General features: G+C 73.8%; 105 protein-coding genes and 1 pseudogene (1 of these 106 only partly in view). 58 read left to right on the forward strand and 48 right to left on the reverse strand.

The features are described 5' to 3' along the window. Positions 1-129: 129 nt before the first annotated feature. The 4 genes from ACFYZ3_RS34370 to ACFYZ3_RS34385 form a co-directional block, all read right to left on the reverse strand. Entirely contained in the window at positions 130-1296 is a 1167-nt protein-coding gene (locus tag ACFYZ3_RS34370; RefSeq protein WP_388526154.1) for a SchA/CurD-like domain-containing protein, read from the reverse strand. Between the two features lie 134 nt (positions 1297-1430). Then, positions 1431-2111, reverse strand: a complete 681-nt coding sequence (locus tag ACFYZ3_RS34375; RefSeq protein ID WP_361008840.1) for a class F sortase — start codon at positions 2109-2111, stop codon at positions 1431-1433. Between the two features lie 116 nt (positions 2112-2227). After that, a complete protein-coding gene (locus ACFYZ3_RS34380; RefSeq protein ID WP_388526157.1) occupies positions 2228-2788 on the reverse strand; it encodes a hypothetical protein in 561 nt (186 codons plus the stop codon). A gap of 263 nt (positions 2789-3051) precedes the next feature. Beyond that, on the reverse strand, positions 3052-4986 hold the full coding sequence (locus tag ACFYZ3_RS34385; RefSeq protein WP_388526160.1) for a SpoIIE family protein phosphatase: 1935 nt from the start codon (positions 4984-4986) through the stop codon (positions 3052-3054). 141 nt (positions 4987-5127) lie between these two features. Here ACFYZ3_RS34385 and ACFYZ3_RS34390 point away from each other — a divergent pair, with 141 nt between their 5' ends. Beyond that, positions 5128-5679 carry a GNAT family N-acetyltransferase gene (locus ACFYZ3_RS34390; RefSeq protein ID WP_388526164.1) on the forward strand — a complete coding sequence of 184 codons (552 nt, stop codon included), beginning with the start codon at positions 5128-5130 and terminating at the stop codon, positions 5677-5679. A 188-nt stretch (positions 5680-5867) separates the two neighbouring features. On the opposite strand, the gene ACFYZ3_RS34395 is transcribed toward ACFYZ3_RS34390, so the two are convergent. Together ACFYZ3_RS34395 and ACFYZ3_RS34400 are read right to left on the reverse strand one after the other, a co-directional pair. Beyond that, complete coding sequence (locus ACFYZ3_RS34395; protein ID WP_388526167.1) at positions 5868-6341, reverse strand: ATP-binding protein; 474 nt, start codon at positions 6339-6341, stop codon at positions 5868-5870. Between the two features lie 101 nt (positions 6342-6442). After that, a complete protein-coding gene (locus ACFYZ3_RS34400) occupies positions 6443-7180 on the reverse strand; it encodes an SAM-dependent methyltransferase (RefSeq protein ID WP_388526170.1) in 738 nt (245 codons plus the stop codon). A 226-nt stretch (positions 7181-7406) separates the two neighbouring features. On the opposite strand from ACFYZ3_RS34400, the gene ACFYZ3_RS34405 reads away from it, so the two are divergent. Continuing rightward, positions 7407-8585, forward strand: coding sequence for a cytochrome P450 (locus ACFYZ3_RS34405; protein WP_388526441.1), 1179 nt, complete (start codon positions 7407-7409; stop codon positions 8583-8585). A 39-nt stretch (positions 8586-8624) separates the two neighbouring features. Here ACFYZ3_RS34405 and pgm read toward each other — a convergent pair whose 3' ends face one another. From pgm to ACFYZ3_RS34420, 3 genes are all read right to left on the reverse strand, one after another. After that, a complete protein-coding gene (pgm, locus tag ACFYZ3_RS34410; protein WP_388526173.1) occupies positions 8625-10265 on the reverse strand; it encodes a phosphoglucomutase (alpha-D-glucose-1,6-bisphosphate-dependent) in 1641 nt (546 codons plus the stop codon). Positions 10266-10365: 100 nt separating this feature from the next. Beyond that, positions 10366-10794, reverse strand: coding sequence for a hypothetical protein (locus ACFYZ3_RS34415; RefSeq protein WP_388526176.1), 429 nt, complete (start codon positions 10792-10794; stop codon positions 10366-10368). Between the two features lie 127 nt (positions 10795-10921). Next, entirely contained in the window at positions 10922-11542 is a 621-nt protein-coding gene (locus ACFYZ3_RS34420) for a TetR/AcrR family transcriptional regulator (RefSeq protein WP_388526179.1), read from the reverse strand. A gap of 89 nt (positions 11543-11631) precedes the next feature. On the opposite strand from ACFYZ3_RS34420, the gene ACFYZ3_RS34425 reads away from it, so the two are divergent. Then, the gene (locus ACFYZ3_RS34425) at positions 11632-12576 is read left to right on the forward strand and encodes an alpha/beta fold hydrolase (protein WP_388526182.1); all 945 of its coding nucleotides are present in this window, start codon (positions 11632-11634) and stop codon (positions 12574-12576) included. Positions 12577-12617: 41 nt separating this feature from the next. Here the strand turns inward: ACFYZ3_RS34425 and ACFYZ3_RS34430 are convergent, their stop codons facing one another. Continuing rightward, positions 12618-13358 (reverse strand): Type 1 glutamine amidotransferase-like domain-containing protein, encoded by a 741-nt coding sequence (locus ACFYZ3_RS34430; protein ID WP_388526185.1) that lies wholly within the window; start codon positions 13356-13358, stop codon positions 12618-12620. Positions 13359-13367: 9 nt separating this feature from the next. Next, the gene (locus ACFYZ3_RS34435) at positions 13368-14303 is read right to left on the reverse strand and encodes a LysR substrate-binding domain-containing protein (protein WP_388526188.1); all 936 of its coding nucleotides are present in this window, start codon (positions 14301-14303) and stop codon (positions 13368-13370) included. Positions 14304-14397: 94 nt separating this feature from the next. On the opposite strand from ACFYZ3_RS34435, the gene mdlC reads away from it, so the two are divergent. From mdlC to ACFYZ3_RS34450, 3 genes are all read left to right on the forward strand, one after another. After that, positions 14398-15984 carry a benzoylformate decarboxylase gene (mdlC, locus tag ACFYZ3_RS34440; RefSeq protein ID WP_388526191.1) on the forward strand — a complete coding sequence of 529 codons (1587 nt, stop codon included), beginning with the start codon at positions 14398-14400 and terminating at the stop codon, positions 15982-15984. 46 nt (positions 15985-16030) lie between these two features. Continuing rightward, a complete protein-coding gene (locus ACFYZ3_RS34445) occupies positions 16031-17485 on the forward strand; it encodes a benzaldehyde dehydrogenase (protein ID WP_388526194.1) in 1455 nt (484 codons plus the stop codon). A gap of 102 nt (positions 17486-17587) precedes the next feature. Continuing rightward, positions 17588-18823, forward strand: coding sequence for an MFS transporter (locus tag ACFYZ3_RS34450; protein WP_388526197.1), 1236 nt, complete (start codon positions 17588-17590; stop codon positions 18821-18823). Positions 18824-18899: 76 nt separating this feature from the next. Here the strand turns inward: ACFYZ3_RS34450 and ACFYZ3_RS34455 are convergent, their stop codons facing one another. Further along, on the reverse strand, positions 18900-19661 hold the full coding sequence (locus ACFYZ3_RS34455; protein ID WP_388526199.1) for a PepSY domain-containing protein: 762 nt from the start codon (positions 19659-19661) through the stop codon (positions 18900-18902). Positions 19662-19727: 66 nt separating this feature from the next. Continuing rightward, complete coding sequence (locus tag ACFYZ3_RS34460; RefSeq protein WP_361008808.1) at positions 19728-20714, reverse strand: LysR family transcriptional regulator; 987 nt, start codon at positions 20712-20714, stop codon at positions 19728-19730. A 215-nt stretch (positions 20715-20929) separates the two neighbouring features. Between ACFYZ3_RS34460 and snpA the strand changes: the two genes are divergently transcribed. Then, a complete protein-coding gene (snpA, locus tag ACFYZ3_RS34465; protein WP_388526202.1) occupies positions 20930-21613 on the forward strand; it encodes a snapalysin in 684 nt (227 codons plus the stop codon). Between the two features lie 72 nt (positions 21614-21685). Here snpA and ACFYZ3_RS34470 read toward each other — a convergent pair whose 3' ends face one another. Beyond that, positions 21686-22378, reverse strand: coding sequence for an adenosylcobinamide amidohydrolase (locus tag ACFYZ3_RS34470; RefSeq protein ID WP_388526205.1), 693 nt, complete (start codon positions 22376-22378; stop codon positions 21686-21688). A gap of 175 nt (positions 22379-22553) precedes the next feature. Here ACFYZ3_RS34470 and ACFYZ3_RS34475 point away from each other — a divergent pair, with 175 nt between their 5' ends. Further along, the gene (locus ACFYZ3_RS34475; protein ID WP_115745742.1) at positions 22554-22904 is read left to right on the forward strand and encodes a hypothetical protein; all 351 of its coding nucleotides are present in this window, start codon (positions 22554-22556) and stop codon (positions 22902-22904) included. 47 nt (positions 22905-22951) lie between these two features. On the opposite strand, the gene ACFYZ3_RS34480 is transcribed toward ACFYZ3_RS34475, so the two are convergent. Further along, positions 22952-24148, reverse strand: a complete 1197-nt coding sequence (locus ACFYZ3_RS34480; protein ID WP_388526208.1) for a globin domain-containing protein — start codon at positions 24146-24148, stop codon at positions 22952-22954. A 74-nt stretch (positions 24149-24222) separates the two neighbouring features. Further along, positions 24223-24669: a nitric oxide-sensing transcriptional repressor NsrR gene (gene nsrR, locus ACFYZ3_RS34485; RefSeq protein ID WP_388526211.1), complete on the reverse strand. Its 447-nt coding sequence runs from the start codon at positions 24667-24669 to the stop codon at positions 24223-24225. Between the two features lie 149 nt (positions 24670-24818). On the opposite strand from nsrR, the gene ACFYZ3_RS34490 reads away from it, so the two are divergent. After that, positions 24819-25256, forward strand: a complete 438-nt coding sequence (locus ACFYZ3_RS34490; RefSeq protein WP_388526214.1) for a hypothetical protein — start codon at positions 24819-24821, stop codon at positions 25254-25256. On the opposite strand, the gene ACFYZ3_RS34495 is transcribed toward ACFYZ3_RS34490, so the two are convergent. Further along, on the reverse strand, positions 25257-26117 hold the full coding sequence (locus tag ACFYZ3_RS34495) for a helix-turn-helix domain-containing protein (protein WP_388526217.1): 861 nt from the start codon (positions 26115-26117) through the stop codon (positions 25257-25259). 115 nt (positions 26118-26232) lie between these two features. Here ACFYZ3_RS34495 and ACFYZ3_RS34500 point away from each other — a divergent pair, with 115 nt between their 5' ends. Then, on the forward strand, positions 26233-27132 hold the full coding sequence (locus tag ACFYZ3_RS34500) for an oxidoreductase (RefSeq protein WP_388526220.1): 900 nt from the start codon (positions 26233-26235) through the stop codon (positions 27130-27132). A gap of 11 nt (positions 27133-27143) precedes the next feature. Here ACFYZ3_RS34500 and ACFYZ3_RS34505 read toward each other — a convergent pair whose 3' ends face one another. Then, positions 27144-28865 carry an MFS transporter gene (locus tag ACFYZ3_RS34505; RefSeq protein WP_388526223.1) on the reverse strand — a complete coding sequence of 574 codons (1722 nt, stop codon included), beginning with the start codon at positions 28863-28865 and terminating at the stop codon, positions 27144-27146. Then, positions 28862-29314, reverse strand: a complete 453-nt coding sequence (locus tag ACFYZ3_RS34510) for a MarR family winged helix-turn-helix transcriptional regulator (RefSeq protein ID WP_388526226.1) — start codon at positions 29312-29314, stop codon at positions 28862-28864. Before ACFYZ3_RS34510 ends, ACFYZ3_RS34505 begins: the two co-directional genes overlap by 4 nt. Before the next feature lie 113 nt (positions 29315-29427). Here ACFYZ3_RS34510 and ACFYZ3_RS34515 point away from each other — a divergent pair, with 113 nt between their 5' ends. The 8 genes from ACFYZ3_RS34515 to ACFYZ3_RS34550 all read left to right on the forward strand — a co-directional run bounded on the left by ACFYZ3_RS34515 (position 29428) and on the right by ACFYZ3_RS34550 (position 36198). Further along, a complete protein-coding gene (locus tag ACFYZ3_RS34515; protein ID WP_388526229.1) occupies positions 29428-30138 on the forward strand; it encodes a GAF and ANTAR domain-containing protein in 711 nt (236 codons plus the stop codon). 136 nt (positions 30139-30274) lie between these two features. Continuing rightward, positions 30275-31867, forward strand: coding sequence for an ATP-binding protein (locus ACFYZ3_RS34520; RefSeq protein ID WP_388526232.1), 1593 nt, complete (start codon positions 30275-30277; stop codon positions 31865-31867). Beyond that, positions 31864-32271 (forward strand): roadblock/LC7 domain-containing protein, encoded by a 408-nt coding sequence (locus ACFYZ3_RS34525; RefSeq protein ID WP_003971722.1) that lies wholly within the window; start codon positions 31864-31866, stop codon positions 32269-32271. Before ACFYZ3_RS34520 ends, ACFYZ3_RS34525 begins: the two co-directional genes overlap by 4 nt. Next, entirely contained in the window at positions 32268-32615 is a 348-nt protein-coding gene (locus ACFYZ3_RS34530) for a DUF742 domain-containing protein (protein WP_003971723.1), read from the forward strand. Before ACFYZ3_RS34525 ends, ACFYZ3_RS34530 begins: the two co-directional genes overlap by 4 nt. Beyond that, positions 32596-33237 (forward strand): ATP/GTP-binding protein, encoded by a 642-nt coding sequence (locus tag ACFYZ3_RS34535; RefSeq protein ID WP_388526235.1) that lies wholly within the window; start codon positions 32596-32598, stop codon positions 33235-33237. The genes ACFYZ3_RS34530 and ACFYZ3_RS34535 overlap by 20 nt, the downstream gene beginning before the upstream one ends. Continuing rightward, positions 33234-34475 (forward strand): cytochrome P450, encoded by a 1242-nt coding sequence (locus ACFYZ3_RS34540; RefSeq protein ID WP_388526238.1) that lies wholly within the window; start codon positions 33234-33236, stop codon positions 34473-34475. The genes ACFYZ3_RS34535 and ACFYZ3_RS34540 overlap by 4 nt, the downstream gene beginning before the upstream one ends. Continuing rightward, complete coding sequence (locus ACFYZ3_RS34545; RefSeq protein ID WP_388526241.1) at positions 34472-35695, forward strand: cytochrome P450; 1224 nt, start codon at positions 34472-34474, stop codon at positions 35693-35695. The genes ACFYZ3_RS34540 and ACFYZ3_RS34545 overlap by 4 nt, the downstream gene beginning before the upstream one ends. A gap of 98 nt (positions 35696-35793) precedes the next feature. Next, on the forward strand, positions 35794-36198 hold the full coding sequence (locus ACFYZ3_RS34550; RefSeq protein ID WP_361008776.1) for a hypothetical protein: 405 nt from the start codon (positions 35794-35796) through the stop codon (positions 36196-36198). An 18-nt stretch (positions 36199-36216) separates the two neighbouring features. Here the strand turns inward: ACFYZ3_RS34550 and ACFYZ3_RS34555 are convergent, their stop codons facing one another. Next, positions 36217-37374, reverse strand: coding sequence for an enolase C-terminal domain-like protein (locus ACFYZ3_RS34555; protein ID WP_388526244.1), 1158 nt, complete (start codon positions 37372-37374; stop codon positions 36217-36219). A gap of 153 nt (positions 37375-37527) precedes the next feature. On the opposite strand from ACFYZ3_RS34555, the gene ACFYZ3_RS34560 reads away from it, so the two are divergent. Next, the gene (locus tag ACFYZ3_RS34560) at positions 37528-38331 is read left to right on the forward strand and encodes a ribonuclease BN (protein WP_361008772.1); all 804 of its coding nucleotides are present in this window, start codon (positions 37528-37530) and stop codon (positions 38329-38331) included. Between the two features lie 3 nt (positions 38332-38334). Here ACFYZ3_RS34560 and ACFYZ3_RS34565 read toward each other — a convergent pair whose 3' ends face one another. From ACFYZ3_RS34565 to ACFYZ3_RS34575, 3 genes are all read right to left on the reverse strand, one after another. After that, entirely contained in the window at positions 38335-39378 is a 1044-nt protein-coding gene (locus ACFYZ3_RS34565) for an SDR family oxidoreductase (RefSeq protein WP_388526247.1), read from the reverse strand. Further along, positions 39375-41177, reverse strand: coding sequence for a thiamine pyrophosphate-requiring protein (locus ACFYZ3_RS34570; protein WP_388526250.1), 1803 nt, complete (start codon positions 41175-41177; stop codon positions 39375-39377). The genes ACFYZ3_RS34565 and ACFYZ3_RS34570 overlap by 4 nt, the downstream gene beginning before the upstream one ends. 107 nt (positions 41178-41284) lie before the next feature. Next, on the reverse strand, positions 41285-42343 hold the full coding sequence (locus ACFYZ3_RS34575) for a LacI family DNA-binding transcriptional regulator (protein ID WP_361008766.1): 1059 nt from the start codon (positions 42341-42343) through the stop codon (positions 41285-41287). A gap of 192 nt (positions 42344-42535) precedes the next feature. Here ACFYZ3_RS34575 and ACFYZ3_RS34580 point away from each other — a divergent pair, with 192 nt between their 5' ends. From ACFYZ3_RS34580 to ACFYZ3_RS34610, 7 genes are all read left to right on the forward strand, one after another. Continuing rightward, positions 42536-43462 (forward strand): carbohydrate ABC transporter permease, encoded by a 927-nt coding sequence (locus ACFYZ3_RS34580; RefSeq protein ID WP_121711272.1) that lies wholly within the window; start codon positions 42536-42538, stop codon positions 43460-43462. A gap of 7 nt (positions 43463-43469) precedes the next feature. After that, entirely contained in the window at positions 43470-44420 is a 951-nt protein-coding gene (locus ACFYZ3_RS34585; RefSeq protein ID WP_388526255.1) for a carbohydrate ABC transporter permease, read from the forward strand. Between the two features lie 106 nt (positions 44421-44526). Continuing rightward, complete coding sequence (locus tag ACFYZ3_RS34590) at positions 44527-45882, forward strand: ABC transporter substrate-binding protein (RefSeq protein WP_388526258.1); 1356 nt, start codon at positions 44527-44529, stop codon at positions 45880-45882. 26 nt (positions 45883-45908) lie between these two features. After that, positions 45909-47954, forward strand: coding sequence for a beta-galactosidase (locus ACFYZ3_RS34595; RefSeq protein ID WP_388526261.1), 2046 nt, complete (start codon positions 45909-45911; stop codon positions 47952-47954). 117 nt (positions 47955-48071) lie between these two features. Then, entirely contained in the window at positions 48072-50114 is a 2043-nt protein-coding gene (locus tag ACFYZ3_RS34600; RefSeq protein WP_388526264.1) for an RICIN domain-containing protein, read from the forward strand. 92 nt (positions 50115-50206) lie between these two features. Then, positions 50207-50860, forward strand: a complete 654-nt coding sequence (locus ACFYZ3_RS34605; protein ID WP_388526267.1) for a sugar O-acetyltransferase — start codon at positions 50207-50209, stop codon at positions 50858-50860. Positions 50861-50963: 103 nt separating this feature from the next. Beyond that, entirely contained in the window at positions 50964-51755 is a 792-nt protein-coding gene (locus ACFYZ3_RS34610; protein WP_388526270.1) for an SAM-dependent methyltransferase, read from the forward strand. A gap of 24 nt (positions 51756-51779) precedes the next feature. Here ACFYZ3_RS34610 and ACFYZ3_RS34615 read toward each other — a convergent pair whose 3' ends face one another. Continuing rightward, the gene (locus tag ACFYZ3_RS34615; RefSeq protein WP_361008752.1) at positions 51780-51956 is read right to left on the reverse strand and encodes a hypothetical protein; all 177 of its coding nucleotides are present in this window, start codon (positions 51954-51956) and stop codon (positions 51780-51782) included. 163 nt (positions 51957-52119) lie between these two features. Between ACFYZ3_RS34615 and ACFYZ3_RS34620 the strand changes: the two genes are divergently transcribed. The 8 genes from ACFYZ3_RS34620 (at position 52120) to ACFYZ3_RS34655 (ending at position 61782) form a co-directional block, all read left to right on the forward strand. Beyond that, complete coding sequence (locus ACFYZ3_RS34620; RefSeq protein ID WP_388526273.1) at positions 52120-53292, forward strand: spore photoproduct lyase family protein; 1173 nt, start codon at positions 52120-52122, stop codon at positions 53290-53292. Positions 53293-53376: 84 nt separating this feature from the next. After that, entirely contained in the window at positions 53377-53952 is a 576-nt protein-coding gene (locus ACFYZ3_RS34625; protein WP_388526276.1) for an MSMEG_1061 family FMN-dependent PPOX-type flavoprotein, read from the forward strand. Positions 53953-54055: 103 nt separating this feature from the next. Then, positions 54056-54934: a siderophore ABC transporter ATP-binding protein CdtA gene (gene cdtA / locus ACFYZ3_RS34630; RefSeq protein WP_388526279.1), complete on the forward strand. Its 879-nt coding sequence runs from the start codon at positions 54056-54058 to the stop codon at positions 54932-54934. Continuing rightward, complete coding sequence (gene cdtB / locus ACFYZ3_RS34635) at positions 54931-55914, forward strand: siderophore ABC transporter substrate-binding protein CdtB (RefSeq protein WP_388526282.1); 984 nt, start codon at positions 54931-54933, stop codon at positions 55912-55914. The genes cdtA and cdtB overlap by 4 nt, the downstream gene beginning before the upstream one ends. A gap of 7 nt (positions 55915-55921) precedes the next feature. Beyond that, positions 55922-58006 carry a siderophore ABC transporter permease CdtC gene (gene cdtC / locus ACFYZ3_RS34640; protein ID WP_388526285.1) on the forward strand — a complete coding sequence of 695 codons (2085 nt, stop codon included), beginning with the start codon at positions 55922-55924 and terminating at the stop codon, positions 58004-58006. 58 nt (positions 58007-58064) lie between these two features. Then, positions 58065-58661, forward strand: coding sequence for an exonuclease domain-containing protein (locus ACFYZ3_RS34645; protein WP_388526288.1), 597 nt, complete (start codon positions 58065-58067; stop codon positions 58659-58661). A gap of 158 nt (positions 58662-58819) precedes the next feature. Beyond that, positions 58820-60157 carry a lipase family protein gene (locus ACFYZ3_RS34650; protein ID WP_388526291.1) on the forward strand — a complete coding sequence of 446 codons (1338 nt, stop codon included), beginning with the start codon at positions 58820-58822 and terminating at the stop codon, positions 60155-60157. Between the two features lie 86 nt (positions 60158-60243). Beyond that, positions 60244-61782: an MFS transporter gene (locus tag ACFYZ3_RS34655; protein ID WP_388526294.1), complete on the forward strand. Its 1539-nt coding sequence runs from the start codon at positions 60244-60246 to the stop codon at positions 61780-61782. On the opposite strand, the gene ACFYZ3_RS34660 is transcribed toward ACFYZ3_RS34655, so the two are convergent. The 5 genes from ACFYZ3_RS34660 to crtI all read right to left on the reverse strand — a co-directional run bounded on the left by ACFYZ3_RS34660 (position 61746) and on the right by crtI (position 66831). After that, positions 61746-62684 carry a DMT family transporter gene (locus ACFYZ3_RS34660; RefSeq protein ID WP_388526297.1) on the reverse strand — a complete coding sequence of 313 codons (939 nt, stop codon included), beginning with the start codon at positions 62682-62684 and terminating at the stop codon, positions 61746-61748. The two genes, ACFYZ3_RS34655 and ACFYZ3_RS34660, sit on opposite strands and share 37 nt — an antisense overlap. Before the next feature lie 95 nt (positions 62685-62779). Then, positions 62780-63271 (reverse strand): MSMEG_6728 family protein, encoded by a 492-nt coding sequence (locus tag ACFYZ3_RS34665; RefSeq protein WP_388526300.1) that lies wholly within the window; start codon positions 63269-63271, stop codon positions 62780-62782. A gap of 16 nt (positions 63272-63287) precedes the next feature. Then, positions 63288-64319 (reverse strand): DUF5914 domain-containing protein, encoded by a 1032-nt coding sequence (locus ACFYZ3_RS34670; RefSeq protein ID WP_388526302.1) that lies wholly within the window; start codon positions 64317-64319, stop codon positions 63288-63290. Beyond that, positions 64316-65317: a phytoene/squalene synthase family protein gene (locus ACFYZ3_RS34675; protein ID WP_388526305.1), complete on the reverse strand. Its 1002-nt coding sequence runs from the start codon at positions 65315-65317 to the stop codon at positions 64316-64318. The genes ACFYZ3_RS34670 and ACFYZ3_RS34675 overlap by 4 nt, the downstream gene beginning before the upstream one ends. Further along, positions 65314-66831, reverse strand: a complete 1518-nt coding sequence (crtI, locus tag ACFYZ3_RS34680) for a phytoene desaturase family protein (RefSeq protein ID WP_388526308.1) — start codon at positions 66829-66831, stop codon at positions 65314-65316. The genes ACFYZ3_RS34675 and crtI overlap by 4 nt, the downstream gene beginning before the upstream one ends. Positions 66832-67171: 340 nt before the next feature. Here crtI and ACFYZ3_RS34685 point away from each other — a divergent pair, with 340 nt between their 5' ends. Together ACFYZ3_RS34685 and ACFYZ3_RS34690 are read left to right on the forward strand one after the other, a co-directional pair. Beyond that, positions 67172-68374 carry a lycopene cyclase family protein gene (locus ACFYZ3_RS34685; RefSeq protein ID WP_388526311.1) on the forward strand — a complete coding sequence of 401 codons (1203 nt, stop codon included), beginning with the start codon at positions 67172-67174 and terminating at the stop codon, positions 68372-68374. Between the two features lie 174 nt (positions 68375-68548). After that, on the forward strand, positions 68549-70120 hold the full coding sequence (locus tag ACFYZ3_RS34690; protein ID WP_388526314.1) for an FAD-dependent oxidoreductase: 1572 nt from the start codon (positions 68549-68551) through the stop codon (positions 70118-70120). A 26-nt stretch (positions 70121-70146) separates the two neighbouring features. On the opposite strand, the gene ACFYZ3_RS34695 is transcribed toward ACFYZ3_RS34690, so the two are convergent. Genes ACFYZ3_RS34695 through ACFYZ3_RS34705 form a run of 3 tightly spaced genes read right to left on the reverse strand, consistent with a single transcriptional unit; the run spans position 70147 to position 73187 of the window. Further along, complete coding sequence (locus ACFYZ3_RS34695; RefSeq protein ID WP_388526317.1) at positions 70147-71025, reverse strand: SDR family oxidoreductase; 879 nt, start codon at positions 71023-71025, stop codon at positions 70147-70149. A gap of 43 nt (positions 71026-71068) precedes the next feature. After that, entirely contained in the window at positions 71069-72688 is a 1620-nt protein-coding gene (locus ACFYZ3_RS34700; RefSeq protein ID WP_388526320.1) for a phytoene desaturase family protein, read from the reverse strand. Beyond that, entirely contained in the window at positions 72681-73187 is a 507-nt protein-coding gene (locus ACFYZ3_RS34705) for an SRPBCC family protein (protein ID WP_388526322.1), read from the reverse strand. The genes ACFYZ3_RS34700 and ACFYZ3_RS34705 overlap by 8 nt, the downstream gene beginning before the upstream one ends. 262 nt (positions 73188-73449) lie before the next feature. On the opposite strand from ACFYZ3_RS34705, the gene ACFYZ3_RS34710 reads away from it, so the two are divergent. Continuing rightward, positions 73450-74634 (forward strand): S1 family peptidase, encoded by a 1185-nt coding sequence (locus tag ACFYZ3_RS34710; RefSeq protein ID WP_388526325.1) that lies wholly within the window; start codon positions 73450-73452, stop codon positions 74632-74634. Positions 74635-74822: 188 nt separating this feature from the next. Here ACFYZ3_RS34710 and ACFYZ3_RS34715 read toward each other — a convergent pair whose 3' ends face one another. From ACFYZ3_RS34715 to ACFYZ3_RS34730, 4 genes and pseudogenes are all read right to left on the reverse strand, one after another. Then, on the reverse strand, positions 74823-75266 hold the full coding sequence (locus ACFYZ3_RS34715; protein WP_388526328.1) for a hypothetical protein: 444 nt from the start codon (positions 75264-75266) through the stop codon (positions 74823-74825). Positions 75267-75422: 156 nt separating this feature from the next. Further along, the gene (locus tag ACFYZ3_RS34720; protein ID WP_388526331.1) at positions 75423-76754 is read right to left on the reverse strand and encodes a cation:proton antiporter; all 1332 of its coding nucleotides are present in this window, start codon (positions 76752-76754) and stop codon (positions 75423-75425) included. A gap of 1138 nt (positions 76755-77892) precedes the next feature. Further along, a pseudogene (locus ACFYZ3_RS34725) lies at positions 77893-79132 on the reverse strand (cytochrome P450). 59 nt (positions 79133-79191) lie between these two features. Continuing rightward, complete coding sequence (locus tag ACFYZ3_RS34730; RefSeq protein ID WP_388526334.1) at positions 79192-79605, reverse strand: SRPBCC family protein; 414 nt, start codon at positions 79603-79605, stop codon at positions 79192-79194. 170 nt (positions 79606-79775) lie between these two features. Here ACFYZ3_RS34730 and ACFYZ3_RS34735 point away from each other — a divergent pair, with 170 nt between their 5' ends. Beyond that, positions 79776-80957: a PP2C family protein-serine/threonine phosphatase gene (locus tag ACFYZ3_RS34735; protein ID WP_388526337.1), complete on the forward strand. Its 1182-nt coding sequence runs from the start codon at positions 79776-79778 to the stop codon at positions 80955-80957. A 19-nt stretch (positions 80958-80976) separates the two neighbouring features. On the opposite strand, the gene ACFYZ3_RS34740 is transcribed toward ACFYZ3_RS34735, so the two are convergent. Further along, a complete protein-coding gene (locus ACFYZ3_RS34740) occupies positions 80977-81291 on the reverse strand; it encodes a hypothetical protein (protein WP_388526340.1) in 315 nt (104 codons plus the stop codon). A 186-nt stretch (positions 81292-81477) separates the two neighbouring features. On the opposite strand from ACFYZ3_RS34740, the gene ACFYZ3_RS34745 reads away from it, so the two are divergent. From ACFYZ3_RS34745 to ACFYZ3_RS34755, 3 genes are read left to right on the forward strand one after another with little or no spacing between them, the layout of a single operon-like run. Then, positions 81478-82188, forward strand: coding sequence for a nucleotidyltransferase family protein (locus ACFYZ3_RS34745; protein ID WP_388526343.1), 711 nt, complete (start codon positions 81478-81480; stop codon positions 82186-82188). Next, positions 82185-82442 carry a BON domain-containing protein gene (locus tag ACFYZ3_RS34750; RefSeq protein WP_388526346.1) on the forward strand — a complete coding sequence of 86 codons (258 nt, stop codon included), beginning with the start codon at positions 82185-82187 and terminating at the stop codon, positions 82440-82442. Before ACFYZ3_RS34745 ends, ACFYZ3_RS34750 begins: the two co-directional genes overlap by 4 nt. After that, positions 82439-83167, forward strand: coding sequence for a metallophosphoesterase (locus ACFYZ3_RS34755; RefSeq protein ID WP_388526349.1), 729 nt, complete (start codon positions 82439-82441; stop codon positions 83165-83167). Before ACFYZ3_RS34750 ends, ACFYZ3_RS34755 begins: the two co-directional genes overlap by 4 nt. A gap of 7 nt (positions 83168-83174) precedes the next feature. Here the strand turns inward: ACFYZ3_RS34755 and ACFYZ3_RS34760 are convergent, their stop codons facing one another. Then, a complete protein-coding gene (locus tag ACFYZ3_RS34760; RefSeq protein WP_388526352.1) occupies positions 83175-83861 on the reverse strand; it encodes a GNAT family N-acetyltransferase in 687 nt (228 codons plus the stop codon). A 109-nt stretch (positions 83862-83970) separates the two neighbouring features. Here ACFYZ3_RS34760 and ACFYZ3_RS34765 point away from each other — a divergent pair, with 109 nt between their 5' ends. The 4 genes from ACFYZ3_RS34765 (at position 83971) to ACFYZ3_RS34780 (ending at position 88288) form a co-directional block, all read left to right on the forward strand. Beyond that, the gene (locus ACFYZ3_RS34765) at positions 83971-86463 is read left to right on the forward strand and encodes a nitrate reductase (RefSeq protein ID WP_388526354.1); all 2493 of its coding nucleotides are present in this window, start codon (positions 83971-83973) and stop codon (positions 86461-86463) included. After that, on the forward strand, positions 86460-86951 hold the full coding sequence (locus ACFYZ3_RS34770) for a hypothetical protein (protein WP_388526357.1): 492 nt from the start codon (positions 86460-86462) through the stop codon (positions 86949-86951). The genes ACFYZ3_RS34765 and ACFYZ3_RS34770 overlap by 4 nt, the downstream gene beginning before the upstream one ends. 153 nt (positions 86952-87104) lie before the next feature. After that, positions 87105-87638: a DoxX family protein gene (locus ACFYZ3_RS34775; protein WP_388526360.1), complete on the forward strand. Its 534-nt coding sequence runs from the start codon at positions 87105-87107 to the stop codon at positions 87636-87638. Positions 87639-87724: 86 nt separating this feature from the next. Then, a complete protein-coding gene (locus tag ACFYZ3_RS34780; RefSeq protein WP_388526363.1) occupies positions 87725-88288 on the forward strand; it encodes a hemerythrin domain-containing protein in 564 nt (187 codons plus the stop codon). 100 nt (positions 88289-88388) lie between these two features. Here the strand turns inward: ACFYZ3_RS34780 and ACFYZ3_RS34785 are convergent, their stop codons facing one another. Next, positions 88389-89438: an NAD-dependent epimerase/dehydratase family protein gene (locus tag ACFYZ3_RS34785; RefSeq protein ID WP_388526366.1), complete on the reverse strand. Its 1050-nt coding sequence runs from the start codon at positions 89436-89438 to the stop codon at positions 88389-88391. Positions 89439-89901: 463 nt separating this feature from the next. Between ACFYZ3_RS34785 and ACFYZ3_RS34790 the strand changes: the two genes are divergently transcribed. Next, a complete protein-coding gene (locus tag ACFYZ3_RS34790; protein ID WP_388526369.1) occupies positions 89902-91122 on the forward strand; it encodes an MFS transporter in 1221 nt (406 codons plus the stop codon). A gap of 50 nt (positions 91123-91172) precedes the next feature. Here ACFYZ3_RS34790 and ACFYZ3_RS34795 read toward each other — a convergent pair whose 3' ends face one another. After that, on the reverse strand, positions 91173-91700 hold the full coding sequence (locus tag ACFYZ3_RS34795) for a hypothetical protein (protein ID WP_388526371.1): 528 nt from the start codon (positions 91698-91700) through the stop codon (positions 91173-91175). Between the two features lie 241 nt (positions 91701-91941). Here ACFYZ3_RS34795 and ACFYZ3_RS34800 point away from each other — a divergent pair, with 241 nt between their 5' ends. Further along, positions 91942-93300 (forward strand): SLC13 family permease, encoded by a 1359-nt coding sequence (locus ACFYZ3_RS34800; RefSeq protein ID WP_388526373.1) that lies wholly within the window; start codon positions 91942-91944, stop codon positions 93298-93300. A 33-nt stretch (positions 93301-93333) separates the two neighbouring features. On the opposite strand, the gene ACFYZ3_RS34805 is transcribed toward ACFYZ3_RS34800, so the two are convergent. Together ACFYZ3_RS34805 and ACFYZ3_RS34810 are read right to left on the reverse strand one after the other, a co-directional pair. Continuing rightward, positions 93334-94101: a maleylpyruvate isomerase family mycothiol-dependent enzyme gene (locus ACFYZ3_RS34805; protein ID WP_388526376.1), complete on the reverse strand. Its 768-nt coding sequence runs from the start codon at positions 94099-94101 to the stop codon at positions 93334-93336. 86 nt (positions 94102-94187) lie between these two features. Beyond that, positions 94188-94511, reverse strand: coding sequence for a hypothetical protein (locus tag ACFYZ3_RS34810; RefSeq protein ID WP_361008674.1), 324 nt, complete (start codon positions 94509-94511; stop codon positions 94188-94190). Positions 94512-94657: 146 nt separating this feature from the next. On the opposite strand from ACFYZ3_RS34810, the gene ACFYZ3_RS34815 reads away from it, so the two are divergent. From ACFYZ3_RS34815 to ACFYZ3_RS34825, 3 genes are all read left to right on the forward strand, one after another. Next, positions 94658-95323 (forward strand): helix-turn-helix domain-containing protein, encoded by a 666-nt coding sequence (locus ACFYZ3_RS34815; protein ID WP_361008672.1) that lies wholly within the window; start codon positions 94658-94660, stop codon positions 95321-95323. 10 nt (positions 95324-95333) lie between these two features. Then, entirely contained in the window at positions 95334-96146 is an 813-nt protein-coding gene (locus ACFYZ3_RS34820) for an SDR family NAD(P)-dependent oxidoreductase (protein ID WP_388526380.1), read from the forward strand. Positions 96147-96212: 66 nt separating this feature from the next. Next, entirely contained in the window at positions 96213-97253 is a 1041-nt protein-coding gene (locus tag ACFYZ3_RS34825; protein ID WP_388526383.1) for an NAD(P)-dependent alcohol dehydrogenase, read from the forward strand. 155 nt (positions 97254-97408) lie between these two features. Here the strand turns inward: ACFYZ3_RS34825 and ACFYZ3_RS34830 are convergent, their stop codons facing one another. Next, positions 97409-98938, reverse strand: a complete 1530-nt coding sequence (locus ACFYZ3_RS34830) for a helix-turn-helix domain-containing protein (protein WP_388526386.1) — start codon at positions 98936-98938, stop codon at positions 97409-97411. 146 nt (positions 98939-99084) lie between these two features. On the opposite strand from ACFYZ3_RS34830, the gene ACFYZ3_RS34835 reads away from it, so the two are divergent. The 5 genes from ACFYZ3_RS34835 (at position 99085) to ACFYZ3_RS34855 (ending at position 103822) form a co-directional block, all read left to right on the forward strand. Beyond that, entirely contained in the window at positions 99085-99705 is a 621-nt protein-coding gene (locus tag ACFYZ3_RS34835; RefSeq protein WP_193783258.1) for an L-threonylcarbamoyladenylate synthase, read from the forward strand. A 49-nt stretch (positions 99706-99754) separates the two neighbouring features. Next, entirely contained in the window at positions 99755-100510 is a 756-nt protein-coding gene (locus ACFYZ3_RS34840; protein WP_388526390.1) for a dienelactone hydrolase family protein, read from the forward strand. Between the two features lie 91 nt (positions 100511-100601). Continuing rightward, positions 100602-102104, forward strand: a complete 1503-nt coding sequence (locus ACFYZ3_RS34845) for a metallophosphoesterase family protein (RefSeq protein ID WP_388526392.1) — start codon at positions 100602-100604, stop codon at positions 102102-102104. Positions 102105-102238: 134 nt separating this feature from the next. Further along, a complete protein-coding gene (locus tag ACFYZ3_RS34850) occupies positions 102239-103069 on the forward strand; it encodes an aldo/keto reductase (RefSeq protein WP_388526395.1) in 831 nt (276 codons plus the stop codon). A 57-nt stretch (positions 103070-103126) separates the two neighbouring features. Next, positions 103127-103822 carry a DNA polymerase ligase N-terminal domain-containing protein gene (locus tag ACFYZ3_RS34855; RefSeq protein ID WP_388526398.1) on the forward strand — a complete coding sequence of 232 codons (696 nt, stop codon included), beginning with the start codon at positions 103127-103129 and terminating at the stop codon, positions 103820-103822. A gap of 50 nt (positions 103823-103872) precedes the next feature. Here ACFYZ3_RS34855 and ACFYZ3_RS34860 read toward each other — a convergent pair whose 3' ends face one another. The 4 genes from ACFYZ3_RS34860 to ACFYZ3_RS34875 form a co-directional block, all read right to left on the reverse strand. After that, entirely contained in the window at positions 103873-106245 is a 2373-nt protein-coding gene (locus ACFYZ3_RS34860) for a SpoIIE family protein phosphatase (RefSeq protein ID WP_388526401.1), read from the reverse strand. Positions 106246-106306: 61 nt separating this feature from the next. Continuing rightward, the gene (locus ACFYZ3_RS34865) at positions 106307-106774 is read right to left on the reverse strand and encodes a peroxiredoxin (RefSeq protein WP_388526404.1); all 468 of its coding nucleotides are present in this window, start codon (positions 106772-106774) and stop codon (positions 106307-106309) included. Beyond that, on the reverse strand, positions 106771-107151 hold the full coding sequence (locus tag ACFYZ3_RS34870) for a DoxX family protein (RefSeq protein WP_361008653.1): 381 nt from the start codon (positions 107149-107151) through the stop codon (positions 106771-106773). Before ACFYZ3_RS34870 ends, ACFYZ3_RS34865 begins: the two co-directional genes overlap by 4 nt. 32 nt (positions 107152-107183) lie before the next feature. After that, positions 107184-108014, reverse strand: a complete 831-nt coding sequence (locus tag ACFYZ3_RS34875; RefSeq protein ID WP_388526444.1) for an AraC family transcriptional regulator — start codon at positions 108012-108014, stop codon at positions 107184-107186. A 63-nt stretch (positions 108015-108077) separates the two neighbouring features. Between ACFYZ3_RS34875 and ACFYZ3_RS34880 the strand changes: the two genes are divergently transcribed. Next, the gene (locus ACFYZ3_RS34880; protein ID WP_388526407.1) at positions 108078-109274 is read left to right on the forward strand and encodes an MFS transporter; all 1197 of its coding nucleotides are present in this window, start codon (positions 108078-108080) and stop codon (positions 109272-109274) included. 265 nt (positions 109275-109539) lie between these two features. On the opposite strand, the gene ACFYZ3_RS34885 is transcribed toward ACFYZ3_RS34880, so the two are convergent. Further along, complete coding sequence (locus ACFYZ3_RS34885) at positions 109540-110196, reverse strand: TetR/AcrR family transcriptional regulator (RefSeq protein WP_388526410.1); 657 nt, start codon at positions 110194-110196, stop codon at positions 109540-109542. Between the two features lie 259 nt (positions 110197-110455). Between ACFYZ3_RS34885 and ACFYZ3_RS34890 the strand changes: the two genes are divergently transcribed. Together ACFYZ3_RS34890 and ACFYZ3_RS34895 are read left to right on the forward strand one after the other, a co-directional pair. Beyond that, entirely contained in the window at positions 110456-111910 is a 1455-nt protein-coding gene (locus tag ACFYZ3_RS34890; protein ID WP_388526413.1) for an MFS transporter, read from the forward strand. 96 nt (positions 111911-112006) lie between these two features. Then, positions 112007-112296 carry the 5' portion of an ATP-dependent DNA ligase gene (locus ACFYZ3_RS34895; RefSeq protein ID WP_388526416.1) on the forward strand. Its footprint extends 691 nt past the window's final position, so the window shows 290 of its 981 coding nt (coding positions 1-290); its start codon is at positions 112007-112009; its stop codon lies beyond the right edge, outside the window.

Below are 112296 nucleotides of genomic sequence, written 5' to 3' on the forward strand. Positions count from 1 at the left end.
CCCGCCCCCGGCCCCCCCCCCGCCGCGCCCTCGGGGGCTGCCGCCCCCCCCCCGGGGGGCCCCCCCCCGGGGGCCCCCCCCCCCCCGCGGGGGGGCCCCCCCCCCCCCCGCCGCGTGGGCGGGGACCGGTCAGGCGTCCGGCGCACGCCGGTCGGTGACCAGCTCCATCCGGGCGCCCTCCAGCGCGCGGACGAGTCCGCCGCCGGTCGGGGAACCGGCGTCGGTGAAACCGTCCAGAAGGGTCGTCAGCTCGGACACCCGGCCGGGGTCCGGAAGGCCGAGGGTCACCGCGGGATCGCCCTCATGGAGGTCTCCCCGTACATCGACCAGTCGCACCACGACGTCGTCGCGCTGGAAGATGGTGCTGCACAGGACCGGGCTGCGCGGATCCCTGGCCGCCGCCTCGTCGCGCTCGGCGAGCAACTGGGCGAGCCGCATGCCGCAGCCCGGACGGGCCGGGTACGACAGCGCGTGCCGCTGCGCCAGGTCCCGCTCCTCCCCCGCCGTCACGTGGTGGACGGCGGGCAGCGCCGCCCGCGTGTAGAACACCCGGGCGGACTCCGGGTCGCCGAGGTCCCGGTCCTGCTCCAGGTACGGATTGATGGCCTCCTCGACGGCCCGCACCTCGGGCTGCTCGGCCACGTGCCGCAGGGCCGCGAGCAGGTCGCCGCGCACCTCGATGGCCCGCACCACGCGGTTGCCGTGCAGGAACAGGGACGTGCGGCACAGGCGCGTGGTGTCGTCGACCCGCGGCTCGGGAGAGGCGTAGTCGGCGAGGATCTTGCCGACCGCCTCCTCGCTGCCCGGCTTCACCGTGAAGGTGAGCGCGTGCCGGATGACGCCGTCGCCGACGCGGGGCGCGGCCTGCAGTCCGCCCCGGTCGGGATCGGCGCCGGTCGACGGGTGGCCGGTCTCGCGGACCACGTGGAAGCGGAGCGACCGGGTGTCGCGCACGCAGCTGTGCAGCGGCTTGACCATCCGCACGTGCTCTTCGCTGCTCACCCAGTTCAGGAACGGCGGCGCGCTCTCCCACTCGCTGGTGATCAGCCACTGGGAGGGGTTCTCGATGGACTGGCACAGCTGCTCGCCGATGTGCCCGGGGACGGACTCGACGTGGCTGCGCAGGTTCTCGTACGTCTCGAGGAACTGCTGCTGGGCTCCGTCGTAGACCTCCACCAGCAGGACGACCCGCAGCCGGGAGCCGTCGAACACGGACTGGGAGACCTGGTGCGACAGCTGTCGCGTCAGCGGTTCGGAAGCGATCGGTTCGGGAGCAGGGGTGGACGTGGTGGTCATCCTGCGCACATCTCCTTCGCGGGGGCGGAACTGAACGTCGGCCGCGGTGATGCGACGCCGGCTTGCCTCGATCCTGTGCCGGGCCCCGACGGCGCGCGACTCGTGTGCGTTGCGCGGGTGACCGGCACGGTGCCTCAGGCGAGATGCGCGAAGACGACCAGGTTGTCCGTGTAGTCCTTGACCTTGTGGTCGTAGTCGCCCGCGCAGGTGATCAGTCGCACCTCGGGCCGGTCGGCGTCGCCGTAGACGCGGTCGCTCGGGAACTCGTCCTTGGCGAAGGTCTCCAGGCTGTCGACCACGAAGGTCGCCTTGCGCCCGTCCGCGCGCCGGACCTGGAACTTGTCGCCCTTGTCGAGCTGGTCGAGGCGGGCGAAGACGGCGGCCGACGTCTTGGTGTCCACGTGTCCGGCGATGATCGAGGTGCCCTTCTCGCCGGGCGAGGCGCCTTTGGCGTACCAGCCGACGAGGTTGGTGTCGCCGGCCGGCGGCGGCTGGAGCTGCCCCTTGTCGCCGATGGCGAGGTCGGTGAAGGGGGCGTCGACGGAGATCTCCGGGATCAGCAGGCGCACCGGTTTCGAGCGGGGCAGGGCGGAGTCGGCCGCGCCGGTCGCGGGCGGGGCGGACGAGGCGGTGGTGCCGGGGTGCGCGGGCAGCGGGGGGCGGGAGGAGTCGGCGGACGTGTCGTTGCCGCCGACCAGGCTCACCGCCAGGATCAGCAGGGCCACGGCGCACAGCACCATCAGGCCGGAGCGGGAGCCCTGACCGGTCGTCGTCTCGTCGTCGGCCGGGGCGGGTGCGGAAGGGGGGACTGACATCGGGGACGACCTCACTGGGACACGGCGGCGGGACGGACACGAGGTGCGGAGGGGGCGAGCCGGGCCGCCCCGTGGTTCCTGGGTGGCGGCCCGGCTGCTATGGCGCCCGGCACGGCTTACGCCACTCCGTGAGCCGACTTCTTGCGTCGGACGGCGTACAGGCCGGTCGCGGCGACGGCCAGGACGGCGAGCCCGCCCGCGGTCGTGGTGGGCGTGGCCAGTCCGCCACCGCCGGTGTGCATGCCGCCGCGCGGCTTCTCGTGCTCGCCGCCGCCCCTGGAGCTCTCGCCCTCGTCCTGCTGGTAGGTCTGCGAGCCGCCCTCCTTGGACTCGCGGCCGCCGCCGTCCCAGTCGCCCTCGTTCACCGCGGCCAGCGCACCGCCGCCGGTGTGCATGCCGCCACGCGGCTCGTCGTGCTTGCTTCCGTTGTCGTGCTCCTTGCCGGAGGACGCGTCCTCGTGGTCCCAGTCGCCCTCGCTCACCGCGGCCAGCGCGCCACCGCCGGTGTGCATGCCGCCACGCGGCTCGTCGTGCTTGCTTCCGTTGTCGTGCTCCTTGCTGTAGGAAGAGTCGTCGTGGTCCCAGTCGCCGCCGGCCGCCGCGTAGGCGCCGGGAGCACCGAGGACGAAGACGGCCGAGGCCGCCGCCGTGGTCAGGAGCATCCGAGCAGAACGCATCTGTGGTTCCTTCCGTCACGGCCGGGCAGCTGGTGCTTCGTCAGCTGAGGTGACCCGGCCCCGACGTGAATCACCGTCAGCCAGCCGTCCGTCTCGCACCACTCAAGGCGCTCAGCCGGGTGAACACGCCGCCCGTTCGGGTGCCGGGCCCGCTTCCCGCCGGGCCGCGAACTGGTCCGGGCCGCGGTGGAGTTGGGCCGGTCCGGACGGGGTGTCACTCCGCGACGACCTGTCACCCCCCGCCTGCGCACGCCCGGGGCCCGCTACTCCTCCGGGTCCACATGGGTCGGGTCCTGCACCTCGGCCTCCTGGCGCAGGGAGCCGGGAGCGGCCCGGTCGGGGGTGGCCTCGCTCTGCCCGGACTGGGGCGGCGGGGGCGGCTCGGTGTCGCCGGGCGCGCCCATGCCTGCGGCGGGCAGGCGCAGGGCGAGCAGGGCGACGTCGTCCCCGCGGGGCGCGATGCGCGCCAGCAGTTCGTCGCAGAAGTCGTCGACGCTCCACCTGTCCGCCCGCCGGGCCAGTACGCCGGCATGGTGGCGGAGCTGGTCCATGCCCACGTCGATGGGACGGTCGCGGCTCTCGACCAGGCCGTCGGTGTAGAGCAGGAGGATGCTCTCCGGCGGGAGTTCCTCGCGCGTGTCCGGCCAGTTCAGGCCGAGGCGCAGGGTGGCGCTCATGCCGATGAGCGGCCCGTGGCCGCCCTCCAGGAAACGCGTCGTGCCGTCCCGGGTGACCAGCAGGGGCGGCGGGTGGCCGGCGTTCACCCAGTGCAGCCGCCAGGGGCCGCCCTCGGCCCCTTCGACGCGGGCGAAGACGAGGGTGGCCATGGGCGCGTCGCTGGTGTTGGTCACGGCCTCGTCCAGACGGCGCATGATCACGCTGGGCGGCTCCTGGTGGTCCCAGGCCAGGGCGCGCAGCATGTTGCGGACCTCGGCCATGTGGGCGGCGGCCTGCAGATCGTGTCCGACGACGTCCCCGATCACCAGGGCCATCACGCCGTCGCCGAGGAGGAAGGCGTCGTACCAGTCGCCGCCGACCTCCATGGCGCTCTCGGCGGGCCAGTAGCGGGCGGCCATCCTCAGGTGGTCGACCTGCGGAAGCGGGGTCAGGAGCTGGCGCTGCATGGTCTCGGCGACGTTCTGCTGCTCGTGGTAGAGCCGGGCGTTGTCCAGAACCAGTCCCACGCGGCGGCCGATGTCCGCCAGCAGGGCGACCTCGGCCTGGGTGTGGGCGGGGCTCTCCCCGGCGCGGCCCACCGTCAGAATGCCGTAGGACCGCTGGCGGGTGCGCAGGGGGATGGCGACGGCCGCGTGGCCGCCGAGCCGTTCGAACAGCACCCGGTGGGTGGCGGCGAGCGGGTGCTCCGGGTCGCGGAACAGGTCGTCGGCCTTCAGCAGGACGGGCCGGTCGCCCTTGATGAGCAGGGTGAGCGCGGCGCGGGCCTGGTCCGGCAGCGAGGTCATGGGCCCGCGCAGGGGTCTGGCCCGGTCCGGCCGCGTGCTGCTGCGTACCGCCACCCGTTCGAGCAGGTCCGACTGGCCCGGGTAGACGTCGACCGCCGCCCACTGGCCCAGTTCCGGCACCAGCAGCCGCACGAGCCGGCGGAGGGTGGTGGAGGTGCGCTCGGTGGGGACCAGCACGGTGGAGATCTCGGCGACCAGGTGCAGCTGGGCGGTGAGTGCCTCCAGGGCGGTGGTCCGCGCCTCGGTCTCCTCGGCGGCGCTGCGGTGCAGGCTGAAGTCGTGGAAGACGAGCACCAGCCCCTCCTGCCGTCCGTCGCGGACGAGGGGGGTGGTGGCCCAGATGATGGGGACCGTGGTGCCGTCGGACCGCTGGAAGAACTCGTCGCTGCCCTCCTCGGCGGGTACCCCGTGCAGCGGGCGGCGCAGCGCGCACCGCTCGCGCGGCACGGTGCTGCCGTCGGCGTGCCGGTGCAGGAGGTCGTGTGCGTCGTGCCCGAGCATCTCCTGCTCCGACCGTCCCAGCAGCTGCTCGGCCCAGGGGTTGACCGAGGTGATCCGGGCGGTGGGGCCGAGGGTGAGGACGCCGGCGCCAAGAGCGCGCAGGACGGCGCGGGAGAAGTCGGGCTCCACGGGCTCCTGCACGCCGTGCGCCCCGTCCGCCGCGCCGTGCGTCTCGTCCGCCGCGCCGTGCCCTGGTTCCTCGCCGTCCTGGTGGCCCGCCCAGCGTGATGTCACGACCCTCACAGCCTTCCGATGCCGTCCATCCCGCCAGGTTCCCCAGGGGGCGGTGATGAACCGCTCCGCACGGCCGAGGGGGACGGTCGCGGGTGCGTAATCCGGTCGCTCGGCCGGGCCCGCGTCCCGTACGTTCACGTGATGTCCGAACTTCGAACCGATCGTCTCGTGCTCCGCGACTGGCGGGCGTCCGACCTGGACCCGTGGGCGGCGATGAACGCCGACCCGGTGGTCCGCGAGTACTTCCCCGAGGTCCTGACCCGGGCCCAGAGCGAGGCGTCCGTGACCGGCTTCCAGGCCGACCTCGACCGGCGGGGGTGGGGCTGGTGGGCGGTGGAGATCGCCGCCACCGGCGAGTTCATCGGCTTCGCCGGGCTCGATCCCGTGGAGGACGGCATGCCGTTCACCGGGGTGGAGGCGGGCTGGCGCCTGGCCCGTGCGGCCTGGGGGCACGGCTATGCCACCGAGGCCGGGCGGGCCGCGGTGACCCACGCCTTCGAGGAACTCGGGCTGCCGGAGGTCCTCGCGGTGACCGCGGCCGGCAACCTGCGCTCGCGGGCGGTGATGGACCGCCTGGGCATGACCTACGACCCGGCCGACGACTTCGACGACCCGGAGATCCCCGAGGGCCCCCTGCGCCGCTCCGTCGTGTACCGCCTCCGGTCCCGGGACCACCGGCCCGGCGCGCTGTAGCGGGGGGCGGGCGGTGAACGGCGTCGTGCCGCCGCCGCGCGGGACGGGGCCGCCACCGCGCACGGCCGGTGGCGCGTCACGGCCAGTCTCCGCCGGCGCAGGCAGCCGTCGCTCCCCCCGGGGGGCGGTCGCCGCGCACGGGGTGCGCTTCCCGGATGGGTCAGGCCGGATGGGTCAGGCCGCGTGGGTCAGGCCGGGTGGCCGAGGGTGGCGGTGCCGCTCAGATCGTCGGCGAGTCCGACTGCGGCCCTCGTGCGCTTGCCGACCGGTTCCCGGTGCACCTCGAAGCTCTCGCAGACCGCCATGACGATCTCCAGCCCGTGCCGGCCGACCCGGCCGGGGTCCGCGGGCCCGGGCACGGGCAGCACCGGTTCGCTGTCCCACACCGTGACCTCCACCCGGTCCTCCGCCAGTTCGAGATCGACCAGCGAGGGGCCCGGCGCGTATTTGCAGGCGTTCGTCAGCAGCTCGCTGACCACCAGTTGCACCACTTCCACCGCGCGGTCGGACACCGGGGCACCCTGCGCCGCGCGCACGCGTGCCAGAAACCGCCGGGCCAGTTCCCGGCCCCTGGCGATGTCGCCGGGCATGCCCTGGTACTCCGCCGAAACCTTGACCGACCCGTCTCCGCGCCGGTCCCCCGTGTGGGCAGCCCCGTCCATCCGATCCGCCCTCTTCCTGAGCCTTGACCGTTACGCCGACCCGTCTACCCCCGAATACGGGAAACATCACCCGCCCCACGGAGTCGTGCGGCGCGCAGGCGTCAGGCGTCCGTCGGACGCAGGACCAGGCAGAGGAAACCCAGGCAGTCCCGATAGCCCCGCAGCCACCCGTCACGGTGGGCGGTGGCCGTCTCCAGTGCCTGCCCGCGGTCGGGGTCGGCGGGGTGGTCCAGGGCCCACGCGGCCAGTGTCCCGGTCCAGGCCCACTCGTAGTCGTCGAGTTCCCGGCGGGTGCTGATGTGACCGCCCACGGGCGTCCAGCCGTCCGCGACGACCCGGTCCACGGTGGTCGGCAGATCCTCCAGGTCACCGAGCGTGTCGACGGCCTCGGGCGACGGCTCGCGTTCCCAGAAACCGTCGCCGACCAGGACACGTCCGCCGGACGCCAGGTGCTCGCGTGCGGCGGCGAGGGTGGCGGACAGGCCGCCGAACGCGTGCGTGGAGCCGACGCAGAGGACCAGGTCGAAGCGGTGCGGGGCGGCGAACCGCGCGGCGTTCCCATGGTGCAGCGTCAGACGGTCCGCCACCCCGAGCCGGGCCGCGGCCTCGCGGGCGTGGTCGAGCGCGCTCGCGGAGACGTCGACGCCCTCGGCCGTGAGACGCGGATGCTCGGCGAGGGCCCGCAGCAGCCACTCGGCGCCGCCGCAGCCCAGGTCGAGGACGCGCGCACCGTCGCCCGGGACCGCGCGGGCGAGGAGCCGGCGTACCGAGTCGTCGTCGAGCGGTGCCGCGATCGGATGGTCGGCATGGGCGAGTCGGGAGATCTGTTGACGGTCCACCGGCGGAGCCTCCCACGGCGGCGCGGACGGCGCACCCGGTTTCCGGGCCGTCCGGCCCGGCACGTGTGCGGCCGGAGGCCGGATTCCGGCACCGCCCGACTCGGCGGATTCGGGGGCTGGCCGGCGTCGCGCGGGTGGCCGATCCTGTTGACCACGTCGTCGAGCCGGGTGGCCGCCGGGGCCGCACGGCCGGAGTGGGGGTGGCCACGTGGTGCAGGGCGAAGGGATCTCGGCGCGGAAGGCCGACCGGGGACGGACCGGGCCTGCGTGCCCGGTCGACCGGACGGCCGACGGGACCTGGCAGGTGCACGATTTCGCCGTCGCGCGGGCGCTGCTGCGCGGTCCCGGCACCGTGCAGGCCGGTCTCGGCATCGAGACGGTGGAGAAGCTCCCGCCGCGGGTCCGCCGGCCCGTGCTCTACCGGGACGGCCCCGAGCACCGGGAGCACCGCAGGCAGACCGCCCGCTACTTCACTCCCCGCCGGGTGGACGAGCACTACCGCGAGCCGATGGTCCGGATCGCCGAGGAGCAGCTGGCCGTCCTGCGCGCGGCCGGCGAGGCCCCGCTGTCCGACCTCGCCTTCGGGCTGGCCGTCGGCGTGGTGAGCGAGGTCGTCGGGCTTCGGTACAGCAGGCCCGGCATCCGCCGCAGGCTGGAGCGGTTCTTCCCTCAGGAGTTCGGCGAGCCGGGACTGACCAGTGTCCGGGGCCTGTACTGGCTGGTGCGGCAGAACACCAACTGGCTGCGCATCCACCTGGCCGACGTGCGCCCCGCCGTCCGCGCGCACCGCCGCCGCGAGCACGACGACCTGATCTCCCACCTGATCGCGGAGGGCTGCTCGGACGTCGAGATCCTCGGCGAGTGCCTGACCTTCGCCGCGGCGGGCATGGTCACCACGCGCGAGTTCGTGTGCCTGGCCGCCTGGCACCTGTTCTCGGACGCGGAACTGCTCGGCCACTACCGGTCGGCGGACGAGCCCGGGCGTCTGGCCGTGCTCCAGGAGCTGCTGCGGCTGGAGCCCGTGATCGGGAGCCTGCGCAGGCGGGCGACCGAGCCGGTGGAGCTGTCCGGCCCCGACGGGCCGGTGACGGTGCGCCCCGGCGAGTACGTCGAGGTCCATCTGGACGACGCCAACGCGGACCCGAGGGCAGTGGGCGAGGACCCGCTGCTCGTCCGCCCGGAGCGCGCCGGGGCGGTCGGCGCGGGGCTCTCCTTCGGCGACGGGCCGCACCGGTGCCCCGGGGCGCACATCGCCCTGCTGGAGACCGACGTGTTCCTCAGCCGCCTGTTCGCCCTCGACGGCGTCCGGATGAGCGGTGCGCCGCGCGTCGCCTTCCGGGAGGCCATCGACGGTTACGAGATCCGCGGGCTGACCGTGGCACTGCCCCGGGCCGGCCGCGGCTGACCGGCCCGGGGACCGACGTACGGCGTCGGGGCCGCGGTGTCAGCCGCCCAGGGCGCCGAGGACGACGAGTTTGGCCTCGTCCTGCACCTGGCGGAGGTGGTCCGCGCCGAGGAAGGACTCGCCGTAGATCTTGTAGACGTCCTCGGTGCCGGAGGGGCGGGCCGCGAACCAGGCGTTCTCGGTGGTCACCTTGATGCCGCCGATGGCGGCACCGTTGCCGGGTGCCTCGGTGAGGACGGCGGTGACCGGCTCCCCGGCGAGGGTGTCGGCGGTGACCTGGGCCGGGGACAGTCTGGCCAGGCGGGCCTTCTCCTCGCGGGTGGCGGGGGCGTCGATGCGGGCGTAGGCGGGGTCGCCGAACCGGGCGGTGAGCGCGGCGTAGTGCTCGGAGGGTGTCTTCCCGGTGACGGCGGTGATCTCGGAGGCGAGCAGCGCGAGGATGATGCCGTCCTTGTCGGTGGTCCACACGGAGCCGTCCCGGCGCAGGAACGACGCCCCGGCGGACTCCTCGCCGCCGAAGCCGAGGGAGCCGTCGACCAGTCCGTCCACGAACCACTTGAAGCCCACGGGCACTTCGACCAGGCGGCGGCCGAGGTCGGCGGCGACCCGGTCGATCATGCCGGAGGACACCAGCGTCTTGCCGATGCCCGCGTCGGCCGGCCAGTCGGTGCGATGGGCGTAGAGGTAGGCGATCGCGGTCACGAGGTAGTGGTTGGGGTTCATCAGACCGCCGTCGGGGGTGACGATGCCGTGGCGGTCGGCGTCGGCGTCGTTGCCCGTGGCGATGGTGAAGCGGTCGCGCTGCTCGATGAGGGAGGCCATCGCGTACGGCGAGGAGCAGTCCATGCGGATCTTGCCGTCCCAGTCGAGCGTCATGAACCGCCAGGTCGGGTCGGCGAGCGGGTTGACCACCGTCAGGTCGAGGCGGTGCTGCTCGGCGATCCGGCCCCAGTAGGCGACGGAGGCGCCGCCCAGCGGGTCCGCGCCGATGCGTACGCCGGCCGAGCGGATCGCGTCGAGGTCCAGGACGCTGGGCAGGTCGCGGACGTAGGCGTCGAGGAAGTCGTGGCGGCCGGTGCCGGGGGCGGCGAGCGCCCGCGCGTACGGGATGCGCCGTACGTCCTTCAGTCCGGCCGCGATGATCTCGTTGGCCCGGTCCTGGATCCAGGAGGTGGCGTCCGAGCCCGCGGGGCCGCCGTTCGGCGGGTTGTACTTGAAGCCGCCGTCGGCGGGCGGGTTGTGCGAGGGGGTGACGACCACGCCGTCGGCGAGGCCCGAGGTGCGGCCCCGGTTGTGGGTGAGGATGGCGTGGGAGACCGCCGGGGTGGGGGTGTAGCCGTCCGCGCTGTCGACGAGGACGGTCACGTCGTTGGCGGCGAACACCTCCAGTGCGGTGACCCTCGCGGGCTCGGACAGGGCGTGGGTGTCGGCGCCCAGGAAGAGCGGGCCGTCGGTGCCCTGTGCCGAGCGGTACTCGCAGATGGCCTGGCTGGTGGCGGCGATGTGGTCGTCGTTGAACGCCGCCGCCAGCGACGAGCCCCGGTGCCCGGACGTGCCGAAGGCCACGCGCTGGGCGGGTTCGCCGGGGTCCGGGTGCAGGGCGTAGTACGCCGTCACCAGCCGGGCGACGTCGATCAGGTCCTCGGGGCCGGCCGGCTTCCCGGCTCGGTCGTGCTGCATGCGCCCACTCCTCCGCGTAGGTCGGGACTTCGCTCGCGGGTCCCATCTTCCCTTGTCCGCGGAGTGGTGCCGTGCGTGGTGCCGTGCGTGCGGTCCGGTGTCAGATACGGCCGCCGGTGAGGCGGGTGAGGGGCCCGTGCGCGTGTCGTCCGGCGCGGCGGCCCACCGCGTAGGAGGCGGCGCTCACGGCGGTGAGGCCGGCGCCCACGCCGACGGCGACGAGCTTGCGCTGGGCGACCACCGTCCACGCCGTCTTCGCCGTGGCCGCGACCTGTTCCGAGGTGGTGACGACGGCCTGCCGGCCGGCCGCGACGCTCTTGGCCGCCGTCTGCACCGCACCGTTGGCGGCGTCGACGGAACGCTGGGCACCGGCCCTGGCCGTCGTGGCGGCGTCACTCGCCTTGCCCGCGGCGGCCTGTCCCGCCCGTGCGGCGGGCGCGGTCGCCTTCTCGGCTGCGCCGCGCGCCTTGGACTGGGCGGTCCGCGTGCTGGTGGGCTTCTTGTTCGTGTCCTTGTTCGGATCGCTCATGGACACCGCCTTGCCCCTCACCGCGGTGGCAAACACGAACGCCCCTTGCGGACGCCCAACGGGATGGCGGCGTCAGGGTCCTGACGCGCCGAAGGGCGAGCGCGGTCTCGTTCGCGGCGGAGCCGGTTCAGCTCGACAGCGGCCGGTTCCCGTGCGGCCGGCTCCGGGCGTGCAGGGCGCGTGAGAGCGCGCTCAGGCTGATGTCGACGACGGTGCGGAGCTGCTTCTGGCTCGCGCCGGTCCTGCTCATCACGGCCAGCGACTGGTTGACCGCCGTCATGTGAACCGCGAAGTCGTCGGCATCGTCCTCGGTCAACTGCGCGGCGTTCAAGGCGGTCCGCAGCCGCGCCTGCTGAAGGCCCAGAGCTTCGTTCGCGCGTGCGGCGATGGCGGGGCCGAGCACCGGTGCCGCCATCGCGGTCTGGGCGATCAGGCATCCATCAGGTACGTCGGGGTCGGCGATGCGCTCCAGGGTGATTTCGAAGAACGCCCGTACCGCCCGGAGCGGCTCCTCGGACGCCCGGGCCAGCGCCTGGTCGTACCTGCTTCCGTACCGCGCGGCATAGCGGTCCAGGCAGCGCAGGTAGAGCGAGTCCTTGTCGCCGAACGAGGAGTAGATGGAACTCCGGTTCAGTCCGGTCGTCCTGGAGAGGTCGTCGAGAGACGTGTCGGCGTATCCGGCCCGCCAGAACTGGACCATCGCCGCGTCGAGCGCGATGTCCACGTCGAACTGCTTCTTCCCGGCCATCACGCATGCACCTCGTTCTCGGACCAGTCGTCGCGGCCCTGCCCATCCTATCTTGAACCAACCAGTTCAAGATGCAGTAGGCTCAGGGCATGACCGACGACGCCACAGCCCCGAACGGCTCCTGCGATCAGAACCCGGTCCCCGGGTTGCCGCTGTACGACCTTGCGGGTTTCACCCATCGCTGGGTCGACGCAGAGGGAATCCGGCTGCACGCCGTGGAAGGCGGCCGGCCGGCCGGTCCCACCGTCGTGCTGCTCGCCGGGTTCCCGCAGACCTGGTGGGCGTGGCGAAAGGTGATGCCAGGGCTCACCGGGCGATTCCGTGTGATCGCGATCGACCTGCCGGGACAGGGCCACTCCGACCGCCCCCAGGGTGGCTACGACACGCACACCGTCGCTTCGCGTGTCCAGGCCGCGCTGACCGCGCTCGACGTGCCGAAGTACTGGCTCGTCGCCCACGACGTCGGGGCCTGGGTCGCCTTCTCGCTGGCACTGAAGTACGAAGAGCGCCTGCACGGTGTCGCTCTGCTTGACGCCGGCATCCCCGGAATCACCCTGCCGGACTCCGTCCCGACGGATCCCGACCGGGCCTGGAAGACCTGGCACTTCGCCTTCCACCTGGTGCCCGAACTGCCCGAGACCCTGCTCACCGGCCGCGAGCGTGACTACGTCGACTGGTTCTTGAAGGCCAAGACTCTGTCCCCGGACACCTTCGACGGCGCCGAGATCGACCATTACGCCGCCGCCCTCGCGGCCGAGGGAGGCCTTTCGGCGTCTCTCGCCTACTACCGCGACGCCGCGGAATCCGCACGCAGGAATCACGACGCTCTCGAACGAGGGCACCTGACCGTCCCGGTCCTGGGAATCTCCGGCTCCCACGGCTCGATCCCCGACATGGCCGCCTCCATCGGCCCGTGGGCGGAGAACGCGACCGGCGCCGTCGTCCCGCAGGCCGGACACTTCATTCCCGACGAGCAGCCCGAGGCGACCGTGAACGTGCTCACCGCGTTCATCGATCACGAGCGTGCCGAGTAGTCCGCGACGCGCCGGCCGGTCCGGTCACGGACGACGACCCGTCAGCGACCCGGGCGGGGCAACTCCCGCGGCTCGACCCGCTCCTCCACCGCGGTGTCCCCCTCGCGCACCACCACGTAGGCGCCCTTGCCCGGGACTTCGGTGACCGCCTCCACCAGTTCGGTGCCGCGGTAGACGAGGCCGACCCCGTCGTCCGTGCAGTGGGCCGTCGGGAGGGTGCCGTCGGCGACGAGGCGGTGGATGAGAGGACGGCGGCCCGGGTCGACGTCGTAGTGGACGCCGTTGCCGTAGGGCAGGAATTCCAACGCGTCGGTGACCGGGCGCAGTTCGGGACCGAAGGAGTCGGTGGCGCCGCCCCGGAACCAGCACAGGGAGCCCGCGCTCACGCCGCTGAGCACGACGCCCGCCTCCCAGGCCCTGCGCATGATCCGGTCCAGGCCGTGCACGCGCCACACGGCCAGCAGATTGGCCACCGATCCGCCCATGACCCAGACGACGTCCTGGTCGAGCACGGTCTCCTCGACGTCCTCGACGTTGGGCATGGGGAACAGGTGCAGCGGCGTCAGGTCGAACCCGGCGACCCGGGCGGCCTCCGTCATGCGGGCGGTGAAGTGCTCCGCGTCCCCTATGGCGGTGCCCACGTACAGGACGCGGGGGCGCCGGCCGTGCGCGCCCGAGAGGTCCACCGCGTGATGGACCAGGGCGTCGAAGGCCACCATGGTCCGGCCGCCCGCGCGATGCCCGCCCGAGGTGGCGAGGATGGTGGGTTCCGGTGCCGTCATGCGGTGATCCTAACGACGGCTCGACGGCGGCAGCTGGGCCGGGCTCACCTGCTCGCCCAGCACCTCGGCCATGAACTGCACGAGCCAGCGCTGGGCCGGGCTGCGCGAGGACTCGTGCCGCGCGTACAGGGCGATCTCGATGGGTTCGGTCTCGAACGGCAGCCGCACCAGGCGCACCCGGTGGGAGGCGGTGAAGACCTCGCCGACGTACTCGGGGACGATGGCCACCAGGTCGGTCTGTTCCAGCAGGTAGGGCAGCATCGAGAAGCGGGTGGCGTCCACGGCCACCCGTTCCAGCAGTCCGTGCGCGCCCAGCAGTGCCCTGGGCGTGACATGGCCGCTCGGTCCGAACACCGTCGCGTGGTGCTCCGCCGCGAGGTCCGCCGGCGTGACCGCGTCCCCGCGTACGCGCGGATGGTCGGCCGCGACCATCAGGACGTAGCGCTCGCGGAAGAGCGGGATGCGCACGGTGAGGTGCGAGGTGATCACCGGGGTGGCCACGAACGCGTCGAGGTCCCCGCGGCGCAGCTGGCCCTCGGCGTCCTCCACGTCGAAGGGGCGGACGGTGAACGACACGCCCGGCGCCCGCCTGCGCGCGGTGGCCACGAGCCTCGGCAGCAGCGTCGCCTCACCGAGGTCGGACAGGGCGATGGTGAACCGGCCCGACATGCTCCCGGCGTCGAAGAGGTCGCCCTGGCGGACCGTGCCGTCGATCTCGGCCAGCGCGCGCTGGAGCGGCAGGTACAGCCGCCGTGCGCCGGCGGTGGGGGTCAGCCCGCGTCCGTTGCGGCGGAACAGCTCGTCGTCGAAGTGCCGCCGCAGCTTGCCCAGGCTGTAGCTGACCGTGGGCTGCGTGACGTGGAGGGTCTCGGCGGTGGCCGTGACGCTGCCCGTCTCGTAGAGCAGTACGAACACACGGGCCAGGTTGAGATCGAAGGTGCCCATATCGACGAACTCTATATCGGAGTGGCGAAACATCTATTGGTGCCCATGTCGTGAGGTGCCTAGCGTGTCCCGCGTCACTTCGAAAGGAACGTCCGTGCCATCCGTGCGTCGTGTCTCCCACGAACTCCTGGAGCGCCAGGGGCTCACCACCGTCTTCGGCAATCCGGGCTCCAACGAGCTGCCCTTCCTCGCCGAGCTGCCCGACGGCTTCCGCTACGTCCTCGGTCTGCACGAGGGCGCCGTCGTCGGGATGGCGGACGGGTACGCCCAGGCGACCGGCCGCCCGGTGCTGGTCAACCTGCACGCCGCCTCCGGTTCCGGCAACGCCATGGGCGCCCTGACGAACGCCGTCGCCTCCCGTACGCCGCTCGTGGTGGTGGCCGGGCAGCAGGTGCGCCCCGCCATCGGCCCCGAGGCCAACCTGGCCAGCGTCGACGCCCCCGCCCTGATGAAACCGCTGGTCGGCTGGGCGGCGGAACCGGCCTGCGCCGGGGACGTGCCGCGTGCGCTCGCCCAGGCCGTCTTCGAGGCGCGGCTGCAACGTCGGCCGACCTACCTCTCCGTGCCGTACGACGACTGGTCGGCCGACGTCGACGACAACGCCCTGGCCGTGCTCGACCGGCGGGTGCTGCGGGCCGCGGTGCCCGGCGGCGAGCAGCGCCGGTGGCTCGTGGAGCAGGTCGCCTCGGCCCGGCGCCCCGCGCTCGTGCTGGGCGGTGACATCGACTCGGCCGGCCGCTTCGACGACGCGGTGCGGCTGGCCGAGCGGCTGGGCGGCCCGGTCTGGGCGGCGCCCTCGCAGTTCCGGCTGCCGTTCCCGAACCGGCATCCGCAGTTCCGGGGCGTGCTGCCCGCCGGGATCGCACCGGTCTCGGCGGCCTTCGAGGGCCACGACCTGGTGCTCGTGCTGGGCGCGCCGGTCTTCCGCTACCACGAGCACCTGCCCGGCCGGTACCTGCCCGAGGGCACCCGGCTGATCCAGGTGACCGAGGACGCCTCCGCCGCGGCACGGGCGCCGATGGGCGAGGCCCTGGTCGCCGACCCGGGTGCCGTCATCGACGTACTCCTGGAGTCACTGGACGCGTCCGGCGCGCCCGCGGGTGCGGGTGACTACCTGCCCGTGCCCGAGCCGCTCGCCACCGAGGGGCCGGGGCTCCATCCCGAGCAGGTCTTCGCCGCGCTGCGCGACGAGATGCCGGAGGACACCGCGTACGTCGTCGAGTCGACGTCGACCAACGCAGCGTGGTGGCGCCAGATGGACCTGCGCCGCCAGGGCTCCTACTACTTTCCGGCGGCCGGAGGACTCGGATTCGGCCTGCCGGGTGCGGTCGGGGTGGCGATGGCACAGCCCGGCCGACCGGTGGTCGGCGTGATCGGGGACGGCTCGGCCAACTACGGCATCACCGCCCTGTGGACGGCCGCGCGGCAGCGGATCCCGCTGACCGTCGTCCTGCTGCGCAACGGCACGTACGGGGCACTGCGCTGGTTCGGGGGCCTGCTCGGCGTGCCGGACGCGCCCGGCCTCGACATCCCGGGCCTCGACTTCACCCGCATCGCGGAGGGCTACGGCGTCCGCGCCCAGCACGTCGGCGGGGTGGCGGAGCTGCGCGCCGCGCTCGCCGAGACGCCGGACCACCCCCGGCTGATCCAGGTCGACACGGCGCTCACCACACCCTCCTGAACCGACTCGCAACACCACACCGAAGACCCCGACGAGAGGGAAGACGATGACACTCCTGGACAGCGCCGTCTGGGGCGGGAAGTTCTCCAGCGACGGCTGGCAGGGCTCCCCCGCCGGGCAGCCGGTGACCGAGCCCGCCACCGGTGACCGGCTCGGCACGGTGGGCCTGGCCTCGGCCGAGGACGTGAACCGCGCCGCCGCCCGGGCCGCCGAGGCCCAGCGCGCGTGGGCGGCGACCTCGCCTCAGCGGCGGGCCGCCGTGCTGCGCCGCGCGGGGGAGCTGTTCACCGAGCACGCCGCCGAGATCGAGGACTGGCTGGTGCGCGAGGCCGGCTCGGTGCGGTCCAAGGCGGCCTTCGAGGCGGGTCTGGCGATCGGCGAGTGCTTCGAGTGCGCCGGGCTGCCGACCCATCCCCAGGGCGAGGTGCTCACCTCGGAGGACGCCCGCTGGTCGCTCGCCCGGCGCCGCCCCGCCGGTGTCGTCAGCGTGATCGCGCCCTTCAACTTCCCGCTCATCCTCGGTCTGCGTTCGGTGGCCCCCGCGCTGGCGCTCGGCAACGCCGTGCTGCTGAAGCCGGATCCGCGCACCGCGGTGAGCGGCGGTGTCGTCATCGCCCGGATCTTCGAGGAGGCGGGGCTTCCGGCCGGTGTCCTGCACCTGCTGCCGGGCGACGGGTCGGTCGGCCGGGCGGTGGTGGAGGCACCCGAGGTGCGGGTGATCTCGTTCACCGGTTCCACGCCGGTCGGGCGGGCCATCGGCGAGCAGGCCGGGCGGCTGCTGAAGCGCGCGCACCTGGAGCTGGGCGGCAACAACGCGCTGGTCGTGCTGCCCGGCGCGGACGTGGCGAAGGCGGCCTCGGCGGGGGCGTTCGGCTCGTATCTGCACCAGGGGCAGATCTGCATGACGACCGGCCGGCACATCGTGCACGAGTCGCTGGTCGAGGAGTACACCGCCGCGCTCGCCGCGAAGGCCGAGGCGCTGCCGGTGGGCGACCCGGCCCGTGAGGACGTGGCGCTGGGTCCGATCATCGACCGGCGGCAGCTGGAGCGGGTGCACGGCATCGTCACCGACAGCGTCGCGGCGGGAGCCAAGGTCGCCGCGGGCGGCGAGATCGACGGCGCCGGCTACCGCGCCACCGTACTGACCGGCCTGACGACGGACATGCCGGCCTGGCGCGAGGAGATCTTCGGGCCGGTCGCGCCCGTCATCTCCTTCTCCACCACGGAGGAGGCCGCGCGGATCGTCAACGACTGCGAGTACGGGCTGTCGGTCGGCATCCTCGGCGACGTCGGTACGGCGATGAAGCTCGCCGACCGGATCGACTCCGGCAAGGTGCACATCAACGAGCAGACGGTGAGCGACGAGCCCAACGCCCCCTTCGGCGGGGTCAAGGCGTCGGGCACCGGTTCCCGGTTCGGCGGCGCCGCGGCCAACGTCGAGGCGTTCACCGAGACCCAGTGGCTCACGGTCCGCCCGGACATCGCCGACTACCCGTTCTGATCCCTCCGGTCACCCACCCGTACCGGTCCCCACCGGCCGCCCCGGCCGGTCCGGCCGGTCCGGCTCCGCTCACTCACACCCGTCCCCGGGGGGAGAGTCATCATGGCTTCCACCACCACGTCCGGCGCGCCCGCGCAGACCGGCCGCGCCGTCGGCGGCACCTGGACGGTGATCCTGTGCTGGATCACCGTCCTGCTCGAGGGCTACGACCTCGTCGTCCTCGGCGCCATCATCCCCACCCTGCTCAAGACCCACCACCTCGGCATGACCGCGGGCGACGCGACCACCATCGCGACGCTCTCGCTGGTGGGCGTCGCGATCGGCGCGGTCTGCGTCGGCCCGCTGGCCGACCGGCTGGGCCGCCGCCGCCTGCTCATCGGCTCGGTCGTGCTCTTCTCGGTCCTCACGATCGTGGTGCCGCTGGCGAACTCCGTCGCGATGTTCGCCGCACTGCGCCTCCTCGCCGGTCTGGGCCTGGGCGCCTGCATGCCGGTCTCCCTCACGATGATGTCCGAGCACATGCCGGCCAGCCGTCGGGCGCGGGCCAGCACGCTCACCATGACCGGCTACCACACCGGTGCGGTGATCACCTCGCTGCTGGCTCTCCAGGTGACCGACAACTGGGAGATCCTCTTCTACCTGCTCGGCGTCGTCGGCCTGGTGATCGCCGCGATCCAGTGGTTCAAGCTGCCGGAGTCGGCGGCCTTCGAGCGGGCCAGGCGGGACGGGGCGCGGCGGGTGCCGTTCACCGAGCTGCTCAAGCCGGCGTACCTGCGCGCGGGCATCGGCATCTGGGTCGCCTCGTTCATGGGCCTGCTGCTGGTCTACGGCCTCAACACCTGGCTGCCCAAGCTGATGAACGACGCGGGCTACCCCGTGCCGACGGCCGTGACCCAACTCCTGGTCCTCAACATCGGCGGCGTCGTCGGCCTGGTCCTCGGCGGGTACGTCGCCGACCGGCGGGGCATCAAGGGCACCACCATGGTCTGGTTCGCGGTCTCGGTGCTCATGCTGGGGTGCCTGAGCATCAAGATGGAGAGCGACCTGCTGCTCAACGTGGTCGTCTTCTTCACCGGTGTGTTCGTCTTCTCGGCCATGGTGCTGGTCTACGCCTATGTGACGCACTACTACCCGGCGTCCGTGCGCGGCACCGCGCTCGGCTCCGCGTCCGGCATCGGCCGGATCGGCTCGATCGTCGGCCCGTCGATCACCGGCGCGCTGGTCGCGTCGGGGGTGGGGCACCCGTGGGGCTTCTACTTCTTCGCCGCGGTGGCGGTCCTCGGCTTCCTGGCCGTGCTGACGCTGCCGCGCGGCGGCGGGAACGAGCCGGCCGGGTGACGCACTGAGGACATGAGAAACGGGAGCAGTGGGCCGCGCGGCCCGCTGCTCCCGTCGGTGTCCGGGGGCCTGTGTATCAGTCCTTGTCGACCTTCTGGCCGAGCACCTTGCCGTTGGCCGCGTCGACGTCGACGGTGGTCTTGTTCCAGTTGCTCTTGTCGACCACGTCGACGCTCCAGACGACCTGCTGGTCGTCGTTGTCGCCGAGTTCGACGTGGGTGACGGTGCCCTTGGCCTTGGCGGTGGCCGCCTTGACCGCCTGCTCCGGGGTCTGCTTGGCCTTGTCCAGCCACCCGGTGACCTGGGTCTTGTCGTCGGGGTCCTGGTCCGGGTCGACCATGGTGCGGAAGACCTTGCCGCTCACCGCGTCGATGTCGATGCGGTGCAGGGTGCCGTCGGACTGGGCGACCTTGGCCTCCCACTCCGGGGCGCCCTCACTGGGTGCGGGGTTCGGCATGCTGGGGCTCGCCGATCCGGTCGGCGAACCGGACGGCGACGCGGTCGCGTCGGCCTCCGTGCGCTTGAGTTCGAGGTCCACGAGTTTGCCCTCGGGGACCTCCTTGACGGCGGTGTCGGCGGCCTTGTCCCAGGTGACCTTCGTCGCCGAGACAAGCTCCTTGCGCTCGGTCTGGTCCTCGTTCATCGAGGCCGACGGGGAGCCGGAGGGGGACGCGGACGCGGTGTCGGTGGCGGAGGGGGATTCGGTCTGGGCCGCCTCCGCGACGCTGGAACGGTTCGTATCGGCGTTCGTGCAGGCCGTCAGCAGCAGGACGGAGGCGCCCAGGGCACCGGTCACGGCCAGCGAACGCAAGGGGGGAAGTCGTCGTGCAGAGCTCATGATGCTGTCCGTAACCGCTCCGTCACGCAGACACACCGGACCGGTATGAAAATCACCCTTCTGGCTTCAGCGGGCCCGCACGAACTCCACCCGGCCGCCTCCCGCGGCGGTCACGGGGCATCGGGGCAGCGTCCGGATCCCGCCGCCTTCCAGCCACTCCCGGTACGCGGTGGACTGGCGGGCGACCTCCCAGTACGCGTCCTCCAGGGCGGGGAAGACGGCGTCCAGCTCGGCCCGGGTGCGGGCGGCCAGCAGCAGGCGTACGCCGAGGGGGTCGCCGTACAGGCGCCGCACCGCCATGTCGGGGCGGGACTGGGAGCTGGGCTGGCAGACCGTGACGACCTCGCCGGTGGCGACCAGGGAGGCGGCCGTGTGGTAGTCGCCGTGCAGCACCCGGGGGTTGAGGCCGACGGCGCGCAGCATGCGGTGCACGCCGTCCCATTCGCCGTCGACGGTGGGGTCGACCATCCACCGGTCGTCGGCGAGGTCGGCGAGGCGGACGACGGGCCGGACGGCCGCGGGGTGGTCGGCGGGGAGCATGACGAACTGCGGTTCGCGCTCGACCAGGACGCGCAGCCGCAGGCCCTCGGGGATGTGCAGCGCACAGCCCTCGACCTCGTGCACGAAGGCGACGTCGAGCTGCCCGTCGGTCACCCGGCGCAGCAGCGCGTTGGCGGAGACGTCCATCTGCAGGGTCGGTTCCAGGCCCGGCCGTCTGAGCCGGCGCAGCCAGCCGGCCAGGGCCCGGCTGGCCGTGGAGCCGACCCGCAGCCTGCTGTCGCCGCCGGCCGCGGCGGCCCGGGCCTCGCGGACCAGGGTGCTCATGTCGGCCAGCAGCGGACGGGCCCGGCCGAGCACGGTGCGGCCGAGCGGGGTGGGGCGGCAGCCGGTGCGCTCCCGGGTGAACAGCGGTCCTCCCAGGGCCTGTTCGATGCGGACCAACTGGGTGCTCAACGTGGGCTGCGCGACACCCAGTTGGCGTGCCGCCCGGTGCAGGCTGCCGGCGTCGGCGATGGCGCACAGTGCGCGTAGGTGCCTCACCTCGAGCTCCATGCAGGGAGCGTAAAGCGGAACAGTTGGTTGCGCCAGGTGAACAAAACGCGGCGGATCAGGGCGAGTTCTGCACTCTGGTCAAAGCCGCAACGAGTGGCCGAGCGGGGGGTGATAGCCCGGCCCTATCACCTGCTGCCATCATCACAGCGGGCTCATGGGCGCCCCACACTCACCGATGACGACTTCTCCCCACTCCCCCACTCAAGGAGTCATCGATGCGTATCACCCTGCCCCTGCTGTCCACCGCGGTCGGTCTCGGCCTGACGGCCGCCGTGCTCGGCACCGGTCCCGCCGCGACGGCCTCGGCGCCCCAGGAGCCGGTCAGAGCCGCCCAGTTCGGCTACCAGCCCTCGGCCGGCTCGGGCGAGGACGCGGCCGCCAACCGGGCGTTCTTCGAGGCGGTCGTCAAGTCCGTCGCCGAGAAGCGCGCCGCCAACCCGTCCGCCGCCGCGGCCGTCACCGTCTACTACAGCGCCACCAACGCGCCGAGCTTCCGTTCCCAGATATCCCGCTCCGCCCAGATCTGGAACAGCTCGGTGTCCAACGTGCGGCTCGCGGAGTCGAGTTCCGGCGCCGACTTCGCGTACTACGAGGGCAACGACTCGCGCGGCTCGTACGCCTCCACGGACGGGCACGGCAGCGGCTACATCTTCCTCGACTACCGCCAGAACCAGCAGTACGACTCGACCCGCGTGACCGCCCACGAGACCGGGCACGTGCTCGGCCTGCCCGACCACTACTCCGGGCCGTGCAGCGAGCTGATGTCGGGCGGCGGCCCCGGCCCGTCCTGCACCAACCCCTACCCGAACTCCACCGAGCGCAGCCGGGTGAACCAGCTGTGGGCCTACGGCTTCCAGGCCGCCCTCGACAAGGCGCTGGAGAAGGCCTCCCAGCGCTGACGTCCTTGGCGGACACCGTGTGGGCGGCCCGGGCGGGCCGCCCACACACGCGTGTGCCCGGGGGCGCTCCGCTCAGGGGTGCCCGGCGGCGGGGAGCGCGGCGCGTACCGCCCGGTGGACGGCCCGGGCCAGCCGGGCGCCCCACTCGGAACGGGGCCCCGCGAAGGCGTGCACCGCGGCGTCGCCGCCCGGGGCCCGGGCGGCGACGCAGACCGCGTCGGTGGGGGTGCCGGAGCAGTCGAGACCGGCGTCGAGCAACGCCTGGACCTTGGCCTCGGTCGCCGTCATCACCGCGTTGACCAGGGCGGCGTCGCTCAGTGCGACCGGCAGCGCGGCGACGATGTTGATCGTTCCGGGCGGCGCGGCCCCGGTGGCGCCCTCCTCCGGCGCGGCCGCCCAGCCCCGCACCGAGACACCGGCGGTCGCCACGGCCTCGGCCCCGCCGTCCCGCGCCCGGCCGTGGGCGGACACGTCGGCGGCCGTCATCAGGCCCACGCCCGGCCCGCGGGCCCCGGCGGCACGGGCCAGGTCGGCCAGGTGCCGTGCGGGGTCGGTGCGCCGGTAGCCGTGGGCGACCTGGGCGTTGAGCACCCACGCACGCTCCCCGGTCCCGCCGCCCAGTACGGCGCTGCTCACCATCCGCCAGCCCGGCCCCGGGCGCCACAGCAGGGCGTGCAGCCGTTCGCCGTCCTCCACCCGGGTCAGGTGTTCCGGGGCCGGCAGGCGGTCGGCCCCGGTGCGGGGCGGCGGCAGGAGGGCGGGCACGGGCGGGGGCTCCCAGCGGTGATCGGCGCAGGTCGGAGGCGGACCGGACGATCGTACTCGGGGCCGGTGTCCCGGCGGCCGGCCGGCCGGTCCGTCGCGGGGCGCATTGCGGACCCGGGTCCGGGCACCTTCACTGAACACAACTTCGCCACCAGGCGACGGATCGGAGGCCGCGATGCTGTCCCACACCCTGGAGCATGGGGTCCTGGTCATCACGGTGGACCAGGACCCGGGTATCGCCGGGCGGGCCACGCTGACCACGCACATCACCAACCTGGTCGACGCCCATCAGCCGACCCCCGTCGTCATCGTCCTGACCGAGCGGGCGGGCGGCCACGCCGCGGTCAGCGCGGTGCTCCGGGCCCATCAGTGGTGCGGGCGGCTCGGTGTCCTGATGTCCGTCGTGACCCACAGCGCGCCCGTCCGGCGGCTGCTCGAGGACAACGCCGACTCCTCGGGGCCGCGCCTGGTGGTGCACGCCCGCGTCGACACCGCGATCAGCACCGCGTTCACCGCCGCGGCCTAACGCCCGTACCGGAGTTCCGCGGCGGGCATCGGCGGCCGCCACCGCCGCTACTGCCGGCCGAGCCAGAGGTCGGGGCCGAAGACCTCGTAGTGGATGGCCTCGGCGGGCACCCCGCGGCGCAGCAGGTCGCCGCGGACCGCGCGCATGAAGGGCACCGGGCCGCACAGGTAGACCGTGAGGTCCTCGGGGAGGTCGAGGCCGGTCAGGTCGGCGCGGCCGGTGGACGCCTCCGGCGCCCGGTCGCCGGGCTCCTCGTACCAGAGGTGGAGCCGGGCGTCGGGCAGCGTGCGTACCAGGTCGAGCTGCTCCTGCCGGTGGGCGTGGTGGTCGGGGGTGCGGTCGGCGTGCACGACGGTCACCGGACGGGTGGCACCGGCGGCGGCCAGGTGGTCGAGCATCGAGAGCATCGGTGTCACGCCGATACCGGCGGAGGCCAGCAGCAGCGGGCCGTCGTGCTCCGCCAGGGCCAGGTCCCCGGCCGGCAGCGACACGTTGAGCAGGTCGCCCTTGCGGGCGTTGGCGTACAGCCAGGAGGAGACCTCGCCGTCCGGCTGTCCGTCGCCCCGGACGCGCTTGACGGTGATGCGCCAGTCGGACCGGCCGGGCGCGGCGGACAGGCTGTACTGGCGGATCTGCCGGGCGCCGTCGGGCAGTTCGACCTGGACGCTGACGTACTGACCCGGCTGGAACGGCACGACGGGACGGTCGTCGGTCGGCCCCAGGACGAGCGAGACCGCGTCGGCGCCCTCCTCGACCCGGTCGAGGATCTCCATGGAGCGCCAGACGTCTCCCTGCGCGACGCCCTTCTCGGCGTAGAGGCGGGCCTCCAGGGCGATGAGGGCGTTGGCCATCAGCCAGTAGACCTCGTCCCAGGCCCGGGCGACCTCCGGGGTGACGGCGTCGCCGAGCACGTCGACGACGGCGTCCATGAGGTGCCGGTGGACGATCGTGTACTGGTCGGGGGTGATGCCGAGCGAGGCGTGCTTGTGCGATATGCGGGAGAGCATCACGTCGGCGCGTTCGTCCGGGTTCTCCAGCAGCAGGCCGGCGAAGGCGGCGACCGAGCCCGCGAGAGCCCGCTGCTGCTCGCCGTTGGCCTGGTTCCCCCGGTTGAACAGGTCCCGCAGCAGCTCGGGGTGGGCGTCGAAGAGCTTGCGGTAGAACAGGTCGGCGATGTCGCCGATGGCCGCTCCGACGGCGGGAAGAGTGGCTCGGACCACGGGAACGGACTGTTCGGAGAGCACAGCGACTCCTTAATTGGTAGATGATATTCGAGTTTTGGGTCATGGCTCGACGGCCTTCCGGGACCGCCGCCCCGTCATCCCGAGGGGCGGTCCGTCAGGCCGAGCAGGACCGGGCCGGTCGGCGAGGCCACCAGGTCGGTCACGGTCAGCGGGTCGAGCGCCGCGTAGAACGCCTCCTGGGCGTCGCGCAGCGCACGGCGCAGCCGGCAGGCCCCGCGCAGCGGGCAGGGGTTGTCCCCCTCGCAGTCGACCACCTCGGCCTCGCCTTCGAGTTCGCGCACCAGCCAGCCCACGGACGCGCGCCGGCCCAGGCCGGTCAGGGTCAGCCCGCCGCCCCGGCCGCGTCGCGCCTCCACCACACCCAGGTGCTGCAGGCGGGTGATGGCCTTCGCCGCGTGCGTGTACGGCACGCCGACGACCTCGGCCACCTCTCGGGTGGCCAGTGGTTCGTCACCGTCTCTCACGACCGCCAGGCGCATGACCGAACGCAGCGCCAGGTCGGTGAACTTCGTCAGCCGCACACCAGGACGCTATCAAATGCGCATGCTAGATTCGCCTTTACCCGGGGCACTGAGCCTGTGCGGTGCGTCACTGGACCGGCCGCCCCGGCAGGGACCGCCCAACAGGGCGGCGTACGGGCAGGGTTGGTCACACGGAACGGCGGCACCTGATGGCAGCGCAAGACGGCGGCTCCCCGGGCACTGCGGGCCCTCCCCTCCCCCGGGTCCTGTGCGACACGGCGGAGCTCCTTTCCCTGGGCGGCGACGCGCCGGCCGGCGCCCTGTGGAAGCTGGCGGAACCGGGCCGGCAGCTCGACGCCAACGTCGTCCGCCTCCCCGTCGGCGGCCGGGTGGACACCCACACCGAGCCCGACCTCGACGTCCTGCTCCTCGTCCTCGAGGGCGCGGCCCGCCTCGACTCCACCGACGGCGAGCACCCCCTGCGCGCGGGCGTCCTGACCTGGCTGCCGCACGGCTCGACCCGGGCCGTCCTCGCCGGGCCGGACGGGGTGACGTACCTGACCGTGCACCGCCGGCGCCCCGGCATGCGCATCCAGCCGCCGGAGGCCGCCGACCGGCTGAGACGGTCCCTGGGCGGCGACGCCTGATCAGATCCCGGGCGACGCCGGCGGGCCGGCGGTCTCCGCGCGCGCGAGGGACCGCAGCGCCGTGTCGTCCGCACCGCCCGGCCGCGGGAAGTACACGTACAGCACGTGCCCTTCGGGGCCGGCGAGTGCGAACGTCTCGAAGTCGAGGGAGAGGATCCCGACACCGTCGACCGCGAGGCGCTTGCGGCCCGTCACGCGGTCGTACACGTCGTGGGAGTCCCACAGGGCCCGGAACTCCTCACTGCGCCCGCGCAGGGCCGCCACGAACCCGGCGAGCTCCGCGGGCCTGGCGGCCGCGGTGGTGCGCAGGCCCGCGACCGCCTGGAGGCCGATCTCCTCCCAGTCCGGGTAGACCTGCCGGGCCCGCGGGTCGAGGAAGGTGAACTCGACGAGGTTGTGTCCCGGGCTCCACGCCGGGTTGACACGGCGCGCGAGAGCGGTGGCGGCCAGGACGTCACGGCGGGGACCGACGACGAAGGCGGGCAGGTCGGACCAGCGCTCCAGCAGGACCCGCACCCCCGCCCGGACGGTGTCGGCCGGGGCCGTCGCCCCGTCGTTCGCGGGTGCGAGGGACGGCGCGACCAGGGACCAGAGGTAGGCCCGCTCGGTGTCGTCCAGGTGCAGCACGTCGGCCAGGGCCTGGAGGATTTCGCGGGAGGGATGCCGGTCCCGGCCCTGCTCGATACGGCTGTAGTAGGAGGGGCTCACCCCGGCGAGCAGCGCCAACTCCTCGCGGCGCAGGCCCTTGACCCGCCGCCGCGTGTTGTCGACGACGCCCGCGGAGGCGGGGTCGATCCGCTCCCGGCGGCTGCGCAGGAAGGAACCGATCGGATTGCCGTCGGTGTGGTCGTCACGGGACATCGGGCCGACTGTACCGGGTGCCGGACCACCTGCGACGAGGCCGCCGGCAGACCCTCCGGGGGCCACCCTCGAGGAGGTGTGGCACCGCCGCCCCGCGTCCGGCTGCAATGGGGGCATGAGGAATCGAACCACCGCACTGGACGACGACCCCGCCCGCATCTCCGGCGCGTCCGGGGGGACGCCGGTCTGGCTGATCACCGGATGCTCGGGCGGCCTGGGGCGCGCCCTTGCCCGGCACGCCCTGGAGCGCGGCGACCGGGTCGCCGTCACCGCCCGTGACACGGCGGACGTCGCCGCCCTCGTGGAGGCCCACGGGGGCCGCGCGCTCGCCCTGCGCCTGGACGTCACCGACCCCGCCTCGGTCGCCGCCGCCGTCGAGCGGGCCGAGCAGGAGTTCGGACGCATCGACGTCCTGGTCAACAACGCCGGATACGGCTACCTCGCCGCCGTCGAGGAAGGTGAGGACGCCGCGGTGCGCGCCCTGTACGACACCAACGTGCACGGCGTGGTCGCCGTCCTGAAGGCCGTGCTGCCCGGTATGCGGGAGCGCCGCTCGGGGCGGATCGTGAACATCTCGTCCTTCGGCGGTCTCGCGGCCTTCCCGGCGACAGGCCACTACCACGCGACCAAGTTCGCCCTGGAAGGGCTGTCCGAGTCGCTGGCCGCGGAAGTCGCGCCGCTCGGCATCGCGGTCACCATCGTCGAGCCCGGGGGCCTGCGCACGCAGTGGGCCGGAACGTCGATGCGGCAGTCGCCGATGCGGCTCGAGGACTACGAGCAGACCGCGGGCAGGCGCCGGGCCGCCACCCTGGCGGTCTCCGGCCGCCAGCCCGGCGACCCCGTCCGCGCCGCCGCCGCGATCGCCACCGCCGTGGACGCCACGACTCCGCCGCTGCGGCTCCTGCTCGGTTCGGACGCGCTCGCCGGCGCCCGCGCCCGCCTGGAACGACTGCGGCACGAGATCGACGCCAACGAGGTCCTCACCCGCAGCACCGACCTGGAGCGGACGTCCTGAACAGAGGCCGCTCACCGTGCCTCGGCGCGTAGCTCCGTCAGGGACCGCGCCGTCAGGGGGCGCGGGTCCGCGTCCGGGGCGAGGAGTACGACGGTGCAGGTGGCCGCGTGGGTGAGGGCGCTGGTGAAGCTGCCGTCGGCGAACTGGACCAGCGGGCCGCGCGGGGAGCGGCCGACCGCGACCGTGCGGGCCCCCACCTCGGCGGCGTGCCGGGCCAGGGCGCGGCCCTCGGCGGCATGGTCGCCGACGCCGGTGAGGATCTGGCCGGTGGCGGCCACCCCCATGCCGCCGAGCCGGTCGAGGTGCGCGGTGACGGCGGCCTTCGCCTGGTCGTCGGTCTCGGTGTCGGCGGCCTGTTCCTCGACGACGGCGGTCCGCCGTACGTGGACGACCTCGAGGGGGCTCGCGGTGTCACGGGCGAGGCGGGCCGCGGCGTCCACGACGGCGGCTGCCTCGCGGTGGGCTCCGACGGCCACGACCACGGGGGGCGCGTCGGTCGCCGCCGGGGCCCCGACGGGGGTGAGCGCCGGGGGCACGGACTCTCCCTCGCCGGTGTCCGTCTCGGCCCGGCGCAGCAGTCGGTGGCCGCTGGCCAGGACGGGGACGGCGAGGAGGAAGGTGGCGGCGCCGAGGTAGAAGGGGACGCTCAGGTCGGTGGCGTCGGCGAGCTTTCCGGCGACGTAGGGGGCCAGCCCGCCGCCGATGAAGCGCAGGAAGCCGTACGCGGAGGAGGCCACGGGGCGCTCCACCGGCGAGACGAGCATGACCGCCTGCGTGGTGAGGGTGTTGTTGATGCCGATGAAGGCGCCGCTGACGACGACCGCGACGATCACGGTGGTGGGGTCGGTGACGCCGGCGGCTATGACGGCCATGACGACGGCGAGGCCGAGCAGGTTGGCGTAGAGGACGGGGGCGGTGCCGTAGCGGGCCTGGAGGCGGGGGGCGAAGAAGACGCTGAAGGCCGCGACCAGCAGGCCCCAGCCGGTGAAGACCAGGCCGAGTTCGTGGGCGTCCAGCTCCATCGGGTACGGGGCGTAGCCGAGCATGGTGAAGAAGCCCCAGTTGTACAGCAGGGCCATGATGCCCATGGTGAGCAGGCCGCGGTGGCGCAGGGCCTTCAGCGGGGCGAGCGGTGAGGTGACCTTCTTGGGCCTGGGCAGGTCGGGGACGAAGGCGAGGGTGGCGATCAGGGCGACGGCCATCAGGGCGGCGACGCCGAAGAAGGGGCCGCGCCAGCTGATGCCGCCCAGTTCGCCACCGAGCAGGGGGCCGACGGCGATGCCGAGCCCCAGGGCGGTCTCGTAGAGGATGATCGCGCCGCTGAAGCCGCCGCTGGCCGAGGCCACGATGACCGCGAGGGAGGTGGCGATGAACAGGGCGTTGCCCAGTCCCCAGCCGGCCCGGAAGCCGACGATGCCGTTGATGGAGCCGGTGGCACCCGCCAGGGCGGCGAAGACGACGATGACGGCGAGGCCGGTGACCAGGGTGCGCTTGGCGCCGATGCGGCTGGAGACCCAGCCGACGAAGAGCATGGCGACGGCGGTGACGATCAGGTAGCTGCTGAACAGCAGGGAGACCTGGCTGGGGGTGGCGTCGAGGCTTTCGGCCAGCGCCGGCAGGATCGGGTCGACCAGGCCGATGCCCATGAACGAGATGACGCAGGCGAAGGCGACCGCCCAGACGGCCTTCGGCTGCCGGAAGGGACTGGCGGCCTTTCCACGTGGTGCACTCATGCGCGGTCTTCCTCCGGGGTCTGCTGACGGTGGTGGATGACCCGGGCCAGCGCCAGGAGCGCGGTGGTGGTGGCCTGCCGCTCCGGCCCGGTCATGTCCTCCATGAGCCGGCGGAGGGCCCGGGCACGCTCGGCGCGGCGCCGGTCCAGGACCTCGATGCCGGCGGACGTCACCGCCACGAGCACGCCCCGGCCGTCGCTCGCGTCGGCGGTGCGCCGGGCCAGGCCCGCGCGTTCCAGACGCGTGACGAGCTGGGTCATGTTCGGCTGGGAGACGCCCTCGGCCCTGGCCAGCTCGGTCAGCCGCTGGGGGCCCTCGCGGCTCAGCCTGGCCAGCGTCGAGGAGGCCGCGGTGCTCAGGCCGCCGGTCCGGGCGCTCTGCCGCACGTAGCGGATCATCTGCTCCACGGCGATGATCAGGTCGTCCGGGCCCTCCGGTGACGTGTCCATAAGCGCATTATGCATTTAGATGTAGTACGAAACAAGATGGGCCGCGGCAGCCTCCGCCCTGTTGCTTCCGGCCACCGCGGGGCACTCGTCACGAGAGCGAGGGAGAAGACGGTATGGACGACTGGCGTGGCTTCGCACAGCAGATGGCTTCGCTGGCACGCGATCTGCTGGCCCAGGAATCGCTGAACGACACACTGGAACGGATCACCGCCTCGGCCACGGAACTGGTGGAGGACTGCGACGCCGCCGGCATCCTCATCCTGCGGGGCACCAGGGTGCAGTCACTGGCGCCCACCGAACAGGTGGTGATCGACAGCGACGCACTGCAGGGGCGGGTGGGCGAGGGGCCCTGCTTCGACGCCGCCCGCAGTTCCACGGGGGAACGCCAGTTCCGGATCGCCGACTTCACCGACGAGGCGCGGCGCTGGCCCAAGTACGTCCCCGAGGCACGCAAGCTCAACCTCGGCAGCATGATGGGGTTCCTGCTGTTCACCGAGGACGAGGACCTCGGCGCGCTGAACATGTACTCCTACCGGCCCGGCGCGTTCACCGAGGCCGACGAGACGGCCGGCTGGCTGCTGGCCTCCCACGCGGCGGTCGCCTTCTCCAGCGCCCGTACGCACGCCCAGTTGCAGGAGGCGATCGGCACCCGGCACACCATCGGAGAAGCCATGGGCATCCTCATGGGCAGACACCACCTCACCGAGGACCAGGCCTTCACCACGCTGCGCCGCTACTCGCAGAACCACAACGTCAAACTCCGGGAGGTGGCGGCACAGGTCTGCGAACGGGGCGGCCTCCCTGAGCCGACGGACAAAAGATGAACGAGTTTCCGCTCTTCTGGATCACGAACCCTCGTATAGTGATCGTCAGTTGAGTGCCGCGTGACAGCCCTCGGCTCGCATGCGCCCCGTTGGACGACACGAGGGCCGCTCCGGCGGCCAGGCGAGGACCCGATTGATGACCGCGCCCGCCCGCCCCGGCGACCGCCCCACTCCCCGCGCCCTCGCAGCAGTGGCCCTGCCGTGCGCCGTCGTGTCGGCCCTCGTCGTCGGCGGGGCCGTCGCCGCCGCGCCCTCCTCGGTACGCCTTCCGCTCGGACTCGGCGCCGGTGCCGCGGCGATCCTGCTCTGCGCGGCGCTGACGGCGGCCGTGCACGCGGTCCGCGCGGAACGGGCCACCCGTCGGCTGCTGACGGCCGCCCGGGCGCAGGCGGATGCCGAACGGACCCGGGCCGCGGCCACGGCCGAACGTGAACGGGACGCCCTCGTGGCCGAGTTCACGCGCGAGCGGGAGCGGCTCTCCGAGCAGCGGGACCGGGAGGTGGCACGGCTCACCGGGGAGACGGCGCGGCTGGAGGCGCGCCTCAAGCAGGCGACCGGCGAGCGGGCCGCCGCCGTCTCCGCGACCGCCAACGCGGCCGGCCGGATGCAGGCGCTGGCCACCGGCATGCTCGCCGACCTGCGCGCCATGGAGGAGCGGCACAGTGACGAGGCCGTCCTCGCCGATCTGCTCCACCTCGACCACCGCACCGCACAGGCGGGCCGGCTCGCCGACTCCGTCGCCGTCCTCACGGGCGCCCGCTCCGGGCGCCGTTGGGCGCGTCCGATCGGCATGGAGTCCATTCTGCGCGGCGCCATGGGCCGGATCGCCGGCTACCAGCGCGTGCGCGTGCACTCCAGCAGCGACACCGCCGTCGCCGGGCACGCCGCCGAGGGCGTCATGCACGCCCTGGCCGAACTCCTGGACAACGCCGCGAACTTCTCCCCGCCGACGGCGGAGATCCACGTGTACGTGGAGGAGGTGCCGGCCGGTGTCATCGTGTCCGTGGAGGACAGCGGGCTGGTGATGGGCGAGGTGCAACTGCGCCGGGCGCAGCAGGCGGTGGCCGGTGAGACGGCGGGGCTCGGCGGCCTGACCGGCACCCGGCTGGGACTGGCCGTGGTGGGACGGCTGTCGGCCAAGTACGGGCTGAAGGTGTCCTTCCGGCCGTCCGCGCGCGGAGGTACGGGCGTACTGATGCTCGTCCCCCAGGACATCCTGAGCGGTCCCGCCCTCCCCACAGCGCCGGGGGCGGCTCCGGCGGCGGCGACGCCTCCGGAGGTCCGGGACGACCGGCGGCACACCCCCGCACCGCCCACCGACGAGCCCGCTCCGGCCGCCCCGGCCGACGTAACCCCCGAGCCGCCGCCCGTCCACGATCTCGCGGACCACGACCACGACCACGACCAGGACCAGGACCGTGACCAGGGCCCACGGGAACAGGACCGACAGGGGCAGGACCGGGAACTGGACCGGTCCGCCGCGGAACTGCCCAAGCGTCGTCGTGGCCGTACCCTCGCCGCCGCCGAACGCGCCCGCGCCGCCACCCGGGCCGCCGAGCCGCGCGCCACGCCGTCCGCCGACGACGCGAAGGCCCGCGCGGCCCGCTTCAGCAGCTTCCGCCAGGCCGTTCGGACCACCAGCACCGGCGCCGCCGCCGAACCGGCCGCGACGGCCCCCGACTCCCCGTCCCCCTCATCCGCGCACCCGGAAGGCGACACCACTCCATGACCGGCTCGACCACCGCCGACGAGAAGCTCACCTGGCTCATCGAGGGCCTCCTGGAGCGCACGCCGGGCGCGCGGCACGCGCTCGTCCTCTCCCGTGACGGACTCAAGCTGTGCCGCACCCCGGAACTCTCCGTCGACCAGGCCGACCAACTGGCCGCCATCGCCGCCGGCATCCAGTCGCTGTCCCACGGTGCCTCCGTGGAGTTCGGCGACGGCAGCGGCGGGGTGCGTTCGGCGATGACCGAGTTCTACGGCGGGATCCTGTTCATCGTGGAGGCCGGCGAGGGCGCGCACCTCGCCGTGGTCACCTCCGAGGACGCGGACGCGGGGCTCGTCGGACACCACATGAGCGAACTGATCGAGCAGCTCGGCGAGCACCTCACCGCGCGGCCGCGCACGTCATGAGCCGCCCCGGCAGGGACGACGCGCCCGACCGGCTGTACACCGTCACCCAGGGACGCAGCAGCTCGGGCCCCGACAACCCCTTCGACCTGGTCACCCTCGTGGTCGCCGAGTGCGCGCCGATGCCCGGCATGCAGTCGGAGCACACGGCGATCCTGAGGCTGACCGAGGCCCCCACGGCCGTCGTGGAGATCGCCGCCGAACTGCGGCTGCCGGTGAGCATCACCAAGATCCTGCTCTCCGACCTGCACGCCGCCGGCCGGGTGAGCGCACGCCACCCGTACACGGCAGCCGTCCCCGATCCCGACATCCTGGAGCAGGTGCTCGTTGGACTCCGCAATCTCTGACGCCCGTACCCCGGCGAGCGCCCCGGACCGCACCCCGCTGGGCGCGGCCGCCGACAACGGTCTGAAGATCGTGGTCGTGGGCGGCTTCGGTGTCGGCAAGACGACCATGGTCCGCTCGGTCAGCGAGATACGCCCCCTCAACACCGAGGAGACGATGACGCAGGCCGGCGAGGCGGTCGACGACATCAGCGAGGTGCGCGGCAAGTCCGCGACGACCGTCGCCTTCGACTTCGGCCGCATCAGCCTCGACGCGCGCAACGTGCTGTACCTGTTCGGCGCGCCCGGCCAGGAGCGGTTCTGGTTCCTGTGGGACCGGCTGTTCTCGGGCACGCTCGGCGCGGTGGTCCTCGTGGACACCCGGCGCATCGACGACTCCTGGTACGCGATCGACCGCCTGGAGCACCACGGCACGCCGTTCATCGTCGCCTGCAACGACTTCGGCGGCCCGGAACATCCCCCCGAGGCGGTCCGCGAGGCCCTCGACCTGGATCCGCGGGTGCCGCTGGTCTCCTGCGACGCCAGGTCCCGGGAATCCAGCAAGCGGGTGCTGATCACGCTGGTCGAGCACCTCCAGGCCCACTACGCCGGTCCCGCCGCCCGGCCCCGACAGGAGTTCGCGTGAGCACCGACGCCCACGACGTCCCGGGCGCCGTACCGCTCGGCGGCCCCCGCTTCCAGACCGATCCCGCCCTGCTGTACCGGCAGATGCGGCGCGAGCACGGTGCCGTCACGCCGGTGGTGCTGGACGGTGACGTACCGGCGTGGCTGGTGCTCGGGTACCGCGAGCTGCACCAGGTGACCGGCGACCCGGTGCTGTTCAGCCGGGACTCGGAGCTGTGGAACCAGTGGGAGAACATCCCGGACGACTGGCCGCTGCTGCCGATGATCGGCCGCAGGCAGCCGTCGATCCTGTACACGGTCGGCGAGCGGCACCGCGAACGCGCCGCCATGATCAGCGACGCGCTGGAGGCCGTCGACCCGCACCTGCTGCGCGGTCACGCCGAGCGGTTCGCCGACGAACTCGTCGACCGGCTGTGCGCGAAGGGCGAGGCCGACCTCGTCGGCGACTACGCGATGCTGCTGCCGGTCCGGGTCCTGGCCCGCCTGTACGGCTTCCCCGACGAGCAGGGTCCGGCACTGGTCACCGCGCTCAACGACATGATCGACGGCAGGGAGCGGGCCCTGGCGGGCCAGACGCACCTCGCCACCTCGATGGCGCGCCTGCTGGCCGACCGGAAGGCGGCGCCCGCCGACGACGTCGCCTCCCGGATGCTGGCCGACGAAAGCGGCTTCACCGAGGAGGAGGTCGCCCAGGACCTGATGGTGATGATGGCCGCGGGCCACCAGCCGACCGCGGACTGGATCGGCAACTCGCTGCGCCTGATGCTGACCGACGACCGCTTCGCCGCCTCCCTCTTCGGTGGCCGCAACAGTGTCGCCGAGGCCATGAACGAGGTGCTGTGGGAGGACACGCCCACGCAGAACGTGGCCGGCCGCTGGGCCGCCCGCGACACCCAGCTCGGCGGGCGCCGCATCCGGGCAGGCGACCTGGTGCTGCTCGGGCTGCAGGGCGCCAACTCCGACCCGCAGGTCCGCACCGACGGCTCCGCGCTCACCGGCGGCAACAACGCGCACTTCTCCTTCGGCCACGGCGAGCACCGCTGCCCGTTCCCCGCGCAGGAGGTCGCCGAGGTGATCGCGCGCACCGGCATCGAGGTCGTGCTCGACCGGCTGCCGGACATCGACCTGGCGGTGCCCGCCGGGTCCCTCACCCGTCGCCCCTCGCCCTGGCTGCGGGGGCTGACCGAGTTGCCCGTGCGGTTCACCCCGACCACTGCCCTGGGAGGCACGTCAGCATGACGACCGGCACCGAAGAAGCCCGGATCCCGCTGGACCCGTTCGTCACCGACCTGGACGGCGAGAGTGCCCGGCTGCGTGCGGCCGGGCCGCTCGCCGCCGTGGAGCTGCCGGGCGGCGTGCCCGTGTGGGCGGTCACGCACCACGCGGAGGCCAAGGCCCTGCTCACGGACCCGCGGCTGGTGAAGGACATCAACGTGTGGGGTGCCTGGCGGCGCGGGGAGATCCCCGCCGACTGGCCGCTGATCGGGCTGGCGAACCCCGGCCGCTCGATGCTCACGGTGGACGGCGCCGAGCACCGCCGGCTGCGCACCCTGGTGGCGCAGGCGCTCACGGTGCGCCGGGTGGAGCACATGCGGGGGCGGATCACCGAGCTGACCGACCGGCTGCTCGACGAGCTGCCCGCGGACGGCGGCGTCGTCGACCTCAAGGCCGCCTTCGCCTATCCGCTGCCGATGTACGTCATCGCCGACCTGATGGGCATCGAGGAGGCGCGGCTGCCGCGGCTGAAGGTCCTGTTCGAGAAGTTCTTCTCGACGCAGACGCCGCCCGAGGAGGTGGTGGCGACCCTCACCGAGCTGGCCTCGATCATGGCCGACACGGTCGCCGCGAAGCGCGCGAACCCCGGGGACGACCTGACGAGTGCGCTGATCCAGGCGTCCGAGGACGGCGACCGCCTCACCGACGCGGAGATCGTCTCCACCCTCCAGCTGATGGTGGCCGCGGGGCACGAGACGACGATCTCGCTGATCGTCAACGCCGTCGTCAACCTGTCCGCCCATCCCGAGCAGCGGGACCTGGTGCTCTCCGGCAAGGAGGAGTGGTCCGCCGTGATCGAGGAGACGCTGCGCTTCTCGACGCCGACCTCGCACGTCCTGATCCGGTTCGCGACCGAGGACGTCCCGGTCGGCGACCGGGTGATACCCGCCGGGGACGCGCTCATCGTCTCGTACGGCGCGCTGGGCCGCGACGAGCGGGCGCACGGTCCGTCGGCGGACCGGTTCGACATCACCCGCACGTCGGGGAACCGGCACATCTCCTTCGGCCACGGCCCGCACGTGTGCCCCGGTGCGGCCCTGTCCCGGATGGAGGCGGGCGTGGCGCTCCCGGCCCTGTACGCCCGCTTCCCGCACCTGGACCTGGCGGTGCCGGCAGCAAAGCTGCGCAACAAGCCGGTGGTCACGCAGAACGACCTGTTCGAACTGCCGGTCAGGCTGGCCTGACCCCGCCCGGCCGCGGCCCGTTCCTCCACCCGCGGGGCGTTTGCATCCCGCCCCGCGGGTAACTCCGGCATTCCGGACACCGATCCCCGGGAGTCGCCATGTGGAAGCGCAAGGGCAGGAAGGACCGCCGGGCCGCGAAGCCGGTCCCCATGGAGCTGTGCGACCTGTGCGCCAGGGTCTTCCCCGAGGACGAGTCCGTGACGGGCTACGTGCCGGACTCCTCCGCGGTGCACGCCACCAACGAGTGGTTCGACGGGCTGCGGCTCATCACCGCGTGCTCGGACGACCACTTCGACGTGATCAAGGACGGGTACGCCCACCGGCCCTTCGTGGACGAGGAGCTGTGGGCGGCCAAGCTGACCCGGGCCCTGACCACCGGCCCGCCGGCCCTCTCCATGGACCAGCTCGGCTGCCGGACGGGCCTCCAGGAGCCCCAGATACGCGCGGCCGTCGCCTGGCACAACGAGCGCATGCGGGAGGCGCAGGAGCGCAGCGACCCCTGACGCCGGCCATCCACGGGGTCAGCGCGGCGGCCGGACCCCGTGCACCCGGTAGGGCTCCGCGTCGGCCCACCTCACCTCCAGGCCGAGACCGGGCCGGGAGGTGTCGGGGCGCAGGGCCCCGCCCTCGGGCGACGGGGCGCCGTCGAACAGCAGCCGCTCGACGCGCACGTGGTCGTGGAAGTACTCCAGGTGCCGCAGCCGGCGCACGGCGCAGAAGGCGTGGGCGGACACCGCGGGCGCGCAGTGCGCGGACAGGTCCAGGTGCCGGACGGCGGACAGGCCGGCGACCTCCAGCACTCCGGTGATGCCGCCGCACCGGGTGACGTCGGCCTGGAGGCAGTCCACGGCCGGTCCCTCGGTCAGGTTGGCGAAGTCCTGCGCGGTGAAGGCGTACTCCCCCGCGGTGATCTCCAGCCTCGCCGGGCCCCGCTCTCGCAGCATCCGCAGCCCCTCCAGGTCGGCGGACGAGACCGGCTCCTCGAACCAGCGCACGTCCCACTCGTCGTGGAAGCGGTGCGCCCAGTACAGGGCCTCCTTGCGGCCGAGCGCCCCGTTGGCGTCGGTGAACAGCTCGGGCCCGTCGCCGACCGCCCGGCGTACGGCCCTCAGGCGCCGCGGGTCGGCCTCCGGGTCCCGCGAGGTCTTCAGCTTCACGCGCCCGATGCCCTCCTGGACCCATCCGGCGAGCTGGTCGGTGAGGCGGTCCACCGGGTAGTTGGTGAAGCCGCCGCTGCCGTAGACGGGCACCCGGTCGTGGTGGGCCGGCAGGAGGTGGACCAGCGGCAGTCCCAGCAGCCGTGCCTTCAGGTCCCACAGCGCCACGTCGACGGCGGACAGGGCCATCGCCCCGGCCCCGGGACGGCCGGCGTTGCGCATCCGCGCCCCCATCCGCTCCCACAGCGCGGGCGGCGAGGAGACCGGCCGGCCCTCGATGACGGGCGCGAGCACGGAGTGCGCAAAGGACGCCACCGACACGTCTGCGTAGGTGTAGCCGATGCCGGTGCGGCCGCCGGCGTGCACGCGCACCAGGACCAGGGTCGTGGCGTCCCACTCCAGGGTGCCGTCCTGCTCGCGGCCCTCGGGGCCGTCGGTGGGGACCTCGAAGGCGTGCACGTCGACCGCGTCGACCACGCACTCGTCCAGTGCCGGTGTGTCCGGGCCGGTCAGCGACGTCATCGCGCACTCCTCGCCTTCGCGTACCGGGGCCCGGTTCCCCGCGCCGTCCGGTCCATGCGCGGGCCGTCCGGGTCAACCGACGTTTGTCCGGGCGCGGGCCGGGTCACTCAGTTTCCCGTCGCGAGCCATCGAAAGGACGCCCGAGGAGCACCCGTGAACCGGTTGTGGCGGCCGTTCCACCGTGTGTGGGACTGGCTGGCCGCGTCCGCCCTGGTCCGGCGCGGCCGGGACCTGGAGCTGATGCACAGGGCCATGGGCTTCGCCACGCTCGCCCTGGTCACGCTGGCACCGCTGCTGATCGTGGTGGCGGCGGCCGACCCGCTGGGGCGCGGGGGCTTCGCCTCGTGGCTGGCCGACGGCATGGGGCTGTCCGGGCGGTCGGCGAAGGTGCTGACCGACATCATCAGCCCGCCGACCAAGGTCGTCGGCACGACGAGCGTGTGGGGCGGCATCCTGCTCGGCGTGTTCGGCGTGTCCTTCGCGGCGAGCGTCCAGAACGGCTACGAGCGCATCTGGGAACTGCCCTCCGGCCCGTGGCACCGCATCTGGCGCCAGATGACCTGGGTGATCATGCTGACCGCCTACCTCTACCAGGAGGTGCAGACGCGGACCGCGCTGCACGGTACGGCGCGGATCGCGCTGTCGACCGCCAGCGGCATGCTGTTCTTCTGGTGGGGCCAGCACTTCCTGCTGGGCGGTCAGGTCCGCTGGCGCGACCTGTTGCCGGGGGCGTTCGCCACGATGGTGGGGCTGATCGGCCTGCGGGGCTTCTCGTACCTCTTCTTCACGCCGCTGATCCTCGACAACGCGTTCAGCTACGGCACGGTCGGCATCGTGCTGGTGGTGGAGTCCTGGCTGATCGGGGTCGGGTTCGTCGTCTTCGGCGGCGCGATGGTCGGGCACTGGTTCTGCGAGCACCACTGGTGGGCGCGGAACATCGACCGGAGACCGGACTGACGGTCAGCCCGCGCGTCGGCGCAGGCTCCCGGCCAGGGTGGCGGCGACCGCCCCGGTCACGGCCGTGGCCAGGGCCAGCGGCCGGCGGTTGCGGGAGATCCAGAACTGGACGCTGCGCGCATGCGCCTCGTCGTCGAAGATGCCGTGTGCGCCGTAGTCGTCCGGTGCGGTGTCGTCCGGCGGCTTCCAGAGGTTGGCCGGCCGCGACGGGTCGACGGGCCGGTCGGTCTGCTGCCCGTCGTAGCCGGTGCGCGCGAGATAGCGGTCGAGGAGACCCGGGGCGAACTTCTGGCCGAGCAGGGTGGCGACGGTGGAGCCGCCGACCCAGTACATGCGCCGCTCGGGGTGGTCGGCGGCGTGCAGCACGGCCCGGGCGGCGACCTCGGGCTGGTAGACGGGGGCCACCGGGCGCGGATGGCGGGGCAGCCGGGTGAGGACCCAGCTGAACTGGGGCGTGTTGAGCCCGGGCATCTGCACCATGGTCACCCGCACCCCGCTGCGGTCGTGCAGCAGTTCGCAGCGCAGCGACTCGGTGAACCCCTGGATGGCGTGCTTGGCCCCGCAGTAGACGGCCTGGAGCGGGACGCTGCGTTCGGCCAGGGCCGAGCCGACCTGGACGATGGTGCCGCGGTCGCGCGGCGTCATGCGCCGCAGGGCGGCCTGGGTGCCGTGGACGAAGCCGAAGTAGGTGACCTCGGTGGCCCGCCTCAGCTCCTCGGGCCGGATCTCCGGCACGGGCGCGAAGACGGTCGAGAACGCGGCGTTCACCCATACGTCGATCGGGCCGAGTTCCTCCTCGACGCGGGTGGCCGCCGCGTCCACGGCCTCCGCGTCGGCGACGTCCACGACCAGGGGCAGGGCGCGCCCGCCGGCCTCGCGGACCTCCTCGGCCGCGCGTTCGAGGGCGTACTCGCCCCGCGCGAGCAGGGCCACCGCGGCCCCGCGGGCGCCGAAGGCCCGGGCGGTGGCCCGGCCGACGCCGCCGGTCGCGCCGGTGACGACGACGACCCCCGTGCCGTTCGTCTCCCGGTGGCTCAGGCCGCTCACTTCTTGCCCCGGCCGGGGAGGTGCTCGGCGTACTCGGTGAGCTTCTGGCGTACGCCCTTGGTGGCGATCCCGGTCAGCTCCGGGTCGTGCAGCGCCGCCTTGATGGCCTTCTTGCCCTGGTCCTTCATGATGTGCGGCGGGATCGGCGCGATCTCCGCGTCGACCTTGAACTCCAGGACCACGGGCCGGTCGGCGGCGAGCGCCTCGTCCCAGGCGGAGCCGACCTTCTTGGGGTCGGCGCAGACGATGCCCTTGAGGCCGAGGAGCTCGGCGTAGGCGGCGTAGGGGACGTCGGGGATGGCCTGGGAGCCCGGGTACTTGGGGTCTCCGGCCATGGCGCGCTGTTCCCAGGTGACCTGGTTGAGGTCCTGGTTGTTGAAGACGCAGAAGATCAGCGGCGCCGACCCGGACAGGCGGTCCAGATAGCGCTTGACGGTGATCATCTCGTTCATGCCGTTCATCTGGAACGCGCCGTCTCCGATGAAGGCGATCACCGGACGCTCGGGGTACGCGAACCGCGCCGCGATGGCGTACGGCGTCCCCGGGCCCATCGTGGCCAGGGTGCCGGAGAGCGAGGCCTGCATGCCGTCGCGCAGCAGGAGGTGGCGCGCCCACCAGTTGGTGCCCGAGCCGGAGTCGGCCGTCAGGATGACGTCGTCCGGCAGCCGCGGGGAGAGTTCGGCGGCGACGGCCTGGGGGTTGATGGTCTTGCCGAAGTGCTCGCCCGCCCAGCGGTCGCAGAGGTCGTGCCACTCCCGGACGTCCTTCTCGATCTTCTCCCGCCAGCCGCGGTCCTCCTTGCGCTGGAGCATCGGGATCAGGGCGCGCAGGGTCTCCCTGGAGTCGCCGACGAGGTGGGCGTCCATGGGGTAGCGGATGCCGATCATGCGTCCGTCGATGTCGATCTCGACGCCCCGGGCCTGCCCCTCCTCGGGCAGCCACTCCGAGTACGGGAAGCTGCTGCCGACCATGAGCAGGGTGTCGCACCCCTGGATCATGTTGTCGCTGGCCTTGCTGCCCAGCAGGCCGATGGGGCCGGTGACGTAGGGCAGGTCGTCGGGCAGGACCTGGCGGCCGAGCAGGGCCTTGGCGACACCGGCGCCGAGCAGTTCGGCGACCTCCTTCACCTCGTCCTCCGCGTTGGCCGCGCCCTGGCCGACGAGCATGGCGACCTTGTTGCCCGCGTTGAGCACGTCGGCGGCCTTGCGCAGCTCGTCGAGGTCGGGCAGCACCCGCGGCCGGCTCCAGCCCACACTGGAGAAGACGGAGCCGTGCTCCCTGGGCGGGGAGGGCTGGGCCTCCTCCTCCTGGATGTCGCCCGGGATGATGACGGTGGCGACGCCCCGGGTGGTCAGCGCGGTCTTGAAGGCCCGGTCGACGACGTGCCGGGCCTGGCCCGGGTGCACGACCATCTGGCAGTACTCGGACACGTCTGCGAACAGCTGGTCGAGGGCGATCTCCTGCTGGTAGTGGGTGCCCAGCGACAGCCGCTTCTGCTGGCCCACCACCGCCACCACGGGCTGGTGGTCAAGCTTGGCGTCGTACAGGCCGTTGAGGAGGTGGACGGCGCCCGGCCCCGAGGTGGCGACGCAACAGCCCACCTCACCGGTGAACTTGGCGTGGCCGCAGGCCATGAACGCGGCCATCTCCTCGTGCCTGGCCTGGATGAACTCGGGGTCGCCGTCGGCCCGGTCGAAAGCGCCGAGCAGACCGTTGATGCCGTCGCCCGGATAGCCGTACACCCGCTTCACGCCCCACTCGGACAGACGCTGGAGCACATAGTCGGCGACTTGGGTCATGGGGCTCTCCCGGACGTGGGGGGACGACGGTCGGCTTGTGGGGTTACCCTCCCGGCCGCTCCTAAACCGGCCGTCCGTCCCCTTCGTCCGCTCCGGCGCCCCGCCGCCTACCCGGGCGGCGGGGCCGTGCTCGCCCGGGTCACCAGCCGGGTCGGCACCAGCGTCGTGCCCTGCTGCGGACCCGCCGCGCGCATCTTGCGCAGCACGGCCCGCACGCACAGCCGCCCGACCTCGGCGAAGTCCTGGTGGACGGTGGTCAGCGGGGGCAGGAAGGAACCGGCCTCGGCGATGTCGTCGAAGCCGATGACGCTGACGTCCTCGGGCACCCGCCGGCCGCGTTCGTGCAGGGCGCGCAGCAGGCCGAGGGCCATCTGGTCGTTGGCCGCGAAGACGGCGGTGCACTCCTCGCGGGCGGCGAGTTCCAGGCCGGCCCGGTAGCCGGACTCCGCCGACCAGTCGCCCCTCACGAGCGGCGGCGGGGTGCGGCCGGCCTCGGTGAGCGTGCGCCGCCAGGCGTCGGTGCGGCGCTGGGCGGCGAAGGAGCCCTCGGGGCCGCCCAGGTGCCACACCGTGTCGTGCCCGAGGTCCAGCAGGTGGCGCACGGCGGCGCGGCTGCCGCCGGCCTGGTCGGTGTCGACGACGGTGTAGGTGTCGCCGGCGTCGGAGTCGACCACGACGACCTGGACGTGCGGCGGCAGTTTGAGGGAGGCCGCGTCCAGGAGGTGGACCTCCATGATGACGATGACCGCGTCGACGGCCAGCTCCTCCAGCCGCGAGAACGCGCCGCGCACCTCGTCCTGGGTGGGGACGGCGACCGGCAGCAGCGTCACCGCGTACCCCTCGCTCGCCGCGGAGGTCGCGATGGCCTCCAGGGTGCGCACGTTGCCCGTGGTGGCCAGCGTGAAGGTGATGACTCCGATGGTGCGGAACTCGCCGCGCTTGAGGGCGCGGGCCGCGCTGTTGGGCCGGTAGCCCAGCTCCTTCATGGCCGCCAGCACCTGCTGCCGGGTCTCCTCGGTCACGCCCGCGTAGCCGTTGGAGACGCGGGAGACGGTCTGCGAGGAGACTCCGGCCAGCCGGGCCACGTCCGCCATGGAGGCCGTGCGGTCCCGGCCGCGCCGGGGTGGCGCGGGTGCGCTCGTCGGGACTTCCTCAGCCGTGCTCACTCGCCGTCAGCCGCCTCTCTGTCGCTGTCGGGTCCCGGTGCGGAAGGACCCTTGACCGTCGTCATCGGGGCAGTGTAGACATGCCGCCATCAGATGTTTACGTAAACATAACAGCTCGTCGCTCTTTCGCGGTGCGCCATGTTTACGTAAACATCAGGCGAAGCTCCAGGACGTGGACGAGCGAGGAACGACATGACGACGCTGCAACCGCCGGCCGCCGCCGAGCCGCGGCCGGCCCCGCCCCCGGTGAGGCGGGACCGCCGCTCCTGGACGGGGTGGGGGTTTCTCGGCCCCTTCGTGGCCGTCTTCGCCCTGGTGTTCCTCGCGCCCATCGCGTACTCGGTCTACCTCAGCCTCTTCCGCGACCAGTTGATCGGCGGGACCACCTTCGTCGGCCTCGACAACTACGCCGAGGCACTGAAGGACGACCGGTTCTGGGCCTCGCTCGGCCGGGTCTCGCTCTTCCTCGCCGTACAGGTGCCGATCATGCTCGGCATCGCACTGCTCGTGGCCCTCGCGCTGGACAGCGGCCGCCTCTACGGCCGGGACTTCTTCCGGATCTCCATCTTCCTGCCGTACGCCGTGCCCGCCGTGGTGGCCACCCTGATGTGGGGCTTCATGTACGGCACCCGCTTCGGCCTGGTCGGTGACATCAACGGCGCGCTGGGCGTCTCGCTGCCCGACCCGCTCTCCCCCGACCTGGTCCTTGCCTCCATCGGCAACATCGTGACCTGGGAGTTCGTCGGCTACAACATGCTGATCTTCTACTCGGCGCTGCGCGTCGTGCCGCACTCGCTGTACGAGGCGGCGCAGATCGACGGCGCCGGGCAGATCCGCGTGATCACCGCCATCAAGCTCCCGGCCATCCGCGGGGCCCTGGTGATCGCCACGATCTTCTCGATCATCGGCAGCTTCCAGCTCTTCAACGAGCCCAGCATCCTTCAGCCCCTGGCGCGCAACGCGATCACCACCGACTACACGCCCAACTACTACACGTACGCGCTGTCCTTCAACGGGCAGCAGCACAACTACTCCGCGACGGTCGCCATCGTCATGGGGCTGATCACCATGGTCATCGCCTACGCCGTGCAGCTGCGCGGCATGCGCAAGGGAGTGTGAAGCAGCGATGACCAGCCCCGTCGCCACCGCCTCGGACCGTTCCGCACCCACCCCGTCCGGTACCTCCGCCCTCGCCCCGCGACTGCGTACGCCCCGGCGCCGGCACTCCGCCGACAAGCCCCGGCGCAGCGTGCTGCTGACCGTGCTCACCTCGCTCGTCCTGCTGTACAGCCTGGTTCCGCTGGTCTGGCTGGCCGTCAGCGCCACCAAGACGCAGGAGGGGCTGTCCCGTTCCGCCGGTCTCTGGTTCGACGGCGACTTCGCGCTCTGGGACAACATCACCGAGACGTTCACGTACAACGACGGCGTCTTCACCCGCTGGCTGCTCAACACCCTGCTGTACGTGGGCCTCGGCGCGGGCGGCGCGACCTTCCTCGCCGTGCTCGGCGGCTACGCGCTCGCCAAGTTCGACTTCCCCGGCCGACGCGCCGTCTTCGCCGTCGTCATCGGCGCGGTGGCCGTGCCGGGGACGGCGCTGGCGGTGCCGACCTTCCTGATGTTCAGCAAGATGGGCCTCACCAACACTCCCTGGGCGGTGATCATCCCGTCCCTGATCTCGCCGTTCGGCCTCTACCTGATGTGGGTGTTCGCGACCGAGGCCATCCCGACCGAACTGATGGAGGCCGCCCGCATCGACGGGGCGGGCGAGGTGCGCACCTTCTTCCGGGTCGCCCTGCCGCTGCTGGCGCCCGGCATCGTCACCGTCCTGCTGTTCACCATGGTCGCCACCTGGAACAACTACTTCCTGCCGCTGGTCATGCTCAAGGACCCCGACTGGTACCCGCTGACCCTGGGGCTCAACAGCTGGAACCAGCAGGCCGCGACCGCGGGCGGCGAGGCCGTCTTCAACCTCGTCGTCACCGGCTCGCTGATCACCATCCTGCCGCTGATCGCCGCGTTCCTGCTGCTCCAGAAGTACTGGCAGTCCGGTCTCGCCGCCGGAAGCGTCAAGGAGTAGCCCTCCCCCGTCCCTTGCCCGCCCCCAGCCCCGCCCTCCCCCGACCACCAACCTCGCCAACCCTCAACGGTGCCGGTTCCGGCCACGAAGAAGTGGAAGCACACCCATGCCCACACACCTGACCAAGCACTCGCGCCGCCTCCTGCGCGGCACGGTCCTCGTCTGCGCCCTCGCCCTGGGGGCGACCGCCTGCGGCGACTCCGACGACGGGGGATCGAGCCAGAAGGCCGTCTCCGAGGCGGACATACAGGCGGCCCTCAAGGAGGGCGGCACCATCACGGTGTGGGCGTGGGAGCCCACGCTCAAGCAGGTGGCCACCGACTTCGAGAAGGAACACCCCGGCGTCAAGGTCGACCTCGTCAACGCCGGCACCAACAAGGACCAGTACACGGCCCTGCAGAACGCCATCTCCGCGAAGAAGGGCGTCCCCGACGTCGCGCAGATCGAGTACTACGCGATGGGCCAGTACGCCCTGACCAAGCAGCTCACCGACCTCAAGTCCTTCGGCGCCGACAAGCTCTCCGCCCAGTTCTCCCCCGGCCCGTGGAACGGGGTGAAGGCCGGTTCGGACGGCGTCTACGCGCTGCCGATGGACTCCGGTCCGATGGCGCTGTTCTACAACAAGAAGGTCTTCGACAAGTACGACATCAAGGTGCCCACCACCTGGGCCGAGTACCTGGACGCCGCCCGCGACCTGCACAAGGCCGACCCGAAGGCGTACATCACCGCCGACAACGGCGACGCCGGGTTCGCCACCAGCATGCTCTGGCAGGCCGGTTCGCGCCCCTACACGGTCGACGGCACCAAGGTGAAGATCGACTTCACCGACCAGGGCGCCAAGACGTTCACCGGGACCTGGCAGCAGCTCATCGACGAGAAGCTGCTCGCCTCCGTCCCCGCCTGGACCGACGAGTGGTACAAGGGCCTCGGCGACGGCACCATCGCGACGCTGGCGACCGGTGCCTGGATGCCCGCCAACCTGGAGTCCGGCGCGAAGGCGGCCTCCGGCGACTGGCGGGTCGCCCCGATGCCGCAGTGGAAGGCGGGGGACAAGGTCAGCGCCGAGAACGGCGGCAGCGCGCTCGCGCTCCCGGAACTCGGCAAGAACGAGGCACTGGCGTACGCCTTCGTCGAGTACGCGAACGCGGGTGACGGCGTGCAGACCCGGCTGAAGAACGGCGCCTTCCCGGCGACCACCGCGGATCTGCAGTCCACGAAGTTCCAGGACACCGCGTTCCCCTACTTCGGCGGCCAGAAGGCCAACAAGATCTTCGCCGAGTCCGCCGCGGACGTCCCCGACGACTGGTCGTACCTGCCCTACCAGGTCTACGCGAACTCCGTCTTCAACGACACCGTCGGCAAGGCCTACGTCTCCGGCACCACGCTCGCCGAGGGCCTCGAGTCCTGGCAGGAGGCCTCGGTCAAGTACGGCGAGGAGCAGGGCTTCACCGTCGAGAAGTAGCGCACGCCCCCACCGGAAGGACCGCCATGATCTCCACCCTCCACTCCCGCCTGCACCGCGGGGCGGACGGTGCGCCCGCCCCGCGTCTCGCCTACGGCGCCGACTACAACCCCGAGCAGTGGCCCCGGGAGGTGTGGGAGGAGGACGTACGGCTGATGCGGGAGGCCGGGGTCAACATCGTGTCGCTCGGCATCTTCTCCTGGGCCCGCATCCAGCCGGGGCCGGACGCCTGGGACTTCGCCTGGCTCGACGAGGTGATGGACCTGCTGCACGAGCACGGCGTCGGCGTCGACCTGGCGACCGCCACCGCCTCCCCGCCCCCCTGGCTGACCACCGCGCACCCGGAGATCCTCCCGGTCACCGACCGGGGCGAGACGCTGTGGCCGGGAGCACGTCAGCACTGGCGCCCGACCTCGCCCGTCTTCCGCGAGCACGCCCTGCGCCTGGTCCGCAAGCTGGCCACCCGCTACGCCGACCACCCGGCGCTCGTCGCCTGGCACGTCAACAACGAGCTGGGCTGCCACAACGTCTACGACTACTCCGACGACGCCGCCCGCGCCTTCCGGGAGTGGCTGCGCGCGCGATACGGCACCACAGACGCCCTCAACCACGCCTGGGGCACGGCGTTCTGGTCGCAGCGCTACGGCGACTGGGCGGAGATCCTGCCGCCCCGGCTCGCCGCCTCGCACCCGAACCCGACCCAGCAGCTGGACTTCAAGCGCTTCTCCTCGGACGCGCTCAAGGACCACCTGCGCGCCGAGCGGGACCTGCTGCGGGAGCTGACCCCGGACGTCCCGGTCACCACCAACTTCATGGTGATGCCCGGCACCAAGGGCATGAACTACGCGGACTGGGCCGGCGAGGTCGACTTCGTCGCCAACGACCACTACGTCGTCCCGCACCCCCAGGCCCGCGACGAGCTGTCGTTCTCGGCGAACCTCACCAGCGGCATCGCGGACGGCCGCCCGTGGTTCCTGATGGAGCACTCCACCAGCGCGGTGAACTGGCAGCCCGTCAACCTGGCCAAACGGCCGGGCGAGATGGCCCGGGACTCGCTGACGCACGTGGCGCACGGCGCCGACGCGGTGTGCTTCTTCCAGTGGCGCCAGTCGGCGGCCGGCGCCGAGAAGTACCACTCGGCGATGGTCCCGCACGCCGGTGCGGACAGCGACCTGTTCCGCGCGGTGACCGCGCTCGGCGACACCCTGAAGACGCTCGCGCCGGTCGCCGGGAGCGAGCGGGAGCCCGCCGAGGTCGGCATCCTCTTCGACTGGGAGTCCCGGTGGGCCAGCGAGCAGGACTCGCACCCCACCTCGCTGCTCGACTACCACCAGGAGGCGCTCGACTGGTACTCGGCGCTGCTCTCCCTGGGCGTGCGCGCCGACGTCGTCACCACCGGCGCCGACCTGAGCCGCCACCGGGTGCTGATCGCGCCGGTGCTGCACCTGGTCCCGGCCGAGCTGGCCAAGGACCTCACGCGCTACGCCGAGCAGGGCGGGCACCTGGTCACCACGTACTTCTCGGGCATCGTGGACGAGAACGACCACGTCTGGCTGGGCGGCTACCCGGGCGCACTGCGTGACCTGCTCGGCATCCGCGTCGAGGAGTTCGGTCCGCTGCCCGCCGGGCAGAGCGTGGAGCTGGACGGCGCGGGCAGCGGGAGCCTGTGGACCGACCGGATCACCGTGACCGCGCCGGAGACCGAGGTACTGGCCCACTACCGCACCGGCACCCATGCGGGCCGCCCCGCCGTCACCCGGCGTCCGGCGGGCGGCGGCTCGGCCGCCTACGTCTCCACCCGGCTCGGCGCCGACGGGCTCGCCGCGCTGCTGCCGAGGCTGCTGGAGCCGGCCGGGGTGACCAGCGAGCTGCCCGCCTCGGTACGGGGGCGGGTCGAGGCAACCGTGCGCCGGGGCGCCGGGGGACGGTTCCTGTTCCTGGTCAACCGGACCGACGAGGCCGTGACCGTCGCCGGGCTCACCGGAGAGGTCCTGGTGGGCGACACCGGCGACGAGGGCGCCCTCGTCCTGGCGGGCCGGGGGGTCGCCGTCCTGCGCACGCCCACCGACTGATCCCCCACCCATGACTCCCCGGAGCGGCACGCACCCGCTCCGGGGCCGTCCCCTCCTGCCCCGGGCCGGGCGGAAGGGGCCACCGCAGCGACCACATCTTTCCGTTGGGAGCACACGATGGCACGCCGTACCCGCAGCAGACGCCTCCTCGGGGCAGCTGTTCTGACCTCCCTGGCCACCGGGGCCGCCCTGCTCGGCGTTCCCGCCGCCCAGGCCGAACCGGCCGCGGCCGCCGCCTCCGTCACGGTTCGGCCGGACCCCTCGTACCAGCAGGAGAAGTTCGAGGGCTGGGGCACCAGCCTGGTCTGGTTCGCCAACGCCACCGGCGACTACCCGCCCGAGATCCGCGAGAAGCTGGCCCGCCTGCTGTTCGGCGACGACGGCCTCGGGCTCAACATCGCCCGCTACAACATCGGCGGCGGCAACGCGCCGGACGTCAAGGACTACCTGCGGGCCGGCGGGGCGGTCGAGGGCTGGTGGCAGGCGCCCGCGGGCACCACGCGCGAGGACACCGACTGGTGGAGCGCCGACGACCCGGCCGACTGGAACGAGGACGCCGACGCCACCCAGCGCTGGTGGGTCGAGCGGATCAAGGACGACATCGACCACTGGGAGACGTTCAGCAACTCCCCGCCCTGGTTCATGACCGTCAGCGGTTACGTCTCCGGCGGCTTCGACTCCTCCGCCGACCAGCTGAAGCCCGAGTCGGTCGACGACTTCGCCGCCTACGTCGCGGGGGCGACCGGGCGGCTGGAGAAGGCCGAGGGCATCAAGGTCGACACCGTCGACCCGTTCAACGAGCCCAACACCCCGTACTGGGGTACACAGCTCGGCGCGGACGGCGAGCCCGTCGGCGGCCGGCAGGAAGGGGCCCACATGGGTCCCGAGCTCCAGCGCGAGGTGCTCCGAGCCCTCGCCCCGGCACTGAGGAAGGCGAAGGTCAAGGCGGACGTCTCGGCCATGGACGAGACCAACCCGGGCACCTTCGCCAAGAACTGGAACGCCTACTCCGCGGCCGACCGCGCGCTCGTCGGGCAGATGAACGTCCACACCTACGGCACCGGGCAACGCACCACCGTACGGGACCTCGCCAAGGCCGCGGACAAACCGCTGTGGATGAGCGAGGTGGGCGGCGACTGGGGCGACGGCCAGGACTTCGAGGACATGCGGCCCGGCCTCGGCCTCGCCCAGCAGATCGTCGACGACCTGCGGGAACTGGAGCCCCGCGCCTGGGTCTTCTGGCAGCCCGTCGAGGACTACGACAACATGAAGCCGGGCGGCGAGTCCGCGAAGGGCGGCAACTGGGGCAGCATCCAGCTCCCGTTCGACTGCACGGCCCAGGACACCCTGGAGACCTGCCCGATCCGGACCAACACCAAGTTCGACACCGCCCGCAACTTCACCCATTTCATCAAGCCCGGCGACCGGCTGATCCGGACGGACGACACCTCCAGCGCCGCCGCGGTCACCCGCGACGGCAAGGGCGCCTCGCTCGTCCACGTCAACCGCACCACCGAGGCCCGCACGGTCACGCTCGATCTGTCCAAGTTCCGCGACGTGAGCCGCCGCGCCACCGTGACCCCGGTGGTGACCAGCGCCGACGGCAAGCTGGAGAAGCAGTCCCCGATCAGGGTGAGCGACCGCACGGCCACCTTCACCGTGCCCGCCCAGTCCGTCACCTCCTTCGCGATCGAGGGCGTCTCGGGGGTCGCGAAGGACGCCGCCGAGCTGCGCAGGGGGCACACCTACACGCTGACCGGCGTGCAGAGCGGCAAGGCCGTCACCGTGGCCGCGGACGGCACGAACCTGGTCCTGGGCACCGGGGCCGACGCGAGCGCCCGGCAGTGGCGGCTGAGCGCGGTGCGCCACGACGGCGGCGTCCGCGACCGCTACGTCTTCACCCGGCCCGAGGACGGCACCCGCCTCGCCGTGCGCGACGACGTCCCGGTGGCCGAGCCCGACACGGGCAGGCCGGACCGGGCCGCCGAGTGGCTCGCCTCGAGCACCGGTGACGGCACCTGGACCCTGGTCAACGCGGCCACCGGGCGCCTGCTCGAAGTGGGCGGCCAGGCGACCCACGACGGTGCGGCCGTCACGACCTGGCCGCCCAACTCCGGTGCCAACCAGCGCTGGACGCTGACCGACGTGTCCGCAGGCTGAACCTCCCCCGGTTGCCGGCGGTCCCGTCCGCACGCTCACCGACGCTGCGGACGGGGCCGCCGGCCCACCCCGTACGGATGCGAGGAGACCGCATGACCACCGACCCACGGGAGCGCGAGGTCCGCCGCAGGATGGCGGCCCGCGAGCTGTACTCGGACGGCGCCCCGGGTCTTCAGGCCCTGGCGGAGGAGCGGCTGCGCGGCAAGGAGCTGGCCGACGCCTACAACCGGACCGGCGCGCGGGACGAGGAGGGCCGCCGGGCACTCCTGAAGGAGCTGCTCGCCTCGCTCGGCACGGGGGTGTGGATCGAGCCGCCGCTGCACGTGGCCTACGGCAGCCGGGTGCACCTGGGCGACGACGTGTACGCCAACTTCGGCCTCACCCTCGTCGACGACGTCGAGGTCTTCGTCGGCGACCGGGTGATGTTCGCCCCGCACGTGACCGTCAGCACCACCGGGCACCCCGTCCACCCGGACCTGCGCAGGGACGGCACCCAGTTCTCGGCGCCGGTGCGCATCGAGGACGACGTGTGGATCGGGGCCGGCGCGCTGATCATGCCGGGGGTGACCGTCGGCCGGGGATCGGTGGTCGGCGCGGGCAGTGTGGTGACGGCACACGTGCCGCCGATGACGGTCGTCGCCGGTACTCCGGCGCGGGTGCTGCGCGAGATCACCGACGCCGACCGCGAGTGGAGCTACCGTCCGCCCCGCACCCTGGACCCGGGTGGGGACGGGCGACCGGCGTGATCGGCAACTTCCGGCGTCCGTCCGGCACATGGCACGGCTTTGCCGCAGTACGATGATCCAGAACTGCGGCGGAGCGTCACCCTCCCGGACCACGGAGCCTGCCATGACCACGGACCACACCCAGCCTCCCCACATCGACACCGGCCGGGCCCACCCCGCGCGGGTCTACGACTGGCTGCTGGGCGGCAAGGACAACTACCCGGTCGACGAGGCGGTGGGCGAGACCCTGCCGCCCGAGGCACGGGACGCCGCGCGGCAGAACCGTGCGTTCATGAACCGCGCGGTGGCACACCTCGCCGCGCAGGGCGTGGACCAGTTCCTGGACATCGGCACGGGCATCCCGACCGAGCCGAACCTGCACCAGATCGTCCAGCGGACAGTGCCGACGGCCCGGGTCGTCTACGCCGACAACGACCCGATCGTGCTGCGGCACGCGGAGGCCCTGCTGGTCAGCAGCCCCGAGGGGGCCACGGACTACATCCAGGCCGATGTCCGCGAGCCCGAGGAGATCGTGCGGCACGCCCGCGGGATCCTGGACTTCGACCGGCCGATCGCACTGTCGCTGATCGCCCTGATGCACTTCGTCCCCGACGACCAGGACGCCCACGGAATCGTCCGGGGGCTGGTGGAGACCCTCCCGTCCGGCAGCCACCTGGTCCTGTCGCACGCCGCGCTCGACCTCTTCCCCGAGCTGGCGGAGCAGGTGATCGCCCAGTACGCCAAGGGCGGCATCCGTCTCGGCTTCCGCACCCGGGCGGAGGTCGCCCGCTTCTTCGACGGTCTGGAACTGGTGCCGCCCGGCCTGGTCACGGCCACCGAGTGGTACGGCGAGGGCCTGGAGCCGCCCGCGCCCGAGGAGAGCGGTATCTACGCGGGCGTGGCGCGCATCCCCTGACGGGTGACGAGGGCGCGGGGCGGCTCAGCGGCGGCGCCCGCGCGGCGCCCAGCCGCTGCCGATCCCGGCGACGTGCAGGGCCAGCAGGGCGAGTCCGACGAGCATGACGTTGGTGGCGGTGAAGACGTCGTTGGTCGAGACCTCCGCCGCGTTGATCAGCCAGGCGATGAGGAACAGAACCGCCGCGATGATGGCGAGCACGGTGTACACCCCTTCGGATCGGCGGCACCGGAGCGGTGCCGTGTCTCGCGTATGCCCCCGACGGGCCGCGTGACACGACGGAGGCACCGCACGCTTCGTACAGTGGAGGACCGGACCGCGGCGAAATGGCGCGGTTTCTCCCGCACCACGCCCCGGAGCCCTCATGCACGACCCGTCCACCGCGCCGGACGACGGCTTTGGCACGCTGTTCGGCCTGGACGCCCTGACGCCCGGTCCGCCGCCCGCCGCCGGACCGCTCTTCCGGGACTCCGCGGCCGCCCGCAGGCTGCTGCCGGTGCGGGAGATCCACGCCGAGCCGGCGGCGGCCGCCTCCCCGCGCGGCCGGCAGATCCTCGCCCGGTTCCCGGACGCCCGGGTGGTCGAGGTGGACTCCCACTGGAACATTCCGGGGCTGCACGGCAACGAGGGCAACGTCGAGCGCTGGGTGCGCGTGAAGGGCGAGACGCTCGTCCTGGGCGAGCGGAAGACTCCGGTCACCCGCCCCAACGGGCGTTCCGCGGACTGGATCGCGCCGGGCGCCTCCAACGGCTGCGCCATGGCCTGCGCCTACTGCTACGTGCCGCGCCGCAAGGGGTACGCCAACCCCGTCACCGTCTTCACCAACATCGACCGGATCGTCGCCCATCTCGGCCGGCACATCGCCCGGCAGGGGCCCAAGCGCGAACCGAACCAGTGCGACCCCGAGGCGTGGGTCTACGACATTGGTGAGAACGGCGACTGCTCGGTGGACGCCCTGATCTGCGACAACACCGCGGACCTGGTGCACGCCTTCCGGCAGTGGCCGACGGCCAAGGCCTCCTTCGCGACGAAGTTCGTCAATCCCGACCTGCTCGCCCTGGACCCGCGCGGCCGGACCCGGGTCCGCTTCTCCCTGATGCCGCCGGACGACTCCCGGCTGCTGGACGTGCGCACCTCGCCCGTCGCCGAGCGCATCGCCGCGGCCGGCGACTTCCTGGAGGCCGGTTACGAGGTGCACTTCAACCTCTCCCCCGTCGCGCTGCGGCCGGGCTGGGAGGAGGCCTGGGCCGAGTTGCTGCGGCAGCTCGACGACGTTCTGCCCGACCGGGTCAAGCGGCAGGCCGCCGCCGAGGTGATCATGCTGACGCACAACCGGGGGCTGCACGAGGTCAACCTGGGCTGGCACCCCCGCGCCGAGGAGGTGCTGTGGCGGCCGGAGATCCAGCAGGCCAAGCGCTCGGAGAACGGTGCGCTCAACGTGCGCTACCGGACGGACGTCAAGGCCGACGCGGTGGCCCGGCTCCGGGCGCTGGTCGCCGCCCACGCGCCCTGGCTGCGGATCCGCTACGCCTTCTGAGAGCGCCCCCGATAATGTTGCGTGTGCAACAACTGCCGGAGGCAACGCTTCCGGCACTTCCGCGAGCGCACTTGGGAGCCGGCCTTGCCGCACACGATCGACACGACCGGAGACCGACCGGCCACCGCCACCGCCACCGCCACCGAAGAGGGCTGGGTCGAGCTCGGCTCGCGCGCGCAACTGCGTGAGCTGCTGGGCGAACCCTGGCCCATCGTCATCGACAAGGTGCACGACCGGCTCACGGACGACGACCGGGACATCCTGGCCCGCTCCCCCTTCTGCCTCCTGGCGACCTCCGACGCGGGCGGCAACTGCGACGTGTCGCCGCGCGGCGACGCCCCCGGCTTCACCCACGTCCTCGACTCCCGCACCCTCGCCCTGCCGGACCGGGCGGGCAACCGACGCGGGGACAGCTTCCACAACGTCCTCGACAATCCGCACGCCGGCCTGCTCTACCTGATCCCCGGCGGCAAGGAGGTGCTCCGGGTCAACGGCCGGGCCCGCATCCTCACCGACGCGCCCTTCTTCGACGCGATGGCGCGCGACGGACGGCGTCCGGACCTCGCCCTGCTCCTGGAGATCGACGAGATCTATCTCCACTGCCCGATGTCCCTGAACCGGGCGGGACTGTGGAAATCCGGTTCCTCGCAAGCGAGTTGATCCCTTCGCTCCACCCCTGGAGCGACGGACGGGACAGCGCCCGCCGAGCCCGTGTGACCCCCGCCTCTACCAGCGCTTTTTAGGTTAGGCTAACCTTCACTGCGTGAGATCAGGTGAAGACGCAGCCGGCACCCCGCGCCTGCGCGGACACGAGCTGTCGGCCACGGGCGTGACCGTCGCGTACGACGGTGTCGATGTCGTGCACGACGCGGGGGTCGGGCTCAGGCCCGGCGAAGTGACCGTCCTGGTGGGGCCGAACGGCAGCGGGAAGTCGACGCTGCTGCGGACCGTCGCCCGGCTCCAGCGGGCCCGCAGCGCCACGCTCAGCCTGGACGGCGCCACCGACGGGCTGGCGCTGACGTCCCGTGAGTTCTCGCGGTACGTCGCCCTGCTGACGCAGGGGCGTCCGACGCCCGGCGGGCTGACCGTGCGGGACGTCGTCGAGTTCGGCCGCTACCCGTACCGGGGCCGCTGGGGGCGGCCCGATCCGGACGGCCCGGCCGCCGTCGACCGGGCGCTCGCGCTCACCGGCGTCGACGGCCTCGCCGACCGCGGCGCGGACCACCTCTCCGGCGGGCAGTTGCAGCGGGTGTGGCTCGCGAGCTGTCTCGCCCAGGAGACCGGCGTACTGCTCCTGGACGAACCCACGACCTACCTGGACCTGCGCTACCAGGTCGAACTCCTCGATCTCATCCGCGACCTGGCGGACGACCACGGCATCGCCGTCGGTGTCGTCCTGCACGACCTCGACCAGGCGGCGGCCGTCGCCGACCGGATCACGCTTCTCGAAGCGGGCCGGATCGTCGCCGACGGCCCGCCCGAGGACGTGCTGACGCCGGAGCGGCTCACCGCCGTCTACGGCATCCGGATCGACGTCGACACCGACCCCCTGACCGGCCGGCTGCGCACCCGCCCGATCGGCCGCCACCACATACGCACCCCCCGCACACGTACTCCCGAAAGGCTCGGCACCACCTCATGAGACGCCTCCTGCTCACCGCGGCCGCCACCACCGCCGCGGCGCTCGCCCTGGCCGCCTGCGGCACCACCGAACCCGCCGCCGACAAGTCGGAGAAGAAGGCCTCCGAGGCGATCACGCTCAAGGACGGCAAGGGCACCGAGGTGAAGCTCGACGGGCCGGCCACCAAGGTGGTCGCCACCGAGTGGAACGTCGTCGAGAGCCTCGTCTCGCTCGGGGTGGACCCGGTCGGCGTCGCGGACGTCAAGGGCTACAAGACCTGGGACAGCGCCGTTCCGCTCAAGAACGAGCCCAAGGACATCGGCACCCGCGGCGAGCCGAGCATGGACACCGTCGCCTCCCTCGCCCCGGACCTCATCGTCGCCACCACGGACCTCACCCCGGCCGCCGTGAAGCAGCTGCGCGAGGTCGCGCCGGTGATCGAGGTGAAGTCCGCCGACGGCACCGGTCAGATCGACCAGATGCTGGAGAACGTCGACCTCATCGCCAAGGCCACCGGCACCTCGGACAAGGCCGCGACCATCCGCGCGGACTTCGAGGCCAAGGTCGCCGAGGGCAAGAAGGCCCTGACCGACGCCGGGATGGCCGGCAAGGACATCGCCTTCGCGGACGGCTACGTCGCCTCCAACCAGGTCTCGATCCGCCCCTACACCGCGACCTCGCTCATCGGTGAGGTCAACGAGGCCGTCGGTCTCAAGAACGCCTGGACGGTGAAGGGCGACGAGGCCTACGGTCTCGGCGCCACCGACGTCGAGGGCCTGACCAAGCTCCCCAAGGACACCCGGTTCGCCTACATCGGCAACGACGACGACCCGAGCGCCACCCCCTTCACCGGTGAGCTGGCCGAGAACCCCGTGTGGAAGTCCCTGCCGTTCGTGAAGGCCGGGGACGTGCACCGCCTCGACGACGGCATCTGGATGTTCGGCGGTCCCGGGTCGATGGAGGCGTACATCGACGCCGTCGTCGGCGCGCTGACGAAGTAGCGGGGCCATGGCCGTCACCACGACCGAACCCGCCACCGGGCCCACCGCGGCCCGTCCGTCGACGGTCCCGTCGTCCCGGTCGGGCGCGGCCGCGGTGACGGCCGGAATCGTCCTGCTGGTCGCCGTCCTCGCGGTCGTCGACATCACCCAGGGCACCGCCGCCGTCGGCCCTTCCGAGGTATTCAAGGCACTCACCGGCCGGGCGGACCCCGACGACGCGTCCGTCGTCGTCGCCTCCCGGCTGCCCCGGATGACCGCGGGGCTCCTGGTCGGCGCCGTCCTGGGCATGGCGGGTGCCGTGCTCCAGGCGGTCAGCCGCAACGTACTGGCCTCGCCCGACACCCTCGCGGTGAACGCGGGTTCCTATCTGGCGCTCGGGCTGGCCGGCGCCACCGGCGTCTCGCTGCCGATGCTCGCCTCGTCCGGCATCGCCTTCGTGGGCGGCCTGGCGGCGGCGGCCGTCGTGCTCGGACTGTCCGGCCTCGGCACGGGCACCGTCCGGCTGGTGCTGGCCGGCACCGCGCTGATGCTGGGTCTGCACTCCATGACGCAGGCACTCCTGCTGCTCTTCCCGGAGCAGACGAAGGGCCTGTACGAGTGGAACCAGGGCAGCATCGCCCAGAACGGCTTCGACGGCGTCCTGCAGATGCTGCCGATCGCCCTGATCGGGCTCGTGGGCCTGATGCTGACGGCCCGCCGGGTGGACGCGCTGGCCCTCGGCGACGACGCGGCACGCGGTCTCGGCGTCCCGGTGCGGGCGACCCGGGTCACGGCCGTCGTGCTCGCGGCGCTGCTCTCCGCCGCCGCGGTCACGCTTGCCGGTCCGATCGGCTTCGTCGGCCTGTGCGCGCCCGCCCTGGTGCGCCCGCTCGCCCGCCGCTTCCGCGGCTTCGCCCGCTCCCGTACGGCCATGCCCGCGGCGGCGCTCACCGGCGCGGCCCTGGTGCTGGGTTCGGACGTGCTGCTGCGGGCGCTGATCGCGGACGACCGCGCGGTGTCCGTGCCCACGGGCGTCGTCACCAGCCTGGTCGGCGCCGTGTTCCTGGTCGCCATGGCGCTGCGGGTGCGGGACACCGCCGGTGCCGGGGCACCGGACCGGCTGCGGATCCCGAGCCGGGCGGTGTTCCTGGCCACGGTCGCCGTCCTGGTCGTGGTCCTGGTCGGGCTCGTGATCGCCGCCGTGCTGGTGGGCGACAGCAAGCTGCTCCTCGGCGACGTCGTCAACTGGGCCCAGGGCCGGGCCGGCCGGACCGTCTCCTTCGTGCTGGACACGCGGGTGCCGCGGGTGCTCGCCGCGCTGGGCGCGGGCGCGGCGCTCGCGCTGGCCGGCACGCTCGTGCAGGCCGTCACCCGCAACCCGCTCGCCGAACCGAACGTCCTCGGCGTGACCGGCGGCGGCGCGCTGGGTGCGGTGATCCTGGTGACCACCGTGCCGGCCGCCGGGACGTGGGGCGTGGCGGGAGCCGCGTTCGCGGGGTCCGCGGTCACCGCCGTCCTCGTCTTCGGGCTCGCCGCGCGGGGCGGTTTCCGGCAGAACCGGCTGGTCCTCGTCGGCATCGGCGTGGCCTCCGGGACGGCGGCGCTGATCAGCCTGCTGATCGTGCTCACCGACCCGTTCAACGCCAACAAGGCGCTGACCTGGCTGTCGGGTTCGACCTACGGGCGGACCATGCCGGACGTCCTGCCGGTCGCGCTGGCGCTGCTGGTCGGCATAGGTGTCGCGGTCGCCCGGCGCACCGAGCTGGACCTGATCTCCCTGGACGAGGACACGCCGCGGCTGCTCGGCCTGCGGCTGGCGCCCGGGCGCCTCGGCTTCCTGGTGCTGAGCGTCGTCCTCAGCGCGACCGCGGTGGCCTGCGCGGGCACCATCGGGTTCGTCGGGCTGGTGGCGCCGCACGCGGCCCGTGCCCTGGTGGGCCGTCGGCACGTGCGGGTCGTGCCGGTCGCGATCCTCCTCGGCGCCACCCTCGTCTGCGCCGCCGATCTCCTCGGCCGGACGGTCATCGCCCCGGCCCAGCTCGGCGCCGGGCTCATGACGGCGGTGATCGGGACGCCGTACTTCCTTTACCTGCTGGTACGGAGCCGTCGCTAGGCGGTCCCGGGACGGAAAACCGGGTGCCCGCAAAGCGGTGCCCCCGTACGGTGCCGCCATGGACCGGCGCGGCACGGACGGGGGCCACGAGGGCCTGCTGAACGTCATCGATCTCGAGGCCACCTGCTGGGACGGGCAGCCGCCGCCCGGCGCGGTGAGCGAGGTCATCGAGATCGGGCTCGCCGTGGTCGACCTCGGCGCCCGGGAGCGGGTGGCCCGGCACCGGATCCTGGTGCGGCCGGCCCGCTCCCGGGTGAGCGCGTTCTGCACGGAGCTGACCGGTATCACCCAGGCCGAGGCCGATCGGGGCGTGAGTCTCGCCCGGGCCTGCGACACGCTGGTGCGTGAACACGGCGCGGGCGTGCGGCCCTGGGCGAGCTGGGGCGACTACGACCGCAAGCAGTTCGTCCGCCAGTGCGCGGCGGACGGGGTCCCTTACCCCTTCGGCCTCCCGGCCGAGCGCGCGCACACCAACGCCAAGGCGGTCTTCACCGGCGCCCACGGGCTGCGCAGGCGCCCCGGCATGGCGCGGGCGCTGGAGATCGCGGGGCTGCCGCTCGAGGGACGGCACCACCGGGGCGTGGACGACGCCTGGAACATCGCGGCGCTGGTGCTCCGGCTGGCCGCCCAGGGCGCCTGGCCCGGCTCTTGTTAGACGCGACGTCAAGTTACTGAACCGTAACCAGTCAGGTGCTACCCCTGGTAACCCCTGTCCGGTTACGGTCCCGTAACCCCACAGGAGCAGCGCGACCACGGACCTGACCCCACGGGACCGCGGACGACCGGATCCGGCCCTTCCCCAGGAGGTTCGCCATGCCCCCACGTCCCCGCATGCTCGCCGCGGCGATCACCGCCGCGCTCGCCCTCGGCGCCCAGGCCGTCCCCGCCGCCGCGGCCGACGGCCCGGCCGGCGACTCGACGACCACGACGTCCCGCGGCGTCGAGATCCCCGCCTTCTACACCCCGCCGTCCGAACTCCCCGGCGCCGACGGCACGCTGATCCGCAGCGAGCCGCTCCCGCTGGCGCTCAGCCTGCCGGGCATCGACGGCCCCCTCCCCGGCCGGGCGACCCGGCTGATGTACAAGTCCACCGACGCGAACGGCGAAGCCGTCGCCGTGACCGGCGCCTACATCGAACCGGCCGCGAAGTGGCGCGGCGACGGGCCCCGCCCCCTGGTCGCCGTCGCGCCCGGCACCATGGGACAGGGCGACCAGTGCGCCGCCTCGATGGCCCTGGAGCACCCGCTGCGGCTCAACGGCCAGACCGTCTCGGTCGGTTACGAGGACCTGTCGGTCTACCGGCTGCTGCTGCGCGGCGTCGCCGTCGTGGTCACCGACTACGTCGGCCTCGGCACCACCGACCGGCTGCACACCTACGTCAACCGCGTCGACGGGGCCCACGCCGTACTGGACGCCGTACGCGCCGCACGCTCCCTCGACTCGGCGTCCGTCACCTCGGGCTCCCGGGTGGGTCTGTTCGGGTACAGCCAGGGCGGCGGCGCCACGGCGGCGGCGGCAGAGCTCCAGCCCTCCTACGCCCCGGACGTCCGGCTGGCCGGCACCTACGCCGGCGCCCCGCCCGCCGACCTCACCGAGGTGACGAAGGCGATCGACGGCAGCGACCTCGCGGGCGCCCTGGGCTGGTCGCTCAACGGCTTCCTGCAGACCGAGCCCGCCCTGCGGCCCATCGCCGACCGGTACATCAACGGGGCGGGGCAGGAGGCGCTGAAGGACCTGTCGACGATGTGCGTGGGCGACGCGCTCTTCGGCTACGGCGGCGACAGCAGCACGGACTGGACGAAGACCGGTCAGTCCATCAGCGACGTCATCCGCGCCGAACCCGCGTTGCAGAGCTTCCTCGCCGAGCAGCGCATCGGCTCGACCGCACCGGGCAGCCCGGTCCGCGTGGCCACGGGCGTCAGCGACGACCTGGTCCCCCACGGCCAGGCCCGCCGGCTGGCGGTCGACTGGTGCGGAAAGGGCGGCAAGGTGACCTACGTGCCCGTGCTGCTCCCGGGGGTGGGCAGCGGCCTGCTCAACCACTTCGCCCCGTTGCTCGCCGACCAGGGCAACGCCATCGCCTGGCTCACCGACCGGCTCTCCGGCGAGCCCGCCGGCTCCAACTGCTGGAGCATGCCCGTACAGCCCTGAGCCCCGCCCCCGGCATGCGCCGACCCCGCATTCCGGCACAGAATTCGCTCAGGCGAATCGTGGCGGAGCGACGGAGAGGCGACGGCGTGGTGGAGGCGAAGCCCGACGGCGGGACCGGCCCCCCGGGCGGGGCGAAGGTGCCGAGCTCGATCGCGCACCTGCCGCGGCAGGTGCGCGAGGAGCTGACCCGCCGGCTCCGCCGCACCAGGCGGGCCTTTCGCGAGGAGGACGTCCAGGTCGTCGAGAAGCCCCTGCTCAAGCGCGCGGTCGGGGCCTCGGCGCTCGGCAACTGCATGGAGTGGTTCGACTTCGGCGTCTACAGCTATCTGGCCGCCACCATCGGGAAGGTGTTCTTCCCCGGCGCCTCCCCGGCCGCCCAGGTCATCTCCTCCTTCGCCACCTTCGCCGCGGCCTTCGTCGTGCGCCCGCTCGGCGGCCTGGTCTTCGGCCCGCTGGGGGACCGCGTCGGGCGGCAGAAGGTGCTCGCCACCACCATGATCATGATGGCTCTCGGCACCTTCTCCATCGGCCTCATCCCCAGCTACGCCACCATCGGCGTCGCCGCCCCGATCCTGCTGCTGCTCGCCCGGATGGTCCAGGGCTTCTCCACGGGCGGCGAGTACGGCGGCGCCACCACCTTCGTCGCCGAGTACTCACCCGACCGGCGGCGCGGCTTCCTCTCCAGCTGGCTCGACTTCGGCACCTTCGTCGGCTACGCCGCAGGTTCGGCGCTGGTCACCGTCCTGAACCTGGCGCTGACCGACGCCCAGATGCTGCACTGGGGCTGGCGGCTGCCGTTCCTGATCGCCGGGCCGCTCGGTGTCATCGGCCTGTACATGCGGCTCAAGCTGGAGGAGTCGCCCGCCTTCCAGCAGCAGCTCGACGCGCACGAGAAGGGCCTCGCACAGGAGTCGGCGGGCAGCGAGTTCAAGACCATCGTGCGCGAGCACTGGCGGCCGCTGCTGGTGTGCATGGGCCTGGTGCTGCTCTACAACGTCACCAACTACATGGTGACGGGGTACCTGCCGACGTACCAGACGGAGACCCTGGACCGCTCCAGCGGCTTCGCGGACGTGCTGGTGCTGATCGGCATGGTGTGGATCGTGCTGCTGATCACCTTCCTGGGCCGGCTCAGCGACCACGTCGGCCGCCGCCCGCTGTACGCCACCGGCGCGGCGGCGATGATCGTCCTCGCCGTCCCGGCCTTCCTGCTGCTGAAGGCGGACGGTGTCTGGGCGCCGGTCGCCGGGGTCCTGCTGCTGTCCACGCTGCTGGCCTGCTTCGCCGCGCCGAGCGCCGCCACCCTGCCGGCGCTGTTCCCGACCGCCGTGCGCTACGCCGCCATGGCCATCGGCTTCAACTTCGCCGTCGCGGCCTTCGGCGGCACCACACCGCTGGTCGCCGAGGCGCTGGTGAGCATCACCGGCGACGAACTGATGCCCGCCTACTACCTGATGGTCGCGGGCGCCGTCGGCCTGGCGACCGTGAAGTTCCTGCCCGAGAGCGCCCAGGTGCCGCTGCACGGTTCGCAGCCCATGGTCGGCTCCCGGCAGGAACAGCGCGAACTCATCACGACCTCGAAGGACCTCTACAGCTTCTCCAAGGACCGCTCGGGCGCCGTCTGACGCTCCGCCGCGGGCCGTCGTCCGCGCGCCGACGGGAGTGCCGCGCCCGACCCCACGGCTACCCCGGCGAAGACCAGGGCGCTGCCCACGGCCTGGGCGGCGCCGTAGGAGCCGGTGCCGACCAGCGGTGCCGTGCACGCGGCGGCGACCGGGATCAGTCCGGAGAACAGGGTGGCGCGCTCGGCGCCGATCCGCTGCATGCCCATGTACCAGCACACGAACCCGACGACGGTGACCACCACCGCCTGCCACAGCAGCGCGCCCGCCTCCACCGCGTCCGGCCGGCGCAGCCACCCGCTCCCGTCGGCCAGGACACCGGCCAGCGCCGACTCGGCCGCCGCGACGCCGCACACCACGGTGGACAGCAGCCGCGGGCCCAGCGGCCGCAGGACGGGCACGGCCAGCACCGCGAAGCCGACCTCGCCGACCAGGGCGCACACGGAGAAGGCGATGCCCGCGCCGTCGGTGCGCCCCCAGCCCTGGACCGTGAAGGCGCCCACGGCGACGAACAACGCCCCGTACAGGACGATCCGTTGCGGACGGCGCCCCTCCAGGAGGGGGACCAGGACGGCGACGACCACGGGTGCGCAGCCCACGAAGACGCCGGGTACCGCCGGCTCCGCCGTGCGTTCCGCGGCGAGGACCGCCAGGTTGAAGCCGACCATGCCCACGGCCGCGAGCAGCGCAAGGCGCAGCCACCGGGCGGCGCCGAGCGCGCGCAGCCGGGCCGCCGCGCCGGGCCCGGCCAGCGGGACGAGCAGCAGGAAGGCCAGGCCGTAGCGCAGGAACTGGCCGCCGGCGTACGGGTAGTCGCCGAGCAGGCTGTTCGCGGTGAAGGAGCCTCCGACGAGGACACAGGCGAGCGCGGCGAGCAGGGACCCGCGCGTGGTGGTGGCGTTCATGGCCACGACGCTAGAGAGCGCGGCGGCCCGTCACGGGGTCCACTTCGCAGGCACCGTCGGGGACCAATCCGCGGCGAGGACCGTTGTGAACCCGGCTAGGCGTCGCCGCTGCCCGGCTCCCCGCGCTCCCGGTCCGAACGGGGCCACACGTAGGGCAGGTCGTCGGGTACCCCGGGGAAGAGGCCGGCGTAGGCCGCGGGGTCCTTGCGCACCAGTGCCGAGCGGTGGCTGCGGTGGAAGGCCTCGTCGCCCAGCCAGGGCGGCAGTTCCCCGGCGGCCGCCAGCTCCTCCTGGCCGCGCACCGGCTCGCCCGGACGGACCTCGGCGAGTCCGGCGACCAGCGAGGCCGCGCAGCTGTCCTGGTGACCGTGCTCGCGCCAGACCCGGCAGACGTCGAGGCCGTAGCGGACCAGTGCCTCCTCGTAGCCGGTCCACATCCGCACCGCCGGGTGCCGGCGCCAGCCGTAGCCGGGGACGGTGAGTCCGCGCAGCACCTGGAGCGCCTCCACGCGCTGTTTGCCCAGGCGACGCCGGTCTAGGGCGAGTGCCGAGTCCCGGAAACCGGGGTGGGGGAGGAAGGTCTGCATACCGGTGCCGCTCCGTTCAGCCGGGGAAGAGGCCGCGGGCGCGCAGGTGTCCACGGCGTTCGGCGTAGGCGAGGTCGTCGCGCCACAGGCGGCCGGCGGCGGCGCGCATCAGCGGGCGCAGGGCCGGTGCCAGGCGGCGGACCAGGGGGAAACCGGGCCGGTCCGAGGTGGCGAGCACGGCCTCGACCACGGCGGTGCGCGGCCGCCCGCTCCGGTCCGGGCCGAGCGGCGTGGCATGGCTCTCCACGACGGATCCGGTGCCCTCGCCCTCCGTGATCCGCATGACGACGGTGCGGGGTCCGGGCGCGGTGAACTCGGCGCGCACGGGGACGACCAGACGACCGGTGAGTCGGAAGGACACGTCCACCACGAAGCGGTCGCGGTCTCCGTGGTCGCTCCGGTCGTCCGGTGTCGTGCCGGGCGCCCGGAGGACGGTGAGGTCCACGAAGGAGTACGGGTGGAACCAGGCTCCGTGCCACGGGTCGAGCCGGTTGGCGACCACGTCCTCGGGCTCGCAGGTCCCCACCCCGCGCCACACGGATGTCAGGGCCGTGGCCCGGGGCGGCCGGTCGGGCACGAGGGGCGCCGGGGTCGGGCGCTCCTCCCCCACGGTGTCCAGCCGTACCCACACCAGCACGCCGTCGTCGTGGACCGGCAGGGGGTCCCAGCCCGCGAACGGGGCGCCGTCCAGGGCGAGTCCGTGCCAGCGGCACACGAGCGTGCCGCACCGCACGGGGCCGTCGGCCAGCGGGGCGCCGAGGTGGGGGCAGACGCCTGGGCCGCCCACCAGACGTCCCCGCGCGTCCCGCCAGACGACCACCTCGACGCCGGCGACGGTGCCGGACAGCGGACGCGCGGGGCGTACGTCCGTGACCGCGCCGAGGACGTACCAGTTGCCCGAGGGGCGTGCCAGGGCCCGTTCGAGGGCCGCGGCGATGACGGCGGGGCGTGCCTCGCGCCAGGTCGGCCGCTGATGCTGCCAGGGGACCGCGTGGCGCCGCAGCCGCAGGGGGAGGCGCCCTCGGCGCGGGCGGGGACCGGTGCTCATCCGGGCTCCTTCACGCCGAGGGCGTCGGCGCCTGGTGGCACCGGCGGGGGCGCGGGGGTGCCACGTGCGCCGAGCCGGGCGGAAAGGACCCGCACGAGCCCGTCCGCCGCGACGGCCGCACGGCGCCGGCGGGGCACCACCGCCCGGCGGTGCAGGACCGCGTACCCGCCCTCCGCGATGGTGTCGAGGATGTTCCGGTAGAGCAGGCAGGCGGTGCGGATGCAGGGCCGCGCGACGGGGTCGAGCATGGCCAGTCCGGGCTCGGCCTCGCGGTAGACGGCCCGGGTGAGGTCCTCGGCGGCCCGCAGCGCGGCCGTGATGCGCGGGTCGCGGTGGCCGGTGCGCCTGCTCCAGAGCAGCAGGTCCCGGTGGACGCCGTGCGCGGCCAGCAGGTCGGCGGGGAGGTAGATCCGGCCGCGGTCCAGGTCCTCGCCCACGTCCCGCAGGAAGTTGGTCAGCTGGAAGGCGACGCCCAGCGCGGCGGCGTGCGGGGCGGCCAGGGCGCGGGCGGTCACGGTGCCGAGGACGGGCAGCATCTGGAGGCCGATGACGGCGGCCGAACCGTGCATGTAGGCGCGCAGGTCGGCGTAGGTGGCGTAGTCGGTGACCGTGAGGTCGGCGCGCATCGAGGCCATGAAGTCGGTGAAGTGCGCCGGTTCGATGGCGTACCGGTCGGCGGTGTCGGCCAGGGCGAGCACCACGGGTTCGGCGGCCGGGCGGCGGCCGGTGAGCGCCCGCCGCAGCAGTGCGTCGAGGCGGGCGAGGGCGGCGGCGCGCTCGGCCTGCGTGGCGCCGTCCCCGGTGTCGTCGACGATGTCGTCCGCCCACCGCGCGAACCCGTACAGGGCGTGCACGGCGGGCCTGCGGTCGGCGGGCAGGAGGCGGGTGGCCAGGAAGTAGGTGCGTCCGTGGCGGGCGTTGAGGAGCCGGCAGCGGGTGTAGGCGGCGCGCAGCCGCGGGTCGGTGATGCCGGCGGCGTCGAGTTCGCGCCGCGTCATCGGCGGCCCTCCCGCGCCGCCGCGGGGCGGGCCCGCGTTCCGGTGATGCGGGCGGCGGCCAGTTTCCCGGAGAGCAGTACCGTCGGCACGCCGACGCCCGGCGTGGTCCCGCAGCCCGCGAGGACGGCGTTGTCGGTGCCGCCCACCAGGTTGCGGGGCCGGAAGGGCCCGGTCTGGGCGAAGGTGTGGGCCACCGAGAACGGGGTGCCGGCGGCATGCCCCTGCGCGGTCCAGTCGGCAGGCGTCACCAGGCACTCCTGCTCGACCGCGGCGGCGATGCCGGTCAGTCCCCGGCGCTCCAGGGTGGCGAGCAGGCGGTCGCGGTAGCGGGGCGCGAGATCGCTCCAGGCGTGGGCGCCGGGGCCGATGTCGGTGTTGGGGCAGGGCGCGAGGACGTAGTGGAGGTGGCGGCCCTCGGGGGCGAGCGTGGGGTCGTGGGCGGTGGGTCTGGTGATCAGCAGGGACGGGTCGGTCATGAGGGTGCCGGTCCTGGTGAGTTCGTCGAAGGTCCGGTGCCACGCGGCGCCGAAGGAGAGCGTGTGGTGGGCGAGGTGCGGCCAGGTACGGGTGGTGCCGGCGTGCAGGACGACGGCGGAGGGCGCGTGCCGCAGGGCGAGGGGGCGGCGCGGCCGGCGGCCCAGCAGCCGGTGGGCGACGGGCAGGTCGGGGGTGAGGACGACGGCGTCGCACGGGATGCGCTCGTGCTCGGTGACGACCGCGGTGACGCGGGTGCCGGACCGCTCCAGGCGGGTGACGTCGCGTCCCAGGCGCAGGTCGGCCCCCGCGTCCACGGCGGCACCGGCCATGGCGCGGGGCAGGGCGTGCATGCCGCCGCGCGGGAAGTACACGCCGGCCACGGTGTCCATGTACGCGATGACGGCGTAGGCGGCCAGCGCGCGGGCCGGTGCGACACCGGCGTACAGGGCCTGGAAGGAGAAGACCCGCTTGAGCCGTTCGTCCGTCAGGAACCGTCCGACGCGGGCGTCCAGACGGCCGAAACCGCCGAGGGCGGCGAGCCGGGCCAGGTCGGGGGTGAGCAGGGCGAGCGGGGAGTCGAAGTTGGCGTCGATGAACCGGCGCAGCTGGACGGCGTACAGCCGCCCCAGCCAGTCGCGCAGCCGCCGGTACCCGGCCGCCTCCCGGGCCCCGGCGAACCGTTCGACCTCCGCCTCCATGGCGTCGGCGTCCGTGTGGACGTCCAGTGCGGTGCCGTCGGCGAAACAGGCGCGGTAGGCGGGGTGCAGGGGCAGCAGTTCGACGCGGTCGCGCAGCCGCTCGCCGACGGCCGCGAAGGCCTCGTCGGCCAGGTCCGGCATGGTCAGCACGGTCGGACCGGTGTCGAGGTGGTAGCCGCCGAGTTCACGCCGTCCGGCCCGGCCGCCGGGCCGCGGTTCGCGTTCCACGACGGTCACCCGGCGTCCCGCGCCCAGCAGGTGCAGGGCCGCGGACAGCCCGGCGAGCCCGGCCCCGACGACCACGACGTGGTCCGTGCGTCCGGGCACCGTCCGCGTCATCGCAGGTCCCGGACCGCGCGCGGCCGGCCCGTCCGGTGGGTTCCGTCGTCGTCGACCGTGCCGGGGCGCATCGCGGGTCCTCTCGTGGGGTCGGCGTCATGCCTTCCCTCTTCGCTTCCGATACGACGCCGCAGGAGCCGGTTCCCGTCCGGGAGTCACCCGTCCGGCAGTCACCCGCCCGGCAGTCACCCGTCCGGCAGTCAGCCGCTCGGCGGTGCCGCGGCCCCCGGCGGGCGCCCGTGCCACGCCGTCCAGCGCGCCGTACGTCCGCCGGCGGCGGCGGGCGGAATACTCCGCACCGGATCGAACCGGCGGGCGGACCGACGGGAAGGAGGCGGACGTGCTCGACGCGGACATCGTGGTCGTCGGTGCGGGGGCGGCCGGGCTCTCCTTGGCGCACCGGCTCCCGGCGCGGGCGTCGCCCCGTGCGGTGTCCTCCGTCGTCCTGGTCGATCCGCCGCCGGGACCGCTGCGGCCGCCCCGTCGCACCTGGTGCTTCTGGGAGGCCGGACCAGGCCGCTTCGACCCGGCGGCGACCGCGTCGTGGGAGTGGCTGCGGGTGCACGGCCGGGACGGGAGGGCCGTCCGGCGGCACATCGCGCCCACCCGCTACAAGATGATCCGCTCGGACGACTTCGAGGCGCTGGTGGAACGGGACCTGAAGGACCGTCCGGGGCTGCGGCGCGTCGAGGCCGTCGTCGGCGCCGTGACCGGTCTGCCGGACGCCACCGTGCGGGTGGCGGCCACGGACGCGGCGGGAGCACCGGTCGACCTGCGCGCCCGCTGGGTCTTCGACTCCCGCCCCCCGGAGCGGCTGCCGGCCGCCCGCACCCGTCTGCTCCAGCACTTCCGCGGCTGGTTCGTCCGTACCGAGCGGCCGGTCTTCGAGCCGGAGGCGGTCGACCTGATGGACTTCCGCACCGCCCAGCCCGCCCGGGGGCTGTCGTTCGGCTACGTGCTGCCGACCGGACGGCACACCGCGCTGGTCGAGTACACCGAGTTCGGCCCGGAACCCCTGACGACCGAGGCGTACGACCGCGCGCTGGAGGACTACACGGGGCGGGTCCTGCGCACCGGCGCGACGGAGGTGCTCTCGGCCGAGCAGGGCGTCATCCCGATGACCGACGCCGTCTTCGACCGTCGGGCCGGGGGCAGCGACCGGGTCTTCCGGATCGGCGTCGCGGGCGGCGCGACCCGGGCGTCCACCGGCTACACCTTCGCCGCCGTGCAGCGGCAGTCCGAGGCCGTCGCGCGCGCGGTGCGCGCGGGCCGCCGTCCGGTGCCTCCTCCTCCGCACCCGGCACGGGCCCGGCTGATGGACGCGGTGCTGCTGCGCGCCCTGGACACCGGCCGGGTCGACGGACCCGACCTCTTCTTCCGGCTGTTCGACCGCGTACCCGCCGACCGGCTGCTGCGCTTCCTCGACGGCCGGTCGCGGCTGTACGAGGACCTCGCGGTCGGTCTGCGCGTGCCGGTCCTGCCGATGCTGCGCACGGCGGCCGAACTGCCGTGGCTGCGGCGCCGCCACCTGCCCCTCCGCTGAGCGCCGACCGAACCGGGAGCCCTCGATGCCCTCGCCGCCCGACACCGTGCCCGACCGCCCGGCAGGCCACCGCGGCCGACCGCCCGCCGTCGGACCGGGCCGCCACGCCCATGCCCCGGCCCCGTGTTCTGCCCGCCGGGCGGAGGGCACGGAGCCCCGCGGCGGCGGTGCGCGGTGATCCGGCGCGGTGGGGCCGGGCAGGGGGGCGAGGGGCGGCTTCCCGGGAGGGACCGGCGGGCGCGGGTGCTGTCCCCCGCACCGGGGCGGGAGCGGGTCGCGGGCGATCCGCCGTCGGTGGCGGTGGTCGGCGGCGGCATCGCGGGCCTCGCGGCGGCGACCGCCCTGGCGGAACGCGGGGTGCGCGTGGTGCTGCACGAGCGCGAGCCCGTGCTCGGCGGCCGGGTCGGGGGCTGGACGATCGCCCTGCCCGACGGCACTCCGGCCACCATGAGCCGGGGCTTCCACGCCTTCTTCCGGCAGTACTACAACCTGCGGAGCCTGCTGCGCCGGTGCGATCCGGGCCTCGGCATGCTGACCGGGCTGCCGGACTACCCGCTGCGGCACAGCGGCGGGCTGTGCGACAGCTTCCGCAGGATTCCCCGCACTCCCCCGTTCAGCGCCCTCGCCTTCGTCGCCCTGAGTCCCAGCTTCGGCCCGCGCGACCTGACGGCCCTGCGGCCCTCGGCCGCGCTGCCGCTCCTCGACGTCCGTACCCGCCGCGTCCACGAGCGCCTGGACGATGTCAGCGCCCACGAGTTCCTCGACTCCCTGCGCTTTCCGGCCGCCGCGCGCCATCTGGCCTTCGAGGTGTTCTCCCGCAGCTTCTTCGCGGACCCGCGGGAGCTGTCGGCCGCGGAGATGGCGCTGATGTTCCACATCTACTTCCTCGGCTCCAGCGAGGGGCTGCTGTTCGACGTACCGCGCGAGCCGTTCCCGCGGGCGCTGTGGGACCCGCTCGCGGGGCACCTGGCACGGCACGGGGCCGAGGTGCGCACGAACACGTCCGTCGAGGCCGTCCGGCCGGGTCCGTCCGGCGGGCAGCTCGTCATCGACGCCGCCGGGGCGCGGGCGTACGACGCCGTGGTGCTCGCGACGGACGTCGGCGGGCTGCGGGGAGTGGTGAGCCGCTCGCCGCATCTGGGTGACGCCGCCTGGCGGGCGCGGGTGGCAGGGCTGCGCAACGCTCCGCCGTTCCTGGTCTCCCGGCTGTGGCTGGACCGCCCGGTCGCCTCCGGCCGGCCCGGTTTCCTCGGCACGAGCGGTTACGGCTCGCTGGACAACGTCAGCGTGCTGTCCCACTGGGAGGGCGAGGCGGCCCGCTGGGCGGCGCGCACCGGCGGCTGTGTCGTCGAACTCCACGCCTACGCCGTGCCGCCGACGGCGGTCCGGGAGGTCGAGGAGAAGCGGCTCGTCGACGCCTTGCACCGGGTGTATCCGGAGACCCGTCGGGCCCGGGTGGTCGCCGCACGGCACGAGTGGCGGGCGGACTGCCCGCTGTTCACCGTCGGTGGCTACCGCGACCGCCCCACGGTCCGCACCCCCGACCCGGCCCTCGTCGTCGCCGGGGACCTGGTCCGTACGGATCTGCCGGTGGCGCTGATGGAGCGCGCGGCGACCTCCGGTTTCCTCGCCGCCAACGCCCTGCTGGAGCGGTGGGGCGTGCGGGGCGAGACGCTGTGGACGGTGCCCGACGGGGGCCGCTCTGCGCCGCTGCGTGCCCTTGCGCGACGGTTCGGGACGCGCTGACCCGGGCACCGTGCCGGCACCGGTGGCTACGTACGCGTTCCTGCCGCGTGGCCGGCCCGGCCGCCCGCGCCGAGCGGGCCGGTGGGGTCCAGTGAGTCCTCGGCCTCCAGACGGGGCAGTTCACGGCGGGACAGCCGTGCCACCGCGGGCGGCAGTGACGCGCGCCCCAGCTGCACCAGGCGCAGCCAGCCCGGCACGTACACCGCGGTGCGGCGGCGCTCCAGCGCCCGGACCAGCCGGGCGGCGACGTCGTCCGCCGGGAGGGTGCGGCGGGCCGGGGGCGGCATGTGGGAGCGCAGTTCGCGCAGGACCGCGTGGCGGTCGGCGTCGCGGATCATGTCGGTGTCGATCCAGTTGAGGTAGGCGACGCCCACGGCGACGCCGCGGTGGGCCACCTCGGCGCGCAGCGAGTGGGCGAAGGCCTCCACGCCCGCCTTGGAGGCGCAGTAGGCGCTCATCATGGGCGCGGCACCGAGCGAGGCAAGCGAGGCGATCTGGAGGTGGTAGCCCGCGGTGTCGAGCAGGTCGGGCAGGAAGGCGCGGGCCGTGTGGGCGCTGCCGGTCAGGTTCACGTCGACGACGCGCCGCCACTCGTCGGGGTCCGACGTGGCGAAGGGTCCGCCGTGCGCGACCCCGGCGTTCGCCACCACGACCGACGGCTTCCCCAGGCGCCGGCGCGTCTCACCGGCCGCGTCGGCCAGCGCGACGGGGTCGGTGACGTCGGCCTCGACGGCGAGCGCCGGGGTCGGCAGGTCCGCCGCCAGGGCGTCCAGCCGGGGCTTCTCGAGGCCGAGCAGCGCGATCCGGGCGCCGCGGAGTGCGCACGCCCGGGCCAGGGCGGCGCCGAGTCCGCGCGCGGCGCCGGTCACCACGACGGTGCGGTTCTGGAGGGGGCTGTCTGTCACCGGTCGGCTCTTTCCTCGGGTGCTTGGCGTACGGTCGCGACGGTCAGTGCCGGTCACCGGCCCGGTCCCGCCGGGTCAGGCCCCGCTGGAGCCGGGCGAGGCCCGCGAACCGGTGCTGGCGCAGTGCGGCGCGCGCGGCGTTGGCGCCGGGCGCTCCGTGCACCCCGCCCCCGGGGTGGGCGCCCGCGGAGGCGAGGAAGAGAGCGGCCACCGGAGTCTCGGGCCGCCCGGTGCCGGGCACGGGCCGGAAGACGAGTTGCTGGTGCATGGCGGTGGTGCCGCCGTTGATGGCGCCGCCCTCCAGGTTGGCGTTCATGGCCTGGAGGGTCGGCGGGGCCAGCACGCGGCGGGCCCGTACCAGCGCCCGGAAGCCGGGCGCGAAGCGTTCCACCTGGCGTTCGACCCGGTCCGCCATCAGTTCCCGCTCCCTGGTGTCCCAGGTTCCCGTGATGCCCTCCTCGCCCGCGTCGGCGCGGACATCGTGCGGGACGTGGGTGTAGGCCCAGGCGGACTCGGTGCCGCGCGGTGAGCGGGTCGGGTCGGTGGTGGTCATCTGGCCGAACAGCGAGAAGGGGCGGTCGGGGACCTGCCGCATGGCGATCTGGGCGGCGAACCGGGTCAGTTCGTCGAGACCGTCGGACAGGTGCACGGTGCCGGCCCGCGCCGCGTCCTCGCACTGCCAGGGCACGGGCCCGTCAAGCGCCCAGTCCACCTTGAAGGTGGCGAAGTCCCACTGGAAGCGCCGCAGGTCGGTCAGGACCTGGTCCGGCAGGTCCGCCGGGGCGACGAGCCCGCCGTAGAGGGCGGGCACGGAGACGTCCGCGAGGACGGCGCGGCGGGCGGTGACCGTCTCCCCGTCGGCGGTGCGCACGCCGACGGCGCGCCGGTCGCGGACCAGGACCCGTTCGACGCGCCGGCCGCAGTGCAGCGTGCCGCCCCGGGCGCGCAGCCGGTGGACCAGGGCCTCGGTGAGGGCGCCGGCACCGCCGACCGGCACGGGGAAGCCGTACGTCTGCCCGAGCATCGACATCAGCCAGCCGAAACCTCCGCTGCCGGCCGCCTCGGGCGCGAGATCGGCGTGCAGGGCGTTGCCGGCCAGCAGCAGCCTGCCGCCCTCGCCGCGGAACTCCTCCTCGCCCATGCGCCGCACCGGCAGCACCAGGGTGCGGGCGAGCCTGAGTCCGCCCGCGCCGCGCAGCCGCAGGGCCAGCCGGGCGGTGGCGCGCACCGGTGGGAAGGGTGTGAACAGGGCGTCCAGGATGTCGGCCCGGTAGCGGTCCCACACGGCGTGCAGCCGCTCCCACGCGGCGCCGTCCCCGAGGGCGAAGGCGTCCAGGGAGGCGGCGGTGGTCGCGACGTCGCGGTCGAGGACGGCGCAGGTCCCGTCGGTCAGGGGGTGGGCCAGTACGTGGGGCGCGTGGGCCCAGCGCAGCCCGTGCTCCTCCAGCCGCAGTCCGCCGAGGACCGGGGAGGCGGCGGCGAGCGGGTAGAAGGAGCTGAACAGGTCGTTGACGAAGCCGGGGGCGACCTCGCCGTCGTGCCGCACCGCGCCGCCGGGCTCGGGCTGCTCCTCCAGGACCGTCACGCTCCAGCCGGCGTCGGCCAGCAGGTTCGCCGCCACCAGGCCGTTGGGTCCGGCCCCGACCACGACGGCGTCAGGCACGGCCGGTTCCCGGCCGGTACTCCACGGACCCCATCGCGTCGGGCGGGTCGGGACGGCACCGGTCACCGGCCTCGGACTCGCACAGGTTCGCGAGCCTGGCGAGCATGGCCCGGTGGCGTACCTGGATCAGTGCTTCCACGCCGACGTTGTGCAGCAGACCCCCCGGCCCGCGCAGGGGGTGTTCGTCCACGATCACCAGGCACTGCTCGCCCCAGGGGCGCAGTTCGACGGCGATCCGGGCGGTGCCGAGTCTGCCCGCCTTCGCCTCCAGCTCCAGCTCGGAGCCCGGCACGCAGCGTCTGACCACCGACTCGTTGTGGAGCCGCAGCGGCCCGAGCCGTACCTCGTACGCGATCGTCGCGCCGACCTGCGGCCACTGTCCGGCCCTGGGGGTGACCTCGGAGGGTCCCACGACCCATTCCACGTACAGGTCGCCGTCCGCGAGGACGTCCCAGACCGCGTCCGGGGTCGCCTGGATGAGCCTGTGCCGAACCGCCACGCGTACCTCCCACGTCCGGTGGCCGTCGTACGGCCGTCATTTGCGAGGACCCAGCCTGAGTGCCCCGGACGCGACCGGCCAACCAACGGGACGGGTCACCGGTGGTGGAGAGCCGGTCGCGGGAAAGGCCGTGCATTGGCATGGACCTGATGACGGATGGCTGGCTAAGCTCGAAGCGACCCGATGAGAGCGCTCTCAAACCGCGGTTGTTCCATGCCATCTGTTCCACCCCCACCTTGCTGGAACGACGAAGGGCAACTCCGTGAGACGCAGCAGACTCAGGCACCTCGGCCTGGCCGGACTCCTCGTGCTCGGCAGCCTGACCGCGGTCGGCACCCTGCCGGCCTCGGCGGCCGAAGCCCCCACCCACTCCCCCTCCTCCTCCGACTCCTCCTCCGAGCAGCCGGCCTCCGCCGCCCTGCTGGACGCCATGCAGAAGGACTTCGGCCTCACCCGGGCCGAGGCCGAGACCCGGCTCGCGGCCGAACGCGACGCCACCGGCATCGAGCCCGCGGCACGCCGGGCGGCCGGTAAGGCCTTCGGCGGCTCGTGGTTCGACGCGGACGCCGGACGGCTGACGGTGGCCGTCACCGGGGACGCGGCACCCTCTACCCTGCGGGCGGTCCGCGCCACCGGCGCACAGGTCCGCACCGTGGAGCACAGCGCACAGCAGCTCGACGCGGCCAAGGCACGCGTCGACCGTCTCGACGCACCCGCCGGAGTGAGCAGCTGGCGCGTCGACCAGGCCACCAACAAGGTCGTCGTGGACGTGGTCGCGGGTGAGCGCGCTGACAACGATGTCCAGAGCTTCCTGAAGCAGGCCCGCGAGGCCGCGCCGGTCACGGTGCGCACGGTGCCGTCGGCTCCGCAGACCTTCGCGGCGGGCACCGTCGGCGGTGACCCCTACTACACCGGCAACGTCCGCTGCTCCATCGGCTTCTCGGTGCACGGCGGGTTCGTCACCGCCGGGCACTGCGGCCGGGCCGGGGCCGGGGTCAGCGGCTGGGACCGCTCGTACATCGGCACCTTCCAGGGCTCGTCCTTCCCCGACAACGACTACGCGTGGGTCAGCGTGGGCAGCGGCTGGTGGACGGTGCCGGTCGTGCTCGGCTGGGGCACGGTCTCCGACCAGCTCGTGCGCGGCTCGAACGTGGCACCCGTCGGTGCCTCGATCTGCCGCTCCGGGTCGACCACGCACTGGCACTGCGGCACCGTGCTCGCCCACAACGAGACGGTCAACTACAGCGACGGCTCGGTGGTGCACCAGCTCACCAAGACCAGTGTGTGCGCCGAGCCCGGCGACTCCGGTGGCTCCTTCATCAGCGGTGACCAGGCGCAGGGCGTCACCTCGGGCGGCTGGGGCAACTGCTCCGGCGGCGGGGAGACCTGGTTCCAGCCGGTCAACGAGATCCTCAACCGCTACGGCCTGACCCTGCACACGGCCTGACCGGACAGCGGTGTGGAGGGACGGGCCGGTGTCCGCGGTCCGTCCCTTCCCGGCCGCCGGCGTGCACGGCCCGTCCCTCCCCGGCCCTCTGTGTCCGCTGCCCGTCCCTCCCCGGCCCGCTGTTTCCGCGGTCCGTACCTTCCCGGCCCGCTGTGTCCGCGGTTCCGCGGACCCCGCGTGCCGGTGGCTCAGACGTCGCCGGGGCCGGTCCCGGGTTCCGGCACGTCCGGACCCGTCGCCGTGGTCAGCCGACGGTAGGCGGCGCGCGCGTGGACCAGACGGGCCAGCGCCGTGCCGACGAGGGCCGCGCCGAGCAGACAGGCCAGCCAGAACGCGTCCCGCCGGCCGGCCCAGGTGAGCGTGCCGGCCGGCGGTATGGCGAAGCCGTTCAGGGACAGCCAGCACAGCACGGCCGTCCCCGGCGCGGCCGTGAACCGGGCGCAGAGGCCGAGCACGGCCGCCAGCAGGGAGAGCGCGACCAGGGCGAGGCCCGGACGCCCCGCGCCCACGACGCCGTTGAGCAGCCCGACCAGGAGGAGGGCCCCGCCGAACGCACCCGCCCACACCAGGGGAGCCGCGACCGGCCGGGGAACGGGTCTGGCACCGCTGCCCAGGGGCACCCACTCGATCATGCTGACGGCTCCTTCCGGTCCCGGACGCGTCCGACCACGGCGTCGGACAACGACCCTGTGGGCAGATTGTCCCACCGGGAGCCGGGCCGCCGTGCCGCCCGGGGCGACGACCGGCCACGCCCGCGGGCCTCGTTGCGTGGCCGTTCGCGTCCCCGGCTAGTGCTCCGCCTCCGTGTGCTCCGAGGAGGACGACGACCCGAACGAGGGAGAGGCCTGGGCCGGAACCGGCACCGGGTCCCGTTCCGGGCGGCCGTCACCCTCCGTCTCCGCGCCGGTCCCGCCACCCGCCGCCGCGACCGGTGTCCTGGTCCCCGGCAGGAGTCCGCCGACGGCCCGCAGCGCTGCGGCGAGGACGTGGGCGCGTGCCGCGACGATGGGGCCGAGGACGGCGAGGACGAGCACGTAACCGGCGATGAAGGGAGCGAGCCGGGCGTCGAGTCCGGCGCCCGCGGCCATGGCGGCCAGGATCAGCGCGAACTCCCCCCGGGCGACGAGGGTGGTGGCGATCTCCGCGGCCGGTTCGGAACCGTAGTGGTAGACCCGGGCGACGCACAGCCCGGCGACGATGTTCATGACGACGGTCAGGGCCGCCGCCGCGGCCACCGGACCGGCGACGGAGGCGAGGTCGCCGGGGTCGATGGCGAGCCCGAAGGCGAAGAAGAAGATGGCCGCGAACGCGTCGCGCAGCGGGTGCACCAGTTCGCGGATCCGCGGCCCCGAGGGGGTGCCGGCGAGGATCAGACCGACCATGAAGGCGCCGATGGCGTCGGCGACGCCCAGGACTTCGGAGACACCGGCGACGAGCACCGCGGCGCCGAGGAAGCTGATGACGAGCAGTTCGTTGTCCCGCGTGTGGATCAGTCGCCCCACGAGCCGGGTGCCGTAGCGGGCCGCCGCGGCCAGTACCAGCAGGAAGCCGAAGGCCTTGCCTGCCTGGAGGGCCGTGTCGGCGACGCCGTGGGCGCCCGAGATCACCGGTTGCAGGGCGGCCAGGTACAGGGCGAGGAAGATGTCCTCGACGACGATGACACCGAGGATCAGGCGGGTCTCCGGGCGGCCGATCCGGCCCAGGTCGATGAGGATCTTGGTGACGATCGCGGAGGAGGAGATGCCGAGCACACCCGCCAGCACCAGGGCCTCGCGCACCCCCCACCCGAGGACGAACCCGAAGCCGAGCCCGGCGCCCACGTTCAGGAGCAGGTAGATGCCCCCGGCGGTGAGCAGCCGTTTGCCGCCGCTCTTGAGGTCGTCGAGGTGGAACTCCAGCCCCAGGTAGAAGAGGAGCAGCACCAGTCCGAGTGCGGAGAGCATCTCGAAGTCGTGCGCGTCCTCGACCAGGACGAAACCCGGTGTGTGAGGGCCGAGCAGGATGCCGGCGAGCATGAACAGAGGGATCGTCGGAAGTCCGATCCTCCCGCCGAGGCGGGCGAGGAACGCGGCGGCGACGAAGGCGCCGCCCATGGCGAGCAGGGTGTCAGCGTGTCCCACGGGTCACCGCCTTCGACCGCGCGGAGGTTCGGGAGGGCTTCACTTGACGGGGATGGATGCGGGTTCTCCTTCTTCGGGGATGCGTCATCGGACGGACGGACGAGGGGACGGGCAGGCAGGCGGACGGGCGGACGAGCAGACGGCCGGGCAGGAACCGGGCGGACGGGCAAACTGGCAGGCGGACACGCGGGCGTACCGGACACAGGGGCATGCGGGCGGACACGCCGCCCGGGGCATGCCTGCCACGACACCGCCCCCGGCACCCGGGGTGCGCACCGCACACCCGGAACGAACCACGCGGCAACGCCCCTGACCGGGCGGCACGGGCCGCCTGCCCGCGCCCTCCCCCGGCACCCGCAAGGACCGCCGGGGCGCGGCGCCGGTCCACGGTCACACGCCGAGCCACCGCGCGGCCATCGGGGACGACACCCAAATGGTCCGGCGGCCGACACCCATCGCGCCCGCGGGACAGGCCGCTCGGCGGCCCGAGGGGGATGCGCCGCGGCCGACTCGGGGATACCGGCCGCGGCGCGTCCTGCGGCCCCGGGCACGGGAGGACGACGCGCGCCGGGGCATGACCGGCGACTTCCCCCGCCACCCGCCATGAGACTGCGCCAACCGAGTGATCGTCAGGGACCGCGCTCCCCCTCCACGTTCCCGGCCGACGCTCACGCCTCCCCGGGAACGCCGTCCGCCCCGCCGCGGGATGCGACGGGGCGGACGGCTTGCGGACGGTCCGTCAGCACGGTGTGGTTGCCATCAACTTCTCGAACGAAGCCATGCAGTCCGGGCAGTGACGCGCCCGTTCACCGTCGGATGCCTCGATACGTTCGCGGAGCTGCTGTCCGCAGAGTGTGGCCGCGGCCTGTTTGGACAGTACGTGCCACACCAACGCTCCGCCCGCCTTCTCCGGGCCCACGCACATTTCGTACATGATCGGCCTCCCAGCCTGGACGCCGCTGACACTCTTCAGGAGACACCGGTTCGGCCGTGACCAGTACCGTGCGGGGTCCATTCGGGTGACGGCCGCTTCGCCCGCCCGGGTCGGACGCACACCCGCAGGACTGCAAACGATCAGCCAACCGGCCCTGCACGGGTGGTCGCATGACGTGTCGTCGACGGGTCCCCTGACGCCCGGTCAGGGTGCGCGTACGCCGGTGACGGCGAAGCCGCCGCGGGGGCGGGTCGGGACGCGGCGCAGCGGGATGCGCAGATCCTGCTCGGGGACCGTGCAGTCCAGGCGCGCCCACCGCACCGCCGGGGACTCCAGCGGGCCGACCGTGACACGCTCGCCGGGGCAGCAGTGCCCGTCGGCGGGGTCGCCGCCGCCCTGCGGGATCAGCTCGTCGGGGCCGGGCGGCCGGTCCAGGAAGCGCTCGGGCCGGAAGGTGCAGGGGTCGCCCCAGAGTTCCTCGTCGTGGTTTGGTCCGTAGACGTCGAGCAGCAGGATGCCGCCGGCCGGGACGGACTCGCCGTGCCAGGTCAGTTCCCTCACGGTCCGGCCGCCGAGGAACGGGGCGAACGGGTAGAAGCGGCGGATCTCGTGCGCGAAGGCCGTGGCGAAGGCGTCGTCACCCGCGCGCAGCCGCTCGCGGTGGGCCGGCCACCGGTGCAGGGCGTGGGCGGCGAAGGCCACGAACCAGCGCACGGCGACGGTGGGGCGCAGGACGTTCAGCAGTGCCACCGCCGCCGTGCGGGAGTCCAGCGGGCCCGGCGCCGTGTCCCGGTGCCGGGCCACCCGCTCCAGCACCAAGTGCGCCGGTGCGGCGAGGGTGCCGGTCCTGACCTCCTCGACCAGTCGCGCCATCCGGGTCTCCTGCCGGGTGCGGGCGCGGCGGGCGCGCAGATGGCGCGGGCCGGGGGTGGCGAAGCCGTCGACCATCGCGACGAGGTCCCGTGCCAGGGGCTCCGCGTCGACGGCCCGGCCCGCAAGGCCCGCCCAGTCGCAGACCCCACGGGTGAGTACGAGGGCCGCCTCGTCGAACAGCACGACGCGGTCCCGCTCGCTCCAGGAGCGCACGGCCTCGTCCCAGGCTGCGCTCACGTGGTCGGTGAGGCGGGCGACGCGCTCGCCGTCCAGCAGTGGCAGGAACGGTTCCTTGCGGGTGCGGTGGGCGTCGCCGTCGAGGGTGTGGACCGCCCTGCCCGAAAGGGTGTCCAGCACCGGTGCCGGAACGGCGCGCCCTGGCGGTGGACGTGTGACTCGTCGTAGAAGAAGCGCACGGCGTCCGGTCCCCGTACGGTCGGCGCCGGGCTGCCGAGCAGCCGGGTGCGCAGCGTGAGCCGGTGCTGTCGCGCATGCGGTGGGGCAGCCAGGCGTAACCCTCCAGCAGCAGGGCCGGGGTGCGGTCCATCAGTGGGCGGCGGTGAGCGTCCATGGCGCGTGGGTGCCCCGGGGCGGCGGGCGGACACCCGGGCCCGGTCCTCGGGGTTGTCCTCAGCCGGCCGCGTTGTCGGTGCGCAGCCTCACCTGTTCCTCCAGCCGCCGCAGGCTGCCGTCGAGTGCCTCGGCCACCGTCCGCCGCCCAGGGTCATGGCGGTCGTCGAAGAACGACAGGTGCACCGTGACCTCGCTGGCCCCGCTGTCGAGCCCGGCGACCTGCAACCAGCCGGCGTAGCTGCCCTGCTCGCGGGTGCCCCACTCCAGCCGCAGCTGCTCGGGCCGGGCGCTCAGCAGCGCCGAGGTGTCCTGGCCGGTGCGGTCCTCGTGCACGGTGACGGCGGGCGGCTCCTCCGGCTCCACGTGCAGGTCCCGGGGCAGCCAGGTCTCCAGCTGTCCGACGTTCGCGGCCTGGTCGAAGACGTGCTCCGGCTGGGCGGGCATGGTGCGGGAACGCTCGTACTCGGTCATACGGCACCACTCCTCGGCGCTCGGGGTCGTACGAGGGGACGCGTGCCCCTTCTGCCGGGGCCGAAGCGCTCGCGCGGGGCGCTTCGGTCCGACGGGCGGCGCGGGCCGGGCGGTGCCAGACTGCTGGGCACCGGCCCCGGCGGGGCGGGCCTGCGGCGAGAGGAGACGAGGTGTCCACGTCGGACCCGGACGACGCGGGGCTGCGGAGCTTCCTCGCCGATCCGGCCCACCTCACCCTGGACCTGCGCACCGCCACCGCCCGGTGCGCCAAGGCACTGGGACTGCGGCACGCCGTCGTCTACCTCGTCGACCTCCAGCAACGCCACCTCGTGCCCCAGACGACCGTGGCCCCGACCGTCCCGGTCGACGGCTCCCTGGCGGGGTGGGCGTACCGCACCCAGTCGCTTCGGGTGGAGGAGTCGGGAGCGGGCAGCCGCATCACCGCCTGGTTCCCGCTGCTGGACGGCGCGGAGCGGCTCGGCGTCCTGGCGGTGCACGAGACGGCCCTCACCGCCTCCTCGCTGTCCCGCGGACGGGCGCTCGCCTCGCTCCTCGCCATGATGATCACGTCCAAGCGGCTCTACGAGGACTCCTTCGTGCGGCGCACCCGCACCGAGCGCATGCAGCTGCCCGCCGAGATGCTCCGCGCCCTGCTGCCGCCGCGCACCATCGGCAACGGCAACGTCGTGTCGACGGCCGTGCTGGAACCCGCCTACGAGATCGGCGGCGACGCCTTCGACCACGCGCTGACCGAGACGACCCTGCACGTGGCCGTCCTGGACGCGATGGGGCACGACCTGGCCTCCGGACTGACCAGCACGGTCTCGCTGGCGGCCTGCCGCAACGCCCGGCGCAGCGGTGCCGACCTGCCCGAGCTGGTGCGCGGCGTGGACGAGGCGCTGTCCAGCTGGCTCCCGGACAAGTTCTGCACCTCGGTCGTCGCGCAGCTCGACCTGGCCACCGGCGTGCTGCGCTGGGCGAACTGCGGCCACCCCGCGCCCATCCTGATCCGCGACCAGCGGTTGATCATCGACGCCATGGAGCGCGAGGCCGACCCGCCCATGGGCATGCCGTCCCTGCTCAGCTCATGTTCGCGCCGGACGCACGAGATCTCGCTGGAGCCCGGGGACCGGGTGCTGATGTACACCGACGGGGTCGTGGAGGCCCGGACCCGGGAGGCCAAGCTGCTGGGTCTCGAACGCTTCGCCGACTACGTCATCCGGGCCACGGCGGGCGGTGAGCTGGCGCCGGAGTCCTTGCGCCGTCTGATCCACTCGATCCTGGCCATGCAGGAGGGGCGGCTGCGGGACGACGCGACTCTGCTGATGTTCGAGTGGCGGCCGCCCGCGTGAGGGGGCACCGGTGTCCGCCTCACACGGCGTGCCCGCGGGCGCGCAGCCAGCCGTGCACGGTGTCCTTGTCCGACGGTGTGATCCGCACGGGACCCGCCACGTAGGGGCCCTCGTCCTCGGTGAAACCGGTGTCCGTGACCCTGGCGGTGACCCAGGTGGCCAGGTCCTGGGCGGCGCGTTCGGGCAGCGCGCCCCGCTCCCATCCGCCCCGGGCCTCACCGGCGGCCTCCGGATCGTGCCGTTCGGTCTCGGCCAGCCACGCCGCCACCAGCCGTTCCACGGTCCGACGGTCGGCCGGGTCGTCGGACCCCTGTCGCATCCGCTTGTCGCTCATGCCGGACGAGTGCCCTCGATCCCCTCACGCCCCACACCGCCATGCCCGCGCCCCGCACCGCCATGCCCGCGCCCCGCACCGGCGAGGCCCGCGGTGTCGGCGGTACGGCGCCGGGTACCCGCGTCCGCAGGGGAGGGCCTGTCCGGTCCGTTCCGCCGACGGCGACAGCCCGGGAAGGGGACAACGATGAGGCAGCCCGCCGACGACCACACCACCGGCCGACGCGCCGGCGTCTCCGAGCTGCGTCCGGCCGCCGGGGACACCGGGCCCGTCCCCCGGCGCGAGGCACCTCTCGAGGACCTCCCGCTCGACCGCAACCAGGCGATCCTCCAGGCCGCCAAGCAGGTGGGCTCGACCCTCAAGAAGGCGAAGCACCCGTTCGCGCTGGCCGGCAGCGTCGCCGTGTACGCCCACGGCGGCACCCAGAACCTCCAGCACGACGTCGACTTCTGCATCCGGCCCCAGGACGCGGACGCCGCCGCCGCGACGCTGCGCGAGGCGGGGCTGACGGTCTACACGCCGCCCGAGGACTGGCTGCTCAAGGCGGACTGCCTGGGACAGCAGGTCGACCTCATCTTCGAGCTGGCGCACGAGCCCGTCACGACGGCCCTGCTGGCCCGGGCCCGGGACCTCTCGGTCGACTCGGTGCTGATGCCGGTCCTGTCGCCGACCGACCTGCTGCGCGGGCTGCTGGCCGCCTTCTCCGAGCACCACTGCGACTTCGGCGCGGTGCTGCCGATCGCCCGCACCCTGCGCGAGAAGATCGACTGGGCGGCGCTGCGCCACGACTGCGGCGACGCCCCGATGCCCGCCGCGTTCTTCTTCATTCTCGAACGGCTGGAGATCATCCCCCCGGCCGGTCCGCCGGCCACCGCCTCGAAGGAGGACCAGCGATGAGCGACCCCGGCGTCCAGAACGTCGAATACCGCGTGGCGCACCTGCAGGACCGGCTCGCCGCGGAGGAACTGGGTGAGCTCGGCGTCCGTGCCGAGGTCCGGGCCGGGACGATCGCGCTCACCGGCACGGTGCCCTCGGCGCAGTGCCGCGAGACCGTGCTGCGCGTCGCCCGCGAGGAACTGGCCGGACTGACCGTGCACGCCGACCTGGTGGTGGCCGAGACCACCCGCCCCGACCACGCGGAGGAGTTGTGACGATCCGGGTCGCCGCCGTCGGGGACATCCACATGGGACCCGACAGCGAAGGGCTGCTGCGGCCCGCGTTCGAAACCCTGCCCGACTGTGCCGACCTGCTGCTGCTCGCCGGGGACCTCACCCGGCACGGCACGCCCCAGGAGGCACGGGTGGTCGCCCGGGAGGTGCACGGCCTGCCGGTGCCGGTGGTGGCGGTCCTCGGAAACCACGACCACCACGACGAACGGCCCGAGACGGTCACCGCGATCCTCCGGGACGCCGGTGTGACCGTGCTGGAGGGCGAGGGAACCGTCGTGGAGTGCGCCGGGGGCCGGGTGGGAGTCGCCGGGACCAAGGGGTTCGGCGGCGGGTTCGTGGGGCGCAGCGCCGGTGAGTTCGGTGAGCCGGTGATGAAGGAGTTCGTGCGGACCACCCGCCGTTCGGCGGACAGCCTGCACGCCGCGCTGAAGCGCCTGGACGAGGAGGACTGCGCGGCGCGGGTGGCGCTGACCCACTTCTCCCCCGTCGCCGACACGCTCGCCGGGGAGCCGCCGGAGATCCATCCGTTCCTCGGGAGCTATCTCCTGGCGGAGGCGATCGACACGGCCGGCGCCGACCTGGCCGTCCACGGACACGCCCACCTGGGCTCGGAGCACGGGATGACGGCGGGCGGAGTCCGGGTGCGCAACGTGGCGCAGCCCGTCATCCGCCGGGCCTTCAACGTCTACCGGCTGGAGGCGGCCTGACTACCCGTCAGCTGTGTTCGGCGTCCTGCGCCGTACGCCCCGGGCCCTGCGCCGTACGCCCGGCGTCCTGCGTCGTGCGTCCCAGGCAGGTGACGTCCGCGGGGTCGAGGCCGGACGCCGCGATCTCGTGGAAGCCCAGGCGGTCGTAGAAGGCCCTGGCCGGGGTGTTGGCCGTCGCCATGACCAGGTGGACGGCGGGGACGCCGCGTTCGCGCAGGGCCCGCCACAACGTCCGCATCAGGGCCCGGCCGTGGCCCTGCCCCTGCCAGTCGGGCAGCAGGTCGATGTGCAGATGGGCGGGGTAGGCCGCCAGTTCCGGGACGACCATCCGCTCCGGGTCGTGCAGCAGCCCGGCCATGACCTCGTCCGGGGTGCGGGCGCCGGGCGGGCCCTGCGGGGCCGGATACCGGTCGGCGACCCTCGGCAGCCACTTCGCCCGGAACTCGGCGGCGAAGCGCGCGGTGTCCGCCGTGCCGAGGATGTAGCCGACCGCGCGGCCCCGCCCGTCGTCCAGCACGAAGGCCAGGCCGGGGTCCAGGTGGACGTAGGGCGCGGCGAAGATGGCCGGCAGGACGGCGGGGTCGGCGTACACGGGCCGGCTGTCCCGGCCGTTGTGCGCGGTCCGGATGCAGATGTCGTCGAGGGCGGGGGCGTCGGCGGGGCGGTAGGGGCGTACGGAGGCAGTCGCTGTCACCTCGGCATCCTGCCCTCTTGGGAGCGCTCCCACAAGTGGTTCGCTTCGATCGGTGACGCCCGGGTACCCGGCGGCCGGCAGGGTGACGGACGTGGGCGGGAGGCCGGCGATGGAGGATGCGACGGACCGGATCGCGCGGCCGTGGGGCGCACGGGTGCCCTACGGACGGCACGGGACCTGGCCGGCCCGGGTGGACACGTTCCTCGCCGACGGGGTGGAGCCCGGGGCGGTGCAGCGGTGGGTGCAGTCCGCGTCGATCCTGCACTCGGACGGCGACGCCATGGACATCGCGGTGGCCGACGGCCGCATGGTGGGCGTGCGGGGCCGGGACGTGGACCGGGTCAACCGGGGACGGCTCGGCCCGAAGGACCTGTTCGGGTGGCAGGCCAACGCCTCCCGTGACCGGCTGACCCGGCCACTGGTGCGGCGAAACGGGCGGTTGACGGAGACGGACTGGGACACGGCGATGGACCTGGTGGCCGCCCGCTCGCGCGAACTGCTGGACTCGCGCGGGCCGGGCTCGATCGGCTTCTACACGAGCGGTCAGCTGTTCCTGGAGGAGTACTACACGCTCACGGTCCTGGCCCGGGCCGGCATCGGCACCAACCACCTCGACGGCAACACCCGGCTGTGCACGTCCACGGCCGCGGAGGCGTTGAAGGAGACCTTCGGCTGTGACGGGCAGCCCGGCAGCTACGACGACTTCGACCACGCCGACGTGATCGCGCTGTTCGGCCACAACATCGCCGAGACCCAGCCCGTGCAGTGGATGCGGCTCCTCGACCGCTTCGAGGGGGCCGACCCGCCGCGGCTGCTGTGCGTGGACCCGCGCCCCACCCGCGTCGCCGCACACGCCGCCGTACACCTCGCGCCCCGCAGCGGCACCAACGTCGCCCTGCTCAACGCGTTGCTGCACGAGACGATCCGGAACGAGCGGATCGACCGGGACTTCATCGCCGCGCACACCGTCGGCTTCGACGAGCTGGCCGCGCGGGTCGCCGACTGCACACCCAAGTGGGCCGCGGAGATCTGCGACGTGCCCGCCGCCCGGATCGAGGAGGCGGCCGAACTGGTCGGCACCACCGACGCGTTGGTCTCCACCGTCCTCCAGGGCGTCTACCAGTCCCACCAGGCGACCGCCGCCGCCGTCCAGGTCAACAACCTGCACCTGATCCGCGGGATGCTGGGCCGGCCCGGTGCCGGACTCCTCCAGATGAACGGCCAGCCCACCGCCCAGAACACCCGCGAGTGCGGGGCCAACGGCGACCTGCCGGGCTTCCGCAACTGGCAGAACGACGCCCACGTGGCGGACCTGGCCCGGGTGTGGAACGTCGAGCCGGAGACCATTCCGCACTTCGCGCCGCCGACCCACGCGATGCAGATCTTCCGGTACGCCGAGCAGGGCTCGCTGCGGATGCTGTGGATCAGCGGCACCAACCCCGCCGTCTCGATGCCCGAACTGCCGCGCATCCGCTCGATCCTGTCGCAGGAGCGGCTCTTCACGGTCGTACAGGATCTCTACCTGACGGAGACGGCGCAGCTGGCCGACGTGGTGCTGCCCGCCGCGACGTGGGGCGAGAAGACCGGCGCGCTCACCAACGCGGACCGCACGGTGCACCTGTCCTGCAAGGCGGTGGAGCCGCCCGGCGAGGCCAGGCCCGACCTGGACATCTTCCTGGACTACGCGCGGCGCATGGACTTCCGGGACAAGGACGGCGGACCGCTGATCACCTGGGACGACCCGGAGTCGGCGTTCGAGGCGTGGCAGCGGTGCAGCGCGGGCCGCCCCTGCGACTACACGGGCCTGTCCTACGACAAGCTGCGCGACACCAGCGGCATCCAGTGGCCCTGCGACGAGCGGGCCCCCGAGGGGACGGCACGGCTCTACACGGACGGCATCGGCTGGGCCCACCCCGACATGTGCGAGAGCTACGGCAAGGACCTGGAGACGGGGGCCTCGCAGGAGGTCGTGGAGTACCGCTCCCTCAACCCCGACGGCAGGGCGATGCTCAAGGCCGCCGCCTATCTGCCGCCGCACGAGGAGCCGGACGAGGAGTACCCGTTCCAGCTGACGACGGGGCGGACGCTCTACCACTTCCACACCCGGACGAAGACGGGGCGCGCGCCCCAGCTCAACGACGCCGCCCCCGACGTGTGGGTGGAGGTCTCGGCCGGGGACGCGGAGCGGCTCGGCCTCGGCGAGGGCGACCTGGTCGAGGTCACCAGCAGGCGCGGCCCCCTGCGCGGACGGCTGCGGGTGACCGGCATCCGGACCGGGCTGCTGTTCGTGCCGTTCCACTACGGCTACTGGGACACCGCGGGCGGGTCGGGTCCCGGCCCGGACACTCCCGGGCGGGCCGCGAACGAGACCACGATCACCGACTGGGACCCGGCCTCCAAGCAGCCGCTGTTCAAGACGGCCACGGCCGCGCTCACCCTCGTGGAGCGCGGGGACGGCCGGCCCTCCCCGGCGCCGACCACCACCGCGTCCGCACCGGTCGCCGCCGGTGCCGCCCCGCCCACCTCGGGCGGACCGGCGGCGCGCACGAGGGAGCAGGAACCCACCGAGTTCCCGCACGGCCACGAGGAAGGCGCCCAGTGAACGGCATCAACCTGACCCTGCGCACGCTGCACCGCGGCGAGCGGCGTATGGCCCACGACCTGGTGACCGCCGCCGAGCGGCACCGCACGGAGCACGAGGTCCACCATGTCGCCACCGACCTCGCCCGCTGGTCCCGCGAGCACCTGCGGCGGCTCGCCGAGACCGCCGGGGAGCGCGGCGTGAAGCTGGGTGAGCCGCCGGACCACTCCGCGGACGGCGTCTTCGCGACCCTGCGCAAGAAGGCGTCCGAGGCGGTCGTGCACCGGCCGGAGCCGGGCCTGCTCCTCCTGCGCGACCTGCGGGAGCTGCATGTCCTGGCGGCCGAGAACTCGCTGCACTGGGAAATGCTGGCCCAGGCCGCCCAGGCGTCGAGGGACAGCGGACTGCTGACGCTGGTCTCCTCCTGTCACCCGCAGACACTGCGCCAGATGCGCTGGACCAACACCATGATCAAGAACTTGTCGCCGCAGATCCTCACCAGCCTCTGAGCTGCGTCTTCCCCGCCCGGTGCGGTGCCCGGCAGCGCCGGTGCGCCACCGGACGCCGAATGGCGGCGGCGGGCGGGGGCACCTGATGATCCCAGTGGGGCACCACCGCTGGTGTTCCAGTCGGCACCCCCTCCAAGAGAGCGAGAGAGCGTCATGAGTCTTCTGCGTCTGGCCGGCCGGCCGATGCTCGCCTCGATGTTCGTCGCGGGCGGCCTGCAGTCTCTGCGCAGGCCCCAGGACGTGGCACCGGCGGCCGAGCCGGTCGTGCGGCCGGTGGCCGACCGGGTGCCGGTGCTGCCGGACAGCACCGAGCAACTCGTACGGCTCAACGGCGCCGTGCACGTGGTGGGCGGGATCATGCTCGGGCTCGGGCGCTGTCCGCGGCTGGCCGCGCTGGCCCTCGCGGTGACGCTGGTCCCCACCACACTGGCCGCGCACCGGTACTGGGAGGCGGAGGACCCGTCCGACCGCGCCCAGCAGCGCGTCCACTTCCTCAAGAACGTGGCCATGATGGGCGGGCTGCTGATCGCGGCCGACGACACGGGCGGCGCGCCCTCGCTGCTGTGGCGCGGCCGGCACGCCGCCCACGATCTCCGGCACGACGCCCACCTGGTGCACCGCTCGGTCCGGGCCGCGGCCGGTCCCGCGGCGCGGGCCGGCGGTGTCCGGGCCAGGCTCGGGGTCTGACCGGGCGTTAACCCGCCTTCCGCTGGGGGACCCGACGCCCGTGGCGGTCGGTCCCACGACCGCCACGACCCTCTTGGAGGTGGAACATGGGACACGGAGGAAACGTCATCGACGAGCTGACGACCGATCACCGTGAGGTCGAGGAGCTCTTCGGCAGGATCGAGGCGCTGCCGCCCGGTCACAAGGACCGCAAGCTGTACGCCGATCAGGCCACCATCGAGCTGATCCGGCACTCGGTGGCGGAGGAGGCGTACCTCTACCCGGCGGTTCGCGAGCACGTGGCGGGCGGCGGTGCTCTCGCGGACAAGGAGTTGGAGGACCACGCCCAGGCCGAGCAGATCATGAAGGACCTGGAGAGCCGTGGGGCGGACGACGCCGAGTTCGACCGGTTGATCGGCATGCTGATGAGCGAGATCCGTGAGCACGTCGCCGACGAGGAGGGCAACCTGTTCCCGCGGCTGCGCGAGGCGTGCCCCGCACAGGCCCTGGACGAGTTGGGCGACAAGGTCCGTCGGGCGAAGAAGACGGCACCGACCCGGCCGCACCCGTCGGCCCCGGACAAGCCCCCGATGAACAAGCTTCTGGCCCCCGGCGCGGGCATGGTCGACCGGGCGCGGGACGCCCTGTCGGGGCGGGGCAAGGCCGGCTGAGCGACCGCCGCCGGATCATGTGCCGGATCATGTGTGGGCGCGACCGCTGCGGCGGCCGGGCCCACACATGATCCGGCGGTGTGCCGCCCCCGTCACCCCCTCACGCCCACCACTCCTCCCCCGTCCGCCCGTCCGTCGTCGCCCCGCCCGGCGCCGGGAAGGGCTCGGGCCGTCCGCGGAAGGCGGCGACGGTGCGCCCCAGACCGTCCTGCCAGGTCACGCTCGGCAGCCAGCCGAAGATCTCCCGGGCGAAGCCGGTGACCGGCCGGGGCCGGGCGAGCCCCTCCCCCACGTCCTCGACGAAGGCCAGCGGCGAGTCGGAGCCGGTCAGCTCGATCACCAGGCGGGCGATCTCCGCGGCGGTGGGCTCCTCGTCGCCGCCGATGTCCACGGGCCGCACCGATCGGCCGGCCGCGACCAGCAGTACGCCGTCGACCATGTCGTCGACGTAACACAGGGGGTGCGTCACGCTCCCGTCCCCGGGGACGATGACCGGCCGGCCGGCCAGGGCCGCTTCGATCAGGGCCGCCGGCGTCCCCGCGCCGTCCACCCGCATGCCGGGTCCGTAGCCGTCGAACAGCCGGACGATCCCGGCGTTCCAGCCGTGGGCGCCCGCGTGCGCGGCGACCAGGGCTTCGGCGAACCGGACGGCCTCGGCGCAGGCACGGTGCGGGCCGACCGGGTCGGCCTCGTCCCGGGCGTCGCAGCGGGCGTCGGCGCGGGCGTCGGGGCTCACCGGGGGCGAGGAGGCGAGCAGGAACCGGGCGCCGTCCCGGCCTGCGACGGCCAGCGCGGTACGGGTGCCCAGGCTGCCCGCGTCGAGGGCTTCCACGGGCCGGTCCGGCCGGGCGGCCGGTGACGCGGGGCCCGCCAGATGCAGAACCAGGTCGTAGGGGCCGGTGAGCGCGTCCGCGCAGCCGGGTGCGGAGATGTCCCGTTCCAGGAAGCGGAAGCCGGGGCGGCCCGCCAGGTGGGCCACCTTCTCGGCCCGCCCCGTGGAGAGGTTGTCCAGGCAGTCGACCTCGGCCCCCGCGTCGAGCAGCCGAGTGCACAGGTGGGAGCCGAGGAATCCGGCGCCGCCGGTCACCAGGACACGGTCCCACGGCGTGCGGGACTCCCCCCGTGGGCTGAACGCCGCCATCGGCATCATGAGGACGACCTCTCTCCCTCGGAGCGCTGAACAGCGTGCGCCGAGTGCCCCACCGAGGCGCTCACATGCTCCGACGCCCGCCACCGGGGTCACACACCGTGACGGCGGTCACGGCCGGCGGACGGTGCGGTGCCCGCCGCGGAGTCCTGTGATCAAACCCACTCGCGGGCTCAAGTCCGGCACGGGCAGGGGCGTTTGATCCGTCCGGCAGGCGGGCGGGGGCGCGGACCGGCGACGACTCGCCGGTCCCTTCTGCCACGATGGTCGGCGCCGTGTCCGGATCGGTGGAACAGCCGCGCAGCGCAGCCGGCCTGCTCGTTCCCGTCCGTTTCCCCTACGGGTCCCGCGACCCGCCTTCGAGTGGCGCACTGTGTCTTCTTCCTCCGTCTCCGCCCCGCCGCCCCCTGCCGCCTCGCCGTCCGAGCCGTCCCGGTCGCCGTGGCGTGCCCTGAGACACCGCAGCATGCGCTGGTGGTCGGTCGCGAACTTCGTGTCGAACGCCGGTACGTGGATGCAGCTCACCGTGCAGAACCTGCTGGTCCTGCAGATCACCGGCTCCGCCGCGGCCACGGGTCTGTCGATGTCCGTCCAGGCCGCGCCCGCGCTGCTGATCAGTGTGTTCGGCGGCGCGGCCGTCGACCGCTGGCCGCGCAAACTGACCGCCGCGGTCAGCCAGGCACTGCTCGGAGCGGTCGCGTTCGTGACCGCACTCATGGTGGCGCTCGACCGGCTCGACATGGCCTCCCTGATGGTGCTGGCCGCCGTCACGGGCGTCGTCGCCACGGTCGACGGCCCGGCGTGTTCCCTGCTGGGCAACGACCTCGTCCCGCGCGAGGACGTGCCCTCCGCGATCGGAGTGGGCGCCCTGGTGCACCAGGCGGGCCGGCTCACGGGGGCCGCCCTCGCCGGTGTGACGGTCGGTTTCCTCGGCACGGCCGCCGCGTACGCCGCCAACGGTCTGTCGTTCCTGTTCGTGGCCGCGGTCATCCCGTTCCTGCGCCCGGCGCGCGGTGCGGTCCGGCACGTGGTGGCGGCGAAGGACCGCGGCACGAAGGACACCATGAGCGTGCGCGAGGGGCTGGCCTTCTTCGCCCGCCGCCCCCGGCTGCTGGCGCTGGCCGGTGTCACCGGGGTCAGCGCGGTCTTCGGGCGCAACTACCAGCTGACCCTGGCCGTGCTGGTCACCGGGCCGCTCGCGGGCGGCGCGGGGTCCTTCGGCACCGTCTCCACGGTGCTGGCGGCCGGCGGCATCGTCGGCGCCGTCCTGGGGGCCCGGCTGCGCCGTCCCTCGGTGCGGCTGGTGGGCGCGCTGGCGGCGGCGGGCGGGCTGTTGCAGGTGGTGGCGGGGCTGTCGCCGTCGCTGGCCGTCCTGCTGGTGATGGTGCTGCCCATGGCCGTCGTGGAGTCCGTCTCCGACACCGCCGGTACGGCGGTGCTCCAGACCGACCCGCCCGCGCACATGCGGGGCCGGGTGCTCGGGGTGTGGGGCAGCATCGGCACGGTGTGGGGCCTGGGCGGGCCGCCCGCGCTGGGCCTCCTGATGGAGCTGGCCGGTGCCCGCGGCGCCCTGATCGCGGGCGGGCTGATCATCGCCGGCACGATCGGCGCGGGCCACCTCCTGCGTGAACGCCGGGCGGCGGTGCCCAGGGTGTCGCCGGTGGCGAACCTGGAGACGGCTGCCTGAGGTGGCCCGCCCGGGTCCGCGCGGGCGTCCCGCGCCGGTCGTGGCGCGGATCAGGCGACGAGGGCCTGGCCCGGATCCAGTCGGGCCGTGAGCGCGGCGCGGTGCAGGGCGGCGACGGGGGCGACGAGGTCCGGGTGGCGCAGCAGGGCCGCGGCCCTGCGGTCGGCGTCGTCGGGTGCGAGCAGGCGGCGGAACTCCGCCGGTGTCCCGGCCGAGGGGCCGCTCTCGGCCAGCGCGGCCACGGCCGGGGCGGCGAGCGCCGGGTCGGTCAGCAGGCAGGCGGCCCAACTGGCGACGACCTCGTCCACCCAGGTCCGCCAGGCCTCCGCGTCCGGGTCGGTGGGCGTCGCGCCGTCGGCGCCGGTGATCCAGTCGAGCCGGGCGGACCCTCCGGGGCCCGCCACACCCAGCAGTGCCACGTCCATCGGGCTCGGGTAGCGCAGCCGGGCCGCGACGGTCACGGCCTGCCGGGCCTGCACCTCGCACAGGGCGTCGGCCAGGGCGCCGCCGGACGCCGGATAGGCGCGGACGAGCCACTGTGCGGTCGCCGCGATGACGGGGGAGAGATCTGTGTGCACTGCCGGGCCGTCCGAACTGCTCGTCGTGGGGAACACGGGGTCCGTGGAAACGGTAGCCCGCGGCACACCGCGCGGAACATGGCCCGGCTCTCGCCCCGGGCGTGGCCTCGGCCACACCACGTCGTGAGGATCCGTCCCCGCCCGGGATGCGACCCTGTACCGCGTTCGCCGATCACCGGGTTCCCGCCCGGTCCGCCGGTGTAGAGGAGCAGTCCTGAGTACCACCGTCCTGTCCGAGGCCGTGCCCGTCGTCCTGCTGCTGGGCGTGCTGGCCTTCGCCGTGCTGCGCCCCCGGGGGCTGCCGGAGGCGGTGGCCGCCGTGCCCGCCGCCGTGCTGGTCGTGGCCCTCGGCACGGTCTCCCCGCACCGGGCGTGGGAGCAGACCCGTACGCTGCTGCCGGTCGTCGCCTTCCTGGCCCTCGTGCTGATGCTGGCGTACCTGTGCGCCAAGGAGGGCCTGTTCGAGGCCGTCGGCGCGGCCGTGGCCCGTACGTGCGGCGGCAGTCCGCGGCGACTGCTGACCGGGGTCTTCGGCGTGGCCTGCGCGGTCACGGCCGTGCTCAGCCTGGACGCGACCGCCGTACTGCTCACCCCCGTGGTCCTGGCCACCGCGTCCCGGGCCGGTGCGCGGGCCCGCCCGCACGTGTACGCGACCGCGCATCTGGCGAACTCCGCCTCGCTGCTCCTGCCGGTCTCCAACCTGACCAACCTGCTGGCGTTCGCGGCCAGTGGGCTGAGCTTCACCCGGTTCGCCGCGCTGATGGCGCTGCCCTGGCTGGCCGCGATCGCGGTCGAGTACGCCGTGTTCCGCCGGTTCTTCCGCACGGACCTGGCCGAGCCGGTGTCCGTGGCCGCCGCACGCGTCGGCTCCGTGTCCGTCGCTCCCGGACCCACCGGACCCACCGGTCCCACCAGTCCCACCGGACCGGCTCCCGCGAAGGCTCCGGGCGGCGCCTGCGGTGCCGGGACGAGCGTGGCGTCCGCGCCGCCCGCGCCCGCCGTGCCCCGTTTCACCGTGGTCGTCGTGGCCCTGACCCTGGCCGGGTTCGCGGTGGCCTCGCCGGCCGGCGTGGACCCCGCCTGGGCCGCGCTCGGCGGCGTGCTGGTGCTCGGGGTGCGGGCGCTGGCCCGCCGCCATGTCACGCCCCGGGAGATGGCGGGCGCCGCCGCGCCGCTGTTCTGCCTGTTCGTACTCGCCCTCGGCATCGTGGTGCAGGGGGTGCTGGCCGGCGCGTCGGCGACCGGGCTGGGGCGGCTGCTGCCGGACGGGGACTCGCTGCCGGCGCTGCTCGCGGTGGCGGCGGTCGCCGCGGTGCTGGCCAACGTCGTCAACAACCTGCCCGCCGTACTCGCCCTGCTCCCGCTGGCCGCGCCCGCCGGTCCGGCCCAGGTCCTCGCCGTGCTGATCGGGGTGAACCTGGGCCCCAACCTGACCTACGTCGGTTCGCTGGCGACCCTGCTGTGGCGGCGCATCCTGCACCGGCACGGCATCGAGGTGGAGCTGGGCCGGTTCACCGCGCTCGGGCTGCTCACCGTCCCGGCCACGGTCGCCGCGTCGACGGTGGCCCTGTGGGGGGCGCTGCGCCTCATCGGCGCCTGACGCCCGCGGCACCGCCGCCCGCCGGACGTCGGCTCACTGGGTCGCCACGACGAGGCAACGCCGCAGCTCCGCCAGGGCCCGGGGGTCGCCCTCGACGATCACACCGCGGTCCCCGTCGGCGCCCGCCCGGTTCCACAGCGACCGCAGCACACTCTCCGGCGGGCCGCTCAGCGTCACGTCTGCCGTGCCGTCGCCCGCGCCGTCCGTGACGGTGAACTCGCCCGGCCCGGTCCGCACCCGCCATGCGGCGTCGTCGCCGGCCCGCACCAGGAACGTACGCCCCGGCGAGCCGTCCAGGATCTCGGTGAAGTAGTCGCCCCACTCCGCCACCGAGTACGCGGCGAAGACCTTCAGCACTTCGTCGACGCCGTCCACGGCGAGGTCGTCCGGTACGGGGGTGACGGGCCCCCCGGTGGCGAGTTCGGCGTCGATGCGGTGGACGACGGTCTCCTGCGCCATCCGCCGGATCCAGAAGCCGACGCTCTGGTCGGGCCCGTACCAGCTGCCGGCCGGGTCCTCGGGGGCGCGGGCGGCGAACTCGGCGCGCAGCGCGGTGTAGCCCCGGTCGAGCAGCACCATCGGTGCCTCGTCGGCGAACTCCTTGGGCGGCCAGGGCTCGGTCTCGACCCCGTCGCGCATGGCGGCGGCCTTGTGCAGGTAGACCTCGCCGACGTGACGGGTCAGATCGGCGACGGTCCAGCCGGGGCAGGTGGGCACCGGGGCGTCGGGGGCGGTCTCGACGACGCCCCGCAGCCGGTCGTGGTCGGTCGCGAGGCAGTCGAGGAAGCGGGTGAACTCCATGCCGCCGAGCCAAACACACGTTCAGGGCCGGGGCACGGCGTTTTCCACGTTCCCGGCGTCCCCGCGTCCCCGCGCCCGGCCCGCGCTCACCACGCCGGGCTGGGGACCGCGGGGCGCCGGACCGCTTCGGCGGCGTCCCGCAGGTGCAGCGCGACGGAGATCAGGGCGCGCAGCGCGGAGGGCCGCAGGCTCTGGGCGCTCTCGGCGGCCAGCACCAGCAGGCAGCCCGCGGCCTGCTCGACGACCGGGACGGAGAAGGCGAAGTCGTCGCCGTCGGCCCCGCGGAAGGCGCGCCACGGTGTGGCGGCACCGTCGATGGCCTTGTGCACCGCCTGTTCGAGGTGCTGTGCGGCCTGCCGGCACACGGGCGCGGGCAGAACGATGGTGCGATGAAACGCTGAACTGTTCATAGTCCCACTGCTCCCCCGCGCCCGGGCGCTTCGATCGGCACACCGGGCGCTTTTCACCGGGTCGGCGGCAGCGGCGTCCCCACCTCAGTAATGTCCCAACGGGTCACATGTCCCACTGGGACATTTCCAGGTGTACGCTCGGAGGCATGACGGCAACGAAGCCCTCCCCCGCCACCGAGGACCGGCGGCAGCGCAAGGCGCGGCAGACCCGCGACGCGCTGGCCACCGCCGCCTGCGACCTGATCCTGGAGCGCGGGCCGGCGGCGACCACGGTGGAGGCGATCGCCGAGCGCGCGGACGTCACGCGCCGCACGTTCAGCCGGCACTTCGCCGGCAAGGAGGACGCGGCGCTCGACTTCGTCCGCCGGGACGGCGACCGGATCAACGCGCTGCTGCGCTCCCGTCCTGCCGGGGAGCCGCCCCTGCTGGCCTATCGCAGGGCCGTGCGGGAGTGGCTGGCCGACCGGGAGGACCCGGCCTGGCACGTGCGTCCGCGGATGCGCCGCCTGCTGGCCCTGGCCGACACCGAGCCCGAGTTGTTCGCCGCCTACCAGCGCATCCGGGTCGACGCCCAGGAGGAGTCGATCCGCATCGTCGCCGCCCGGCTCGGCAGCGACGACGTCCGGGACGTGCGCCCGGCCGCCGTCGTCGACGCCGCCGCCGGGGTCCTGATCGCCGCCCTGCGCCTGTGGGCGCGCGGCGGTGAGGGGGACTCGGCAGCCGCAGACCTCGCCGCCCTCGTGGAGCAGGCCTACGACGCCCTGACCTCGGAGGCCGCGGCCGCGACCCCCGAAAGCACCACCGAAGAGTGAGAACAGCACCATGAGCACCACCGGCAGCACCACAGGCACCACCCCCGCCACCGCACCCACCCCCGGCCAGGCGACCGAGTTCGGCGGACGCACCGCCCTCGTCACCGGCGCCGCCTCCGGCATCGGCCTGGCCACCGCCCGCCGGCTCGGCGCCGGCGGCGCCCGGGTCGTCGTCGCCGACTACAACGCCGAGGGCGCCGAGAAGGCCGCCGCCGACCTGCGGGCCGAGGGCGTCGAGGCCGCCGCGGTCGAGCTGGACGTCACCCGTCCGGAGTCCGTCGAGGCGGCCGTCGGGTTCGCCGTCGACACGTTCGGCTCACTGGACCTCGCCGTCAACAACGCCGGCATCGGCGGCCCCAGCGCCCCGACCGGCGAGTACGACGTGGAGGCCTACCAGCGCGTCGTCCGCACCAACCTGGACGGCGTCTTCTACTCGATGCGCTACGAACTGCCCGCCATCGAGGCGGCCGGCAAGGGCGGCTCCATCGTGAACGTCGCCTCCATCCTCGGCTCGGTCGGCTTCGCCGGTTCGCCCGCCTACGTCGCCGCCAAGCACGGAGTGGTCGGGCTGACGAAGGCGGCCGCCGCCGAGTACGCCGCCCGGGGCATCCGGATCAACGCGGTCGGCCCGGGCTTCATCGACACCCCGCTGCTGAAGACCATGGACGAGGCCGCCTACAACGGCCTGGTCGCCCTGCACCCGGCCGGCCGCCTCGGGCGCGCCGAGGAGGTCGCGGAGCTGATCGCCTTCCTGCTGTCCGACCGCGCGTCCTTCGTCGCGGGCAGCTACCACTTGGTCGACGGCGCCTACACCGCCGTCTGAGCAGCGCTCACGGTCCGCGGAGGGCCAGGGGGAGTCCCGGGGGGAAGAGAACGAAGGAGTTCGATCATGAAGGCACTGCAGTACCGCACCATCGGGGCCCCGCCCGAGGTCGTCACGGTCCCGGACCCGGAACCGGGCCCCGGCCAGGTGCTGTTGAAGGTGACCGCGGCCGGAGTCTGCCACTCCGACATCGCGGTGATGAGCTGGCCCGCCGAGGGCTTCCCGTACGAGCTGCCGCTCACCCTCGGCCACGAGGGCGTCGGCACCGTGGCCGCGCTCGGCGCCGGGGTGACCGGGCTCGCCGAGGGCGACGCGGTCGCCGTGTACGGGCCCTGGGGCTGCGGCACCTGCGCCAAGTGCGCGGAGGGCAAGGAGAACTACTGCCTGCGCGCCGACGAGCTGGGCATCCGCCCGCCGGGACTCGGACGCCCGGGGTCCATGGCCGAGTACCTGCTCGTCGACGACCCCCGGCACCTGGTCCCGCTGGACGGGCTCGACCCGGTCGCGGCGGTGCCGCTGACCGACGCCGGGCTGACGCCGTACCACGCGATCAAGCGGTCGTTGCCGAAGCTGGTTCCCGGTTCGACCGCGGTGGTCATCGGCACCGGTGGTCTCGGCCATGTCGCCATCCAGCTGCTGCGCGCCCTGACGTCCGCCCGGGTGGTCGCCCTGGACGTCAGCGAGGAGAAGCTGCGCCTCGCCCGTGCGGTCGGCGCGCACGAGGCGGTGCTGTCGGACGCGAAGGCCGCGGACGCGGTGCGCGAGCTCACCGGCGGGCTGGGCGCCGAGGCCGTGTTCGACTTCGTCGGCGTGGCCCCCACCGTGCAGACCGCCGGTGCCGTCGCGGCCGTCGAGGGCGATGTCACCCTGGTCGGCATCGGCGGCGGATCGCTGCCCGTCGGCTTCGGCATGCTGCCCTTCGAGGTGTCGGTCAACGCCCCGTACTGGGGCAGCCGCAGCGAGCTGATCGAGGTGCTGAACCTGGCCCGCTCCGGTGCCGTGTCGGTGCACACCGAGACGTACTCCCTGGACGACGCCCCGCTCGCCTACGAGCGGCTGCACGAGGGCAAGGTCAACGGCCGCGCGGTGATCCTTCCCCACGGCTGACCGGGCCGGACCCCGCGGCCGCGGCACGATCCGCCGCAGCGGCCGCGGGGGCGCGACCGGTCCCCCGTTCCGGTCGTGCCCCCGTCCCCTCGAACCTACGTGGACGGGTCCGCCGTTGTGAATCGTGCCGGTGCCCGCTGCCGGGCCCGGAGCACTCACTCGTGCACAGGTGAGTCCGGATGACCCGGTTTCGTCCCGTGCAGGAGCGGCTGGCCGAGGTCACCGGCCGCCAGGTGGGCCAGCACGACCTCGTACAGGTCACTGCCCGCGGCGAGCAGCTGGCGTTCGAGGACGGGCTCGGCGCTGCGGACGTGCTCGCGGACGGTCTGCGCGTGCATGCCGAGCTTCTGGGCGGCACGCTCGGCGTTGCCGCCCGCGGCGATCCAGGTGCGCAGGGTGCGCCGCAGGTCCCGGCCGTCCGGGTCGAGGCGGCCGAGCAGGTCGACGGCCCAGGCGCGCAGCGCGGGTCCGGACAGCAGGTCGGTGAGCCGGGCGGCACCTGCCCGTGCGCCGGCGCCCGGCGGGGGTTCGGCGAGGCCCACCTGGGCGTTCAGGGCCAGGTGGACGGCGGCCCGGACGGTCAGGTCGGCGAAGTCCGTGCGCAGCAGCGACTCGACCCGGTCCATGCGGGCGCGGACCGTGTTGCGGCTGACGCCGAGGACCTTCGCCGTGTTGACGGCGGTGAACTCGAGGCCGAGCCGGGTGGTGGCGATCAGTTCGGCACGCGTGGGGTGCGACAGGCTGTCCAGCGGGCTCAGCACGTCCGCCGTCCAGTCGTGCAGCGCTGCCGGGTCCATCAGCCGCTCGGGGCGGGTCCGCTCGGCGTACAGGGCCGCCTTCTCCGGGCGGAACCGGGCCACGGCCAGGGCGCTGACGGCCTGTCCGTAGGCGGCCGCCGTGCGGGCGAGGCCCTGCCGGGTGCTGCCGCCGACGAACACGCCGGGGCGGCGGCCGACGAGCGTGCGCAGTTCCTGCCCGGCCGTGTCGCGCGGCGCGAGCACGATGACGTGTCCGTCGACCGCCGGGCACCGCACGACCAGCGCCCGTTCCCCCGTCGCCGACAGGCACTCCTCGGCGAGGCGGTCCCGCTCGGCGGGGCTGCTCTCCACGACGTACACGCACGCCGTGTCGGTGTCGAGGAGGCCGGGCCACAGTCCGGCGGCCACGCGGCGGGCGGAGACGGTGTCCTCCACCATCAGCAGTTGCAGGATGGCCAGGCGCAGATCGGAGGTGGCCCGCCGCAGCCGGTGTCCGGCCGCGGTCGACTCGTGGCCGGCCAGCAGCAGCTCCAGCACCTGGGCGGCGTGCGTGACGATGTCGGAGACGCGCCGGTCGAAGGGCTCCTCGCGGGCGACCGCGAGGACGGCGGCCGGTGCCGGACGGGAGCGCTCCACGCGCACCAGCCGCAGATGGCGGCCCCGGTCCTCCAGTGCGGCGGACGCGATCCGGCCGGAGGTGACGTCGGCGACCAGAACGTCGTCCAGCGCGAGCCGGGTGCCGGCCAGCAGCCGGCCGGTGTCGTCCTGCAGCGCGACGCTCGCCCGGGCGATGCCCGCGAGCCAGGCCACGACCCGGTTCAGGTCACGGCCGGCCGGCCGCAGGTGCTCGAGCAGTTCCTGCGCCCAGCCCGTGTGCTCACCGGCCCCGGACGTCCGCTGCCGTCCGCCGTCCTCTCGGCCCGCCACGTCGGCCTTCTCCTCGTGTCGCCTCGTCCCCGGCCCAGGTCGGGGACGTTACCTCATGGCTCCGCGCACGGGACCCCTCCCGCGTCGGCGGCGGGGCCGCGCCGGGCCTGTCGGGCGGGGCGGGCGAGCGGGCATAAGCTCGGTGAATGGCGAAGTACTTCGACGTGCACCCCGACAACCCCCAGCCGCGCAGCATCGCCCAGGTCGCCGACAGCGTCCGCTCCGGCGCGCTGATCGCGTATCCGACGGACTCCTGCTACGCGCTGGGCTGCCGACTGGGCAGCCGCGACGGGATCGACCGCATCCGGTCGATCCGGCACCTGGACAACCGGCACCACTTCACCCTCGTCTGCCAGGACTTCGCGCAGCTCGGGCAGTTCGTGCAGATCGACAACGACGTGTTCCGGGCGATCAAGGCCTCGACGCCCGGCAGCTACACCTTCATCCTGCCCGCGACGAGGGAGGTGCCGCGTGCGCTCCAGCACCCGAAGAAGAAGACGGTGGGTGTGCGCATCCCCGACCACGTCGTCACCCAGGCCCTGCTCGCCGAGCTCGGTGAACCGCTGCTGTCCAGCACGCTGCTGCTGCCCGACGAGGAGGAGCCGATGACGCAGGGCTGGGAGATCAAGGACCGGCTCGACCACGTGCTGGACGCGGTCGTCGACTCCGGGGACTGCGGCACCGAGCCCACCACGGTCGTCGACTTCTCCGGCGGCGAGGCGGAGATCGTGCGGCACGGCGCGGGCGACACGACCCGGTTCGAGTAGCGAGACGTCCGCCGCCCGACCGCACGAACACAGAGAGGCAGACCACACCATGACCGCCACAGCGGGAACCGCCGTCGACATCCCCACCGGCGACGGCACCGCCGACGCCTACCTGACCCGTCCGGCCGACGGGGGACCGCATCCCGCGGTCCTGCTGTACATGGACGCCTTCGGGCTGCGTCCCAGCCTGCGGTCGATGGCCGACCGGCTGGCCGGTGCCGGGTACACCGTCCTGGTGCCGAACGTCTTCTACCGCAGTGGACGGACTCCCGTCGTGGAGCTGCCCGAGTTCATCGACCCGCGGGCGCGGCCGGAGATCTTCGAACGGCTCGGTCCGGTCATGCGGTCGCTGACCCCGGACCTGGCGATGCGGGACGCCGACGCCTACCTGCGTCTGCTGGCCGGCCGTCCGGAGGCGGCCGACGGTCCGGTCGCGCTCGTCGGCTACTGCATGGGCGCCGGGCTCGCCCTGCGCACCGCGGGGACGTATCCGGACCGGGTCGCCGCGGTCGCCGGGTTCCACGGCGCCAACCTGGCGACGGACGGGCCGCACAGTCCGCACCTGGTGGCCGGGGACATCACCGCCGAGGCGTACTTCGCCCACGCGGACCAGGACCCGGGCATGGACGCCGAGCAGCAGGAGCGCCTGGCGGCGGCCCTGACGGCGGCCGGTGTCCGGCACCGCTGCGAGGTCTATCCCGGCGCCCACCACGGCTACACGCAGGCCGACACCGCGGCCTACGACCCGGAGGCGACCGAGCGGCACTGGGCGGCCCTGCTCGACTTGCTGAAGCGGACGTTCTGACCCCGGACGCCCCGAAACGGCCCGTCCTGGGCGGGAGTTGGCGCGCCTCCCCCCGTCCGGCCCCGGGTGCGGGCGTTGTTACCGTGCCCGGGTGTCCAACTCCTCACGCGATTCAGCCGAAGGCGCCGGCTGGGGCTCCGCCGAGCCCGGCGCCTACCGAGCGCTCATGCCGGGGCGCACCGAGCAGCTGTCCTGGCTGAGCCCGAGAACGCTGTGGGCCGCCCGCAACGGCGTGCTGGCCTCCTGGTTCGGGGACCCCACGGGCCGGACCCGCTCCCGCTGGGTGGCGCAGCGGGCGGCGGCCGGCGCACCGGCCGACAAGGTGATCCGCCGGGACGACCCCGACCGGTTCTCCTTCCTGGTCATCGGTGACACGGGCGAGGGCGACGATCCCCAGTACGCCGTCGTGCCCGGGTTGTTGGAGGCCGGCCGGGACACCCGGTTCGCGGTCCTCGCGAGCGACGTGATCTACCCGGTGGGCAGCGCCGACGACTACGGCACGAAGTTCTTCCGCCCCTACCGCGACTACCGGGCGCCCATCTACGCGATACCGGGCAACCACGACTGGTACGAGGACCTGGGCGGCTTCATGCGGGTCTTCTGCGACGACGCCCCGCCCCTCGCGCCGGAGGCCGCGCCGCGCCGGTTCACCCGCGCGTGGCTGCGGTCCCTGTTGTGGCACCGGCCGCGTCCGGACGACGGTGCCCGGCTTGCCGAGGCGCGGGAGCTGCGCCCGGCGCCCTCCCAGCAGGCCGCCCAGCCGGGCCCGTACTGGGCCGTCGACGCCGGTCCGGTCAGGATCGTCGGCATCGACACGGGTCTGCTGGGCACCGTCGACGCCGAGCAGGGTGCCTGGCTGCGCGAGGTGTCGGCGGGAGACCGGCCCAAGATCCTGGTCACCGGCTCGCCCCTGTACGTGGACGGCGAGCACCACCCGTGCGAGATCGAGGGCGGCGGCACGGTCGACGACATCGTGCGCGACCCGGCCCACCACTACGTCGCGGCGATCGGCGGCGACATCCACAACTACCAGCGCTACCCGGTCGACGTGGACGGCCGCACCGTGCAGTACGTCGTGGCGGGCGGCGGGGGTGCGTTCATGCACGCCACCCACACCATCCCGCGCGTCTCGGTGGCCGGCGTCACCGAGGACGACTTCCGCTCCTATCCGCTGCGCGGCGACTCGCTGGCCTTCTACAGCGCGCTGTACGGCCGCCGGCTGCGGCTGCGGCGCCTGTTCACCCTCACGGAGGCCGAGGCGACGGCCGTGATCGCCGAACGCCTCGGCATCCGCACCGGCCGCGCGCCGGGCGACGGCGCGCGGGTCACCCGGCGCACCCGGATCGTGGCCGGGCTGCTCGGCACCGCGCGGCGGACCGAGCGCCGCAAGCGGTTCCGGCTGCCCGTGCGCAAGATCTACACGTCGGTGTTCTCGCCGGGTTCGGCGACGTACAGCCCGCCCTTCTTCAAGTGCTTCCTGCGCCTGGACGTGACCCCGGAGGCGGTCAGGCTGCGCTGTTACGCGGCCACGGGCAACCGGGCGCAGGAGGTGGACCCGCCGGTCGAGGACGAGGTGACGATCCCGCTCGGATGAGCGTCACCCGGTCCGTCGTCGTGCGGAGACCGCGGCTTGCCCTCCCCCGCGCCGTCCGGTTGATCACCGGCCCTTCCCTGGGCGAGGCTGGACGGGCGGCACACCGCCGCGCACAGTCGAGGGAAGGTCCCACGGTGATCAGCATTCCCGCGTACACGCTCAACGACGGCACCAGCCTCCCCGCCCTGGGCCTGGGCACCTGGCCGATGAAGGACGAGGAGGCCGAACGGGCGGTCCGCGCGGCCCTGGAGACGGGGTACCGCCTGATCGACACGGCGACGAACTACCGCAACGAGACCGGCGTCGGCCGCGGGGTCGCCTCCGCCGGTCTCCCCCGCGAGGAGATCGTCGTGACGACCAAGCTGCCCGGCCGGCACCACGGCTACGAGGAGACGCTCGCCTCCTTCGAGGAGTCCCGCGCCCGTCTCGGTCTGGAGTACGTCGACCTGTACCTGATCCACTGGCCGCTGCCGCGCGTGGACAAGTACGTCGGCTCCTGGAAGGCCATGGTCAAGCTGCGCGAGGACGGCCTCGTACGTTCGGTGGGCGTCTCGAACTTCACGGCGGAGCACATCGAGCGGCTGGAGAAGGAGACCGGCGTCCTGCCGTCCGTCAACCAGATCGAGCTGCACCCGCTCCTCCCGCAGGACGAGCTGCGCGCCTACCACGAGCGCAAGGGCATCCGCACCGAGAGCTGGAGCCCGCTGGGCCGGGGCAGCGATCTGCTGGACGATCCCGCCGTCGCCGCGGTCGCCGCGGCGCACGCTGTGACGCCCGCCCAGGCGGTGCTGCGCTGGCACACCCAGCTGGGCGCGGTGCCGATCCCGAAGTCCGCCGACCCGGCACGGCAGCGGGCGAACCTGGACGTCTTCGGCTTCGAGCTGGACGCCGAGCAGCTGCGTGCGGTGGCGGACCGCGTCCACCGGCGGATCGGCGGCGACCCCGAGGTGCACGAGGAGTTCTGAGCGGGGTACCCGGTCCGGGTCGGCGAGGAGGGCCGATTACCCGGGAAGGAGCGGCAGGTGGACGGCGAGGGCGACGGACTGCGGGACTACCACGGCAAACGGGACTTCGGCCGGACCGGGGAGCCCGCGGGACCGGGGGCGCCCGGTGAGGGCGGAGCACCGGGTGAGGGCGGAGCACCGGGTGAGGGCGGAGCACCGGGTGAGGGCGGAGCACCGGGTGAGGGCGGGCCACCGCGCTTCGTCGTGCAGATCCACGACGCGAGCACCCTGCACTTCGACTTCCGCCTTCAGGTGGGCGACGTGCTGAAGTCCTGGTCCGTGCCGAAGGGGCCGTCGGCGGACCCGAGCGACAAGCGGCTCGCGGTGCCGACGGAGGACCATCCGCTGGAGTACGAGGAGTTCGAGGGCGTGATCCCGGCGGGTGAGTACGGGGGCGGCACGGTCATCGTGTGGGACCACGGCACCTACGAGCCGCTGAGCCACGACCGGCGGGGCCGGCCGGTCGACTTCGCCGAGTCCCTCGCGCACGGGCACGCCCGGTTCCGGCTGCACGGCGCGAAGCTGCGCGGCGAGTACGCGCTGACCCGGTTCCGCGGCGGCCCGGACGGCGGCGCCGGTGCGGACGCGGCGTGGCTGCTGGTGAAGACGGCCGGCGGCGGGCGCGGGCACGGCACCCCCGACCCGCGGCGGGCCCGGTCCGCGCGCACCGGGCGGACGCTGGCGCGGGTGGCCGCGGAGGACGGCGAGGAGTAGGGGCGGGCCGGAGCAGGGGCAGCGCGGCCGGTCCGGGCCGCGCGGGCGGTTCACTCCGGGGGCAGGGGCTGTTCGGCCCAGATGGTCTTGCCGGTGTCCGTCTGGCGGCTGCCCCAGCGCTGGGTGAGCTGGGCGACCAGGAGCAGTCCCCGGCCGCCCTCGTCGAAGGCGTGGGCGCGGCGCAGGTGGGGCGAGGTGGAGCTGGCGTCGGAGACCTCGCAGATGAGGGCGGTGTGGCGGATGAGGCGCAACTGGATGGGCGGCTCGCCGTACCGGATCGCGTTGGTGACCAGTTCGCTGACGACGAGTTCGGTGACGAAGGCCGTGTCGTCCAGCCCCCAGACCGTCAGCTGTTCGCCGACGGACCGCCTGGTGGCCGCCACTCCGGCGGGGTCCGGGGGGACGTCCCAGGTGCGCACCCGGTCCTCGCCCAGCGCCCGGGTGCGGGCCAGCAGCAGCGCTACGTCGTCGCCGGGCTCCTCGGGCAGCACGGCCTTCAGGACGCCGTCGCAGAGCGCTTCGAGCGAGGTCGCGGGCGCGGTCAGCGCCCGGCACAGTTCCGCGGTGGCGTGGTCGACGTCGCGGTCCCGGTCCTCGACGAGTCCGTCGGTGTAGAGCGCGACGACGGAGCCCTCCGGCAGCTCCAGCTCCGTCGCCTCGAAGGGCAGTCCGCCGACGCCGAGGGGTGGCCCGGCGGCCATGGCGACCAGGCGGGTGGTGCCGTCGGGGAGGAGGAGGGCCGGCGCGGGGTGACCGGCGGCGGCCAGGGCCAGTCGGCGGGAGACGGGGTCGTAGACGGCGTACAGGCAGGTGGCGCCCAGTTCCGCGGTCTCCGCCTCGCCGCCGTCGTTCGTGCCGCCGGCCGCGAGGTGGGTGACGAGGTCGTCGAGGTGGGTGAGGAGCTCGTCGGGGGGCAGATCGACGTCGGCGAGGGTGCGTACGGCCGTGCACAGGCGGCCCATGGTCGCGGTGGACGGGATGCCGTGGCCCACGACGTCGCCGACGACGAGGCCGACGCGGGTGCCGGAGAGCGGGATGACGTCGAACCAGTCGCCGCCGATGCCCGCCGCGGACGCGGAGGGGAGGTAGCGGTGGGCCACCTCGACCGCGGCCTGCCCGGGCAGGTCCCTGGGGAGCAGGCTGTGCTGGATCGCCAGGGCCGTGGAGCGCTCGCGCGCGAAACGGCGGGCGTTGTCCACGGAGACGGCGGCCCGGGAGACCAGTTCCTCGGCCAGTACGGCGTCCTCCCTGGCGTACGGCTCCCGGGGCGCGGTCCGGGCGGCCAGCGCGACGCCCAGGGTGGTGCCGCGGGCGCGCAGGGGGACGGACAGGGTCGAGCAGACGGCTTCGCGGAACGGGCGGTTGTGCGGGGCCTCGGCGTCGCGGGTCCGCATCCACCGGTCGAAGTCCGGGTCGCCGGGGCCGCTGAGGACGACGCGGCCCTCCCGGACCGCCCGGGCGGGCGGGCTGTCGGACGGGTGGATCTCCTGCCCGCCGAGGTGCACGGCGGGGGTGGGGAAGCCCTCGGTGGCGGAGGCGTGGGCCACCCGGCGCAGTTCGCCGGTCCCGGGAGGCGCGGCGAGGGGCTCGTCGGTGCCGAGCACCCAGTCGAGCAGGTCGACGCTGGCGAAGCCGGCGAACCGGGGTACGAGGAGCCCGACCAGTTCCTCGGCGGTGCGGACGACGTCGAGGGTGCTGCCGACCGCGCCGGCCGCGTTCAGCAGGGCCAGCCGCTCCCGGGCCCGGTGCTGTTCGGTGCTCTCCAGCGCCGCCATGGCGACGGCGGTGAGCGTGCCGGAGGCGTCGTGGACCGGCCAGATCTCCACGGTCCAGGCGTGCAGGCAGCTGCCGGCGGGCGCGGGGGCGTAGCTCTCGTACTGGACGGGGCGTCCCCGGTCGGCCGCCACCCGCAGGTGGTGCAGGAAGCTCCGGGGGTCGCCCTCGAAGTCGGCCAGCGTGTCGGACAGGCTGCGGCCGAGCAGTTCCTCCGCGGGCCTGCCCATCATCCGGCACGCGGTGTCGTTGACGTGCACGAAGCGCAGCTCGGGGTCGAGGACGGACATGGACAGGGAGGCCTGCCGTACGGCGTCGTCGATCAGGTCGGGCGCCGGGCCGCCGGGTGCGTCGGCGGTCGCCAGGTAGCCGTCGGGAGCGCCGCCGGCGCCCCGCAGGGGGCAGACCCGCAGCCCGAGGCTCACCGGGCGGCCGTCCCGGTGGCGGACCACGACGGTGCCGGACAGGGCCGGGCCGGCCGGGTGGATGCGGGACAGGGGGCGGGTGGCTGCGCCCCGCGCGAGCAGATCCCGCGCGGGGCGCCCTACGACCTCCTCGGCCGCGTGTCCGGTGAGCCGCCGCGCGCCGTCGCTCCAGCCCGTCACCAGGCCGCGGGCGTCGACGGTCATCGCGGCGGAGGAATCCTCCATGCCGTCCAGGATCATCCCAGGACGATCCGGTATCAACCGGGGCGGGGCGCCGGTGGTCCCGTCACGGTCGGTGAGCGCGGAGCGCGGCGAGGGCGCGGTCGGCGTGCGTGTTCATCCTGATCTCGCTGCGGACGACCTCCAGCAGGGTGCGGTCCTGCCCGACGACGAAGGTGACCCGCTTGGTGGGAGCCAGGCTGAAGCCCCGCTTCACCCCGAACCGCTCGCGGACCGCGCCGTCGGTGTCGGAGAGCAGCGGCATGCCCAGGGTGTGGCGCCCGGCGAACTCCTGCTGCCGTTCGACGGGGTCGCCGCTGACGCCGACGGCCCGGGCGCCGACCGCGGCGAACTCGGCGGCGAGGTCGCGGAAGTGGCAGGCCTCCGCCGTGCAGCCGGTGGTCAGGGCGGCGGGGTAGAAGAAGAGGACGACCGGGCCCTCGGCGAGCAGTTCGGACAGGCGGCGGGGGGTGCCGGTCTCGTCCGGCAGCGTGAAGTCCTCGACGGTGTCGCCCACGGCGGGGAGCGCGCTCATGACCGGCTCCCGCTGCTCTGGGCGACGGCGCGGGCCCACAGCACGAGCGGCACCTGCACGGGCAGCCGTCCGAGGGCGGCGGCCTGCTGCGGGGCGGGGCGGTGCCGCCAGTCCCAGGCCATCTTGACGTTGGCGGGGAACACCCCGACGAAGAAGGCCGCGGCACTCAGCGCGGCGGCCCTGCGGGTGCGCGGCACGGCGAGTCCGGCGGCCAGCGCGAGTTCGGCGACGCCGCTGGCGTACGTCCAGGCCCGGGGGGTGCCCGGCAGGGAGCGCGGGACGGTGGCGTCGAAGGGGCGGGGTTGGGCGAAATGGGCGACGCCCGCGGTGGCCAGCAGGCCGGCGAGCAGCAGCGGTGAGCGTTCGGACCGTGACACGGTTCCTCCTCATGGGGGCCTGCCGCGCGATATTACTCGACGGTAAGAACCGGGTGGCGAACGGTTCCCGCCCGGCGGTTGTGGGTGCCGGGCGTGCAGCCGAACGCACGGCGGAAGACCTCGATGAACGCGCTGGCGGAGGACCAGCCGCAGCGGTGGGCGACGGTGGTGACGGGCAGGTCGTCGGCGAGCATGCGCAGGGCGTGGTAGAGGCGGGACTGGGTGCGCCACTGGGGGAAGGTCATGCCGAACTCGCGGCGGAAGAGCCGGCTGAGGGTGCGTTCCGCGGTGCCGGTGGCGGCGCCGAGGGCGGCGAGGGTGCGGGTGTCCGCGGGGTCGGCGTGGACCAGCGCGCAGACCTCGGCCAGCCGGGGATCCCTGGGGGTGGGCAGGAGCAGGGGCTGCTGCGGCGAGGCCCGCAACCGGTCGCACAGCACGGCCAGGAGGCGGCCGCGTTCCGGGCTCGTGTCCCGGGGGTCGAGGGTGTAGGCGACGATCAGCTCGCGCAGCAGCGGGCCGACGGCGAGAACGGCGGGGCTGTCCAGGCCGAGCGGGTTGGCGTCGGCGGGCAGGCCGATCAGGTGCAGGTCGAGGCGTCCGTGGGCGCGGTGGGAGTGCACGGTGCCGGCCGGGATCCAGATGGCCCGCGTCCCCGGCGCGAACCAGGTGCCGGCCTCGGTGGTGACGGCCACGACCCCGGACCCGGCGTGGACGATCTGGTGCTCGTCGTGCCGGTGCGCGTCGATCCGCTGCCCGGCGTCCAGCCGCTGGGCGCGGGTCGGGGCGACCGGGGTGTGGCGGATGTCCGGGTCACGGGTGTCCGGGTCACGGGTGTCCGGGTCACAGGTGTCCGGGTGGCGGATGTTCGGCACAAGTCGGCAGGTTATCGAAAGCGGGCCAGGCCCGGTGCGCGTGACGATCGACCGGTGACCCTCACTCGCGACCGGCCCCTCGTCCTGCTGTCCTTCGGCCACGCCTGCGTCGACGTCTACCAGGGCACCGTGGCCGCCCTGGTGCCGTACTTCGTCGCCGAGCGGGCCTACGGCTACGCCGCCGCCTCGGGCGTCGTCCTCGCCGCCTCGTTGCTGTCGTCGCTGGTGCAGCCGCTGTTCGGGGCGCTCACCGACCGGTGGGCGCTGCCGTGGCTGCTGCCGCTGAGCACGCTGACCGCCGGGACGGGCATCGCCCTCGGGGGCGTCACCGGCTCCTACCCGCTCACCCTCGCGGCCGTCGCGGCGGGCGGTGTGGGGATCGCCGCGTACCACCCCGAGGCGGCGCGGGCGGCGCGGGCGGCCGCACGGGGCAGCCATACGGCGATGGGGTGGTTCTCCCTGGGCGGCAACGTCGGCTTCGCGCTGGCGCCGCCGCTGGTGTGGGCCGTCGTCGGCGGCGGGGGTCTCGGCGCGTCCTGGCTGCTGGCGGGGCCCGCGGTGGTGGGGGCCGTGCTGTGCGGGGTGGCGGTGCGTTCGGCCGGGGCGGCCCGCGCGGCGGGCGGCCGTACGGCGGTGGCGGCGGGCGCCGACGACTGGGCGTCCTTCCTGCGGCTCACCGGCGCCGTCGTGTGCCGTTCCGTCGTCTTCGTCGGCCTGAGCACGTTCGTGGCGCTGCACGTGCGGGAGCGGGTGGGCGGCGGCAGCGCGGCGGGGACGGCGGCGCTGTTCGTGCTCTATCTGGGCGGCGCGGTGGGCACCGTCGCCGGGGGCCGGCTCGCGGACCGGTACGGGCGGCTGAAGGTGGTGCGGCGGTCGTACGTCCTGACGGTCCTCGCGGTGGCCGGGGTCGTCCTCGTGCCCGGTCCCGCGGTGTACCTGTTCGTCGCCCTGACGTCGGCGGGGCTGTATGTGCCGTTCTCCCTGCACATCACGCTGGGCCAGGACTACCTGCCGCGCCGGGTGGGGACGGCGAGCGGAGTGACGCTGGGGCTGGCGGTGAGCGTCGGCGGGCTCGCCGCCCCGGCGCTGGGCGCACTGGCCGACGCGTCCTCGCTGCGGACGGCCCTGCTGCCGCTGGTGGCGCTGCCCGCCGTGGGCAGGCTGCTCCTGTGCGGCCTGCGCGAGCCGGGCCCGCCCCCGGCGCCGCCCGCCGTCGGCTCACGGACGGCACGCGACGCCGACGCGCGGTGAGCAACGCCGACGTGCGGTGAACGACGCCGACGTGCGACGAGCCACCAACCGACAGGCCGACAGGCCGACTGGCATACCGGCCGACCGGCCGCACCTCACAGCCGCGAACCCCGGCCTCCCCGGGCGGCGGCCGATGAGGCGGACGGCGTCCGCCGGCCCCGTCACCACCGTCACCCGGGCCGGCTCGCGCCGGGGCGCCGCCGAGGACACCATGCCCCGGATCCGCCCCGACCGCCGACGGCACCCCTTCACCGTCCGGCGCCCCTCACCCCTCGCCCCGGGGCGTGACGGGCGCCAGCCACATGCCCACGATCGCGTCGACAAGGCCGTCGGCCGCGTCCTGCCAGCTTGCGCGCGGGGTCGGGCGGTTCTCGGCCAGGGCCCGCTCGCGCTCCTCCGCCGTGTGCACGATGAGGTGACGGGCCATGTCGCCCCGCTCCGCGCGGACCTCGTCGGGCAGCGCCGGCATGCAGCGGTTGCGGCCCACGATGATCGCCCGCAGGGAGACGGAGGCCCGGGACTCCTCGGTCAGGATCTGCCGCAGCGCCGGGTCGGTCATGACCTGGGCGCAGAACCGCGCGTACCAGGTGGGGCTGCCCAGCGCCGCCAGGTGGTCGAACTGGGGACGGACCAGGCAGTCCACCCAGTCGCGCAGGTCGGGCGAGTCGCCGAGGGCGGCGAGCTGCCGGGCGCGCAGCTCCTCGACCCGCTCCGAGTGGCGCTGGGCGATGGCCCGGACGAGGTCCGTCTTGGTGCCGAAGTGGTAGCCGACCGCTGCGTTGTTGCCCTGCCCGGCGGCCTCGCTGACCTGCCGGTTGGAGACCGCGTACACCCCGTGCTCGGCGAACAGCCGCTCGGCGGTGGTCAGGATCAGCTGCCGGGTCGCGCTGACCTGTTCCGTCCGGACCGCCCTGCTCGCCATGATCACCACCGCGCCGGGACTTTCTCCGCTCCGCCCGCGACGACCAGTCCCTCGAGTCGTCGCAGGTCCGCCGACGTACGGCGGGTTCTCACGAAAGCCTACGGCGCGGCGGCGAGGCATCGCCGCCCGGCCCGGACGGGCGTTCGCCCCTCACACCCCGTAGGATACTTCAAGCGACTGACTTAAAGGTTCGCGTTCCGTTTTCTCCCACCCGTCTTCTCCCACCCGTCGCAAGACTCATCGCCGGAAAGGCTCTTCCATGCCCGCTTCCCCCGCCTCACCACGGCCGAACGCCGTGGTGGCGGTACTGGCCCTGGCCGGGATCGTCGTCGCGCTGATGCAGACCCTGGTCATCCCGATCATCCCGGAGCTGCCGAAGCTCCTGGACGCGTCGGCCTCGGACGCGGCCTGGGCGGTGACCGCCACGCTGCTCGCCTCCGCGGTGGCCACTCCGGTCGTCGGCCGGCTCGGCGACATGTTCGGCAAGCGGCGGATGCTGCTGCTCAGCCTGGTGCTGCTGATCGCCGGTTCCGCGGTCTGCGGGCTGAGCGACGCGCTGGTCCCGATGGTCGTCGGCCGCGCCCTGCAAGGCCTGTCGGCCGCCGTGATTCCGCTCGGCATCAGCATCATGCGCGACGAACTGCCGGTGGAGCGGCTGGCCGGTGCCACCGCCGTGATGAGCGCCTCCCTCGGCGTCGGCGGCGCGCTCGGCCTGCCCGCGGCCGCGCTGATCGCGGACAAGCTCGACTGGCACATGCTGTTCTGGCTCTCCGGCGCGCTCGGAGTGGTGGCCCTGGTGCTCGTGCTGTCGCTGGTGCCCGAGTCGGCGGTGCGCACCGGCGGCCGCTTCGACCTGCCCGGCGGCATCGGCATGGCCGCCGGCCTCGCGAGCCTGCTGCTGGCCATCTCCAAGGGCGGCGACTGGGGCTGGTCCTCGGGCACCACCCTCGGCCTGTTCGCGGCGGCCGTGGTGATCCTGCTGGTCTGGGGCTGGTGGGAGCTGCACACCCCGGAGCCCCTGGTGGACCTGCGCACCACCGCCCGCCGCCAGGTGCTCTTCACCAACCTGGCGTCCGTCGCCATCGGCTTCTCGATGTTCGCGATGTCCCTCGTCCTTCCGCAGCTGTTGCAGTTGCCCGAGGCCACCGGTTACGGACTCGGCCGCTCGCTGCTGACCACGGGTCTGGTGATGGCGCCGTCCGGTTTGGTGATGATGGCGTTCGCCCCGGTCTCCGCGAAGGTCTCCAAGTCCAGGGGTCCGAAGGTGACGCTGATGATCGGCGCCCTGATCGTGGCGGCCGGCTACGGACTGAACATCGTGCTGATGGCCGAGGTCTGGCACCTGGTGCTGGTCTCCTGCGTCATCAGCGCGGGCATCGGCTTCGCCTACGGCGCCATGCCGTCGCTGATCATGGGCGCGGTGCCGCCGAGCGAGACGGCCGCCGCGAACAGCCTCAACACCCTGATGCGCTCCCTTGGCACGTCGGTCGCCAGCGCCATCGCCGGTGTGATCCTGGCCCAGCTGACCATCGACCTGGGCGGCTTCGCCCTGCCGTCCGAGAACGCGTTCAAGGTGGTCATGGCCATCGGCGCGGGCGCGGCCCTGCTGGCCACCGCCCTCGCGTCCTTCATCCCCCGGCACCGCCCGGCCGGCACCCCGGCGGGCCCGGCTCCGGCCGACGGTGTCGCCTCGGAGCCCGCCTCCGTCCGCTGACGGCGACGGCGCCGGTCCCGGACGGGACCGGCGCCGTTCAGGCGAACCTGGCGGGCAACGCGCGTGACGGCGCCCCGGCGGGTCGAGTACTGACCCGTGGAGCTGCCGCCGATCCCTCCGATGCTCGCCACCCCCGGCACCCTGCCGCCCGCCGGGCAGGACGCGCGCTGGGCCTACGAGACCAAGCAGGACGGGCAGCGCGTGGTGGTCTACCTGCCCGGCGACGGGAGCGTCCTGCTGCGTGCCCGCTCAGGGCAGGACATCACCGCCGCCTATCCGGAACTGGCCCCGCTCGCCACCGCGCTCGGCGAGACCCCCGCCGTACTGGACGGGGAGGTGCTGGCGCTGGACGAACAGGGCCGTGCCGACTTCCAGTTGCTCCAGTC

It is taken from the genome of Streptomyces sp. NPDC001599 (assembly GCF_042893535.1).
In the GTDB taxonomy this organism is placed as follows: Bacteria; Actinomycetota; Actinomycetes; order Streptomycetales; family Streptomycetaceae; genus Streptomyces.

Coding starts and splice junctions, on each gene's coding strand:
- ACFYZ3_RS34570 (WP_388526250.1), bottom strand. CDS start 41,177: ATGACCCAAGTCGCCGACTATGTGCTCCAGCGTCTGTCCGAGTGGGGC.
- ACFYZ3_RS34495 (WP_388526217.1), bottom strand. CDS start 26,117: ATGTCCCGTGACGACCACACCGACGGCAATCCGATCGGTTCCTTCCTG.
- ACFYZ3_RS34380 (WP_388526157.1), bottom strand. CDS start 2,788: ATGCGTTCTGCTCGGATGCTCCTGACCACGGCGGCGGCCTCGGCCGTC.
- ACFYZ3_RS34585 (WP_388526255.1), top strand. CDS start 43,470: ATGACCAGCCCCGTCGCCACCGCCTCGGACCGTTCCGCACCCACCCCG.
- ACFYZ3_RS34580 (WP_121711272.1), top strand. CDS start 42,536: ATGACGACGCTGCAACCGCCGGCCGCCGCCGAGCCGCGGCCGGCCCCG.
- ACFYZ3_RS34390 (WP_388526164.1), top strand. CDS start 5,128: ATGTCCGAACTTCGAACCGATCGTCTCGTGCTCCGCGACTGGCGGGCG.
- ACFYZ3_RS34505 (WP_388526223.1), bottom strand. CDS start 28,865: ATGAGTGCACCACGTGGAAAGGCCGCCAGTCCCTTCCGGCAGCCGAAG.
- ACFYZ3_RS34740 (WP_388526340.1), bottom strand. CDS start 81,291: ATGAGCGACAAGCGGATGCGACAGGGGTCCGACGACCCGGCCGACCGT.
- ACFYZ3_RS34790 (WP_388526369.1), top strand. CDS start 89,902: ATGCGCTGGTGGTCGGTCGCGAACTTCGTGTCGAACGCCGGTACGTGG.
- ACFYZ3_RS34665 (WP_388526300.1), bottom strand. CDS start 63,271: ATGCAGACCTTCCTCCCCCACCCCGGTTTCCGGGACTCGGCACTCGCC.
- snpA (WP_388526202.1), top strand. CDS start 20,930: ATGCGTATCACCCTGCCCCTGCTGTCCACCGCGGTCGGTCTCGGCCTG.
- ACFYZ3_RS34525 (WP_003971722.1), top strand. CDS start 31,864: ATGACCGGCTCGACCACCGCCGACGAGAAGCTCACCTGGCTCATCGAG.
- ACFYZ3_RS34460 (WP_361008808.1), bottom strand. CDS start 20,714: ATGGAGCTCGAGGTGAGGCACCTACGCGCACTGTGCGCCATCGCCGAC.
- ACFYZ3_RS34835 (WP_193783258.1), top strand. CDS start 99,085: ATGGCGAAGTACTTCGACGTGCACCCCGACAACCCCCAGCCGCGCAGC.
- ACFYZ3_RS34370 (WP_388526154.1), bottom strand. CDS start 1,296: ATGACCACCACGTCCACCCCTGCTCCCGAACCGATCGCTTCCGAACCG.
- ACFYZ3_RS34595 (WP_388526261.1), top strand. CDS start 45,909: ATGATCTCCACCCTCCACTCCCGCCTGCACCGCGGGGCGGACGGTGCG.
- ACFYZ3_RS34650 (WP_388526291.1), top strand. CDS start 58,820: ATGCCCCCACGTCCCCGCATGCTCGCCGCGGCGATCACCGCCGCGCTC.
- ACFYZ3_RS34670 (WP_388526302.1), bottom strand. CDS start 64,319: ATGAGCACCGGTCCCCGCCCGCGCCGAGGGCGCCTCCCCCTGCGGCTG.
- ACFYZ3_RS34730 (WP_388526334.1), bottom strand. CDS start 79,605: ATGACCGAGTACGAGCGTTCCCGCACCATGCCCGCCCAGCCGGAGCAC.
- ACFYZ3_RS34600 (WP_388526264.1), top strand. CDS start 48,072: ATGGCACGCCGTACCCGCAGCAGACGCCTCCTCGGGGCAGCTGTTCTG.
- ACFYZ3_RS34860 (WP_388526401.1), bottom strand. CDS start 106,245: ATGGAGGATTCCTCCGCCGCGATGACCGTCGACGCCCGCGGCCTGGTG.
- ACFYZ3_RS34395 (WP_388526167.1), bottom strand. CDS start 6,341: ATGGACGGGGCTGCCCACACGGGGGACCGGCGCGGAGACGGGTCGGTC.
- ACFYZ3_RS34820 (WP_388526380.1), top strand. CDS start 95,334: ATGAGCACCACCGGCAGCACCACAGGCACCACCCCCGCCACCGCACCC.
- ACFYZ3_RS34840 (WP_388526390.1), top strand. CDS start 99,755: ATGACCGCCACAGCGGGAACCGCCGTCGACATCCCCACCGGCGACGGC.
- ACFYZ3_RS34645 (WP_388526288.1), top strand. CDS start 58,065: ATGGACCGGCGCGGCACGGACGGGGGCCACGAGGGCCTGCTGAACGTC.
- ACFYZ3_RS34780 (WP_388526363.1), top strand. CDS start 87,725: ATGGGACACGGAGGAAACGTCATCGACGAGCTGACGACCGATCACCGT.
- ACFYZ3_RS34500 (WP_388526220.1), top strand. CDS start 26,233: ATGAGGAATCGAACCACCGCACTGGACGACGACCCCGCCCGCATCTCC.
- ACFYZ3_RS34605 (WP_388526267.1), top strand. CDS start 50,207: ATGACCACCGACCCACGGGAGCGCGAGGTCCGCCGCAGGATGGCGGCC.
- ACFYZ3_RS34510 (WP_388526226.1), bottom strand. CDS start 29,314: ATGGACACGTCACCGGAGGGCCCGGACGACCTGATCATCGCCGTGGAG.
- ACFYZ3_RS34475 (WP_115745742.1), top strand. CDS start 22,554: ATGCTGTCCCACACCCTGGAGCATGGGGTCCTGGTCATCACGGTGGAC.
- ACFYZ3_RS34550 (WP_361008776.1), top strand. CDS start 35,794: ATGTGGAAGCGCAAGGGCAGGAAGGACCGCCGGGCCGCGAAGCCGGTC.
- ACFYZ3_RS34865 (WP_388526404.1), bottom strand. CDS start 106,774: ATGAGCGCGCTCCCCGCCGTGGGCGACACCGTCGAGGACTTCACGCTG.
- cdtC (WP_388526285.1), top strand. CDS start 55,922: ATGGCCGTCACCACGACCGAACCCGCCACCGGGCCCACCGCGGCCCGT.
- ACFYZ3_RS34430 (WP_388526185.1), bottom strand. CDS start 13,358: ATGACGGCACCGGAACCCACCATCCTCGCCACCTCGGGCGGGCATCGC.
- ACFYZ3_RS34415 (WP_388526176.1), bottom strand. CDS start 10,794: ATGAGCGATCCGAACAAGGACACGAACAAGAAGCCCACCAGCACGCGG.
- ACFYZ3_RS34610 (WP_388526270.1), top strand. CDS start 50,964: ATGACCACGGACCACACCCAGCCTCCCCACATCGACACCGGCCGGGCC.
- ACFYZ3_RS34555 (WP_388526244.1), bottom strand. CDS start 37,374: ATGACGTCGCTGACCGGCCCGGACACACCGGCACTGGACGAGTGCGTG.
- ACFYZ3_RS34885 (WP_388526410.1), bottom strand. CDS start 110,196: ATGGCGAGCAGGGCGGTCCGGACGGAACAGGTCAGCGCGACCCGGCAG.
- ACFYZ3_RS34520 (WP_388526232.1), top strand. CDS start 30,275: ATGACCGCGCCCGCCCGCCCCGGCGACCGCCCCACTCCCCGCGCCCTC.
- ACFYZ3_RS34420 (WP_388526179.1), bottom strand. CDS start 11,542: ATGGCCGGGAAGAAGCAGTTCGACGTGGACATCGCGCTCGACGCGGCG.
- ACFYZ3_RS34715 (WP_388526328.1), bottom strand. CDS start 75,266: ATGATCGAGTGGGTGCCCCTGGGCAGCGGTGCCAGACCCGTTCCCCGG.
- ACFYZ3_RS34825 (WP_388526383.1), top strand. CDS start 96,213: ATGAAGGCACTGCAGTACCGCACCATCGGGGCCCCGCCCGAGGTCGTC.
- crtI (WP_388526308.1), bottom strand. CDS start 66,831: ATGACGCGGACGGTGCCCGGACGCACGGACCACGTCGTGGTCGTCGGG.
- ACFYZ3_RS34805 (WP_388526376.1), bottom strand. CDS start 94,101: ATGGAGTTCACCCGCTTCCTCGACTGCCTCGCGACCGACCACGACCGG.
- ACFYZ3_RS34750 (WP_388526346.1), top strand. CDS start 82,185: ATGAGCGACCCCGGCGTCCAGAACGTCGAATACCGCGTGGCGCACCTG.
- ACFYZ3_RS34785 (WP_388526366.1), bottom strand. CDS start 89,438: ATGATGCCGATGGCGGCGTTCAGCCCACGGGGGGAGTCCCGCACGCCG.
- ACFYZ3_RS34530 (WP_003971723.1), top strand. CDS start 32,268: ATGAGCCGCCCCGGCAGGGACGACGCGCCCGACCGGCTGTACACCGTC.
- ACFYZ3_RS34675 (WP_388526305.1), bottom strand. CDS start 65,317: ATGACGCGGCGCGAACTCGACGCCGCCGGCATCACCGACCCGCGGCTG.
- ACFYZ3_RS34450 (WP_388526197.1), top strand. CDS start 17,588: ATGGCTTCCACCACCACGTCCGGCGCGCCCGCGCAGACCGGCCGCGCC.
- ACFYZ3_RS34375 (WP_361008840.1), bottom strand. CDS start 2,111: ATGTCAGTCCCCCCTTCCGCACCCGCCCCGGCCGACGACGAGACGACG.
- ACFYZ3_RS34810 (WP_361008674.1), bottom strand. CDS start 94,511: ATGAACAGTTCAGCGTTTCATCGCACCATCGTTCTGCCCGCGCCCGTG.
- ACFYZ3_RS34590 (WP_388526258.1), top strand. CDS start 44,527: ATGCCCACACACCTGACCAAGCACTCGCGCCGCCTCCTGCGCGGCACG.
- ACFYZ3_RS34765 (WP_388526354.1), top strand. CDS start 83,971: ATGGAGGATGCGACGGACCGGATCGCGCGGCCGTGGGGCGCACGGGTG.
- ACFYZ3_RS34775 (WP_388526360.1), top strand. CDS start 87,105: ATGAGTCTTCTGCGTCTGGCCGGCCGGCCGATGCTCGCCTCGATGTTC.
- ACFYZ3_RS34745 (WP_388526343.1), top strand. CDS start 81,478: ATGAGGCAGCCCGCCGACGACCACACCACCGGCCGACGCGCCGGCGTC.
- ACFYZ3_RS34620 (WP_388526273.1), top strand. CDS start 52,120: ATGCACGACCCGTCCACCGCGCCGGACGACGGCTTTGGCACGCTGTTC.
- ACFYZ3_RS34445 (WP_388526194.1), top strand. CDS start 16,031: ATGACACTCCTGGACAGCGCCGTCTGGGGCGGGAAGTTCTCCAGCGAC.
- ACFYZ3_RS34890 (WP_388526413.1), top strand. CDS start 110,456: ATGCCCGCTTCCCCCGCCTCACCACGGCCGAACGCCGTGGTGGCGGTA.
- ACFYZ3_RS34545 (WP_388526241.1), top strand. CDS start 34,472: ATGACGACCGGCACCGAAGAAGCCCGGATCCCGCTGGACCCGTTCGTC.
- ACFYZ3_RS34490 (WP_388526214.1), top strand. CDS start 24,819: ATGGCAGCGCAAGACGGCGGCTCCCCGGGCACTGCGGGCCCTCCCCTC.
- ACFYZ3_RS34455 (WP_388526199.1), bottom strand. CDS start 19,661: ATGAGCTCTGCACGACGACTTCCCCCCTTGCGTTCGCTGGCCGTGACC.
- ACFYZ3_RS34425 (WP_388526182.1), top strand. CDS start 11,632: ATGACCGACGACGCCACAGCCCCGAACGGCTCCTGCGATCAGAACCCG.
- ACFYZ3_RS34435 (WP_388526188.1), bottom strand. CDS start 14,303: ATGGGCACCTTCGATCTCAACCTGGCCCGTGTGTTCGTACTGCTCTAC.
- pgm (WP_388526173.1), bottom strand. CDS start 10,265: ATGCAGCACGACCGAGCCGGGAAGCCGGCCGGCCCCGAGGACCTGATC.
- cdtB (WP_388526282.1), top strand. CDS start 54,931: ATGAGACGCCTCCTGCTCACCGCGGCCGCCACCACCGCCGCGGCGCTC.
- ACFYZ3_RS34815 (WP_361008672.1), top strand. CDS start 94,658: ATGACGGCAACGAAGCCCTCCCCCGCCACCGAGGACCGGCGGCAGCGC.
- ACFYZ3_RS34515 (WP_388526229.1), top strand. CDS start 29,428: ATGGACGACTGGCGTGGCTTCGCACAGCAGATGGCTTCGCTGGCACGC.
- ACFYZ3_RS34660 (WP_388526297.1), bottom strand. CDS start 62,684: ATGAACGCCACCACCACGCGCGGGTCCCTGCTCGCCGCGCTCGCCTGT.